Genomic DNA, 104,201 nt, shown 5'->3' on the forward strand with positions numbered 1-104,201 from the left:
GGCGTCCCCCTCCGGCCCGTCCCAGGCGTGGCCCGCGCCCCCCTGATCGCCGCCGCCGGCCCCCGGTCGTTCCCCGCCCGATCCCGTCATCGCCCCTCCCCGGCCCGTCCCTCGGACGTACGCTGGAATCGTAGCCCGCACCCGTGCGGCCGGGAGGTGAACGGACATGCGCACCACGACCCCGCGGCGCTGGCGCAGCGGCACCGAGCCCTCGACCGCCCGCAGCGACCTCAAGCTCCGCTACCTGCTGTCGCTCACCTTCACCCCGCTGTTCGCGATCGCGACGGTGGCCTTCGCGGTCTGGGCGGCCAACTCCCCGTCGTACGGGGCCCCGAGCAGCGGCACCCTCACCGGCTTCGCGGTCGTGATGGGCCTGCTCACCCTGTTCGCCGCCGTCGATCTCGTCGTGGTCATCCGGCGCCGCCGGACCGAGCTCTGACGCGGTGTCTCCCCCGGAGCGGGAAGTCGGCCGGGCCGACTTCCCGCTCCTTGCGGCAACGGCCGTCAGCGGTTGCCGACCGCCTGCTTCACCAGCGTCCGCCCGAAGTCCCACATCAGCCCGCTCCCCCGGTGTGCGTCGTCCATGACGTCGGTGAACGCCGTGACGAACCGGTCGACGTCCCGCTCGGTGATGATCAGCGGCGGGATCAGCTTGATCACCTCCAGGTGGTCCCCGGACACCTGGGTCAGGATCCGGTGGCGCTGGAGCAGCGGCACGACCACCATCTGGGCGAACAGCCCCTTGCGGGCCGCCTGGAGCGCGGTCCACCCGGTGCGCAGCTTGAGCGACCTGGGCCGGCCGAACTCGATGCCGATCATCAGCCCCTTGCCGCGCACCTCGGCCAGCAGCTCGTACCTGTCGACGAGCGCGGCGAGCCGCTCCCGGAAGTGGTCGCCGACCTGCCGGGCGTTCTCGACCACCTTCTCGTCGCGCATGACCTCCAGGGTCGCGAGCCCGGCCGCCATCGCCTGGGCGTTGGAGCCGAAGCTGGCCGAGTGGACGAGCACGCGGTCCATCGAGGAGTACACCTTCTCGAAGATCCAGCCCTTGCCGAGCGTCGCCCCGACCGGCACGTACCCGCCGGAGAGCGCCTTGGCCGCGCAGACCAGGTCGGGCAGCACGCCCTCCTCGTACTGGTAGGCGAAGAACTCCCCGGTGCGGCCGATCCCGGTCTGCACCTCGTCGCAGATCAGCAGCGCCTTGTGCTCGTGCAGCAGGTCCTGGGCCGCCCGCAGCCAGCCGGGCGGCGGCGCGAGGACGCCCTTGCCCTGGATCGGCTCGACGATCAGCGCCGCGACGTCGCCGCGCTTCAGCTCCTTGGCCAGCGCGCCGAGGTCGCCGAGCGGGATGGCGGTGTCGGGCAGCAGCGGGTCGAAGCCCTTGCGGAACCCGTTCTCCCCGTTGACGGAGAGCGAGCCGACGGTCAGCCCGTGGAAGGCGTGGTCGGCGTAGAGGATCCGCTTGCGGCCGGTGGCGTAGCGGGCGAACTTGAGCGCGGTCTCGACCGCCTCGGTGCCGCTGTTGCCGAAGAACACCCGGTCCAGCCCCGGCGCGTACGAGAGCAGCCGCTCGGCCAGCAGCCCGGGCAGCGGCGAGCAGTCGAAGCGCACGAGGTCGGGCAGGTCGAGGTCCATGACCTGCTGGACCGCCGAGCGCACCACGGGGTGGTGGCGCCCGAGCGCGAAGATGCCGAAGCCGGCCAGCATGTCGAGGTACTCGTTGCCCTCGGCGTCGTAGAAGTACGGGCCCTGTGCGCGCTCGTAGTACTTGTCGAAGCCGATGGTGTGGAGCATCCGCGGCAGCTGCGGGTTGAGGTAGCGGCCGTGCAGCTCGTACCGCTCGCCGCCGCGCTCGGCGATCAGGGCGGCGAGGTCGAAGGCGGTGCGGTCGGGGTCAGCCGGCATGGCGCGGGTTCGCTCCTCTGGTCGGTAGCAGGTTCTTGGCGAAGACGGCGGTCTGGGCCGCGACCCCGGTGCCGGTCAGCCCGGCCTCCTCCAGGACCTCGCCGCGGGCCGCGTGGCCGAGGAACTCCTGGGGCAGGCCGAGCACCCGCACCGGGACGTCGACGTCGGCGTCGCGCAGCGCCTGGGCGACGGCGGCGCCCACGCCCCCGGTGCGCCCGTTGTCCTCGACGGTGACCACGAGCCGGTGGGCGGCGGCGAGTACGGGCAGCGCCGGGTCGACGGGCTTGACCCACCGCGGGTCGACGACGGTCGCGGCGAAGCCCTCGGCGATCAGCAGCCGGGCGGCGTCCAGGCAGGCCGGCGCGGTGGTGCCGACGGCGACCAGGAGGATCTCGGGCAGGTCGCCGGTGCGCAGCAGCACGTCCACGCCGCCGACGCGTTCGACGGCCGGGACGGCGGGCCCGATGGTCGCCTTGGGGAAGCGCACGACGGTGGGGGCGTCGGCCACGTCGACGGCCTCGCGCAGCTGGGCGCGCAGCTGGTCGGCGTCGCGCGGGGCGGCGAGCCGCAGGCCCGGAACGACCTGGAGGATCGACATGTCCCACATCCCGTTGTGCGAGGCGCCGTCGGGCCCGGTCACCCCGGAGCGGTCGAGGACGAAGGTGACGCCGAGCCGGTGCAGGGCGACGTCCATCAGGACCTGGTCGAAGGCGCGGTTGAGGAAGGTCGCGTAGACGGCGACGACGGGGTGCAGCCCGCCGGTGGCGAGCCCGGCGGCGCTGGTGACGGCGTGCTGCTCGGCGATGCCGACGTCGAAGGTGCGTTCGGGATGGGCCTTGGCGAACCGTTCCAGCCCGACCGGTTGGAGCATCGCCGCGGTGATCGCCACGACGTCGGGCCGCTCGGCGCCGAGCGCGACCATCTCCTCGCCGAACACCGAGGTCCACGAGACGCCGCCGCTGGGCGAGATCGGCAGGCAGGTGTAGGGGTCGATCGGGTTGACGGCGTGGAAGCGGTCGGCCTCGTCCTGTTCGGCGGGGCGGTAGCCGCGTCCCTTGACGGTCAGGCAGTGCACGATGACCGGGCCGCCGAAGCCCCGGGCCTGGCGCAGCGCCTGTTCGACGGCGCCGAGGTCGTGGCCGTCGATCGGGCCGAGGTACTTGAGCCCGAGGTCCTCGAACATGCCCTGCGGGGCGAAGGCGTCCTTGAAGCCCTTCTTGGCGCCGTGCAGCGCGTCGAAGATCGGCTGGCCGACCAGCGGGGTGCGTTGCAGCGCGCCCTTGCCGAGGGCGAGGAAGCGCTCGTAGCCCTGGGTGGTGCGCAGGGTGGCGAGGTGGTGGGCGAGGCCGCCGATCGTCTTCGCGTAGGAGCGCTCGTTGTCGTTGACGACGATGACGAGCGGCCGGTCCTTCGCGTCGGCGATGTTGTTGAGCGCCTCCCAGGCGAGCCCGCCGGTGAGCGCGCCGTCGCCGATGACGGCGACGGTGTGCCGGTCGTGCTGGCCGAGCAGCTGGGCGGCCTTGGCGAGGCCGTCGGCGTAGGAGAGGGCGGTGGAGGCGTGCGAGTTCTCGACGAGGTCGTGCTCGGACTCGGCGCGCGACGGGTAGCCGGACAGGCCGCCCTTCATCCGCAGCCGGCTGAAGTCCTGGCGCCCGGTGAGGAGCTTGTGGACGTAGCTCTGGTGTCCGGTGTCGAAGACGATCCGGTCGTACGGGGAGTCGAAGACCCGGTGCAGGGCGATGGTCAGCTCCACCACGCCGAGGTTCGGGCCGAGGTGCCCGCCGGTCCGGGTGACGGCGTCGATCAGGAAGTCGCGGATCTCGTCGGCGAGCAGCGGCAGTTCGGCGGCGGGGAGCTTTCGCAGGTCGGCCGGGGACGTGACGCTGGAGAGCAGTGACATGGGTACACCTCACGACTCGAGTGGTGCGGTGGTGCCTTCGCCCCCGAGGGGCGGGGCCGGCCCGGGCACGGCGCCCGGGCCGGTCTGGAGCGACCGGGTCAGGTCAGCGGCCGCGGTTGGCGCTGACGGTCTCGGTGATCGCGCGCAGCGATTCCTTGAGCGAGCCCATGGTGGCGAGCACCGCCGTCGGCTCGTAGCCGCAGTGGGCCATGCAGTTCTCGCAGCGCGGGTCCTTGCCGCGGCCGTACTTGCTCCAGTCGGTCTTCTCGACCAGCTCGCGGTAGGTGGGCACGTACCCGTCGGCCATCAGGTAGCAGGGCCGCTGCCAGCCGAAGAGCGAGTAGTTGGGGATGCCCCACGGCGTGCACTCGAAGTCCTTCTTGCCCTCCAGGAAGTCCAGGAAGAGCGGACTGTGGTTGAGGCGCCAGCGCTGCCGGTTGCCGCCGGCGAAGGCCTTGCGGAACAGCTCGCGGGTCTGGGTGACGCCGAGGAAGTGCTCCTGGTCGGGGGCCTTCTCGTAGGCGTAGGCCGGGGAGATCATCATCTCGTCGACCTTGAGCTCGTCGTTGAGGTAGTCCAGCACCTCGATGACGGTCTGCGGGGTGTCGGTGTTGAAGAAGGTGCTGTTGGTGGTGACCCGGAAGCCGCGCCGCTTGGCCTCCTTGATGGCCGCCACCGCCTCGTCGAAGGTGCCCTCCTTGGCCACCGACTCGTCGTGCCGCTCGCGCATGCCGTCGATGTGCACGGCGAAGGTGAAGTAGGGCGAGGGCCGGAACTTGTCGATCTTCTTGCGCAGCAGCAGCGCGTTGGTGCACAGGAACACGTACTTGCGGCGCTCCACCAGCTGCCGGACGATCTCGTCGATCTGCGGGTGCATCAGCGGTTCGCCGCCGGCGATCGAGACCATCGGCGCGCCGGACTCCAGCACCGCGCCGACCGCCTGGGCGACCGGCATCCGCTGCTTCAGCACGCCCGCCGGGTGCTGGATCTTGCCGCAGCCCTCGCACGCGAGGTTGCACGCGAACAGCGGTTCCAGCTCGACGATCAGGGGGAACTTGTCCCGCCGTTTGAGCAGCTTCTGCTGCATGAGGTAGGTGCCGACCCGCACGGTCTGGCGCAACGGCATGGCCATGGCTAGCTCGCCTCCTGGGGGAGCGTCGAGGATGTGGGGTGGTGCGGTTCCCTGCGGTCCGGGAGGTCCTGCCGGTACCAGTCGACGAGGGCGGGAACGGTCGCGCGGAGGGTCCGCCAGGCGCGCACCCCCGCGGGGAGCGTCCCGGGCCGCAGCAGCTCCCGCTCGGGGGTGTCCACGACCACCCGCAGGACGGCCGCGGGCAGCGCGGGCCGCAGCTCGTGCAGCGCGGCGAGGACGGCGGCGGCCTCCATGTCGACGGCGAGCGCGCCCTGGAGGTACAGGGCCCGCCGTTCGAGGCCGCGGACGACGTGGTCGGCGGTGTGGTGCACCCCGGTGTGCACGGCCAGCCCGCGCTCCTTGAGCGCCCGGGCGAGGTCGGCGGCCGAGCGGACGGCGAACAGGTTGCCCTCCGCGTTGCGCACGCCGTCGGCGACGACGACGTCCCCCGGGGCGATCCCGGGGCCGACGGCCGCGCCGAAGCCGGCCACCACGACCGCGCCGTAGCCACCCGGGGCGGAGCCGAGCACCCGGCGCACCGCGTGGCCGGCCCGCCGCCGGCCCACCCCGGTGCGCAGCAGCACCGGCGGCCCGCCCGCCGAGCCGCGCCAGTCCCCGCCGCGCAGGGCCCAGACCTCGGGGCCGAGCGCGCAGAGCACCAGCAGGGGCGGGGTGGTCACCGGGACGCCCCGATCACCGGGCCGGCGCCCTCCCGCAGGACCGCCGGACCGCCGCCCAGGTAGCGGCCGAGGGCGGTGACGGGGAAGACCAGCCGGTACAGGTGGTAGTTGATGGAGAAGTCCCACGGGAAGCCGGTCCCGGTGAACTGCGGCTCGTCCCACGTGCCTTCGGGCAGCTGGGTTTGCACCAGCCAGTCGACCCCGCGCTCCACCGCCGGGTTGGCCCGGCGCTCGGGGCCCTCGCCGGCCGCGAGCAGCGCCATCAGCGCCCACGCGGTCTGCGAGGCGGTCGAGTCGCCGCGCCCGGCCCAGCGCGCCGGGTCGTCGTAGGAGCGCATGTCCTCGCCCCAGCCGCCGTCGGCGTTCTGGCGGTCCTCCAGCCAGCGGACGGCCTGGCGGATCGCCGGGTGCTCGTCCGGCACACCGGCCGCGACGAGGGCGGGCAGCACCGAGCCGGTGCCGTAGATGTAGTTGGTGCCCCAGCGGCCGAACCAGGAGCCGTCGGCCTCCTGGTTGCGCAGCAGCCACTCCACGCCGCGCCGGGTGCGCGGGTCCCGCGCCTGGCCGACCTCGGCGAGCATCTCGACGACGTGCGCGGTGACGTCGGCGGACGGCGGGTCGACGACCTCGCCGAAGTCGCAGAACGGCAGCTTGTTCGGCAGGGTGCTGGTGTTGTCGACGTCGAAGGCGCCCCAGGCCCCGTTCTTGGACTGCATGCCGAGGTTCCAGCGCACTCCCCGGTCCACCGCCCCGTCGACCTTCGCCGGATCGGGGTGGGCGACCCGGCGCAGCGCGAGCACCACCTCGGCGGTGTCGTCGATGTCGGGGTAGGTGTCGTTCTCGAACTCGAACGCCCAGCCGCCCGCCTCCAGCGAGGGCCGCCGCACGCTCCAGTCACCGCGCTTGCGGATCTCCTCGCCGAGCATCCAGTCGACGGCGGTCACCAGCGCCGGGTGGTCGGCCGGCAGTCCGGCGTCGACCAGGGCGATGGTGGCCAGGCAGGTGTCCCAGACCGGGGACTGGCAGGCCTCCAGCCAGCGCATGCCGTCCTCGGTGTGCACGGTGAAGCGGTCGAAGGCGGTGAGCCCGGCCTGCATCACCGGGTGCTCCAGCTCGTAGCCCTCCAGGTGCAGGGCGATCAGCGAGTAGACGGCGGGCGGCTGGATGCCTCCCCAGCAGCCGTCGGCCTCCTGCCGCTCGACGATCCAGCGGCAGGCCTGGGCGATGGCGTGCTTGCGCAGCGGGCGCAACGCGCGGTGGTGGTAGGCGTGCAGGACCTTGTCGAGGCGCTCGAAGAGGCCGTCCCAGCTGGTGGCGGGGGCGAGCGGCCGGTCGGGGAAGGGGTCACCGGGGTCGGTGTGCAGCTCGGTGAGCACGAAGGGCGCCGGGCGGACCGGGCGGTGGGCCGAGACGACGGTCAGCGGGACGATGGTCTGGCGGGCCCAGCAGCCGAAGGCGTAGATGTTCAGCGGCAGCCAGCGGGGCAGGAAGATGATCTCGGGCGGCATCTCGGGCAGCCGCTCCCAGGGCCACCAGCCGAAGAGCGCGAGCCAGATCCGGGTGAAGACCCGGGCGGCGGCGATGCCCCCGGCGGAGCGGACGTAGCGCGCGGCGGCAAGCATGTGCGGCGCGTCCGGGTCGTCGCCGGCGAGTTTGAGGGCGACGTACGCCTCGACGGTCGTGGACAGTTCGGGCGGCCCGCCGTGGAAGGTGGCCCAGGTGCCGTCCTCCCCCTGCTGGGAGCGGATCCAGTCGGCGGTGGCCGCGGTCTGTTCCTCGGTGCGGATCCCGAGGAACTGCCGGAGCAGTAAGTCCTCGGCGTCCATGGTGACGTTGGTCTCCAGATCGCCCTTCCACCAGCCGTCCGGACTCTGCAGCGAGAGCAGGTGGGCGGTGGCCCGGGCCAGCGCGTCCCGGGCGTCGGCCGGACCCGGGGCCGCTTCCCCGCCCGGTGGGGGCGGGGCGGGGTCCTCGGGCCGCCACAGTCCGGTGCCCAGCAGGGCCGGGGGGCGGTCGCCCACCGCGACCGGCTCGGGATCGTACTCAGGGTCGAGCCGGCCGTCCGCGGTTGCTGTCAACGTAACGTCACCTCTCTCGTACCACCACGAATTCGGCGAGTGCGACGAAGTGCTCGCGCACCGGGTCGGACATGGGCACCTCGTCGAGAGCGGCGAGGGCGGTCGTGTGCTGGCGGCGGGCCTCCTCCTGGGTCCAGGCGCGGCCGCCGGCCTGCTCGATCAGCGCGGCCCGGGCGGCGAGCTCGGGCTCGCTCTCCTCCCCGCGGCCCGAGGGGTCGGCCAGCTGCTCGGCCAGGCGGCGCGACGCGGCGCCGCCCTCGGCGAGGGCGGCGGCGACCGGCAGGGACTTCTTGCGCTGGCGCAGGTCGCCCCAGTGCGGCTTGCCGGTGACCTCGGTGGCGCCCCAGATGCCGAGCAGGTCGTCCACCGCCTGGAAGGCCAGGCCCAGGTGGTGACCGTAGCGCTGGAGCGAGCCGGAGACCTCGTCGTCGGCCCCGGCCAGCACGGCGCCGATCGCCGAGGCGGCGGCGAGCAGGGCGGCGGTCTTGCCGCCCTCCATCTCCAGGCACTCGGCGACGGTGACGCTGTCGCGCTGCTCGAAGGCGACGTCCATCGCCTGCCCGTCGATGAGCCGGCGGGTGGCGGTGGTGAGCAGCCGGACGGCGCGCGCGGCGTCGGCGGCGCTCGCCGGACCGGCCGCGCCGGCGTCGAGCAGCACCTCCGTCCCGAGCGTCGCCAGGGCGTCGCCGACCAGGATCGCCTGGGCCGGGCCGAAGACCGTCCAGGCGGTCGCCCGGTGGCGCCGGGTCTCGTCACCGTCCATCAGATCATCATGGAGCAGGGAGAAGTTGTGTACCAGTTCAACGGCGACCCCGCCGGGCACCCCCACCTCGGCGGACGCACCCGCCGCCTGGGCGGACAGCAGGGCCAGCGCCGGGCGCACGGCCTTGCCGCCGTCGCCCTTCACGGCCGTGCCGTCCCGGTCGATCCAGCCGAAGTGGTACGCCGCGACGGTGTCCATCGGTGCGGCCAAACGGGCGACGGCGGCGCGCAGCGGCGGGGTGCAGAGCGTGCGGCTGCGGGCCAGCAGCTCCGGCACCGAGACCGGTTCGGCGTGCGCCGTGCCTCCAGCGGCGGTGCCGGTGCGTGACTCCACGTGCGTTCCCTCTCCCTGGTGGTGCCGGACCGCGCGGGCCGGCCGGATGCTTGCGGTGTCGGCGCGCCCGGGGTGCCCGGCGCGTCCGGAGGGACGGGCGCCGGCTCTCGCGGGGTCGCCGGCGACGGGGCCGCTGGTCACCTCGGCCACCTCCCGTCGCCCCGGTCCACCGGGCGGCGGGCACCCGAGGCGGCGAGCGCCGCGTCGGCCGCGGCGTGGCCGCTGCGCACGGCCCCCTCCATCGTCGCGGGCCAGCCCGTGGCCGTCCACGAACCGGCCAGCAGCAGGCCGGGCACGCGGGTGCCCGCCGAGGGGCGCAGCGCCGCGGTGCCGGGGGCCGGGTCGAACGTGGCGGTGCGCTCGCGGGTGACGAAGAAGTCCAGCACCTCGGCGCCCGCCGCGGCGGGCAGCAGCCGGGCGAGCTCCGGGAGGTACCGCTCGCGCAGCTCGGCGACGGGCAGGTCGATCTCGTCCCGCACGGCGGACTGGGAGAGCGCCAGGTACTGGGCGCCGGGGTGCTCGCGGCCGAGCGGCGCGGCGGCCAGTCCGGAGTGGTCGGTGCGGTCGAAGACCCACTGGACCGGGGAGTCGAGCGCCGCGAAGAAGGGGCGGCGCAGGACCTTGCGGTCGTAGACGACGTGGACGTTGAGGATCGGCGAGGTGCCGAAGCCGACCAGGCGCTCCTGTGCGGGGATCGCGTCCGGCGGCAGCAGGGCGGCCGCGCTGTCCTGGGCGCCGGCCAGGACGACGGTCTCGGCGGTGAGCAGCTCGCCGCCCTCCAGGCGTACGGCGTGCTGCTGCGCGCCGGGCTTGAGCTCCGCCGCGCGGGCGCGCAGCAGCACCGTCACGCCCGCGCGCTCCAGCTCGGCGAGCGCCCGGTCGTGGTGGATGGTGCCGAGCGGGACGGCGGCGACGCCGATGTCGGAGGCGCCCGGGTCGGAGAGCAGGCCGGTCTTGAACACCATGGCCGCGAGGGCCAGCGACACGTCGTCCGCGTAGGCGTTCAGGGTGGCGACGCCGACCAGGTCCCACAGGGCGGCGAGGGTCCGCTCGTTCTGCCCGTGGCGGCGCAGCCACGCGCCGAAGGAGGTGCCGTCCAGCGCCGGGTCCGCCAGGTCGAGGCGCTGGAGGGCGAGCGCGCCGCGGACCACCCGGGCGCGGTCGGCCGGGCCGAGGTGCGGGTAGCGGGCGAGGCTGCCGGCCAGGTGCAGCGGGACCGGCAGGCCGGCCCGGCGCAGCCGGCCGAGGGTGCGCACGGGCGCCTCGGCCGGGCCGGTGACGGAGAGCACCGGGACGTCGAGCCGCTCCTGGAGGTGGGTGAGGCGGGTGGCGCCGAGCCGGTCGAGCAGGCCGCGGTAGGCGGTGCAGCAGCGCAGGTAGACGTGCTGGCCGTTGTCGACGGTCAGCTCGCCGCGCCGGAAGGAGAAGGCGAGGCCGCCGAGCCGGGGCCGCCCCTCCACCAGGGTGACCCGCTGCCCGGCCTCGGCCAGGCGCAGCGCGGCGGTGATCCCGGCCAGGCCGCCGCCGACCACGACGGCGGCCGGGCGCGCGGCATCGGCTCGCCCGGTCATCGGCCCTCCCCCTCGCGATCGCTGGACCGCCCGGCGGCGGCTGCCGTGGTCGGCTCGGTCGTGGACAACGCGGCTCTACCCATGCGTGATTCCCCGCTGACACAGCGTGACAGAACTGCGGCGAGAATCAAGAACGCCCCCCGGCGAGCCCGGAAAGCGCCACGTACGCCTTCTCCCAGCCCGGCAGCGAGACCCGGCCGCGCAGCACCGACTCGGGGTCGGCCGCGATCCGGCCGAGCAGCCGGTGGTAGATGCCGGCCATCGCGGCCGTGCAGGCCCGGCTGCGGCGGTCGAGCATCGGCAGCAGCCGCAGGCCCTCCTCGAACGCGGCCTGCGCCCGGGCGGCCTCGAAGGCGACCAGGCCGGTGAAGTCCGCGCCGGCCGGCGGCCTGGGCTGGGCGAAGCCCTCCTGGCAGCCGAACCGGACCAGGTCCTCGGTGGGCAGGTAGGTGCGGCCGTTCAGGGCGTCCTCGCGCAGGTCGCGCAGGATGTTGGTGAGCTGGAGCGCGAGCCCGAGGGTGTCGGCGTAGTGCGCCCCGCGCTCGGGGTCGTCGCAGCCGTACACGCCGAGCGACAGCCGGCCGATCGCGCCGGCCACGCAGCGGCAGTAGACCTTGAGCTCCTCGTAGGTCTGGTACTCGGCGCCCTTGAGGTCCATCTCGACGCCGTCGATCAGTTCGTCGAAGCCGCCGATCGGGATCGGGAAGCGACGGGCCGCGTCCGCGAGGGCGACCTTGATCGGGTCGGTGTCGTCCTCGGCGACCTTGCCGGCGCGGACGTCGTCCAGCAGTTCGCGGGTGCGCAGCAGTGCCTCGGCCTTGCGGTCGGCCGGCAGGTCGCCGTCGCCGATGTCGTCCACCCGGCGGGCCAGGGCGTACAGGGCCGACATGGCCAGCCGCTTGGGCTCCGGCAGCAGCCGGATGCCGTAGCTGAAGTTGCGCGCCTGGAGTCCGGTGACTGCCTCGCAGTACCGGTAGGCCGCCATGACCTGGGCCGACGCCAGTGGTGATGCCGCCACTCGGGCGTTCACCTTCCCTTCGCGAAGATGGCCGCCGCCTTCGCTGCGAGGCGGCGCTTGTCCGGCTTCGCCTGCTGGGCGAGCACGTCGTACCCGGCGTCCTCGACGGCCGCCAGGGCCGCGTAACCACCTGCGGTGAATCCCGCCAGGAGCAGTCGAAGCCTCCCCCGAACCGTACCTACCAGCGGCGCGCCGCGGTCGAGCAGGGTGCGGGCCCGCTCGGCCTCGAAGGCGATCAGCTCGCGGACCGGGCCGTCGGCGCTCGGCGCGGCCAGGTCGGCCTCGGTGACGCCGAAGCGCTCCAGGTCCTCGGCGGGCAGGTAGATCCGGCCGCGGGCGAGGTCCTCGGCGACGTCCTGGAGGTGTTCGACCACTTGGAGGGCGGTGCAGATCGCGTCGGAGAGCCCGACCCGCTCGGGCGTGGAGACGCCGGCGATGGCGAGCACCAGGCGGCCCACCGGGTCGGCGGAGAGCGTGCAGTAGCCGACGAGGTCGTCCCAGGTGGCGTAGCGGGCGGTGGTCTGGTCGACCCGGTTGGCCTCGATCAGGCGGCGGAAGGGCTCGGGGGTCAGTCCGTGCCGGTCGACGACCGGGACGAGGGCGCGCATCAGCGGGTGCCGGGGCCGGTCGGCGCCGCCCGGGCGCAGCGCCGTCTCGAACACCCGGTCGAGGTCGCGGTCCAGTCCGTCGAGCAGGGCGAGCCGGAAGGCGACCTCGTCGGGAGCGGGCGGGCCGCACTGGGCCGAAGGGGTGGTGGCGGACGCCGGGAAGGGGGTGTCGACGCCGAGGAGGCGGGCGGCGCCGGCCGGGTCGGCGAGGTCGCCGTCGCCCGCGTCGTCGACCAGCCGGGCGAAGCCGTAGACCGCCATCAGGTCACCGCGCCAGGCGGCGGGCAGGAAGAAGGGGGCGACCGGGAAGTTCTCCGCGCTCGCCTTCTCCAGGGTCGCCCCCGCGGTCTGGTCCACGGGCTCGTTGCTGGGCTGGGCCGAAGCCGACACTGCTGTCACTCCCCCGTTCTACACCGATGGGCATCACCGGCCCGACTCGGACACGCGTCCGAGCACGGGCGTCACGTCCGGCACACGCCCCCCGCGCATACAGCCTGACACCACGGGCCGCGCCGCAGAAGAGCGCCCCGCCCGGCGCACGGGGCGCTCACCCCGCCGGGGGCGGGCCACCCGGACTACCGGCGCCGGGCACACGGCGGGGGGGGGGGGCCCGGGGGAGAACGCACCCCCCCCCCCCCCCGGGCGCGGGGGGCTCCGGGAGGTGGTCGGGGCGCGGGGTCGGGCGGTGGGGGGCCGCGGCGGGCCACGCGCACTCCCGCCGCCGGGCCCAGGGCGGGGGGCCGGCCCCGGCACTCCCCGCACCCGGCCCCCCGCGCGGCTCGGGTGCTACGGGCGCTCGCCGCGCTCGTAGCGGCCGACGACCTCGTCGGTCGGGCCGTCCATGACCAGCTCGCCGTGCTCGATCCAGATGGTCCGCTCGCAGACCTCGCGGATCGAGCTGTTGTCGTGGCTGACCAGGAAGACCGTACCGGCCGACTGGCGCAGCTCCTCGATCCGCTTCTTGCTGCGCTGCTGGAAGGCCTGGTCGCCGGTGGCCAGCGCCTCGTCGATCAGCAGCACGTCGTGGGTCTTCGCCGCGGCGATGGAGAACCGCAGGCGGGCGCCCATGCCGGAGGAGTACGTGCGCATCGGCAGGGAGATGAAGTCCCCCTTCTCGTTGATGCCCGAGAACTCGACGATGTCCTGGTAGCGGCGCCGGACCTCGGCCGGCGGCATGCCCATCGCGAGGCAGCCGAGGACGACGTTGCGCTCACCGGTGAGCTCGTTCATCAGGGCCGCGTTCACGCCCAGCAGCGAGGGCTGGCCGTTGGTGTAGATGCCGCCCTTCTCGGTCGGCAACAGGCCCGCGATGGCGGCCAGCATGGTCGACTTGCCGGAGCCGTTCGAGCCGATCAGGCCGACCGCCTCGCCCTTGTAGGCGGTGAAGCTGATGCCGCGCACGGCGTGCACCTCGCGCACGCCGGCCGAGCGCTTGCGGCTGACGATGCGGCTGAGCGCCGAGGTGGCGCTGCCCTTGCCGGACCCGGCGCCGTGCACGCGGTAGACGATGTGCACGTCGTCGACGACGACGGTGGGCTCGCGGGCGACGTCGGTGTCCCGGACGGTGTTCTTGTTCAGGTCTGCGTCAGCCACGGCCGTACTCCTCCTCGGCCTTCCAGAAGAAGACGTATCCGACGATGAACATCCCCACGCCCCAGGCGATGCCGTACGTCCACTGGTGCGGCGGGATCGTCTGGTGGGCGGGCTGGTGGTGGTTGTAGATGATCGGCGCGAAGGCGTGCCGCAGCAGGTCCATGTAGACCGAGGCCGGGTTGACGGCCATGATCGTCTGGATGTAGTGGGGCCAGGTGCTGACCTTGTCCTGGATGCTGAACATCACGCCGGACAGGAACATCCAGGCGCGCATCACGAACGGGATCAGCTGGGAGATGTCACTGGTCTTGGCGCCGATCCGGGCGAAGATCAGGGAGACGCCGGTGTTGAACATCGTCTGCAGGAGCAGCGCCGGGATGATCAGCAGCCAGGTGCGGCCCGGCGTGATGCCGGCCGCCAGGACGGTGGCGACCAGGACCACCATCGAGATCAGCAGCTGCTGCAGCTGGATCACCGTGAAGGCGATCGGCAGGCAGGCGCGCGGGAAGTGCAGCGCGCGGATCAGCCCGAGGCTGTCGGAGATCGCCCGGGTGCCGGACTGCACCGCGTTCTGGGTGAACTGGAAGACGAAGACGCCGATGCACAGCCACGCGATGTAGGTGTTCGGCGGGAAGTTGTCCTTGCTCTTCAGGATCACGCCGAAGACCAGGTAGAACACCGCGCAGTTCAGCAGCGGGGTCACGACCTGCCACAGCTGGCCGAGCTTGGCATCGGTGTACTGCGCCACCAGTCGGGCGGTGGCGAAGGCCCAGATGAAGTGGCGCCGGGCCCAGAGCTGCTTGGTGTAGGCGAAGAGGCCGGGCCGCCGGCCGCTCACGGCCAGGCCGTACTTGTCCGCAAGCTGCTTGGGGGTCAGGCCCGCGTCCGCCCCCCTGGGGGCTGAGAGGCTGACGGGTTCACTCACTGTCGACACATTCGTCCTTCACGCGGGATCGGTCGGGGCGGCCGGTCGGCGGGGGTCCGCCGGCCTTGCGCCGATGGGGATCCACTGGGATCACGGGGGAGTCCGGCCGGTGTGTGGCACCGGCCGCAGCGATCGATCATTCGATCAAATGAGATCAGATGACCGGTGGGCGGCCCAGCCTGGTCAATCGCCAAACGGTACGCCATCGCATCGGGCGACGCGGACCGCAAGGTTCGCGCCAGCCCGCCCGGAACCCGCCCCACCAGGCCTTCAGCGCCTCCGGGGAGGGGCGGCGGGCCAGGGTCAGCAGGAACCAGGTTCCCAGATAGAGAGGCACGAACAGGGCCGGAAGGTTCCGTCGCGCGAGCCAAACCCTGTTCCGCGCCACGTTGTGGAAATACGTGGCGTGCCGGGCCGGCGAGGTCGTCGGGTGGTGCAGGACCACGTCCGCCCGGTAGTCGATGGCCCAGCCGGCGTCCAGCGCGCGCCACGCGAGGTCGGTCTCCTCGTGCGCGTAGAAGAACTCGGCGGGCAGCTGCCCGGCCTGCTCGAACACCGTGCAGCGCACGGCGCTCGCGCCGCCCAGGAAGGTCGTCACCCGGGAGGAGCGCAGCGGGTCGCTCGCGCGCAGCCGGGGCACGTGCCGGCGCGCGGTGACACCGGTGTCGGGGTCGGCGATCCGGAACGAGACGATGCCCAGCTCCGGGTCGGCGGTGAAGGCCTCGCGCAGGAGGCGGGCGGAGTCGGTGCGCGGCAGGTGGCCGTCGTCGTCCAGGAACAGGACGGCGTCGACGTCCCGCCCGTCCCGGCCGAACAGCTCGATGCCGACGTTGCGCCCGCCGGGGATGCCGAGGTTCTCCGGCAGCTCGACGCTGCGCACGCCCTCCGGCAGCGAGGGCAGCGGCGCGCCGTTGGCCACCACGGCCAGCTCGACCGCCGGGCCCTCCTGGGCGCGGACGGACTCGATCAGGGCGTTCAGCTCGGCCGGGCGGTTGCCCATCGTGATGATCACGGCGCCGAGGCGGAAGCCGTCGGCGCCTGGACCGGCGGCGGCGTTCGCGGAGGTGTTCATAGAGGTGTTCGTGGAGGTGTTCGCGGAAGTGTTCATCGGAGCCTGCTCGAAAGGACGATGCTCAGCAGGTGCAGGACGGTCTGCAGCATGGCGATCGCGGCCAGCACGACCACGGCGAGCCGGGTGAAGAACAGACCGCCGTGGACGGCGTCGGCGACGCCGGCGGCCAGGATGAACAGCGAGGCCTCGACCGCGCCCACCAGGCGGTGGAACTTCAGGAGCGAGGCCGCGCGGCGGGCCTTGGCCACGGCCGCGGAGCGCGGCACCGAGGCGCTGTCCTCGACCGCCGTCAGGCCGCTGCGGGCGCGGGCCACGTCCACCAGGTCCGTCTCGGACTTGATCAGGATCGCGCCGAGCGCGGCCAGCGTGCCGAGGAAGGCCCACTCCCAGTGCGCCGCCGGGCCCTGCCGGTGGAAGAGGTCGCAGCCGCGCAGGCCGAGGCCGGTCAGCAGCGCGGCCTCGGACATGTAGTGGCCGACCCGGTCCAGGTAGACGCCGGTGAGCGAGGTCTGCCGGCGCCAGCGCGCCACCTCGCCGTCCACGCAGTCCAGCAGCAGGTACAGCTGGATCAGCAGGGCGCCCAGGACGGCGCCGGTCAGGCCCGGCACCACCAGCGCGGCACCGGCCAGGACGCCGGTGACCATCATCAGGTAGGTGAGGCCGTTGGGGGTGATCGTCGTGACGGTCGAGAGCACCCGCGTGACCCGCAGCGAGATGCTCCGCATGTACAGGCGCCCGGCCCAGTGCTCGGCGCTGCGGCGCTGGAGCATGCCCTCCGGGTGGATCACCGCGCGCAGCTCCTCGATCGAGGGCCGGCGGGTCAGGTCCACCGGGGGCCGCTCGGCGCCCGCGGTGGAGGGGTCAGCTGTTGACGGCTTGGACATAGTCGGCGTACGCGTCCCTGATTGCTGAGGGGGAGAGGTCGAGGTGCTCAAGGATGGTGAAGCGGCCCGGCCGGGTGTTCGGAGCGTAGTGCACCGCCTCGGTGAACTCCGCCTCGGTGAAGCCGATCTGAGCGGCGGTCACCGGCAGGCCGTGGCGCGCCAGGCGCTCCACGATCAGACCGGTCAGCTCGCGCTCGCCCCGCAGGAAGCTGGCGAACGCCGCGCCGAGGCCGACCTGTTCGCCGTGCTGGGCGGACCGCTTGGGATACAGCACGTCCAGGGCATGCGAGATCTCGTGGCAGGCGCCCGACGAGGGCCGGGTGCTGCCCGCGATGTTCATCGCGATGCCGGACAGTACCAGGGCTTCCGCGAGCGCCGTCAGGAGGTCCTGGTCCGCCAGGTTCCCGGGGTGGCGCAGCAGGTTCTCGCCCGCCGAACGGGCCATCGCCACGGCCAGCCCGTCCACCGGCTCGCCGGTGACCGCGTGCGACAGCTCCCAGTCCGCGCAGGCGGAGATGTTGGAGACGACGTCGCCGATGCCGGCCGCCACGAAGCGCGGCGGGGCCTGGCGGATCACGTCCAGGTCGACGACGATGCCGATCGGGCTGGGCACCCCGTAGGAGCCCCGGCCGGCGTCGTTGTCGAGCGTGGAGACCGGCGAGCAGATGCCGTCGTGCGCGAGGTTGGTGGCCACCGCGACCAGCGGCAGGCCGACCCGGGCCGCGGCGTACTTGGCGGCGTCGATGATCTTGCCGCCGCCCAGGCCCACGACCGCGTCGTAGTGGCCGCCGCGCATCGCCTCGGCGAAGCGCACCGCGCTGTCCAGGCTGCCGTCGTCCACGCTGAACCAGTCGGCACCGGGCAGGGCCGGCTCCAGCCGCTCGCGCATCGCGGCACCCGAGCCGTTGCTGATCGCCACCGCGATCCGGCCCGAGGCCGACAGCCGCTGGTCCGCGAGGATCCCGCCGAGCGCGTCCAGCGCGCCCGGGCGGACCTCGACGAACAGCGGCGAGGGGACCAGTCGGGTCAGTACCGGCACGCGATCTCCCGCGCCTTCGCCAGGTCGTCGTGGTTGTCGACCTCGACCCAGGAGACCTCGCCGATCGGCTGCACGTCGATCCGCAGGCCGCGGTCGACCATCTCCTGGTAGCCGTCCTCGTAGTACAGCTGCGGGTCGCGCTCGTAGGTGGCGCGCAGCGCGTCGGTGAGGTCCGCGGCGGCCGAGGGGTTGATCACGGTCACGCCGATGTACTCGCCGCTCGCCTCGACCGGGTCCATCAGCTTGGTGATGCGGCGCATGCCGGCGGCCGGGTCGACGACGACCTTCATCTCCTCGTCGGCGAGCTTCTTCACCGTGTCGAGGGCCAGCAGGATGCCGGGGGCCTCGCCGGCCTCGGTCAGGCGGCGGTTGCCCTCCAGCATGGTGCGCTGGACGGAGGCCGGGTGGACGGTGTCGCCGTTGGCGAGCAGCAGGCCCTCGGCGAAGAGGTCGCGGGCGCACCACAGGGAGTAGGCGTTGTTCCACTCCTCGGCCTTGTCGTTCTCGACCAGGTGGAGCTTGACGCCGTACTTGCTCTCCAGGGCGTCCTTGCGGTCGTACACCGCCTCCTTGCGGTAGCCGACGACGATCGCGGCCTCGCGCAGCCCGACCTCCGCGAAGTTGCCGAGGGTGAGGTCCAGGACGGTCCGCTCCCCGTCGACCGGCACCAGCGCCTTGGGCAGGGTGTCGGTGTACGGGCGCAACCGGCGGCCGGCGCCGGCTGCCAGAACGAGGCCGATCATGCGGGGGTCTCCTGATCCGTCGTGCTGTGCGCGGGTGCGCCGGGGCACCGGAACGAGTCGCCCGGGCCGCGCAATCGGCGCGCCGGTGCCGGCGCAGATGCGGGCACCTTGTCCTTAGTGATGGTAGGCGACCGGGGCGACCGGCCCGAACGCGGCCGGGGACCTGGGAGGTGCCTGAACGGTGGCTGGGAACGACGGCCGGAGCGGCGCACCGGAGCGGGCGCGAACGGGGCCGGCGCGCCTCCTGGCGCGCCCGAACGGGCCTCGAACGACTCCGAACCCTTTTGCTAACTCCATGACCCTTCCGGGGCCCTCTGACGTCCTTCTCCGTCCGGAAAAGTCCCCCTGAGGGTCATGATCCGCCAGGTTGTGCGTGGGACCCGTGCCGACCGCCACCCATACGGCAGACTGGAGCCCGACGCCGGCGCCGGTGCCCCCGCTGCGTCCGATGCACCCGCTGCACCGGACGCAACCCGATGCTTCCGTTGCTCCCGCTCCCCGAAAGAGGCCACCCCATGCCCCAGAGTCCGCCGACCAGCCCGACGCACTTCACCTCCGAGATCGACACCGGTCTCGACGTGGAGACCGACGTGACGGCCGACCCCGGGGGCACCGCCGGGAGCACCGGCCCGGAGATCCTGCTGGAACTCGTCGACGACGAGGGCACCACCATCGGCACGGCCGAGAAGCACTGGGCCCACCAGCAGCCGGGGCGCCTACACCGGGCCTTCTCGGTGTTCCTCTTCGACCGCCAGGGCCGGCTGCTGCTCCAGCGCCGCGCGCTCGGCAAGTACCACTCCCCCGGCGTCTGGTCGAACACCTGCTGCGGCCACCCCTACCCGGACGAGCCGCCGTTCGTCGCCGCCGCCCGCCGCACCTCGGAGGAGCTGGGCGTCGCGCCGGCACTGCTGTGCGAGGCCGGGACGGTGCGCTACGACCTGCCGGACGAGGCCTCCGGGCTGATCGAGCGCGAGTGGAACCACCTGTTCGTGGGCCTGGTCACGGCGCCGGTCGTCCCCGATCCGGACGAGGTGGACGACTACGCCTTCGTCACCGCGCAGGAGCTGCGCGAGCTGCGGACCGAGCGGCCGTTCTCGGTGTGGTTCGAGACCGTCTTCGAGGCGGCGCTGCCGGGGATCCGGGAGATCGCCGGACGGGACTGGTAGTCCGATGGTCCGGTAGTCCGGCTAGTCCGCGCGGGACTGGTGGCGGGGGCAGGACTGGTGGCGAGGACGGGACTGGCGGCGAGGACGGGACTGGCGGCGGGGGCGGTGACCGCCGGGATGGTCCGGATCGTCCGGATGGTCACGGACAGTCGTCGTGCCGCGGAGGGAGCGGAGGGATGGGCAGCGAGGCCCAGATGACCTTGCCGCCCTCCCCCGTCCGCTCCACGTCGCACACGCCCCCGGCCTGCAGGGTCACGCTCTTGACCAGCAGCAGGCCGCGCCCCCCGGTGCGGCCGGTGTCGCTCTCCAGCGCCTTCGGGCGGTACGGGTCGCCGTCCTCGACCGAGACCCGCACCCACCCGTCGCGCACCGCCAGCTCGGTGGTCACCTCGGGCGAGAGCTCGGCGGCGTGCGTCACGGCGTTGCTGACCAGCTCGGAGACGATCAGCAGCACGTCGTCCACCAGCTCCTGGTGGCGCACCCCGGTCATGCCCTGGGCCAGCAGGCGGTCGCGCACCGCGTGCCGGGTGCGCGGCACCGAGGACTCCGTGGCGGGCACCGGGAAGCGCCAGACGCCCTCGGCCGGCTCCGGCGCCGGGCGGGCGGGCCCCCGCAGGGCCCGGTCGCGTCTCGGCTCGGCCTTCGCCGCCCCGCTGATCTGCTCCACGTCCAGCCGCCCTTCGTCCGCGACCCGGGAATCAGGCGTTCCGCTGGCGCCCTCGGTCCACAGAGGCTAGGAGAGCCGCCACGGGGACCGCGGCACCGTCGAGAAGTTGCCCGTGTCGGATCGGTGTCGACCGGTCCCGATCGGCGGGACGGCGCAATCGGACCGTTTCCTTCGCCCTCGCCACCGCTTCGGCCGGCGATCGGGTGGCCCTGCGAGGCTTCGCCGTCCGGCGGTGGTCGGGCCGTCGTCGGGGTGTCCCCCGTCGGTCGTCGTCGAGCCGGGGTCCTCGCCGGGGAAACGCAGGTGAGAAGCACTCCAGAACCCTGGTAATGTTCTCTCTGTCGCCGAGGGGGCGAGAAAAACCCCGAAGCACACACCCCGTCCGGGTGGCGGAATGGCAGACGCGCTAGCTTGAGGTGCTAGTGCCCTTTATCGGGCGTGGGGGTTCAAGTCCCCCCTCGGACACCATCGAATTCCCCGTGGATCCACAAGGATTCCACGGGGAATTTTTTGTTTTTCGTCCGCCGCCGTGGCCGGGCCCGGGCCCGGCAGGCCCGCTGGGACCGGCCACAGCGGCGTTCCGAGGGAGTCGGAGCCCCGGAGACCGGACACGAGATGGCAACGATCGGACGGTTTGAGCTTCCCCTGAGGTAAACGCCCTTTTTCGCCCCATAGGCTGCTGGGCGTTTGTGTCCGGAATACCGACTCATGACCGTAAAAACCACGACACCACCCGTCGACCCCGAGCGAGAGGACCGATACGTTGAGTGAGCCCGAGCCGTCAGCGGCATCGCACCAGAACCACTACCGACGCTCGCTCGGCACCATCAGCCTCACCGCCGTCGGGCTGGGCTCGATCATCGGCTCCGGGTGGCTGTTCGGCGCCGAGCGGGCCGCCAAGCTCGCCGGCCCCGCCTCGATCCTCGCCTGGGTGATCGGCGCCGCCGTGGCCCTGACCATCGCCCTCACCTACAGCGAGCTCGGGTCGATGTTCCCCAAGGCCGGCGGCATGGTCCGCTACGGCCAGTACTCGCACGGCTCGCTGGCCGGCTACCTCGCCGCCTGGGCCAACTGGATCGCCATCGTCTCCGTCATCCCCGGCGAGGCCACGGCGTCCGTCCAGTACATGAGCTCCTGGCACTTCGGCTGGGCCAAGGGGCTGTACAACGGGCAGGAACTGACCATCAGCGGCGTCGCCCTCGCGAGCGTGCTGCTGCTCGTCTACTTCGCCCTCAACTGGTTCGCGATCACGCTGTTCGCCAAGACCAACACCGCGATCACCGTCTTCAAGGTCATCGTCCCGACCCTGACCGCCGGCGCGCTGCTCCTCGCGCACTTCGACACCGCGCACTTCACCGACCACGGCGGCTTCGCGCCGAACGGCTGGAGCGCGGTGTTCACCGCCGTCGCCGTCTCCGGCATCGTCTGGGCCTTCAACGGCTTCCAGTCGCCGCTCAACCTGGCCGGCGAGGCCCGCGACCCCGGCAAGTCGCTGCCCAAGGCCGTCATCGGGTCCATCCTGATCGCCCTGGTGATCTACGTCGCGCTGCAGATCGCCTTCCTCGGCGCCATCCCGGCCGCCGACCTGTCGCAGGGCTGGAGCGGCCTCGGCTACACCTCGCCGCTCGCCGACCTCGCCATCGCCTGGGGCATCAACTGGCTCGCGATCCTGCTGTACGCGGACGCGTTCATCTCGCCCTCCGGCACCGGCATGATCTACGCCGCCACCACCTCGCGCATGATCCACGGCGTCCAGGAGAACGGCCACCTGCCGAAGCTCTTCGGCAAGGTCGACCCCAAGACCGGCATCCCGCGCCCCGCGCTGCTGCTCAACCTCGGCGTCGCGTTCCTGTTCCTGGCCGTCTTCCGCGGCTGGGGTTCGCTCGCCGAGATCGTCTCGGTCGCGACCGTCATCTCGTACATCACCGGCCCGGTCGCCGTCATGGCGCTGCGCCGCCTCGCCCCGGACCTGCCGCGCCCGGTGCGGCTGCGCGCGATGCCGGTCATCGCGCCGGTCGCGATGGTCTTCGGCTCGCTGGTCCTGTACTGGGCCCGCTGGCCGCTGACCGGCAAGGTCATCCTGCTGATGGCCGCCGGCCTGCCGATCTGGGCCTGGTACGAGCTGCGCAAGCCGTGGGCCGTGCTGCGTCCGCACCTGATCGCGGGCGCCTGGATGGTCGCGTACCTGTTCGTGATGGCCGGCGTCTCGTGGGCGGGCAGCTCCGACTTCGGCGGGCACGGCTACCTGCCCGAGGGCTGGGACCTGCTGATCGTCGCCGCGATCGGTCTCGCGTTCTACCGCTGGGGCGTCGCGAGCGCCTGGGCGAACCCGTCCCTGGCGGAGGTCCGCCGCGAGCTGAGCGAGGCCGAGGGCGCGTCCGGCGCGCAGGACGCCGCGTCGGGCCCGGGGCCGGAGTCGGCGTCGGAGTCGGCGTCGCCGGAGCCGTCGCGGGCGTGACGGCCTGAGGCTGGGAGCCGAACACGGGAGTGCCGGTCGAGCTTGGCTCGGCCGGCACTCGCGCGTTCCGGGGGCGGGCGAGCGGGGGGAGGGCGGACGGCGGACGGATTTCAGCGAACAGATTTCAAAATCTGTTCGCTGAAATCTGTTATCTGTTATCTGTTACTTGTCAGCTGACAGCCGCCGCCCGCCCTCAGCCCCGGCGGGCGCGGCGGATCGCCGAGGTGACCACCGGGGGGAGCAGGTCGCGGGCGGCGCGCTTGGCGACGTTGACCGGGCGGCGCTGCTCGGCGGCCCGGGCACGGCGGGCGGCGAGGTCGCGGGCGGCCTCCTCCTGCGACTCCAGGAGCGCCCGACGGGAGTCGTCGGCGGCCTGGTCGGCCTGGTGGCGGGCGTTCAGCGCGACGAGCCGCTTGTGGTGGCGGGACGGCCGGAACGGCTCGATGCCCTCCGAGGTACCGGTCATGCGCAGCATCTGCCGGCCGTTGAGGGTCTCGGCGCTCAGCTCACAGCCCTCGGCGAGGTCCACCCGGTCGAGCAGGTCCCGCTGGAAGGGCTCCGGGTCCCCCCAGGTGCCGTAGAACTTGCACTCGGTGAGCAGGACCGGCTTGAGCCCGTGGTTGAACACGGCCTCCCAGGTGGCGGCGGCGACACCCGGGGTGTGCTGGGAGCGGTAGTCGTCGAGCACCACGACGCCCTGGTCCTGCAGCGCGACGCGGGCCACCTGGAGGTCGCCGACCACGTGCTCGTACAGGTGCGAGGCGTCGATGTGGATGAACCGGAACGCGCCCGCCGCTATCCGTCCGCCCGCCAGCGTCGAGGTCGGCGCCTGGATGATCTCCGGCAGCTCGCCGTGGAACGACAGGTAGTTCGACTCGAAGGCCGTTCGGCTCAGCGTCTTGCGGTAGGACATGTTCATTTCAGCGGCATTCTCGTCGTCCGGCGCGTCCGAGTCGAAGAGGTCACAGACGGTGAATGACTCGCCGGGCTGGAGGTGCTCCCCGATGACGATGGCGCTGCGCCCCAGGTATGCGCCCATTTCCAGCAGGTCGCCCGTGACGCCGGCCTTCTCCTGGCGCCCCAGGAACCACTCGAAGGAATGCCGGTCGTGGTCCCAGAACCACCCCGGCACGTCGTCCAGCGAGGCCGGCTCGGCGGGCCGGGGCTGCTCGTCGGTGAACGCGGCGTCGGTCACGGGGAAGCTCCTTTTGCGGTACGGATGACCTGCGGATTCGAGCCAGACCTCAGAGCGGTGGCGCCCTCCCGCCCACCGCGGGGGCGCACGACGTGCCGACGGTGTGCACACGTCTTGCACCCGCCGCCAACCGTAGCCCCCCACCGCTGAGTTCGCTGCAATCTACAGCGCCGTCCGCGCGATTGAGGAGCCTTTCGGACGCAGAATTTGTGGACCGTCGCATCGGGCCGGGAGTGGGCACGGCCGCACCGATCACGTACATCCATTGTGCCCTCTCCGCTCCACAGAGTCACCATTCCTTGGAATGATCTTCGTTGCTTTTCGGCCGCCTACGGTGGGACACCGTCGGCCCCCACTGCGGTGGGCCGGGAATGGGGAACGGAGCGACATGACGAAGACCGAGCGAGATCTCACCGCGCTGGCCGGGGAATTGACGGCGATGATGACCGAGGACGCCGCCGCCGTGCGGCTCGCCAACAGCACCGACCTCGCCGAGCAGGCCGCCTGGCGGCGGCTCACCACCGGGCACGGGGACCGGCTGGCCGCGATCATGGCCGAGCACGGCTGGCCCACCGAGGCACTGGTCGGAGCCGACGCGGCGAAGGCCGCCTGGCTGGTCGCCCAGCACGCCGACCGCCAACTGGACGTCCAGCGCCGGGCCGTGGAGCTGATGGCCGTGGCCGTCGCGGACGGCGCCGCGAGCGCGCGCGACCTGGCGTTCCTTCAGGACCGGCTCGCCGTCAACGAGGGGCACGAGCAGCGGTACGGCACGCAGATCGGCGCGGTCACGGACGGCCGCCCGGTGCCGTGGCCCTGCGAGGACCCGGAGCGGCTGGACGAGCGGCGGGCCGACGTGGGGATCGAGCCGTTCGCCGAGTACACCTCGCGGTTCGCGCCGCGCTGACCGTCGGGTCCGCCGGAGCGGATTGGCTCTTGCGCGCGGCCGCCCCGGCCGCCTTGACTGGGCCTTTGGACCAGCGCTGGGTTGAGCGCGGTCAAACGCGGTGGAGCGCGGTCGGAAGGCCAGGCGGACGAGAGGACCATCGGTGCAGCACGACGCGGAGCAGGACGCGCGGAACGACGGGTCGGGCGGGGACGAGCAGGGCGGCCGGTGGTTCGGGGACCACGCGGACCAGTACGTCGACGGCGCCTGGCGCCCCTCCGGGGACATCGGGTTGATCGAGGTGCTGAACCCCGCGACCGAACGGGTGATCGCCACCGTGCCGGCCGGCGGCGCGGCCGACGTGGACGCCGCGGTGGGCGCGGCCCGCCGGGCGGCGCGGGCCTGGGGCGCCACCACCCGTGAGGAGCGGCTCGCACTGCTCACCCGGCTCCGGGACGGCATCGCCGGGGCGCAGGACGAGATCACCGCGACGGTGGTCGCCGAACTGGGCGCCCCGGTGGGCTTCGCGGCCGCCGTCCACGCCGGACTGCCGCTGACCGTCGCGTCCTCCTACCTGGCGCTGCTCGCCGAGCACCCCTTCGAGGAGCGGATCGGCAACTCGCTGGTGCTGGCCGAGCCGGCCGGCGTGGTCGCGGCGATCACACCGTGGAACTACCCGCTGCACCAGATCGTGGCCAAGGTCGTCCCGGCGCTGGCGGCCGGCTGCCCGGTGGTCCTCAAGCCGGCCGAGGACACGCCACTGGTGGCACGGCTGTTCGCCCGGCTGGTCCACGAAGCGGGCTTCCCCGCGGGCGTGTTCAACCTGGTGACCGGCACCGGTGCGGTGGCCGGTGCGGCGCTCGCCGCCCACCGGGACGTGGACGTCGTGTCGTTCACCGGGTCGACCGCCGTCGGCCGCGCGGTCGCCGAGACGGCCGGGCGCGGCCTGAAGCGGGTCGCCCTGGAACTGGGCGGCAAGTCCGCCAACGTGGTGCTGCCCGGCGCCGACCTGACCCGCGCGGTCAACGTCAACGTGGCCAACGTGTTCGCCAACTCGGGCCAGACGTGCAGCGCGTGGACGAGGCTGCTGGTGCACCGGGACCACTACGAGGAGGCCGTCTCCATAGCGGCGAAGGCCGCCGAGAAGTACGTCCCCGGCGATCCGGCCGATGCGCGGACCCGGATCGGTCCGGTGGTCAACGCCAAGCAGCAGGCGCGGGTGCGCAGTTACCTGGAGGGAGCGATCACCGAGGGCGCCCGGGTGGTCGCCGGGGGTCCCGAGCCGATCGCCGACCTTCCCGTCGGCTTCTACGTCCGCCCGACCGTACTCGCCGACGTCACACCGGACATGACGGTGGCTCAGGAGGAGGTCTTCGGCCCGGTGCTGGTGGTCCTCCCCTATCGCGACGAGGACCACGCCGCCGAGCTCGCCAACGGCACCGAGTACGGCCTGGCCGGCGGCGTCTGGGCGGCCGACACCGACACCGCCGCCGCCTTCGCCCGCCGCCTCGACGCCGGCCAGGTCGACCTCAACGGCGGCCGCTTCAACCCCCTGGCCCCGTTCGGCGGTTACAAGAGCTCGGGCCTCGGCCGCGAGCTCGGCCGCCACGGCCTGGAGGAGTTCCTGCAGTACAAGTCGCTGCAGTACTGACCTCGGCGCGAGCCGTCGTACTTGGGGGTGGGACGCGTCAACGCGTCCCACCCCCAGGGACTTCGGCGGTCAGACCAGGTCGACGCCCGGGTAGAGCGGGAAGGGCGCGAGCAGGTCGGCGGCGCGCTTGGCGATGCCGTCGCGGACGGCGGCGTCCAGGACGTACTGGGCCTTCGACGGGGCGCCGTTCGCGGTCGTGGTGGGGGTCGTGGCGCGCAGCACGGTGTCGATGAGGCCCGCGATCTCGTCCATCTCGGCGGCGCCGAGGCCGCGGGTGGTGAGCGCGGGGGTGCCGAGGCGGACGCCGGAGGTGTACCAGGCGCCGTTCGGGTCCTGCGGGACGGAGTTGCGGTTGGTGACGACGCCCGCGTCCAGGAGCGCCGCCTCGGCCTGGCGGCCGGTCAGGCCGTGGCCGGAGACGTCGGCGAGGACCAGGTGGTTGTCCGTGCCGCCGGTGACGAGCGTGCCGCCGCGGCGCAGCAGGCCCTCGGCGAGCGCCTGCGCGTTGTCGACGACGGCCTGGGCGTAGGCCCGGAACTCGGGGCGGCGGGCCTCGGCGAACGCGACCGCCTTGGCGGCCATGACGTGCGAGAGCGGGCCGCCGAGGACCAGCGGGCAGCCGCGGTCGACGTGTTCGGCGAGCTCGGCGGTGGACAGCACCATGCCGCCGCGCGGGCCGCGCAGCGACTTGTGGGTGGTCGTGGTGACGATGTGGGCGTGCGGCACCGGGTCGAAGTCGCCGGTGAACACCTTGCCCGCGACGAGGCCCGCGAAGTGTGCCATGTCGACCATGAGCGTCGCGCCGACCTCGTCCGCGATCTCGCGCATCCGGCGGAAGTCCACGCGCCGCGGGTAGGCGGAGTACCCGGCCACCATGATGAGCGGGCGGAACTCGCGGGCCGTCTCGCGCAGCGCGTCGTAGTCGATCAGGCCGGTCGCCGGGTCGGTGCCGTAGCTGCGCTGCTCGAACATCTTGCCCGAGATGTTGGGCCGGAAGCCGTGGGTGAGGTGGCCGCCGGTGTCCAGGGACATGCCGAGCATCCGCTGGTTGCCGAGCTCGTGGCGCAGCCGCGCCCAGTCCTGCTCGGTGAGGTCGTTGACGTTGCGCACCTCGGCGCGCTCCAGGGCCGGGCTCTCGACGCGCTGGGAGAGGACGGCCCAGAAGGCGGTCAGGTTGGCGTCGATGCCGGAGTGCGGCTGGACGTAGGCGTGGTCGGCGCCGAACAGGGCGCGGGCGTGCTCGGCGGCGACGGTCTCGACGGTGTCGACGTTGCGGCAGCCGGCGTAGAAGCGGCGCCCGGCGGTGCCCTCGGCGTACTTGTCGCTGAGCCAGTTGCCCATGGCGAGCAGGACGGCCGGGGAGGCGTAGTTCTCGCTGGCGATCAGCTTGAGGGAGGCGCGCTGGTCCTCGATCTCCCGGCCGATGGCGGCGGCGATGCGCGGTTCGACGCCCGCGACGACGTCGAGGGCGCTGCGGAAGGCGGTGTTCGCGGCGGCGTCGGCGGCGGTGTGGGGCTGCGGAAGGGGCTGGGGCTCGGGCTGGTGCCGGGACTCGGGCTGAAGCTCGGGCTGGGGCTGGGCGGCCATGGCGGTCTCCTGGTGGGGATGCGGACGGCCCAGGCGCTCGGCAACTGCACGTGACAGGGCACGGGGCCGCTTCCCGATGGTTGATTCCATCCCTACGCGCCAGTCGCGGCCCACCCGGATCGTACCAATACCCGCAGGGGTGTGGCGCAGATCTCAGAATGCGGGACGGGGAGGATGCTTTGGGGGCTTTTGCCCGTTCTCCTGCGACGAGCGTGTTGCGGCGCCGTGAAGCCGTCGCACCGGCCGAAACAATGCGCAACACATCGGCTCGAAGTGATTTGCCCGAGGTCCATCGCATCCGATCTGATGGCATTGCGCCGGCCGCCGGGAAACCCCCGGAGGCGGCTCGGAAATGCACGTCATCGCACCCTCACCCCAAAGGGCGGCGGAGAATTCGGGAGTACGCCTCGCATGGCCATCGTCGAAACAGTCCCGGCACCTGATTCCGCCGTCCGGCCGGCCCCGGACGATGCGGTCCGCCGGATCCTGCGCGACCGGGTCGGCGCCACCGCCCTCGCCGTCGTCCTGCTGTTCCTGCTCCTCGCCCTCGCCGCCCCGCTGATCGCCGCCCTGTACGGGAAGAACCCGACCGAGCACTACGGCCAGAACGCTCCGGGCCTGCTCAGCGACGGCGGACTGCCCGTGCTGGCGAACGGCGGCATCTCCGGAGACTTCTGGTTCGGCCTGGAGCCGGGCCTCGGCCGGGACGTGTTCACCCAGCTGCTGTACGGCATCCGCACCTCGCTGCTGATCGCCTTCGCGTCCGCCGCCGTGACGACCGCGCTCGGCGTGCTGGCCGGTGTCGCGGTCGGCTACCTCGGCGGAATCGCGGACCGCCTGTTCGGTTTCCTCGCGAACGTGCTGCTCGCCTTTCCGACCCTGCTCCTGCTGCTCGCGCTCAGCCCGGTCATCCAGTCGAGACTGGTCGATCCGGGCGCCGCGGAACCGGAATGGATGCAGTTCCTGGTGCTGATCCTGGTATTCGCCGCGTTCGGCTGGATTCCGCTCGCGCTTTCCCTCCGGGCCACCGTGCGCTCGCTACGGGAACGGGATTTCGTGCAATCCGCCCGCGCCCAGGGGGCGAGCGGTTTCCACGTCGTCGTCCGGGAATTGCTGCCGAACGTCCGCTCGCAACTGCTGGTGCACGTGACGATGGCGGTGCCGGCGATCGTCGCCTCGGAGGCGGTGCTGTCGTTCCTCGGGGTCGGGATCACCGAGCCCGTCCCGGACTGGGGCCGGATGATCGCCCGCGGCGCCGAGGTGTTCCGGGCCGACCCGACGTACATGGTCTTCCCCGGCGTGGCACTGCTGCTCTTCGTCCTCGCCTTCAACCTGCTCGGCGACGCCGTCCGGGACTCCCTGGACCCGCGGTCGGGCCCGCGCTGATCCGGCGATTCGCCGCCTGGACCTCCCCCCGTTTTCCCCGTTCGTTCGTCTGATGACCCCGCATGTCGGGGCAAGGAGAGATTCGCCATGCGCTGGACCCGCAGGACCGGTCCGTCCCTCGCCGTCGTCGCCACCGCCCTCCTCGCGACCTCCTGCTCGGCCGGCGCGGGCGCGGGTTCCACCGCGAACCCGGCCGCCCCCAAGGAGACCTCCCCGCTGACCGCCGCGCTCGGCGGCGAGCAGGAGAGCGCCGGCCCCGCCCCGGCCGTGCCCGGCGCCCGCAAGGGCGGGACGGTCAACGTGTACAACAGCGTCGAGTTCCGCCACCTCGACCCGCAGAAGGTGTACGCGGGCGCCGCGTACAACGCCTCGCTGCTCTGGGGGCGTCAACTGACGCAGTATCAGGTCGTCGACGGAAAGGCCAAGCTGGTCGGCGACCTCGCCACCGACACCGGCACCTCCGCCGACGGCGGCCGCACCTGGACCTACCGCCTCAAGGACGGCGTCGCCTGGGAGGACAGCAAGCCGATCACCGCCCAGGACGTCAAGTACGGCATCGAGCGCACCTTCGGCAAGGGCTACGAGGTCGGCCCGCCGTACTGGCCCCAGTGGCTCACCGGCGAGGCGAGCTACGAGGACGCGCGCAAGAAGTACGCCGGCCCCCAGGACGGCGACCTCGCCGCCATCGAGACGCCCGACGAGCGCACCGTCGTCTTCCACTTCCCGCAGCCGCAGGCCGACGTGCCGTACATGGCCGCGCAGTCCTCGTCCGCGCCGGTGCGCCGCGACAAGGACACCGGCACCGACTACGACCGGCTGCCGTTCGCCACCGGCCCCTACCGGATCGCCGAACACGTCCAGAACACCCGCATGGTGCTGGAGCGCAACCCGTACTGGAAGGCCGAGACCGACCCCGTCCGCAGCCAGTACCCGGACCGGTTCGTCTTCACCTACGGCAAGGAGGCGCTCAACATCAACCAGGAGATCCTCTCCGGCCGCGACGGCGGCGCCGACGCCACCACCGCCTCCGACGAGCTCTCCCCCGAGCTGTACCGGACCGCCGACACCGACCCCGAGGCCAAGGACCTCGTCGTCTCCGGCCGTCAGGGCGCCTTCGTCACCCAGCTCGTGATCAACAACGAGCGCGTGCCGGACGTCGAGGTCCGCAAGGCCCTGCACCTCGCCTACCCGCGCCAGCAGGCCCGCCAGGTCCAGGGCGGCTCCCGCATCGGCGAACTCGCCACCACGCTCAGCTCGCCCGCCCTGATCGACTGGCAGAAGTACGACCTCTACCCGGCCCGGCCCGAGGGCGACCCGGACGCCGCCAAGGCCCAACTCGCCAAGGCCAAGCAGCCGCCCGCGAGCCTCACCTACGGCTACAAGAACACGCCGGACGGCCAGCGCGTCGCGCAGGTGCTCGTCGACGGCTTCGCCAGGGCCGGGATCACCGTCGTGCCCAAGCCGATCGACCCCAAGGCCTTCCTCGACGAGGTGCACCGCGCCGACTCCCCGTACGACCTGTACGAGGAGACCTCGTCCGTCGACTGGCCGACCCCGTCCACGCTCGTCCCCTTCGCCTTCGACGGCCGCGCCGGCAACGACCTCAACAGCGCGCGCTACCGCAACCCGGCGGTCGACAAGGAGATCGACCGGATCAACGGGATCGGCGAGCCGCGCGCCAAGGCGAAGGAGCTGTACGCGCTGGAGCAGACCGTCATGAAGGACGTGCCGGTGCTGCCGTTCGCCTACCCGACCGCCAACCAGCTGCGCGGCGGCAACGTCGGCGGGGCGTTCATCCACCCGATCTACGGGACGGTCGGGCTCGCCTGGCTGTACCTGAAGTCCTGATCCGGCCAGGCCCGGTCCGGTCCGGTTCGGTTCGGCCTTGTTCAGTCCGGTCCGGTTTGGTTCGGTTCGGTTTGATTCGGACAGATCGGGCCGGGCCGGCAGTTCGAGGCTCACTTCGAGGTTTCAAGGTTCCGACGATGTTCTCCTTCGCCCTGCGGCGGGCCCTCCAGGCCCTCGCCGTGCTCGCCGCGGTCTCCGCCGCCGCCTTCGCCCTGTTCTACGCCGCACCCGCCGACCCGGCCCGCGCCGCCTGCGGACCGCGCTGCGACGGCGCCCAGGTGGCGGCGGTCCGCGCGAGCATGGGCCTGGACCGGCCGCTGCTCACCCAGTACACCGACTACCTGACCGGGATCGTCGCCGGGCGGGACGTCGGCGACGTCGACGGCTCGGTCATCCGCTGCTCCGCGCCCTGCCTCGGCTACTCCTACCGGCTGCACCAGCCCGTCACCGAGGCCCTCGCCGACCACCTGCCCGTCACCCTCTCGCTCACCGCCGGCGCGCTCGCCGTGCTCGTGGTGCTCGGGCTCGGCACCGGGTTCGTCTCCGCGCTGCGGCACGGGACGCGCACGGACCGGCTGCTCTCCGGGTTCACGCTCGTCGGCGCCAGCGTGCAGATCTACTTCCTCGGGTACGTGGCGCAGTGGGCGCTCGTCTACTCGACCGGCCTGCTCCCGCTGCCGTCGTACACCCCGCCGGCCACCGACCCCGCCGCCTGGGCGGGCGGGATGCTGCTGCCCTGGCTCGTCCTCGGCTTCGTCAACTCGGCCGTCTTCGCCCGGCTCTCGCGCTCGCAGCTGCTGGAGACGATGGGCGAGGAGTACGTCCGCACCGCGCGCGCCAAGGGCCTCGGCCGGCTGCGCGCCCACCTCAAGTACACGTCGCGCGGCGCGGCCGGACCGCTCGTGCAGTTGCTCGGGCTGGAGACCGGGGCGCTGCTTGGCGGGGCGGTCATCACCGAGACGGTGTTCGGGCTCAACGGCGTCGGGCGGTTCGCGGCGGAGGCGGTGGAGGGGCAGGACCTGCCCGCCGTCGTCGGGGCGGTCCTGCTCGCCGCGTGCTTCGTCGTCCTGTTCGTCGCGCTGGCCGACGTGGTGGTGGCCTGGCTCGATCCGCGCGTCCGGCTGGCTTGAGGCCCGCCCGCTGCCCACCGTCTGCCGTCCGCCGTCCGCCGTCCGCCGTCCGAAGGGAGTTGTTGTTCAATGTCGTCCGGAGTCAATGTGTCGTCCACGGAACCCGTGCTGAGCGTCCGCGACCTGTCCGTCACCTTCGCCGATCCGCGCGGCGGCCCGCCGGTCGCCGCAGTCCGGGGGCTCTCGTTCGACCTCGCCCGGGGTGAAGTCCTCGGCCTGGTCGGCGAGTCGGGCTCCGGCAAGTCCGCGACCGGGCTCGCCGTGCTCGGCCTGCACGATCCGCGGACCACCACCGTCACCGGCTCGATCCGGCTGGACGGCCGGGAGTTGGTGGGCGCCGACGAGTCGGTCCTGCGCGGGGTGCGCGGCGGCCGGATCGCGCTGGTCTTCCAGGACGCGCTCACCTCACTGAGCCCGTTCCACGGCGTCGGCGCCCAACTCGCCGAGATGTACCGGCTGCACCACCCCGGCACCGGTCGCGCCGAGGCCCGGCGACGGGCGGTCGCGATGCTCGACCGGGTCGGCATCCCGGCCGGCCGGGCCCGCGACCACCCGCACCGGTTCTCGGGCGGCATGCGCCAGCGGGTGATGATCGCCATGGCGCTGATGAACGACCCCGAGGTGCTCATCGCCGACGAGCCGACCACCGCCCTCGACGCCCGCGTCCAACAGCAAGTGCTCGACCTCCTGGGCGACTTGCAGCGCGAGCACGGCACGGCCGTGCTCCTGGTCAGCCACGACCTCGGCGTCGTCGCCGGGACGACGGACCGCACCCTCGTCCTGCGCGGGGGCCTCCCGGTCGAGTCCGCACCCACCGCCCGACTGCTGGCCGATCCACAAGAGCCCTACACCCGCGCACTGGTGGGAGCGGCGCTCACGCTGGACTCCGTACCAGGCTCACCACTTCCGACTGTTGACGATCCGTCACCTACCAGGACGTTCGGGGCGCGGGTGACGGACCGGCTGCGCGATCCGGCGCGCTGGCTCGTCGAAGTGGACGACCTCGCCGTCCACTTCCCCGGACGCCGCCGCTTCCCCGGTGGGCGCACCGAGACCGTCAAGGCCGTCGACGGCGTCGGGCTGCGCATCGCCCCCGGGGAGACCGTCGGCCTCGTCGGCGAGTCCGGCTCCGGCAAGTCCACCACCTCGCGCGTCCTCGCCGGGCTCCAGCGACCCACCGGCGGACGCGTCGCCTACGACGGCCGGGTGATCCACGACGACTCCGGCGCCGCCCGGCCCGACCACGCGCTGCGGCGCCGGCTCAGCCGCGAGGTCCAGCTCGTCTTCCAGGACCCGTACGCCTCGCTCAACCCGCGCCGCACCGTCGCCCGGACCCTCGACACCCCGCTGCGCCTGCACACCGCGCTCACGGCCGCCGGGCGGCGCGAACGCTCCGCCGAACTGCTCGAACAGGTCGGCCTGTCCGGCGACCACCTCGACCGCTACCCGCACGAGTTCTCCGGCGGGCAGCGCCAGCGGATCGGCATCGCGCGGGCGCTCGCCCCGCAGCCGCGGCTGATCATCGCGGACGAACCGGTCTCCGCGCTCGACGTGTCCGTCCAGGCACAGGTGCTCAACCTGCTGATGGAGCTGCGCGAACGGCTCGGCGTCGCCTTCCTGTTCGTCTCGCACGACCTCGCCGTCGTCCGGCACCTCTGCGACCGGGTCGCCGTGATGCACCGGGGACGGCTGGTCGAGTCCGCCGACCGCGACCGGCTGTTCGCCGCGCCGCACACGGACTACACGCGCGAGCTGCTGGCCGCCGTGCCCGGGACGAACGCGCGTGCGGCGTCCGGGGCGGATGCGCGCACGGCGTCCGTTGCGGGTACGCGTACGGCGTCCGGAGGGGCCGCCGTGGGCGGCTGAAGCTCCAGGTCGGCCGCGAGGAGGGCGTACAGCTCCATGTCGCGGCGCTCGCCGGCGATCGTCCGGTGGGCGCGGAGCAGGCCCTCGCGCCGGAAGCCGGCCCGCTCGGCCGCCCGCAGCGAGCCGGTGTTCCACGGCTCGATGTGCAGCTCCAGCCGGGCCAGCCCGGCCTCGCGCAGCGCCCAGTCCGCGACCGTGCGCAGGGCGTGGCCGGCCACGCCCAGGCCGCGGGCCGAGGCCGCCGTCCAGTAGCCGATCGTGGCCCGGCCGTCGCCCTGCGGGAACAGCCCGACGAAGCCGACGGCCCGCTCGTCGACGCGGCGCGCGACGGCGAACGGGTAGGCACCGCCGGCCGCCGCCTTGGCCCACTGCCGCTCGACGAAGGCCCGCGCGGCGTCCGCGTCGTAGCGGGCCGGGACGGTCGTCACCAGCGGGATGTACGGGTCCGCGGCGGCCTCGCGGAGTACGTCGGCGTCGCTGAGCCGCCACGGGCGCAGGTCGAACGGGCCGGCGGAGAGCGTTGGCACGGACAGGGGGCTGCGGTCCATGCTCGAAGCCTGTCACGAACGACCCGGGAGACCCACCCAATATGTCCGCCGCCGAGCCCCCGTCCCTGTCTTCGTCCCCGTCCTCGTTGTCCGCCGCGCACCGGGAGCTCGTCGACGCCGCCGAGGACGTCGCCCGCCGCTTCGCCCGCGCGGACAACCACACCGTCGCCGCGGCCGCCCGCAACGCCGACGGGCGGATCGTCACGGCCCTGAACGCTTACCACTTCACCGGCGGGCCCTGCGCCGAGCTGGCCCTCATCGGCTCGGCGGCCGGCCAGGGCGCGTACGACCTCACCGCGATCGTCGCGGTCGGCGACGAGGGGCGGGGCGTCATCCCGCCCTGCGGCCGGTGCCGCCAGGTGCTGCTCGACTACTTCCCCGGCATCGAGGTGCTCGTCGGCCGCGGGCCGGCCCTGCGGGCCGTCCGGGTTCGCGACCTCCTCCCCGACGCGTACGTCTCGGCCGGCCACCAGGACTGAGCGGGCGCCTTTCGGCGTCCTCGCGCCCCCGCCGTTCGGGCCGGATGCGGCTGCGAGGCCTCCGTCCGGGGGCTGACGCCCGTGGTCCGTCCGCCCTGGGAGAGTTCACCGACCCCGTTGGGCGCGGACCCGTGCGGGAGCAGGCTCTGGGCGGACGGGGGCATCGATGGGCGGACGACCCGCAGTGCGGTGGCCGCAGGTGGGGGTGTGCCTGGCCGCGATGGCGCTCGCGGGCGGGGCGGCGGGGAGCTGGCAGCTGTTCCAGCGGGACCTGCCCTGCCAGGGTGACGGGCCGCCCTGGCTGGTCCCGGCGCTCGGGGCGGTCGGGCTGGGGCTCCTCGGGGCCGTCGCGGCGGCGCTTTCGTGGGTGGCCGGCTGGTGGCGGTACTCCCGGCGGGCCCGGGCCGCGCTGTGGTCGCTCGCGGTGGTCGCGGTGCTGTGCGGGATCGGGATGGTGCTGCTGGGGCGCACGTGGCCGTCGTCGTGGTCGTGCGAGTGAGCCGGGGGCGTGCGGACGGGCTGTCGTGGTGCGTGTGAGCAGTCGTCGTGCGAATGCGCTGTCGTCGTGCGAATGAGCCGGGGAAGTGCGCGCGGGTCGGTGACGGCGCGCGGTCGGCGCTGTGGAGCGGTCGGGCCACCGTTCGACTGCGTCGCCGTGGCCGGAAGCGCTGGCGTGCTGGCGTCATGCTCCGGCAAGATCTGCGGCACGCCCGGCAGACGTCATCAACCGGGTCCGTCAACCGGGGTCCATCAAGCGGACTCCACCGGCAGGGATCGCCAACCGAGGGGACACATGTCCGACGATCTGCTCATCGCGAAGATCAATCACGGGTTCCGGTACCTCGACGCCGACGGCGACGGGCTGATCACCGAGCGGGACCACGTCCTCATGGGCCACTCGGTCGCCCGTTCGCTCGGCCACCAGGAGGGTTCGGAGGCGGAGGCGGTCATCGTCCGCGCCTACCTGACGATCTGGCACGACCTCCACCTCGCCCACCTCCCGGCCGACACCGAGTCGATCACCAGGGAGCAGTTCGTCCGCTCGACGGGCGCCCTGGCCGACGACCCGGAGGCCGCCCGCACCAGCCTCGGGGCGCTCGCCGAGGCCTTCCTCGCCGTGGCCGACGCCGACCGCAGCGGCACGGTCGACGCGGGCGAGTTCTTCGTCTTCCAGCGCGGCCACTTCGTCGGCCTCTCGCGCGACGACGCCGACGAGGCCTTCCGACGGCTCGACCGCGACGGCGACGGCACGCTCTCCGCCGAGGAGTTCACCACCGCCATCATCGAGTTCTGGACCAGCCGCGACCCCGAGGCCCCCGGCAACTGGTGGACGGGCACCCCGCCGCACGCGCTCTGACCCCGACTCCCCCGCCGGGACGTCGCGTTCGGCCCGTCAGGCCTCCGAAACGGTCCGCTCGACGAGGGTGTCGACCAGCACCCCGTCAGGCCGTCGGAGCCCAACGCCTCGGGCAGCGCCGCGCCTTGTCGTCGACTCGGACCGGCGACGTCGTCCTCACTGACGAGCGGGCTTCCGACTGGCGCTCACCACCAGGCACACGCCCGCCACCACGATCGCCCCGCCCGCGAGGGTCGGGCCCGTCAGCGGCTCGGACAGGATCAGCCAGCCGAGGAGCACGGCGACGACCGGGTTCACGTAGGCGTACGTCGAGACCAGCGTCAGCGGCGCGTTCCGCAGCAGCCACGCGTACGCGGTGAAGGCGAGCAGCGAACCGAACAGCACCAGGTACGCGAGCGCGAACCAGGACCGGCCGGAGACCGCGGCGACGTCCAGCCCGTGCGCCTCGCCGCGCACGAGGCCGACCAGCAGGTCGCCGAGGCCGCCCGCCAGCATCTGGTAGGCGCTCGCGGCGAGCACGTTGCCCGGCATCGGCAGGCGCTTGCTGACGAACGAACCGCCCGCCCAGGTCAGCGTGGCGCAGATGATCACGATCACGCCGAGCGGCGCGATGTCCCCGCCGAACGCGGGGGCGGACAGCACCCCGAGACCGACGAGGCCGAGCAGCACGCCGGCCAGCTCGGCGGGCCGGGGCCGCTCGCCGCCGGACGCCGTCAGCAGCACCATCCAGAGCGGGACGGCCGCGACCAGCAGGGCGGCCAGACCGGACGGGACCGAGCGCTCGCCCAGCACGACGAGGCCGTTGCCGCCGGTCAGCAGGAGCACGCCCACCAGCGCCGAGGAGGCCAGCCGGCGCGCACTCACCCGCAGGCCGGCCGGGCCGCTCCGGACCAGCAGGAACCCGGCGAGCAGCAGGCCCGCGGTCAGGAACCGGGCGGCGGCGGAGAGGAAGGACGGCATCGTCTCGACCGAGATCCGGATCGCCAGGTAGGTGGAGCCCCAGACGACGTAGACGACGCCGAGCGCCAGCCACACCGCACCACTGAGCCGGGCCAGGCGGGGAGGGGCAGCGGGATCCGGGGAGGCGGGGCCCGGGGAGGCGGGGCCCGGGGCGGCGGAGCCCGTCGAGGCGGAGCCCGTGGAGGCCGAGTCCGGGGCGGCCGAGTCCGGGGCGGCGACCGGCGCCGGTGAGGCCGGGCCTGGAGAGGCTTCGCCGTCGGTGTCCTCGGCGGAGGCTTCGGGCGATGGGGAGGAGGCGGGCGCTGTCACGGGTGTCCCCCTTGGACGGTGCTGGCAGAACATCCGATATGACACCGCATCGGCGGGCCCGCACGCCAGTGGGTATCACCAGTCGGGCACGAGGACGTACGGTGGGCGCCCCCGGACGAGAGGTCGAACCCGTGTCTGATCAGCGCCCGTCCGACGAGTCGCTTCCGTTCTTCGTCTACGGCACCCTGCGCAGCGACGGCCACAACCACGCCGTACACCTGGCGGGCCGCTGCGCCGACATCCGGCCGGCGGTCCTGGAGGGCGCCGCCCTCCACGACGGTCCCGGGTTCCCGTGGGCGGTGCCGGACCCGACACCCGGGCGCCGGATCGTGGGTGAGCTCGTCACCGTCCGCCCGGGCGCGTACGCGGGCGCGCTCGCGGACCTGGACCGGCTGGAGGAGTGCCGGGCCGACGGGGCGGGACTGTACGTACGGCAGCGGCGGACGGTGCGGACGGCGTCGGGCGAGACGCGAGAGGCGTGGGTGTACTTGGCCGGGCCGACGGCGGCGGCGGAACTGCGGGCGCGGCCGGCGCTGATCGCCTCGGGGGACTGGGCGGAGCGGTGACGGGGCGAGGGGCGGCTGATTCGGGGCGGGGGGGCTCGGGCGCCGCGAACAACTTTCAGCGAACAGATGACAGATAACAGATTTCGAAATCTGTTATCTGTTCGCTGAAAGTCGTCCCCCGTCCGCCGTCACCCGTCGCCCGCCCTGATCCTCCGCCAAACCGCCAGGTAGGCTGCCCCGGCTACGTCCGTTTCCCCCTCCCGCCTCACGGCCCACCGAACGACGAGGAGCCACCCGGTGCCCGAGCTGCCACCCCCGATCACCGTCGTCGGGATCGGGGCCGACGGCTGGCCCGGCCTCGCCGCCACCTCCCGCGCCGCCCTCCACGCGGCCGAGGTCGTCATCGGCGGCCCCCGGCAGCTGGACCTCCTCCCCCACGACGAGGTGCCCGCCGACCGCGTCCCCTGGCCGTCCCCGCTGCGCCCCGCCGTCCCCGGGCTGCTCGCCGCCCACACCGGCCGCCGCATCGCCGTCCTCGCCAGCGGCGACCCGATGTTCTACGGCATCGGCCGCACCCTCGCCGAGACGGTCGGCGCCGAACGGCTCCGCGTCCTGCCCCACCCCTCCTCCGTCTCCCACGCGTGCGCCCGCCTCGGCTGGCCCCTGGAGGCCACCGAGGTGGTCAGCCTCGTCGGCCGCCCGCTGGACACCCTCGCCCTGGCCCTCCATCCCGGCCGCCGCCTGCTCGTGCTCAGCGCCGACGCCGCCACCCCGGCGGCCGTCGCCGCGCTGCTCACCGCCCGCGGTTACGGCGCCGCCCGCCTCCGGGTGCTCGAACAGCTCGGCTCCCCCGCCGAACGGCACCTCGACGGCCCGGCGGACGGCTGGCCGCACCCGCCCGGCGACCCGCTGAACGTCATCGCGGTCGACCTCGGCGCCGGCCCCCGCACCTCCCTCGTCCCCGGCCTGCCCGACGCCGCGTACGAGAGCGACGGCCAGCTCACCAAGCGCCACGTCCGCGCCGCGACCCTCGCCGCCCTCGCACCCGCCCCCGGCGAGCTGCTCTGGGACGTCGGCGGCGGCTCCGGCTCGATCGCCATCGAGTGGCTGCGCGCCCACCGCGACTGCCGGGCCGTCACCGTCGAGCGCGACCCCGTCCGCGCCGGGCGCATCACCCGCAACGCCGCCGCGCTGGGCGTCCCCCGGCTGCGCGTCGTCACCGGCCGGGCTCCTGCCGCACTCGCGGAACTCCCCGCCCCCGAAGCCGTGTTCATCGGCGGCGGCCTCACCGCGCCCGGCCTGCTGGAGAGTTGCTGGGCCGCCCTGGCGCCCGGCGGCCGGCTGGTCGCCAACACGGTGACACTGGAATCCGAGGCGCTGCTCACCGACTGGTACCGGCGCCACGGCGGCGAGCTCGTCAAGCTCGCCGTCGCCCACGCCGTCCCGGTCGGCGGGTTCACCGGATGGCGGCAGGCCATGCCGGTCACCCAGTGGTCCGCCGTCAAGCCCAACACCCCCCAGGAGGACGCCTCGTGACCGTCTACTTCATCGGAGCCGGCCCGGGCGCCGCCGACCTGATCACCCTGCGCGGCCAGCGGATCCTCGCCCGCGCCGAGGTCTGCCTCTACGCCGGCAGCCTGGTGCCGCGCGAGCTCCTCGACGAGTGCCCGGCCGATGCCCGGCTGATCGACACCGCCCAGCTCAACCTCGACCAGATCGTCACCGAGCTGGTCCGCGCCCACGAGGCCGGGCAGGACGTGGCCCGCCTGCACTCCGGCGACCCGTCCGTCTTCTCCGCGGTCGCCGAGCAGATGCGCCGCCTCGACGCGGCCGGCGTCCCGTACGAGGTGGTCCCGGGCGTGCCGGCCTTCGCGGCCGCGGCGGCCGCGCTGAAGCGGGAGCTGACCGTGCCGACGGTCGGCCAGACCGTCATCCTCACCCGGATCGCCAAGCGCGCCACGCCCATGCCGGAGGGCGAGGACCTGGCGACCCTCGGGCGCAGCGGCGCCCTGCTGGTGCTGCACCTGGCCGCCGGCTACATAGACGACGTCGTCGAGCAGCTGCTTCCGCACTACGGCGCCGAATGCCCCGCCGCCGTCGTCGCGATGGCCAGCCGCCCGGACGAACTGGTGCTGCGCGGCACGCTCGCCGACATCGCGGAGCAGGTGAAGGCGGCCGGCGTGGTCCGCACCGCGGTGATCATCGTCGGACGGACCCTCGCCGCCGAGCAGTTCCGCGACAGCCACCTCTACTCGGCGGACCGCGAGCGCCCGCACGAGCCCTGCGGGGCGTGACCCGGTGGTCCGCCACGTCCTGATCCTCGGCGGCACGACCGAGGGCCGGTCCCTCGCCGCCGTACTCGCCGGGGACCCGCACCTGCGCGTGACCAGTTCGCTGGCCGGCCGGGTGGCTCAACCCCGGCTCCCCGTGGGGGAGGTGAGGATCGGCGGCTTCGGCGGTCCGGACGGCCTGGCGGCCTGGCTGCGCGCCGAGCGCGTGGCCGCCGTGGTGGACGCCACCCACCCGTTCGCCGCCGGCATGTCCCGCAACGCCGCCCTCGCGGCCGCCGCCACCGGCGTGCCGCTACTGGCGCTGCGACGGCCCGGCTGGTCACCGGCCGACGGCGACCGCTGGCACCCCGTCCCCTCGCTCGCCGCGGCGGCCGAGGCCTTGCCCGCCCTCGGGCGGCGGGTGTTCCTCACCACCGGGCGGCAGGGCATCGGCGCCTTCGCGCACCTCGACGGACTGCACTTCGTGGCCCGCTCGGTCGACCCGCCCGAGCCGCCGTTGCCGCCCTCGCTCGAAGTCCTGCTGGACCGGGGCCCGTTCACGCTGGACGGCGAACGCGCGCTGCTGCGCGAGCACCGGATCGACGTCCTCGTCACCAAGGACAGCGGCGGCGCGGCCACCGCCCCCAAGCTCACCGCCGCGCGCGAACTCGGCCTGCCCGTGGTCGTCGTGGAGCGCCCGCCGCTGCCCGACGGCGTCCCGGTCGTGCCGGACGTCCCCGGCGCGGTCCGCTGGCTGGCCACGACGGCCGGATCCTTGGGCGAACTCGCCTAGTCTGCTGGCATGTCCGGTCGGCCTGCTCGGGAACTCGCGTGCGCCGCAGCATCGTTGGACACCCCGGGCCGCTGTGGCGGAGAGGTCCGCCCACTTCGCCGGATCCCCGTCCCCATTGATCGACGAGCGCCGCCCGCCGAACGGGAAGGACCACGGAACCACGCATGCGGACCCGCCAGAAGGAGCGCGACACCCCGGGCCCCTCGGCCCCCTGGAACGAGATCATGCCCGGGCTCTGGATGGGCGGGCACTACTGGACCCCACCCGGCGGTGATCTCGAACTCGCCATCGTGGGATACGAGTTCGACGTCGTCGTCAGCTTGTTCACGCTGCCGGGACACGGGCCCGCCCCGCACGTGGAGCACGTCGTCCGGGCGGTGCCGGACGACGTGCTCTCCGCCGCCCAGATCCGGGCCGTCCAGGACGCGGTCGCGCTCACCGCGCAGGCCGTCCGCCGGGGCCGCCGGACCCTCGTGCGCTGCCACTCCGGCTACAACCGCTCCGGCCTCGTGGTGGCGGGCGCCCTCGCGCTCCTCGGGCACGACACCGACCGGGCCATCGGACTGGTCCGGGAACGGCGTTCGCCCTGGGCACTGAACAACCCGGTGTTCGTGGAGTACCTGAACACCGGGTTGGACGTGGCCCTGCTGCTGTCCGGCCTCGACGGGGCGATCCCCTGACGGACGGTCAGGGGATCGACGCCGGCCGTCAGATGTCGCGGAAGGTCTCGATCTGCGCGCCGATCGAGTTGAGGCGCTCGGCGAGGTCCTCGTAACCGCGGTTGATGACGTAGACGTTGCGCAGCACGGAGGTGCCCTGCGCGGCGAGCATCGCGAGGAGGATGACCACCGCGGGCCGCAGCGCGGGCGGGCACATCATCTCGGCGGCGCGCCAGCGGGTCGGGCCCTGGACGAGGACGCGGTGCGGGTCGAGGAGCTTGACGTCCGCGCCGAGCCTGGTCAGCTCGGTGAGGTAGATCGCGCGGTTGTCGTAGACCCAGTCGTGGATCATCGTCGTGCCGTGCGCCGCCGCGGCGATCGCGGCGAAGAACGGCACGTTGTCGATGTTGATGCCCGGGAACGGCATCGGGTGGATGGTGTCGATCGGCGCGGTCAGCTTGGACGGGCGCACGGTGAGGTCGACCAGCCGGGTGTGACCGTTGTGGGCCCGGTACTCCGGGGTCCGGTCGTAGTCCAGGCCCATGCCCTCCAGCACGGCGAGCTCGATCTCCAGGAACTCGATCGGCACCCGGCGGATCGTCAGCTCGGAGGAGGTGACGACGGCGGCGGCGAGCAGGCTCATCGCCTCCACCGGGTCCTCGGCCGGGGTGTAGTCGACGTCGCAGGTGATCTCCGGGACGCCGTGCACGGTGAGGGTGGTGGTACCGATGCCCTCGATCTTCACGCCGAGCTTCTCCAGGAAGAAGCACAGGTCCTGGACCATGTAGTTGGGCGAGGCGTTGCGGATGACGCTCACGCCGTCGTGGCGGGCCGCGGCCAGCAGCGCGTTCTCGGTGACGGTGTCCCCGCGCTCGGTCAGCACGATCGGACGGTCCAGCGGGACGCCCGGCTCGACCGAGGCGTGGTAGGCGCCGCCGGTGGTGGCGACCTCCAGGCCGAAGCGGCGCAGCGCGGTCAGGTGCGGCTGGACGGTGCGGGTGCCGAGGTCGCAGCCGCCCGCGTACGGGATGGCGAAGTGCTCGGCGCGGTGCATCAGCGGGCCGAGGAACATCAGCACGCTGCGGGTGCGGCGGGCGGCCTCGACGTCCATCGCGGCGAGGTCGAGCTCGGCCGGCGGGGTGAGTTCGAGGTCGCGGCCCTCGTTGATCCAGCGGCTCTTGACGCCGATGCTGGTGAGGACCTCGAGGATGCGGTAGACCTCCTCGATCCGGGCGACGCTGCGGATCGTGGTGCGGCCGGTGGTGAGGAGCGAGGCGCAGAGGATCGCGACGCAGGCGTTCTTGCTGCTGCGGACGTCGATCGCGCCGGAGAGGCGGGTGCCGCCGGCGACGCGCAGGTGCATCGGGCCGGAGTAGCCGAGGGAGACGATCTCGCTGTCGAGGGCTTCGCCGATGCGGGCGATCATCTCAAGGCTGACGTTCTGCTTGCCCTGTTCGATGCGGTTGACCGCGCTCTGGCTGGTGCCGAGGGCCTCGCCGAGCTGCGCCTGGGACCAGCCGCGGTGCTGGCGCGCGGTACGGATGAGGGTGCCGATACGGGTGAGGTAGTCGCCTGTCACCCGGCAGACCATATCTCACGCTTGAGATGGCGACAGAATCAGGGGGCGAATCCTTGCTCCATTTGTCCGTTTCTCGCCCCGTATGGGCGTCAGATCTTCACATCACCATGAGATATTGCTGAGCTTTCCACGCATTCCCGGGAGTTCACCCGACTGAACCCGTGGGGCCCGGGAAGTACGGCCGCCGCGCCTCACGGCCCGAGCGGTTCCGCCCGTCCGACGATGGTGCCCGCGCGGTCGATGCAGATGACGTCCACCGCCACCGGGGAGCCGACGAGCACGCCGAGCGCCGTCGCCCGGGCCGCCTCGGCGACCAGGTCCCCCAGCGGCACGCCCGCCGCCCGGCACAACTGCACCGCCTCCAGGCCGGTGTTGGCGGCGGCCACCGCCGCGGCCAGGGCCTCGTCCGCGCCGCCGCGCCGGGCCAGGTCCGCGAGGTATCCCTTGTCCACCTGGGAGCGCGCCGAGTGCAGGTCGAGGTGACCGGCCGCGAGCTTGGACAGTTTGGCGAAGCCGCCCGCGATGGTCAGCCTCGGCACCGGGTGGCGCTTGAGGTACTTGAGGACGGCGCCGGCGAAGTCGCCCATGTCGAGCAGCGCGTCCTCGGGCAGTCCGTGCACGGCGACGGCGACCTTCTCCGACGTCGAGCCGGTGCACCCCGCCACGTGCGTGCGGCCCGCCGCGCGCGCCACGTCCACGCCGCGGCGGATCGAGTCGATCCAGGCCGAGCAGGAGTAGGGGACGACGATGCCGGTCGTGCCCAGGATGGACAAGCCGCCGAGGATCCCCAGGCGGGGGTTCCAGGTGGAGCGGGCGATCTCCTCGCCGTGGTCGACGGAGACCTCGACGACGACGTCCCCCGTCCCACCGTGCTCGGCGGCCACCTCGGCGACGGCGTCGCGGATCATCTGCCTCGGCACCGGGTTGATGGCGGGCTCGCCGACGGGCAGCGGCAGACCGGCCTTGGTGACCGTCCCGACCCCGGGACCGGCCCGGAACACCACCCCGGCGCCGGGCTCGCCGGCCCGCACCGTCGCACGGATGAGGGCGCCGTGCGTCACATCGGGGTCGTCGCCGGCGTCCTTGACCACGCCGGCCATGGCGCTCGGACCGTCCGGACCGTCCGGGGAGCCCGGGTGCCGGCCGGGGGCGGCCGAGCCGCTCGCCGGCCCGAGCTCCTCCGCGGCCAGGGCGAACGCGGGCTGCTGCCCCTTGGGGAGGGTGATGGTCACCGGGTCCGGGAACTCGCCGGTGAGCAGCGCCGTGTACGCGGCCTTGGCGGCGGCGGTGGCGCAGGCGCCCGTCGTCCAGCCGTGCCGCAGGCCGCTGCTCTTCAGCTGCCCGGCCCGGCCTCCCGGTTCGGCCACGTCCGCCTCGCTCCCTGTCTCGGTCGCCGTCGTGGCCGCTGCTCCCGTCGCCGCACCGATTGCTGCACGGACCGCCGTCCCCGGCCGCGCCACCGGTCATCACTCCGGCCGCCGCCCCGGGACGGCCGCAACGGCCTCCGGTGCCGATTTTCCCCCATGGACCCGGCCGGACGGTGACCGGGGCCCTCGGCCGACGTGGGTGAGGGTACGGGCGGACGTGCGGGCAGGGATGCGGGCAGGGATGCGGGCAGGGATGCGGGCGGGCATGCGGGCGGGGGCCGGTGGGAGCGGCGGGAATGGCCGCCTCTCGTTACCGAGAAGTTCTCTGCACGGGTCTCGAAACCGCCGCCTACCAGTGAGTAATCTGTCGCTCCGCCAGATGCGGGTTCATGACACGAGGCCCGGGACCGGTGCGACCGGCCGGGTCATCAGAATGCGGGGTTTTCGTGGCAGGGATGAGTCGGCGTACGTTCGTGACGGGTACGTCGGTGGCCGCCGCCTGGGCGGCCCTTTCGCTGGGCGGCGCGCAGTTCGCGTCGGCGGCGGCGCGCGACCGGGCGCTGGCGGCCACCGCCGCGAGAGCCGTCCGGGTGACCGGGACCACGCTCGACCAGGTGGCGACGCCGGTCGGCAACGGCTCTTACAAGCGGCTGACGGCCGGGCCGGGCTGGCCGCTGGTCGTCCGCGGGGACATCGCGGCCCCGGGCAGCGGGCGCGACGACCGCCGCACCGGGCTGGCCAGCTTCGTCCAGTTCTCCGACCTGCACCTGGTCGACACCGAGTCGCCGTTCCGCTTCGAGTACCTCGCCAAGTTCCTCGGCGCGGCGCACCGGCCGCACGAGACCCTGAACGCCCGCGGTGTCTCGGCCCTCGTCGAGCGCGTCAACTCGCTCGCCGGCGGCCCCTACACCGGGATGCCGTTCAGCCTGGTGATGGCCACCGGCGACAACACCGACAACCACGAGCACGCCGAACTCGACTGGTACCTCACGGTGATGGGCGGCGGACGCCTCGCCCAGAACACCGGTGACCCGAACCGCTACGAGGGCGTGCAGAACTCCGGCAGCTCCGCCTACTGGAACCCCGAACTGTCCTTCCAGGACGGCTACAAGGCGAAGGGCTTCCCGCAGATACCCGGCTTCCTGTCGGCCGCCGGCCGCCCCTTCGACGCCCCCGGCCTGCGCACGCCCTGGTACACGACGGTCGGCAACCACGATGACAGCCTTGAGGGTTCGCTCCCGGACCTCGGCCTGCTGAACGACCTCTACACCGGCCGGTACAAGCTGGAGGGCTGCGACGACGCCGAGGCCGGCCGCCTGACGGAGGCCCTGCGGCACGACCCGGCGAGCGCCGCGCTGCTGCTCGGCAAGCTGCTGGCGACCGGCGACGCGGTGCGCGAGATCACCCCCGACGAGCGCCGACGGCCGTTCACCCTCAAGGAGTTCGCGAAGGCCCACCTCGACCCGGCAGTCACCGGCGCGGGCCCGCACGGGCACGGCTTCACCTCGGACATGGTGAACAGCGGCAAGCTCTTCTACACCTTCCGCATCTCGGAGAAGGTCCTCGGCATCAGCCTGGACACCACCAACCAGGCCGGATTCGCGGACGGTTCGATCGGCACCGCCCAACTGCGCTGGCTGGAGCAGCAGCTGAAGGCGCACAGCGGGCACTGGTACGACGGCAACGGGCGCAAGGTGACGGGCGGCAGCGCCGACGACCTGATCCTGATCTTCAGCCACCACACCAGCGGCACCATGGGCAACCTGCTGCCCGACCCGCGCAACATCTTCGAGAAGCGGCACGACGGGAACGAGCTGGTGGCGCTGCTCCAGCGCTACCCCAACGTCGTCGCGTGGGTGAACGGGCACACCCACAGGAACCAGATCACGGCGCACGGGCACGCGGTGCCGGAGCGCGCGTTCTGGGAGATCAACACCGCCTCCCACATCGACTACCCGCAGCACGGCCGGATCATCGAGATCGCGGACAACGGGGACGGCACGCTCTCCCTGTTCACGACGCTGATCGAGTCCGACGCCCCGTACGGGACGGACTTCGGCAGCACGTCGGACGCGAACCTGGCCGCGCTCTACCGCGAGCTGTCCTACAACGACCCGTACGGGCGGCCGGCCGCGCTGCTCGGCGCGGGGCAGGACCACAACACGGAGCTGCTGATCACCAAGCCGACTCGGTGACTGGGGCGGCCGGCGGTCTGCGGTCTACGGTCAGCGGCTGACGGCTGACGGCTGACGGCTGACGGCTGACGAGTAACAGATAACAGCTGACAGATAACGAAAACTGTCAGCTGTTATCTGTCAGCTGTTCTCCGTTATTCCGGGTACCGCCGCGGCGTCCAGACGACCTCGACGCCGGCCCCGCGCTCGACGGCCCGCGTCTGCGAGGAGCCGATCAGCAGGATCGTCCGCATGTCGACGAGCGCCGGGTCCAGCTCGCCGAGCCGCACGATCCGGACCCGCTCGGTCGGGCCGCCGACATCGCGCGCCATCACGACGGGCGTCTCCGGCGCGCGGTACTCCAGGAGGAGGTCCCGGGCCAGGCCGACCTGCGTCGTCCGCGACTTGGACCCCGGGTTGTACAGCGCGAGCACCAGGTCCGCCTCCGCCGCCGCGCGCAGGCGGCGGGCCACCGCGTCCCACGGCTTGAGCCGGTCCGACAGCGAGACGACCGCGTAGTCGTGCCCCAGGGGGGCACCCGCCCGGGACGCGGCCGCGTGCGCCGCGGTCATGCCGGGCAGGACCCGCACCGGCACGTCCCGGTAGGCCTCCTCGCAGGCGACCTCCAGCACCGCCGTCGCCATCGCGAAGACGCCCGGGTCGCCCGAGGACACCACGCAGACCCGCCGTCCGCGCCGGGCCAGGTCGAGGGCGAACTCGGCGCGCTCGGACTCCACCTTGTTGTCCGAGCCGTGCCGCACCTGCCCCGGCCGCTCCGGCACCCGGGCCAGGTAGGTGGTGTAGCCGACCAGGTCGGTGGCCTCGGCCAGCGCGCCGCGCGCCTCCGGGGTGAGCCACAGCGGCCCGGCCGGCCCGGTGCCGACGACGGTCACGCTGCCGGCCCCCTCCGCCGTCCGCACGACCGGCTCCAGCGGGGCGACCTTGCTCGGCAGGACCGCCACCGAGAAGTACGGCACCGTCTCCCCGTCGATCTCGGCGAGGGGCGCGATCCGCTCCCCCTCCATGAACGCGCGCTCGACGTACTGCGCGTCCTCCAGCCGGCCCGCCCGCTCCAGCGCGCGACGGACGGCCGGGAAGGTGCGCCCGAGCTTCATGATCACGGCCGAGTCCGCGGACGCGATCCGCGCCGCCAGCTCCTCCTCGGGCAGCGTGCCCGGGATGACCGTCAGGGTCTCCTCGGCCTCCGTCAACGGCTGGCCGAGCCGGGCGGCCGCCGCGCTGACGGAGGTCACGCCCGGCACCACCTCGGTCGGGTAGCGGTGCGCGAGCCGCTTGTGCATGTGCTGGTAGGAGCCGTAGAACAGCGGGTCGCCCTCGGCGAGCACGACGACGTCGCGCCCGGCGTCCAGGTGGGCGGCCAGCCGGGCGGCGGCCTCCTCGTAGAAGTCGTCCAGCGCGCCCCGGTAGCCGCCCGGGTGGTCGGTGGTCTCGACCGTGATCGGGTAGACCAGCTTCTCCTCGATCTGACCACCCGTCAGGTACCGCTCGGCGATCGAGCGCGCGATGGACCGCCCATGCCGGGCGCTGTGGTATGCCACGACGTCGGCCTTGCCGATGAGTTCGGCGGCGCGGACGGTCACCAGCGACGGGTCGCCCGGCCCGAGCCCGACTCCGTAGAGCCGTCCGGTCGAGGCAACGTTCTGACGGTTCTGACGGTCCGTCACTCTTCTTCGCTCGCAATCGCGTTGATGGCGGCGGCGGCCATCGCGCTGCCACCGCGGCGGCCACGCACCACCAGGTGCTCCAGGCCGGACGGGTGCTCGGCCAGGGCCTGCTTGGACTCGGCGGCGCCGATGAAGCCGACCGGCACGCCGATCACCGCGGCCGGGCGCGGTGCGCCCGCCTCGATCATCTCCAGGAGCCGGAAGAGCGAGGTCGGCGCGTTGCCGACGGCCACCACGGCTCCTTCCAGGCGGGGCAGCCACAGCTCCATGGCGGCGGCGCTGCGGGTGTTGCCCATCGTGCGCGCCAGTTCGGGGACCGACGGGTCGGTGAGGGTGCAGACGACCTCGTTGTCGGCCGGCAGGCGCTTGCGGGTCACGCCGCTCGCGACCATGTTGACGTCGCACAGGATCGGCGCACCGGCGTGCAGCGCGGCGCGCGCGGAGGCGACCACGCCGGGCGAGTACACCAGGTCCTCGACCAGGTCGACCATCCCGCAGGCGTGGATCATCCGCACCGCGACCTGGGAGACGTCCGCCGGCAGGGCGGCCAGGTCGGCCTCCGCGCGGATGGTGGCAAAGGACTGGCGGTAGATGGACGCGCCGTCCTTCTCGTACTCGATCACTTCGTGGTCCTCCTGGCCTCGGCGACCGCCTCGGCCATCTCCTCGTTCGTCACATCCACGGCGGAAACCTCCATCGCGGAAACGTCCACGGCGGGAACCTCCACGGCGGAAGCCTCCATCGCAGAACCCTCCCTCGCGGAAACATCCACGACGGAAACATCCAAAGCGGAAGCCCGCGCGTCCGCGCCGACCGCCGGGCCGTTCACCGTCACCCGGTAGCCCTGCCCGGTGGCGAGCACGTCCACCCACCGCCCGGCCGGGTGGCCGCAGCGCCGTTCACAGCCCGACCAGTGCACGGGCAGCCCGCCGGCGGCCGCCGCGTCCAGGGCCCGCGCCGCGTCCGCCCGCACGTCGGCGAGCGACTTGGCGCACCCGGGCAGCCCGGTGCAGGCGGAGGCCCGCTCCCAGGGCGAGCCGGGCAGCGTCCGGAACCCGGCCTCGGCGAGGCCGGCCAGCCGCTGGGCCGGGGCCCCCGGCAGGACGGCTCCGCGCCAGGGCGTCAGGCGCAGTTCACCGGCGGAGGCCGCGACCAGCGCGCGCCACTGCGCCGCGCTCGCCCGTCCGAAGCGCAGGCCCACCGACAGTCCGCCGGGCAGCGGGCCGACGTCGGGGGCGGTCCCGGCGAGCGCGGGCAGCGGCACGGTGCCGGCCGGCAGCAGGTCCGGGACTTCGCGCAGGTGCCAGGCCTTGCGTCCGCCCGCGCGCAGCGCGTCCAGGAAGGACCGGGCCGCGTCCAGCACGGCCGTCACTTCCCGCCCGGCCTCGACCGGGTGTCCGGAGGCGTCGCGCCCGAGGCGCAGCAGGCGGCGGCCGTCCGGGCCTGCGATCAATGTCACATCGGCGTCGAGCGCGGCGACGTCGCCGCGGCCGTCGTCCAGCGCGAACAGGAACTTGCCGGAGAGTCCGGCCGCCCAGTCGCTCGCGCACAGCCGCGCGTCCAGTTCCCGCACCCAGGCCTGCACGTCGGCGGCCGGTCGGGCGTCGAGGCCGGCGAGCGGCGAGGCGACGATGTTGCGCACCCGCTCGTGGGTGTCGGAGGGCAGCAGCCCGACGGCGCGCAGCCGTTCGGCGAGGTCCGCCGCGCAGTGCGGAGCCAGGCCCCGGAGTTGGACGTTGCCGCGGGAGGTGGTCTCCAGTGCGCCGTCGCCGAGGGCCTCGGCCGCGTCGGCCAGCGCGAGTGCCTGACGATTCGTCAGGAGGCCGCCGGGCAGGCGGACCCGGGCCAGGGCGCCGTCGTCGGCCGCATGCAGACGAAGCGCCCCTGGACAGGCGTCCGCGCGCCCCCGGTCGGGCACCGCGGCGCCCGGCGGGGTGGCGTCGGGTGTCGGTGGCATGGCGGCGAGCATACAGATGATCCGATCGGTTGCCTCCGTCCGCTGCATCACACTCGGGATCACACTCGGGATCACACTCCGGCTCCCGGTGCGCGCCTCACGCTCGCCCTGCCACCGCACACCCCGGCACGCGCCGCCCACGCCCGACCGCACGCCCCCGCCGCACCCCCGCTACCCCCGCAACCCCCTCGCCGCACCCCCACGGCCACCCCGTCCCCACGCCGCCCCCGCACCTCCCCCGCGCCCGCACCGACACCGGGCAGGTCGAAACTCGCTCTCCCCCAGGTCAGCCACACCCCGTACGATGCTGGCGGGCGGTCCCCGCGGACCGCCCGACGCCAGCGACGGCGCAGGGGAGGAAACCGGTGCAAGCCCGGTGCGGTCCCGCCACTGTGACCGCGGCTCACCGGGACACCCGGTGGCCGCGGGAGCCAGGAACTCCCGCCGTCCTCCACCGGCCCGGGGCGCGGACCCCGAGGAAGGCAGAAATGCACCACCGCTGTCGCATGCCCGCGCCCGCGTCCCCGGCCACCACCGAGGCCGTCCGGGCCGCCGCCGTTTCGGCCGCCCCGGCCACCACCGAGGCCGGGAGGGCCTACGCATGATCCTGCTGCTGTCGACGTCCGACACCGACCTGCTCAGCGCCCGCGCCTCGGCCGGCCCCGTCCCGTACCGGCTCGGCAACCCCGCCCGGCTGTCCCCCGAGGACCTGCCGGAGCTGCTGGACGGCACCGAGCTCGTGGTGGTCCGCCTGCTCGGCGGGCGCCGCGCCTGGCAGGAGGGCCTCGACGCGCTGCTGGCGGGCCCGCGCCCGGTGATCGTCCTGACCGGCGAACAGGCCCCCGACGCCCAGCTGATGGAGCTGTCCACCGTCCCGGCCGGCATCGCCGCCGAGGCGCACGCCTACCTCGCCCACGGCGGCGCGGCCAACCTGGCCGAGCTGGGCGCGTTCCTCTCCGACACCGTGCTGCTCACCGGCCACGGCTTCGCCCCGCCCGCCTCCGCCCCGGCCTGGGGTCCGCTGGAGCGCGAGGCCGCGACCGCGACCACCGCCGGCGAGGGCGGCGGCAACGGCGACGGCGCCCGCCCGACGGTCGCCGTGCTCTACTACCGCGCCCACCACATGAGCGGGAACACCGCCTTCGTCGAGACCCTGTGCCGGGCGATCGAGGACAAGGGCGCCCGTGCGGAGGCCTACTACTGCGCCTCGCTGCGCGGCGCCGAGCCCGAGCTGCTGGCCGCCCTCGGCGAGGCCGACGCGATCGTCACCACCGTGCTCGCCGCCGGCGGCACCCGCCCCGCCGACGCCCAGGCCGGCGGCGACGAGGAGGCCTGGGACGCGGGCGCGCTCGCCGCGCTGGACCGCCCGATCCTCCAGGCGCTGTGCCTCACCTGGTCGCGCGCCCAGTGGGAGGCCAGCGACGACGGCCTGTCCCCGCTGGACACCGCGACGCAGATCGCCGTACCGGAGTTCGACGGCCGTCTGATCAGCGTCCCGTTCTCCTTCAAGGAGCTCGACGAGGACGGCCTCACCGTCTACGCCGCCGACCCGGAGCGCGCCGCCCGCGTCGCCGGCACCGCCGTCAAGCACGCCCGCCTGCGGCACGTCCCGGCCGCCGAGCGCCGCCTCGCGCTCGTGCTGTCCGCGTACCCGACCAAGCACGCCCGCGTCGGCAACGCCGTCGGCCTGGACACCCCGGCCAGCGCCGTCCGGCTGCTGCACCGGCTGCGCGAGGAGGGCATGGACCTCGGGAACGACCTGCCCGGCCTGGACGACCGCGCCGAGGACGGCCACGAGGGCGACGCGATCATCCACGCCCTGATCGCCGCCGGCGGCTACGACCAGGACTGGCTCACCGAGGACCAGCTGGCCCGCAACCCGGTCCGCATCCCCGCCGCCGACTACCGCCGCTGGTACGCCACCCTCCCGCAGGGCCTGCGCGAGCGGGTCGAGGAGCACTGGGGCCCGGCCCCCGGCGAGCTGTACGTCGACCGCTCGCAGAACCCCGACGGCGACATCGTGCTCGCCGCGATCCGCTCCGGGAACCTGCTCGTCCTCATCCAGCCGCCGCGCGGCTTCGGCGAGAACCCGGTCGCGATCTACCACGACCCCGACCTGCCGCCGAGCCACCACTACCTCGCCGCCTACCGCTGGATCCAGGCCGCCCAGGAGGACGGCGGCTTCGGCGCCCACGCCGTCATCCACCTCGGCAAGCACGGCAACCTGGAGTGGCTGCCCGGCAAGACCGCCGCGCTGTCCGCCGAGTGCGGCCCCGACGCCGTCCTCGGCGACCTCCCGCTCGTCTACCCGTTCCTGGTCAACGACCCGGGCGAGGGCACCCAGGCCAAGCGCCGCGCCCACGCCACCCTGGTCGACCACCTCGTCCCGCCGATGGCCCGCGCCGACTCCTACGGCGACATCGCCCGCCTGGAACAGCTCCTCGACGAGCACTCCAACATCGCCGCGATGGACCCGGCCAAGCTGCCCGCGATCCGCGCCCAGATCTGGACCCTCATCCAGGCCGCCAAGCTCGACCACGACCTCGGCCTCGACGAGCGCCCCGAGGACGACGGCTTCGACGACTTCCTGCTGCACGTCGACGGCTGGCTGTGCGAGGTCAAGGACGCCCAGATCCGCGACGGCCTGCACGTCCTCGGCCAGGCCCCGGCCGGCACCGACCGCGTCAACATCGTGCTCGCCATCCTGCGCGCCCGCCAGATCTGGGGCGGCGTCAGCGCCCTGCCCGGTCTGCGCGAGGCGCTCGGCCTGGACGAGGCCGCGCTCACGCTGGGCGCAACCGACGCGGCCGAGGCCCGGGCCCGTGCCCTGGTCGAGGCCATGGAGGCCGAGGACTGGGCGCCCGAGGCGGTGGAGAAGGTCGCCGCCGGGCACCCGGAGGCCGTCCGCGAGGTGCTCGCGTTCGCCGCCACCCAGGTGGTGCCGCGCCTGGCCGCCACGACCGACGAGCTGGACGCCGTCCTGCACGCGCTCCAGGGCGGCTTCGTCCCGGCCGGGCCCTCCGGCTCCCCGCTGCGCGGCCTGGTCAACGTGCTGCCCACCGGCCGCAACTTCTACTCCGTCGACCCCAAGGCCGTGCCCAGCAAGCTCGCCTGGGAGACCGGCCAGGCCCTCGCCGCCTCGCTGGTCGAGCGCTACCGGGCCGACAACGACGGCGCCTGCCCGCCCTCCGTCGGGCTCTCGCTGTGGGGCACCAGCGCGATGCGCACCGCCGGCGACGACATCGCCGAGGCCTTCGCCCTGCTCGGAGTCCGCCCGGTCTGGGACGACGCCTCGCGCCGCGTGACCGGCCTGGAGCCGATCCCGCTGGAGGAGCTCGGCCGCCCGCGCATCGACGTCACGCTGCGCATCTCGGGCTTCTTCCGCGACGCGTTCCCGCACGTCGTCGCCCTGCTGGACGACGCGGTGCGCCTGGCCGCCGCCCAGGAGGAACCGGCGGAGGACAACTTCGTCCGCGCCCACGTGCAGGCCGACCTCGCCGTCCACGGGGACGAGCGCAAGGCCACCGTCCGCGTCTTCGGCTCCCGCCCCGGCACCTACGGCGCGGGCCTGCTCCAGCTGATCGACAGCCGCGACTGGCGCACCGACGCCGACCTCGCCGAGGTCTACACGGTATGGGGCGGCTACGCGTACGGGCGCGGTCTCGACGGACGCCCGGCGCGCGAGGAGATGGAGACTGCCTACAAGCGGATCACCGTCGCCGCGAAGAACACCGACACCCGCGAGCACGACATCGCCGACTCGGACGACTACTTCCAGTACCACGGCGGCATGGTCGCCACCGTCCGCGCGCTCACCGGCAAGGCACCGACCGCCTACATCGGCGACTCGACCCGCCCGGAGACCGTCCGCACCAGGACGCTCACCGAGGAGGCCGCCCGCGTCTTCCGCGCCCGGGTGGTCAACCCGCGCTGGATCGAGGCGATGCGCCGCCACGGCTACAAGGGCGCGTTCGAGATGGCCGCCACCGTCGACTACCTGTTCGGCTACGACGCCACGACGGGCGTGGTCGCGGACTGGATGTACGAGAAGCTGACCCAGGAGTACGTGCTGGACCCGGTCAACCGGGAGTTCCTCGCCGGCGCCAACCCGTGGGCGCTGCACGGGATCAGCGAGCGCCTCCTGGAGGCGGCGAGCCGCGGCCTGTGGGAGAAGCCGGACCCGGAGCTGATCGAGCAGCTGCAGGCCGCGTTCCTGGAGACCGAGGGGGACCTGGAGGGCGAGGGGGACCTGGAGGGTTAAGGGGCACCTGGCACCCGGAGGGTCAAGGGGCCCGGAGGGCGGCGAGGGCCGAGGCACCCCGGTGTGGGCCGGGGCACCGGCGCCGGCCGGTCGTTCGGGTGTTCCAAACGTGGTGTTCACGTCATCCATCCGGGTGACGTGAACACTGGTGACATCATGCGCCCGAGCGGACAATACGGGGCATGTCGCGACGCCTCGCCCTCAGCCGTCCCGTCTCCCCCACGCCCTTCGCCCGCCACCGGGGCGACCCGGCCGGTGCCGGCCCGCCGCGGCCCGCCCACCGGTACCGGGCGCGCCTCGGGGCGCTGGCGGCCGGGGCGCTGCCGGTGCTCGCGTTCCCGCCCCTGGGGCTCGCGTGGCTGGCGTGGGTCGCACTGGTGCCCGGACTGCTGCTGATGCAGCGGGCGCCGTCGGGGCGGGAGGCGGCGGTGCGCGGGTGGTGGTTCGGCGCGGGTTTCATCCTGACGGCGATGTACTGGCTGGTCCCCTCGATCGGACCGGGGCTGCCGGTGCTCGCCGTCCTGTTCGGGGCGCTGCAGGCCGTCGTCGGCCTCGGCGTGCACCGGCTGCTGCGCCCGCCGCTGACGGCCCGCCGGGCGCTGCTCGCCGTGGCCGTCGTCCCCGCGCTGTGGTTGACCACCGAGTACGCGCGCTCCTGGCACGCGCTGGGCGGGCCGTGGGCGCTGCTCGGTGCCACCCAGTGGCAGCACCCGGCGGTCCTCGCGCTGGCGTCGGCGGGCGGGATCTGGCTGGTCAGCGCGGCGGTGGTGGCGGTCAACACGGGGGTGCTGGTCGTGCTCACGGCCGCCCCCTGGCGGCCGCGGGCCGTCGCGGCGCTGACCGCCGTCCTGGTGCTGGTGGCCGGGCCGCTCCTGTTCGCGCTGCGCGACGCGCCCGTGCGGGCGGGGGCGGTGACGGTGGCGCTCGTCCAGCCGGGGATCGTCGACGACCCGCAGGCCCGGTTCGACGCGAGCGCCCGGGCCACGGCGGAGCTCGGCGGGCGGCCGGTGGACCTGGTCGTCTGGGGCGAGAGCAGCACCACGTCCGACCTGGACCGCGACCGGGTCGCGCTGGACCGGCTGCGCGAACTGTCCGCCGCCACCGGCGCGCAGGTCATCGCCGGGGAGGACGCGCGCAAGGCCGACGGGCGGATCTCGAAGGACGCCGTCCTGGTCTCCCCGGCGGGCGTCGTGGACCGCTACCGCAAGATCCGGCTGGTGCCGTTCGGCGAGTACATCCCGCTGCGGCCGGTGCTCGGGTGGATCGCGGGCGTCAGCCGGGCGGCGGGCGAGAACCGGGCGCCCGGCACCTCGTTCCACGTGCTGCCGGCCACCGACCGGGCGGGCGGCGCGCTGCCGGTCGGGGCGCTGGTCTGCTTCGAGTCGGCGTTCCCCGACATGGCGCGGACGGCGGCGCGCGACGGGGCCCGGGTGCTGGTCTACCAGTCGTCCACGTCGACGTTCCAGCACACGTGGGCGCCCGCGCAGCACGTCTCGCTCGCGGCGATCCGGGCCGCCGAGACCGGCCGTCCGGCCGTGCAGGCCTCGCTGACGGGGGTCTCGGCGGCCTTCGACGCGCAGGGGCGCGAGCTCGCGCGGCTCGGCACCGACGGCACCGGGGCGCTGACCGTGCGGCTGCCGCTCACCGCACCCGACACGCTGACCTGGTACGACCGCGTCGGTGACGTGGTACCGCTGGCGGCCGTGCTCGTGACGGCGGGGGCGGCGGCCGTGGTGTGGCGGGGACGGCGCGCGGCGCGGGCACTGGTGTCCGGCGCGGAGTCCGGGGACGGTCAGCCCTCGTCGCCGGCGCGGTAGACGCCGAACACCGCTCCCTGGGCGTCGCGCAGGACGCCGATGCGCGGGCCGTCCGGGACGTCCGTCGCGGGCATCAGCACGTCGGCGCCGAGGCCGTTCGCCCGGGTGACGGTGTTGTCGACGTCCGCGACCGCGAAGTACGGCAGCCAGTGCGCCGGGACCTGCGGCGGGAAGCGCTCGTCCATCACCATCATGCCGCCGAAGTCCGCGCCGGCCAGGCCCCATTGGGTGTACTGCGGGGACGCGGTGACCGACCAGCCGAACACCGCGGGGTAGAAGGCGGTCGCGCTCTCCGCGTCCCGGGTGGCCAGCTCCACCCAGCCGAGCGCGCCGGGCTCGTTGAACACGCCCGCGCCCTGGAAGGCGCGGGCCTGCCAGAGGGTGAAGACCGCACCGGAGGTGTCGGTGACGACGGCGAACCGGCCGAGGTCGAACACGTCGGCGGGCTCCATCAGCGCCCTGCCGCCGCGTGCCTTGATCGTCGCGACGGTCTCGTCGGCGTCGGCGACTGCGAAGGACACCGTCCAGGCCGTCGGCTGCTGCGGCGCGTAGAGCGGGGTGACGGCGGCGGCCGGCGCGTCGCCGAGAAACATCTGCGTGTAGCCGCCGGCCTCGGGCCGCACGTCGGTCTCGGCGCGCCAGCCGAACAGCTCGCCGTAGAAGGACTGGGCGGCGGCGGGGTCGGAGGTGCCCAGCTCGACCCAGCAGGGGGCGCCGATGGTGGCGGAGTTCTGCTTCATGTGCTTCTCTCTGGCTGTTCCTGCATTGGCGATCTCGATGATGGTTCGTCAATTCTGCTTGCTGTCAGGAGACTTCGAGGACGAGCTTGCCTTTCGCGTGCCCGGACTCGACGAGGGCGAGCGCCTCGGCGGCGTGGGCCAGCGGGTAGCGGGCGGTGATGTGCACGGCCAGCTCGCCGGCCGCGACGAGGGCGGCCAGGGCGGCGAGGCTTTCGGAGGTGGTGGACCGCGTGACGTAGCGGCCGCCGAGCTCGGCGGCGGTCGCCGGATCGGCGGTGCTGACCAGCTTCGAACGGTCGGCGAGGGCCCCGGCGGCGTCGCGCGGCGCGGCGCCGCCGACGAGGTCGAGGATGCCGTCCACGCCGTCCGGGGCCGCCTGCGCGATCCGCTCGGCGACCCCCTCGCCGTACCGGACGTGCACGGCACCGAGCGCCTCGACGTGGCCGCGGCTGGCATCGCTCGCGGTGCCGATCACGCGCAGGCCCCGGCTGCGGGCGATCTGCGTCGCCGCGCTGCCGACGCCCCCGGCGGCACCGAGGATCAGGAGCGTGCGGCCGGAGCCCAGGCCCACGTCGCGGACGGCGTCGTCGGCGGTCGCCGTGGCGACGGCGAGGGTCGCGGCCTGGTCGAAGCCGACGGCCGCGGGCTTGAGGGCGCTCATCCCGGCGCGCAGCAGGGTCTGTTCGGCGAAGGCGCCGGCAGCGGCGACCCCGAAGACCTCGTCGCCCGGGGTGAAGGCGGTCACGTCCGGGCCGACCCGCAGGACGACGCCTGCGGCCTCCTGGCCCATGACGGACGGCAGGTCGCGGCCCTGACGGCCGAGGAGGCCGCTGCGGATCTTCCAGTCCACCGGGTTCACCCCGGCGGCGCGGACCGCGACGGCCAGTTGGCCCGGGCCCGGCAGGAGCTCCGGGCGGTCCAGGAACTCCTGGGTCTCCGGCCCGCCGTAGTCGACGAACCCGAACGCTCTGGGCATCGGTGATCCCACTCCTCGGGTAGCCCCCGCTGACAGCCCCACCCCGCCCCGCCCAGCATGCGGGGGCGCCCGGGGACGGGCCGCCGGTGCTGCGCCGAACGGGGGCGGGCGAACAGAAAACAGATGACAGATAACAGATTTCGAAATCTGTTATCTGTCATCTGTTTTCTGTCGCCTGTCGTCCGTCAGCCGTCAGCCGTCAGCCGTCAGCTCCGCACGGCCCGCGCCACCGGGATCCAGAGCTCCGCCTCGGCGTCGCCCGTCCCCGGGACGAAGTGGGTGCGCAGGATCTCCGGACCCTGCCGGGCCTCGTACGGGTTGGACGGGAACCACTGGCCGTACACGTCCGCCCACATCTGCTGCAGCGCCTGCGGGAACGACCCCGCGTTGGTGAACACCGCCCACGTCCCGGCCGGGACGGGCAGGACGTCCAGGTCGTCCGGGACAACGGCGTCCTCGCGCGCCACCACCGCGTGCCAGTAGTCGAGTTCGGACCCCTCCTCCCGACTGGGCGAGAAGTCGTCGCTCACCGAGACGATGCCGGCCGGGTCCCCGCCCGTCAGTGTCGTGATCCGCTCGACGGTCTCCTTGCCGAGCCCCTTGATGAACTCGGCGATGTGCGGGTTGACGCCCTCGTAGATCAGGGGCACCCGCGCCTTCTTGCCGACGATCCGGAAGTCCGGCTTCTGCACGATCCGGTAATCCATACTGCTTGCTCCTTCCACGACGAGTCGGAAGGACATCCGGGCCTGGGACTTGAGCACCGCGCCGTCGCGCCGGGCCTCACCGGGCCCGACCCCGTGCATCGCCCGGAACGCACGGGCGAACGCCTCGCCCGAGGTGTAGCCGTACCGGACCGCGATGTCGAGCAACGTCCGCTCGCCGTCGAGCACTTCGGCCCCGGCGACGGTCAGTCGTCGGCGCCGGACGTACTCCGACAGCGGCATCCCGGCGAGCATCGAGAACAGCCGCCGGAAGTGGTACTCCGACGTCACCGCGATGCGCGCCAGTTCGGCCACGTCGATCTCACGGTCCAGGTTGCGGTCGATGTCCTCCATCGCCCGGTTGAGGTGCTCCAGCACTCCGGCCCCGTCCTTCCTCGTTGATCTCCACCGTAGGAAGGACCCACCTTGCCGCACCCGACAATCGGTGCCCGCTGCGGTCGGGTGGCGGTCCCTGCGCAACCGCCGCCCCGCGACGCACAGCGGGCACCGGATCAAGGCCCGATCAGACCAGGCCCTGCGCCAGCATCGCGTCCGCGACGAGCTCGAAGCCCGCGATGTTCGCGCCCACCACGTAGTTGCCCGGCTGCCCGTAGCGCTCGGCGGTGACGGCGCAGGACTCGTGGATGTGCCGCATGATGCCGGCCAGCCGCTCCTCGGTGCGGGCGAAGGTCCACGAGTCGCGCGAGGCGTTCTGCTGCATCTCCAGCGCGCTGGTCGCGACCCCGCCCGCGTTCGCGGCCTTGCCCGGGCCGAAGGCCACGCCCGCCTCCTGGAACACCCGCACCGCCTCCGGCGTGGTGGGCATGTTGGCGCCCTCGGCGACCGCCTTCACGCCGCCGCGCACCAGCGCGATCGCGTCCGCCTCGGTCAGCTCGTTCTGCGTGGCGCAGGGCAGCGCGACGTCGCACGGCACGCTCCACACGCTCGCGCCCTCGGCCCCCGCCTCGACGAACCGGACGTGGGCGCCGCGCAGTTCGGCGTACTCGGCGATCCGGCCGCGCCGGACCTCCTTGACCTCCTTGAGCAGGTCGAGGTCGATGCCCTTCTCGTCGACCACGTACCCGGAGGAGTCGGAGCAGGTGAGGACGGTCGCGCCGAGCTGCTGCGCCTTCTCGATCGCGTAGACGGCGACGTTGCCCGAGCCGGAGACCGCGACCCGGCACCCGTCCAGGCTCTCGCCGCGGGCGCGCAGCATCTCCTCGGTGAACAGCACGCAGCCGTACCCGGTGGCCTCGGTGCGCACCTGCGCGCCGCCCCAGCCGAGGCCCTTTCCGGTGAGGACGCCGCTCTCGTGGCGGTTGGTGATCCGCTTGTACTGGCCGAAGAGGTAGCCGATCTCCCGGCCGCCGACGCCGATGTCCCCGGCCGGGACGTCGGTGTGCTCGCCGATGTGGCGGTACAGCTCGGTCATGAAGGACTGGCAGAAGCGCATGATCTCGGCGTCCGAGCGGCCCTTGGGGTCGAAGTCGGAGCCGCCCTTGCCGCCGCCGATGGACAGCCCGGTGAGCGCGTTCTTGAAGATCTGCTCGAAGCCGAGGAACTTGACGATGCCGAGGTCGACGGAGGGGTGGAAGCGCAGCCCGCCCTTGTACGGGCCGAGGGCGCTGCTGAACTCCACGCGGAAGCCGCGGTTGACGTGGACCGCGCCGGCGTCGTCCGTCCACGGCACGCGGAACATCAGCTGGCGCTCGGGCTCGCAGACGCGCTCGACGATCCGGGCGTCGACGAGCTCGGGGCGGCGGGCGAGGACCGGGCCGAGGGTCTCCAGGACCTCGTGGACGGCCTGGTGGAACTCGTTCTCGCCGCGGTTGCGGCGGACGACGTCCGCGTAGAGCGCCTCGATGGCGCGGTTCTCGGCCTCGGTGGCCTGCGGGGAGGGGGCGGTGCGAGGGTTGGCGGGCATCCGGTTCGGACCTTCCGTGGTCGACAGTGGTCGTGCGCGAGGCGTTCCCGTGCCCAGGAAACGCGGGCAAGTCTCGCAGTGTCCCCGGGACGGCTCCCGGCCCATCCACATACTGAAACCCCCCTCGCCCCGCGGCCGTTACGATCCCTCAGCCCCCTCGCGTCCGCACTGAGCCCGGCTGAACCGGCTCCCCGCCCCGCCCGGGAATCACGGAACGTAGTCCCCGTGGACGGGAACAGCCGGGGCGGACGTGGCGTTGTGCGCCTGCGACATCGTCTGCGTAGTCGGCCCGGGCACGGACAGTACCCAGTTGTTCAAATTGGAACGACCGAGTACGGTCGGAGCCCGGTCCACCCCGACGGGGACCCCACCCCCTCGGCAATCCGCCACTCGCCATCGGAGGCCCGCCCATGCCGCAGCCCGGCTCCGCCACGGTGCGCTCACGCGTGCGCATCCCGCTGACCTTCCCGGACGGCTACCGCGCCGACGCCGAGGTCTTCACCTTCCACGGCCTGGCCGACGGCGCCGAGCACCTGGCGCTCGCGTTCGGGCGGGTGCCGGAGGGCGGGACGCCGCTGGTGCGGCTGCACTCGGAGTGCCTGACCGGCGACGTGTTCGGCTCGGACCGCTGCGACTGCGGCCCGCAGCTGCGCGAGTCGGTCGAGCGGATCAGCGAGGCCGGCGGCTACCTGCTCTACCTCCGCCAGGAGGGCCGCGGCATCGGGCTCTACAACAAGCTCGACGCCTACGCCCTGCAGGACTCCGGCCTCGACACCTACGACGCCAACACCGCCCTCGGCCTGCCCGAGGACGGCCGGGACTACACCGCCGCGGCCCAGATGCTGACCGCCCTCGGCGCCACCGGCATCGAGCTGCTGAGCAACAACCCGGACAAGGCCGCCCAGCTGGCCGCCCTCGGGATCACCGTCGAGCAGCGGGTCCCGACCGGCGTCCACCTCTCGGAGAGCAACGTCCGCTACCTGCGCGCCAAGGTCGAGCGGACGGGCCACTCGATCGAGCTGTCCCGCCTGGTCGGCTGACGACGGGACCGGCGGACAGGCCTCAGCGGCCCCCGGCGGTGCGGACGGCGGCACGGGCGGCCGTCCGGCCGACGGTCCGCTGGACGCCCAGGCAGACGAGCGGGAGCGCGATCAGGACGGCGGCCCAGAACGCGCCGTGGCCCCAGAGTCCGGCGATGTCGCGGTAGAACGGCTCCGCCACCGGGATGCGCAGCGCCTCCATCGGGCCCAGTGCCGTGGGCCAGGCGCCGAGCAGCAGGGTGCCGAGGATCCACAGGACGAACAGCCGGCGGGCGGTGCGCGGGCCGGCCAGGGCGGCGGCGGCCGAGACGGCGGCGAGCAGCAGCGTGAAGCCGGCCTGGTAGACGGCCCCGGTCTGGCCGGTGCCCCAGGACGCCGGGGTCCGGTGGTGCCCGACGGCGGCGAGCCGGACCTCGACGGTCGCCCACAGCAGGACGACCAGGACCACGGTGGAGCCGAGCGCGAACACGGCGCGGTCGCGGGCGCCGGGGGCACCCGCCCGCCAGGCCGCCGCCGCGGGCCGCGGCCAGGACACGGCGGCCACCGCCACGGCCGTCGTCCGGGAGGTGGCCGCCCCACGGCCGTCGGCGATGCCGCGCCACTGGGCCACCGTCCGGCGCCGCGCCGCGTGGACCGGCCCGAGCAGCCTGGTGGCGCGCTCGACCAGGACGAGGGCGAGGACGACCCCGGCGGTCGCCGCCACCCCGGCCCAGCTGCCCATGCCGCCCTCGAAGGTCACCACCCGGTCGGCCAGCGCGGGCGGCGGCTTGAGCACCGTCATCGGCGGCCCCAGCCGCAGGTAGCCGATCGCGCCGGCGCCTGCGGCGGCCAGGACGAGCGTCCCCCGGCCGACGCGCGCGGGGAAGGCCACCAGGGTGAGGGCGGCGGCCAGCGCCGCGCCGAGCTGGGGCGTCGTCATCCGGGCCGCGTGTTCGCCGGCCGTCCGCAGCGGACCGCCGAACAGGCTGTTCGGCAGGAGCTTCAGCTGGTTGCCCGCGTCGACGCTGATCCGGGCGAGCGCACCCGCCCAGAGCACCAGCGCGAGCGCGACGAGCACCAGCAGGGCCGCCGCGACCTGCCGGGGAACCGCGGTGCCGGAGTTGGTCCACCAGGCCGCGGCCCACGCCCGCCAGGGCCTCGGCCGCCCGGTGCGCCCGGCCGCCGCCCACCGGTTCGTCCCCGGCGTCCCGCTGCGCCCGGCCCGCTCGGCCTGCCCGTTCGCGGCCGACCGGCCGCCGGCCGTCCGCCGGCCCCGGAGCGCCTCGGCCGCGATCAGCGCCGCACAGCCGTGCACCGTCGCGGGGTCGGCGCCCACCGCGCGCCGGCGCAGCGCGGACCAGCGGCGCCGCACGTCGTCCGCCGGGCGGCGGCGCACCGCGCCCCAGGCCTTCGCCACGGCGTCCACCAGGACGGCCGCGACCACGGCCGTCATCGCCGCCACCCGCCCGGACAGCGGGAGCCGGTACAGCGCGGCGGGCAGCGGGGAGAGCCGGGCGAGCAGCCGGGCGTGCTCCTCGGGCTGGACGGTCAGCCAGATCGCCAGGCGGTAGGCGTGGGCCCGCTCGTCGACGGTCAGGCCGTCGCCGGTACGTCCGCCGCCGCCGAGTTCGCGGGCGGCGCGGTCGGTCTCGGCGACGACCTGCGGGACGCGGACGAGGGCGAGCAGCCGTCCGCAGTGCTCGCCGGAGCACTCGGGGTGGTCGCAGTCGTAGCGGGCGGCGACGGCCGGCACCGAGGCGGCGAGCAGGTCGTCGAGGACGGCGACGACGTCGGGCTCGGTGCCGATCCGGGTCAGCCCGGCGGCGTCGACCGGGCGCTCGCGGTAGTGCGGGACGGCGGAGGGCGCGAACGCCGCGCCGAAGGCGAGCACGGCGAGCGCGGCCGCGCGGGCCCGCCCGGTGCCCCGGGCGCGGTCGACCTCACGCAGGTGGTGCAGGTCGAACAGGGTGTCGCGGACGTCGTCCTGCAGCCAGGAGAGCAGCCTCCGGGCGCCGCCGTCGACCAGCCACTCCGCGGCCTCGCCGGAGCGGTTCAGCATGGTCCAGGCGAGGACGGACGGGGCGTGGTAGGGATCGCCGAGGAAGGTGACCGGCCGGTGGGCGTGGCCGGTGCCGGCGGCTCCGGCGGGCGCCTGGGTGCGCACGACCGCCGGGCTGGCGCCGTCCAGCCAGGCCCTGACCTGGTGGGCCTGCCAGCGGTGGGCCGGGTTCCTGGTGAACAGGCCCTGGAGCAGGAGCCGGCGGCGCGGGTCGGTGACGGCGGAGAGGTCGACCTCCTCGTTGAAGACCAGGTCGTACTGGAGGACCTCGTCGCTCAGCAGGAGGCCGTCCTGGTCCAAGTAGCGGGGGCGGCCGGTGAACAGCTCGTACAGGACGTTGCCCAGGCCCCACCAGGGGCCGGCCGGGTGGTTGGAGCCGGCCAGCTGCTCGGGCGCCATGTAGGCGACGGTGACCTGCATCTCGGGCGAGAAGCTGCGGCTGGCGGTGAGCTTGGCGACGCCGCCGAAGTCCGCGATCACGAACTGGCCGGGGCCGGCTCCGGGGCGCACCAGGATGTTGGCGGGCTTGAAGTCGACCGGGTTGCGGGCCACGCGCCGCTGCCAGAAGTCCAGCATCGCGACGAGTTCGCGGACGATGGGGTCGGTCGCGCGCGGGTCGGTGTGCCGGCCGGCGCGGCTCAGCTCGGCGATGCGGTCGGCGAGGGTGACCGGGAGGTACTCCATCGCCACCCAGTCGCAGCCGGTCCCGGCGTGCTCGACCTGGCCGTAGTCGACGATCCGCGGGACGTGGCGCAGGTAGGCCTCGTCGCGCAGGTGGTCCAGGAGTTCGGTGTCCATGGCCTGGCCCGTGCGGGTGACCTTCACCGCGGCGTCCCCGCCGCCGTCCAGGCGCCGGACCTGCCAGACGGTGCCCTCGGTGCCCGAGCCGGCGACCTGGTTCGGCTCGTAGCGGTTCAGCAGGGCCGCCGGGAAGGCGCCCCCGAAGTGGCCGCCGCGCGAGGGGGCCGCGCGGCGGGTCTGGGTGGGCGGGGTGGCGGCCCTCGGTTTGACCCTGGTCGGCGCCTCCGGGTCGACGCGCACCCTGGTCGGCGCCTCGGGGTCGACGCGCACCCGGGTCGGCGCCTCGGGGTCGACCCGGACCCGCGTCGGCGCCTCGGGGTCAGCGCGCAGCCGCCGGAGCCGCGAGGGCGGGAGTTCCTGGCCGTGGGCCTGACCGCGGGCCCGGTCGCGGCGGGTTCGGGGCCACTGGTCCGTCCGCGTCGGCGGGACCGCGTCCGGGACCGCATCCGTCGGCGTGCCGTCGCCCATCCTGCCGTTCTCCCTCCACCGCCCGCGTGACGCATCATCATGTCGCGCGGACGGCGACCGCGATCCCGGTTTCGACGGCTTTGGGGAACGCCTGTGGCCAAGCCGTTACGCAGCGGCGGGTGCGGAGGGGTCCTACTGCTGCCAGACCCGGACGTAGTCGATCAGCAGGGTGGCCGGGACCGACGTGGGGCCGCCGATCGTCGGCTGGACGGCGTTGTCGATCATCAGCCACATGGGGTCGGAGGTGACGCCCTGGCTGAGAGTGGCCGTGTAGACGCCGTCCCGGTAGTAGTCCACGCGCCCGTTCTGCCACTCGGCGCCGAAGACGTGCCAGCCGGTCAGGTCGCCGGCGGCGCAGCTGCCGGTGGAGGCCGTGGCGGAGTTGAAGTACGCGCAGATCTTGCCGTGCAGCCCCTCCATGACGTCGTTCTCCCCGCCGCTGGGCCAGTTGGACCCGACAGCCCAGAAGGCGGGCCAGTTGGCGACCGACCCGTCGGCGGCGGCGGGGACGTAGACCCGGGCCTCCAGGGCGCCGAAGGCGAAGGAGAACTTGTCCTTGGTGTTGACCATGCCGGAGAGGTAGGGGAGCGTCTTGCCGCCGCACTCCTGCTGCTTCTGCACGGCGGTGATGTGCAGCATGCCGTCGCGCACCGCGACCTGGCCCGCGTCGTAGCAGTCGAGCTCCTGGCCGCCCACCGGCGGAGTGATCCGCTGCGGCTCGACGTACGGGTTGCCGACGTTCCACTTGGAGCCGTCGAGGGCGGTGCCGTCGAAGTCGTCCTGGAAGACCAGGTGCCAGTCGCCGGGGATGCCGGTGGGCAGGACGGTGCGCGGCGATCCCGGGGAGCCCGCGGACGGACCTGCGGACGAACCGGCGGACGAACCGGCGGACGAACCGGCGGACGGGGGCGAGGACGACGCCGAGGTCGCCGTGGCCGGGCCGCCGCCGGTGCCCGAGCAGCCGGCGAGGGCGGTGAGCAGGAGGGCGAGCGCCGCGGCCGGGACGGCGTACCGCGGTCCGCGGCGGCGGTGTTCCATGGCGCACCCACCTCCTTGCCCGATCAGCGTTCCACCGCGGCCTGGCGCGCGCATCCGGTGCGCGGCGGCGCCCGCCGCCCGCCCGGCCCCGCCCCCGGCCCGGTCAGGGCTGGGTCCGCCAGATGTCCCCGATGGGCACGGTGTCCGCCGCCGCGCCGGTCGGCGGCAGGCCGTAGGCGTCCTCCAGGGTGCGAAGCAGCCGGTAGTGGTCGATCCGCTCGCCGTAGGTCCCGGGCTGGACCTGCCGGCCGACGACGACGGTGGGGACCTGGTTGCCCTGGTCGTTGTCGTCCTCGTCCCAGGTGACCACCAGCAGGCTGTTGTGGCCGCGGGCCCAGTCCGCGTAGCCGGCCAGGTTGGCCTTCAGCCAGTCGTCGCCCTGCCGGACGGTGCCGTCGTGCATGTCGTGGGTCAGGTTCGGCACGACGAAGGAGAGCGCCGGGAGGGCGGCGTAGTCGCCGGGGAAGGCGGAGAAGGGCTGGTTGACGCCGGGCGGCAGGGCCCCGAAGTCCACCCACGGGTTGTGCTTGCGGGCGTACCCGCCGGCGGCGCAGCCGGTGTAGCCGGCGGCGGGGAGGTCCTCGGAGTAGCCGGTGAAGGTCAGGCCCGCGGCGAGCAGGGCGGAGCCGAGGTCGGGCGTGCCGAAGGACTTGGGGCACGAGTCGTCGGTGACGCCCTGGACGGAACCGGAGAACAGCGCCAGGTAGTTGGGCTGGCTGGGGTGGGCGACGGCGTACGACCGGCTGAAGGACGCGCCCTGCGCGGCCAGGGCGTTGATGAACGGCGCGTCGGAGGTGTTGCCGATCACGTCGGAATAGGACTTGTTCTCCTCGACGACCACCACGACGTGGTCGGGCCGGGGCACGCGGACCGGGGAGCCCGGGGAGCCGGTGCCGCCCGTCGGCCCCGGGGAGCCGTTCGCGGACGGGCCGCCGCCCGAGCCCGCGCACCCGGCCAGCAGCACCGCGCAGAGCGCGGCCGCGCCGGCGACCGCGCGCACCCGGCGGCGCCGACCGGCACCCCGGACGTCCGTGGAAATCACAGTGTCCAGCCTGGGCGTCCGGGAAGGCGGCGGCAATTCGGGCCGGACGGACGACGGGGACAGGCGGTCGCGCGGCTCCGACACTGTGTCAACTCCCCGGCGCCTCGACTACTCCACGTCACGAGCAGTGCGCATTTATTGCCCATATATAGGGAGAAAAGGTCCACTGACCGTCGCTGTATTGACTGAAGGTGACCGGCGGGCTAAGGATGGGAGACAGTACCGCTGACACTTCGGTGACGCACGCCGGTGACGCGCGCCGGAGACGAGGATCCCAGCCACTCCGGGAGCCCGACGATGAGTGACGCGCAGGCCCCGGCGGCACTCTCCACGGCGGAACGTTCCAGCCGCCCGTCCTCACCGCGCTCCGGCTCCGACGAGCCGTCCCGCACCGCCGATCTGTACCTGGACGTCACCGAGCTGACGGCCCGGCTGGTCACCGCCGTCGAAGAGTCCCGCCGCACCACCCCCCACCCGGACACGTCCCGCCTGCTCGACGCCTTCCTGCTGAGCGCGGGGATCTGCCAGATCGTCGAGGACCGGCTCCAGGGCGCCTCCTGGGGCGCGCGGCGCCTGGTGGACCACCTCGCCCCGGAGGCGCGCGGGCCCGCCGCGCGCTCGGCACTCCGGGCCGCGCGCCTCGGCGTCGCACTGTCCGCCGGGGCGTTCCGGTCGGTCGCCCCCGGCCGCGGCCTGCGGCGCTGGGGCGACGGGATGTCCACGCTGCGCGACCGGCTCGCCGGATCGGTGGTCGACGGCCTCCTCGGCTACGGCCACGGCGAGACCCCAGAGCCCGGCTCCCTCGGCGACGGCCACGGGGACGGCCACGGCGACACCCCGGACGCGGACCTCGTCCGGGCCGTCCACGAGGCCGCCGCCCGGCTCGCCGCGCTGCCCGGCGCCGGGGCGCTGCTCGGCGCGGAGTACCTGCGCCCGCCGTCCTGCTTCCGCAGCTTCGACCAGCACCCGGCGGACGCCGTCGAGCTGGCCCGCCGCTTCACCGGGCCGCACGGCACCCGGCACCGGCCGCTCCTGGTCCTGGGGGTGCGCACGTCGGGCAGCTACCTGGCGCCCCTGGCCGGCGCGGCGCTGCGCCGGCTCGGCCACCGGTCGGTGACGGTCGGCACCACCCGGCCCGGACTGGCGCTGCTGCCCGGCCGGGCGGCGGTCGTCCGCGCCGTCCGCGAGGGCGCGGGCGCCGTCCTCCTCCTCGACGATCCGCCGGCCACCGGCGGATCGCTCGCCGCCGTCGCGGCCGCCGCCGAACGCGCGGGCTTCCCCGCCGATGCCGTCGTCCCCCTGTTCGCGACCTTCGAGGACGCCGGACCGGTGCCCGACGTCCTGCGGCGGTACCCGTGCGTCGTGCTGCCCGGCGGGGATTGGGAGGTCCGCCGCCGGCTGGGCGCGGCCGCGCTCACCGGCCTGCTGCCCAACGTGCTGCGCAACGTGCCGCCCGACCTGCCGCCGGGCGCGGGATGGACGGCCGCCCGCGCGCCCGAGGTCGGCACGGCGGGCCCGCTCTCCCGCTGGTCACACCTCTCCGTCCCCCTGACCGCGCACGTCCAAGGCGCCGACGGCCGCGAGCGCGCCCTGCGCCTCGTCGCCCAGTGGGCGGGGGTCGGCTACCTCGGCCGGCAGGCCGTGACCGTCGCCCGGGCGCTCGACGGCCTGGTGCCCGAGGTCCACGGCTTCGCGGACGGCGTCCTGCTGCGCGCCCGCCTGCCCGGCGAACCCGGGCCGGGGCCGGGCTCGGGTCCGGCGCCGGGCACCGCCGCCGACCGCACCGGCCGCCCCCGCCCGGCCGAGGTCGCCCGGTACGTCGCGGCCCGCCAGCGCCTCCTCGCGGTGCCCGCCGACCGGAGCCTCGGGCTCGCCGGACGCCAGCCGGCCTGGGAGGTCGCGGCCCGCATCCTGGCCCCCGTCGGCGGCCGCCTCGACCCCGTCCTGCGCCCCGCCCTGCTGTACCCGCTGGCCCGGTCCCTGCTGGCCGCACCCCGGCCCTGCGTCGTCGACGGCCGCACCGGGGACGGGCACTGGCCCCCCGACGGCACCGGCGGGCGGACGAAGACCGGCTTCGCCGACGGCGCGTTCAGCAACCTCGACCTGGCGACCTACGACGCGGCCTTCGACCTCGCGGGCGCGGCCACCGAAGCGCCCGGCGGCCCCGCGCACTCCCACGTCGCCGAGACCGAACTCCTCGACGCCTACGAGCAGTTGACCGGCCGCCGGATCGACCCGGCGCGCTGGTGCCTGCTCCGGCTGGTCCAGAACTGGGACGCCGCGCGGCAGGCCCGGACGGCGGACCCGGCCCGCGCGCCCCTCGTCCGCGCCCACGAGCGGCGGGCGCAGGCGGCGGCCGTCCAGCGCTTCCTCGCCGGCGCGTACCTGGCCGATCTGGACACCGATCCCCAAGGCCCCTGGTGCGTCCTGGACGTCGACGGGGTGCTGGAGTCGGACGTCCTCGGGTTCCCCGCGTCCTCGCCGCAGGGCATGCTCGCCCTGCGGGCCCTGCGCGCGCACGGCTACCGGGTGCTGCTCGCCACCGGCCGTTCCCTGCCCGAGGTGCGGGACCGCTGCGCGGCCTACCGGCTGGCCGGCGGCGTCGCCGAGTACGGCGCGGTGGCCTTCGACGCGGGGACGGGCGCCATCCACCCCGTCAGCGGGACGGATGCCACCGGCCTGCGGCGCCGACTCGCGGCGCTGCCGGGCGTCTTCGTCGACCCGTACGCCCGGTGGTCCCTCCGCGCGAGCGCCGGGGACGGCCCGCGGCGCACCGCGCTGCCCGGCCGGACGGTCGCCGGGCTGCTGGGCCGGCCGCCGTACGGGACCCGGTTCACCGTCGTGACCGGCGACGCCCAGTCGGACTTCGTCCCGCGCGGCGTCGACAAGGCCGGCGGCGTGCGCACCCTGCTGGCGGCGCTCGGCGACGGGACCGCCGTCCCCGCGCTGGCCGTCGGGGACACCGCCGCCGACCTCCCGCTGCTCACCTGGGCCCGGCGCGCCGCCGCCCCGGCGAACGCGGCGCCCGCCGTGGCCGCCGCGGGCGTCCCGACGGCCCGGCACCCGTACCAGGCCGGGCTCGCCGGGATCGTGGGCCGGCTGATCGGCCACCGGCCGGGCGGCTGCCCGGACTGCCGGGCGCCCGGACACCCGCCCGAAGTCCGCGCGCTGCTGGCCCTGTTGGCCGTGCCCGAGGCCGGACGGGCCGGCGCGGCACCCCGGCTCGCCGCACTCGCCCGGGCCACCGCGCGCGTCCGCGCCGCCGCGCCTCCGAGCGCCGCCGCGCCTCCGGGCGGTACCGGGCCGGCCGACGGGGAGCGCCCCGGATGAAGACCCCCGCAGCCCGGCCCGGCGCCCCCACGGCCGCCACCCGGCGCCCGTCCACGACCGGCGGACGGACGGACGCGACCGACGCGACCGACGCGACCGACGCGACCGACGCGACCGACGCGACCGACGCGACCGACGGACGAACGAACGCAGCCAGCGGACGGACGGCCACGGCCCGCGGACAGACGGCCGCGCGCCGGTCCGACCCGCTGCTGCGCAACGGACACCTGCTCACGGCCAGTTCGCTGGTGACCGCCGGGGTCGGCGCCGGCTACTGGGCGCTGGCCGCCCGCCTGTTCACGCCCGCCGCGGTCGGCGCCGGCTTCGCCGCCGTCTCCGCGATGATGTTCCTCGGCGGGGTCGGGCAGCTCAACCTGGTCAACACCATGATCCGCTTCGTCCCGCCGGCCGGGCGCCGGACCGGACGGCTGGTGGGCCGGGCCTACCTCGCGGCGGCGGGCTGCGGACTGCTGCTCGGCGCCGGGTTCGTCCTGCTGGTCCCGCGGCTCTCCCCCGGGCTGGGCTTCCTGCGCTCCCCGCCCGTCGCGGCCGGGTTCGCCGCCGCCACCGCGGCGTACGCGCTGTTCGTCGTCCAGGACGGGGTGCTGACCGGACTGCGCCGCGCGGACTGGGTGGTCCTGGAGAACACCCTGTTCGCCACGGTGAAGCTGCTGTTGCTCGTGCTGTTCGCCGCCGCCGGCGCGCGGGCCGCGATCCTCGGCTCCTGGGGCGCGGGGCTGGCCTTCTCCGTGCTGTTCACCAACACCTTCATCGCCTGCCGCGCCATCCCCCGGCACGTCCGCCGGGCCGCCGAGGGCACGGGCCCGCCCGCCGGGGCACCGCGGCAGGCCCCCTCCCCCGCCTACCTGGCCGCCGACTGGACCGGCTCCTTGTGCTGGCTGGCCGCCACCACGCTGCCGCCGCTCATCGTGCTGGGCCGGCTCGGGGCCGCCGCGGGCGCCTACTTCTCGATCGCCTGGCTGGTGGCCTACGCGCTCTACCAGTTCGCGATCAACATGAGTGCCTCCCTGATCGTCGAGGCGACCAGCCCGGCGGACTCCCCCGACGCCGCCGAACAGCTGCTGCGCCACTGCCGGCGGGTGCTCCGCCACAGCGGGGCCGTGCTCGCGGCCGCGGCGCTGGCGGCGACGGTGGCCGCGCCCTGGGTGCTGTCCGTGTTCGGCCCCGACTACGCCCGCGCCGGAACGACGACGCTGCGGCTGCTCGCGCTCTCGGCCCTGCCCAACCTGGTGGTCGCCGTCGCCGTCGCGGCCTGCCGGGTGCGGCGGCGGCTGCGGGTCGTCCTGGCCGTCCTGGCCGCGCAGGCCGTCCTGGCCCTCGGGCTGACGGTGCTGCTGCTGGCGCCCATGGGGGTCGCGGGCGCCGGGCTGGCCTGGCTGGTGGCGCAGTGCGCGGTGGCCGGGGCCCTGCTCTGGCGCCGCTCCTGGTGGCTGCCCACCCGCACCCGTGAGACGGCCCCGGCCGAGACCCCCACGCCCGCCGGCCCGGCCGCCGCCGCCTGGCTCGCGGTGGCCGGTCTGCTGCCGATCCGCCGCCCGGCCCTGCTCTACCGGCCCGTCGACGGCCTGACCGCCCGGCGGCTCGCCCGCCGGATCGGGCCCGCCCGCGGCGCCACCGCCCACCACAGCTCCCAGGGCCGCTCGGACGTGCTCGTGTTCCGCCTGGACGGCGCCGCCACGCCGCCGCTGGCCGTCAAGCACCCCCGGAGCGCCCCGGCCGTCGCCACCCTGGCGGGCGAGTGGGAGGTGCTGCGCCGGCTCGACGCCGACCCCCGGCTGGGCGAGTGGCGCCGGCTCCTGCCCCGCCCGGTGTCCCGCCGCCTCGACGGGCCGCTGCCACTGGTCACCCAGGACTGGCTGCCGGGCGTCACCGCCGACGGACACCTCGCCCGTTTCCCCGAGCACGCCCCCCGGGTGGCGGCCGCCGCGCTGGGCGCCCTGGCCGAGCTGCACCGGGCGACCGGGCGCACCGAGCCCCTCACGGACCGGCTCGACGACTGGGTGGAGCCGCGCCGCACCCTGCTGTCCGCACGGATCGGCTGGTGCCGCGCGGGCCCCGGGGCCGAACACCTGGACGCCCTCGTCGAGCTGCTGCACCGGGAACTGGACGGCCGGCCGACCGCCGTCGCGTGGTTCCACGGGGACTTCGCCCCCGGCAACGTCCTGCTCGGCGAGGACGGCACCCGGGTCACCGGAGTGCTCGACTGGGGCGGCGCCCGGCCGAACGGCCCGGCCGAGGTCGACGCGTGCACCTTCGTCATCGCGCTGCGCGCCCAGCTGTCAGGCCGCCCCTGGGGCGCCCTGGTCACCGACGCCGTCCGCACGGGCTCCCTCCCGCCCGCCGACCTCCGGCTGCTGCGCGCCGCCGGGTTCGACGATCCCCCCGGCGGCGTCGGACTCCCGCTCCTGGCCTGGCTCTGCCACGTGGCCTCGAACCTGGAGAAGTCGACCCGGTACGGGCGCAGCCACTGGTGGGTCGGCGCCAACGTCGTCCCCGTGCTGAAGGAAGCCGGCGCGGCCCTGAAGGACACCGGCACGGCCCTGAAGGACACCGGCGCGGCCCTGAAGGACACCGGCGCGACGGCCGCACCGGCCCGGTGGCCGGGATGACCAGGCCCGCGGCGCCCGCGCCCCGCGGCGTCCGCACCGACCGCCCGCCGTCGGCGGGGGCCGGGGCCGGGCCGCGACGGCCGTCCGTGCGCACGCTCGTCACGCGCGGCGCCCTCCCGGTGGCCATGGCGCTCTGGCTGGTGTCGCTGCGCCACGTGCACCTGGAACGGATGGACGACCTCGGGCTGATCGAGGTGCTGCCGGTGCTGTTCTGGGTCGCGCTCGGCCTGCTGACCCTGGGCTTCGCCGTCCAGCTGCGCCGCCCCCGGCTCAGCCACGCGTGGTCGGCGGCGTACGTGGTCGGGCTCATCGCGATCGTGCACGCCACCCCGAGCCTGCTCTACCCCGGTGTCCGGTACTCGTGGGCGTGGAAGCACGTCGAGGTGGTCGACGCCTTCCTGCGGCACGGCGGCCCGGTGCCGCGGCCGGGCTGGCTGGACATCTACAACCAGTGGCCGGGCTTCTTCGTCGTCAACGGCCTGCTCCTGCGCGCCACCGGACTGCCGTCGGCGATGGGCTACGCCCACTGGGCCACGCCGGTGGCCGACGTGCTGCTGATCGGCCCGCTGATCCTGCTCTACCGCACGATCACCCGGGACTGGCGGCTGGTCTGGGGGGCCGTGTGGATCTTCTTCTCGTGCATGTGGATCGGGCAGGACTACTTCGCGCCGCAGACCTTCGGGTTCCTGCTCTTCGTCACCGTGCTCGCGATGGTCCTCAAGCAGCTGACACCGGTCCGGCCGCCCGGCGCGCCGGCCGACCCGCCGCCCGCCGGGGCGGCGGGCGCCGCGGCGGTGCGCGAAGGCTGGCGGCCCGCCCGGTTCCTGATGGTGCTGCTGCTGGTGGCGGTCCTGGTCACCTCGCACCAGCTCACCCCGCTGATGCTGATCGTCTTCCTGGCCGCGCTGTCGCTCCCCCGCCGCAACCGCCGCGTCGTGCTGCCCGTCCTCGCGTGCGCCGTCGTCCTGCAGGCGGTCTGGCTGGCCACCGCGGCCCGCCCGTACATCGCGGCGAACCTGCGCAGCTTCGTCGCGGCGATCGCCTCGCCGGACGCCAACGCCCCCACGTGGCTGACCGGGCTCGGCTCCCCCGCCCCCGGCCAGGTGCTCCTGGCCTGGGTGGACCGCGGGCTGTCGGCCGCCGTGGTGCTGCTGGCCGCGGTCGCGCTGCTGCGCCGGCCCTGGACCCGCCGGACGGCCCTGCCGTACCTGCTGATCGCCCCGATGCCGATGCCGGCGCTCAACAGCTACGGCGGCGAGATGATCTTCCGCTCCTACCTGTTCGCCCTGCCCGCCGCCGCGATGCTGGTCGCCGCGCTGGTGCTGCGCGCCGGGGCGCCCGCGCGGTGGCGGGTGCGGCTGCGGGCCGCCGCCTCGTTCGCGCTCCTGCTGGCCTTCCTCGGCGGCCTGGTGTTCGGCTACTACGGCAAGGAGATGATGGAGTCCTTCACCTCCCGCGAGGTCGCGGCGACCGAGTTCCTGTACCGGACGGCGCCGGCCGGCTCGCTCGTCGTGACGGTCACCAACAACGTCCCGGACATCGACAAGGACTACGACCAGCACGACCGGGTGGTGATCGCCTGGAACCAGCTCGAGAACCGCAGGCTCCTGGTGAAGGACCCGCTCGCGGGCCTGGAGCAGGCCGTGTCGCTGGCCGCCCCGCCCGGCCCGGTGTACCTCGTCCTCAACCGCGCCCAGACCGCCGAGTGCTACATCACGGGCGTGCTGCCCGCGGACACCGTGCCCCGGCTGGAGGCGGCGGTGGACGGCTCGCACCTGTTCTCCCCGGTGTTCCGCAACTCCGACGCCGTCGTGTACGAGCTGGTCGACCACAACGCGCCCGAGATCCAGCCCCATCCGCAGCAGCCGCAGCAGCCCCGGCCGCAACAGCACGGAGGCCGGCCGTGACCCGCCTCCCGGTCCGCGCCCTCACCCGCCTCCCGGCGGGCCTGCCGCCCGCCGAGGCCGTCCTCGCGGTGTCCGGCTGGGTGGCCCTCGCCGCCACGACCCTGCCCGCGGCCCTGCTGCCGCTGCGCGCCGTCGTCGCGGCCTCCTTCCTGCTGCTCTGCCCCGGTGCGGCGGCGCTGCGCCTGACCCACCCGGTGCGCGCCGGGCGCCGCCGGGAGCCGCTCGAAGCCGTCGTCCTCACCGTCGCGTTCAGCGTCGCGATCGACACGGTCGTCGCCGAGGTCTTCTTCTTCACGCGGTCCATCAGCACCGCGCGGGCCGTCGGCGCGGTCGCCCTGATCACCTCGCTGACGGTCCTGGTGCCGGCCGCCGTCCGGCACCGCAGGCGGGCGGCGGCGCCCACCGCGGACCGGCCGTCCGAAGGGAGGCCACCGGTATGAGGCTCCGTACCGCGTCCCGCCACCGCGCCCTGCGGCACCGCCGCGCCCTGCGGGCCGGCCGGGCGGCCGGCGCCGGACTGCTCGTCCTGCTGGCCGCCACCGCCGGCTGCTCCGCCGGCCAGGCCCCCCGGCCGGACGCCCCCGGGTCCTGGCACCTCGTCTTCAAGGAGGAGTTCGGCGGGTCCACGCTCGACTCGTCGCGCTGGGTGACCTGTTACGACTGGAACGACAACGGGTGCACCAACGCGGGCAACCGCGAGTCCGAGTGGTACCAGCCCGGCCAGGTGTCCGTCGGCGGCGGCGCACTCACCCTGCGGGCCGAGCGCGCCACGACCCCCGGGTCCGACGGCCGGACGTACCCGTGGACCTCGGGCATGGTCTCCACCGGACGCGACAGCTGGAACGGCACCCCGCGCTTCACCTTCACCCGGGGCTACGTCGCCGCCGCCGTCCGCATCCCCGCCGAGCAGGGCGTCTACCCCGCGTTCTGGCTGTCACCGGTCACCCGCGTCACCCCGCCCGAGATCGACGTGGCGGAGTTCCTGGGAACGTCACGGAACGTCCAGATGTCCGTGCACTGGGCGGGCCCGAAGGGCGCGGACCTGTCCTCGGCCGGCCACTACGGGCCGCTGGACTTCCCGGCCGGGTACCACGTCTTCGCGCTCGACTGGGAGGCCGACTCCCTCACCTGGCTGGTCGACGGCCAGGCCAGGTACTGGATGACCGACAAGGCGGACATCCCGGACGTGGCCATGGAGGTGCTGCTCAGCCTCGCCGTCGGCGTCCCCGACCAGCCGCCGGCCTCGGTCGACTCGGCGCAGATGCAGGTGGAGTGGGTGCGGGTCTGGCAGCACTGAGCCCGTCGGCCCTCCCGGCCGGCTCCCCTCAGGCCCCGGCCGGACCTCCGACCGGGCGCCCGAGCCCCGCTCGCAGCCGGCGGTAGCCGCGCCAGGCCCTGGTGCGGACGGGCTCGGGGTACGGCGCCACCCGCGCGCCCTGCCCGAGGGTCCACCGGTGGAACACCTCGGGCGCCGTGTCGGCCCGGACGGTCAGCCGGGCGATGCGCAGCGGATCGTCCGCCGCCGAGCTGAACGCGTCGCGCACCGCGCACCCGGAGGACCACCCGTACTCGCGCAGCCGGCGGCGCACCACGGCGCTGGAGTAGCCGTGCGGGTAGGCGAAGGAGTCCACCCCGTGGCCGAGCACCTCCTCCAACTGCCGCTTGCAGTACCCGATCTCGGCGTCCAGCGCACCCCACGACAGGGTGTCCAGCTGGGCGTGGGTGCGGCTGTGCCCGCCGATCTCGACCCCGCCCAGGACGTCCAGGTTGGTGATCTGACGCCACGTCAGCATCGGCGCCGGCGGCAGCAGGCTGCCCTCCGGCGCGCCGCCGGGCGGGTGGACGGCCCCGGTGGTGACGAACAGGGTGGCCGGCAGGCCGCGGTCGGCGAGCTGCGGGGCCACCGTCCAGAAGAAGTCCTCGAAACCGTCGTCGAAGGTCAGCACGGCCGCGTGCGGGGGCAGCCGGGGACCGCCGTGCAGGGCCGCGACCAGCCGGTGCAGCGGGACGACGGTCAGACCGCTGTCGGCGATCCGGTCGAGCTGCTCGGCGAAGGCCCGCGGGGAGACGGTGAACGGCGCGATCCAGGACGGCGGGTCGTCGGCGACCGAGTGGTACAGGAACACGGGGACGGCGCTCACGGCGGGCTCCCGCCCGGCGCGGCGCCGCGGACGGGCCGGTCGCCGTGCGGGCGCACGCGCCGGCGCAGCGAGCCGACCGCGTACCCGAGCGACGCGGCCGAGACGCCCCCGAGCAGGGCGCCGAGCGTGCGCAGCCCGCGGCCGCCGCCCGCCCGCACCTCCCGGAGGGCGGCCCGGGGCAGGGTGGAGCGCAGGTAGCGGCGTTCGCTGGACAGGGCCGGACCCGCGCCCGCCCGGCCGGCCACGGCGGCCTTGGACAGGCCCTCGCAGTAGCAGCGCGACCGGAAGTAGCGCCAGGTCGTCCTGGTGTCCGGCACGTGGTGGCGCACGGCCGCCGACGGCTCGTACAGCAGCAGGCCGTGCGGGCGGCGGGCGGCCAGGCGCAGGCACAGCTCGGTCTCCTCGCAGCCCAGCGGGCGCTTGCCGACGCGGCCGAGGCCGGTCCGGAAGCCACCGGCCGCGAGCACCTCGGAGCGCCGGAAGGACATGTTGGCGCCGATGAAGTTCCGTACCGGGGAGGGGCGTTCGGGCAGGCCGCGGTAGGAGCAGCCGACCACCCAGTCGAACTCCGGCGGGAACCAGGCCGGCCGCCCGGCCTCCCACCAGGGCCGCACCAGGCCGCCGACGCCGAGCACCCGCGGATCGCGGTAGCCGGCCAGCAGGCGGTCGGCCCAGTCGGGTTCGGCGGCGGCGTCGTCGTCCAGGAACGCCACGATCTCGCCGTGCGCCGCGCGCACCCCGCTGTTGCGCGCGCCGGACAGGCCCCGGCACTCGCCGTTGGTGACGACCCGGACCGACGGGAAGCCCTCGGCGGCGCGGGCGGCGAGCTCGGGGCAGTGGTCCACGACCAGGACGACCTCGTCGGCGGGCCGGTGCTGGCGGGCGACCGAGGCGAGGCAGGCGCAGAGGTCGTCCCAGCGCTCGGTGGTGTAGGCGCAGACCACCACGGACAGGCTCGGCGAGGCGGCCGCGACCGCGTGCGCGTGCGCTTGCGCGTCCGTGCTCGCGGCGGTCCGGCGGGAGGTGTCGGCCATGGTGCCCGTCAGCCCCTCCGGTTGTCGCGGTATGCCCGGTGCACGGCGGCCAGGTAGCCGAGCGGCCCGTACAGCAGGCCCTGGAGCTCCAGCCGGGAGAGCCGCCACGACCAGGCCTCGTCCGCGGCCGGCCGGGCGCGGGCCCGGCCGAGGGCGAGGGCGACGCCGCGCGGCAGGCGGCGCAGCAGGGCGGGCAGGAGCCGCGGCTCGTGGAGGGCGGCGGCGGTCAGGTAGGCGCCGAGGCCGCTGCCGTACCCGAAGGCCTGGACGGCGAGCGCCTCCTCCGTGCGGCGGTGGCGGTGCCAGACCACGGCGTCGGGCTGGTAGACGAGTTCGCGCCCGGCGGCCAGCACCCGGAAGAAGGCGAGCAGGTCCTCGCCGCCCCTGGCCGGGGTGCCGGGGCCGGTGGCCAGGTCGAAGCCGCCGAGGGCGCGCAGCAGGTCGGCCCGGATGGCCATGTTGCCGCCGGAGCCGAAGCGCCCCGCGGTGAACGGGAAGAGGGGGTCCGGCGGCGGGTCGGCGAGGGACCACCGCCGGCGGGCGAAGCCCTTGTCGAAGTCCGCGTGGCGGACGACGGCGGCCTGGGCGTCGGTGACCAGTTCGACGGGCAGGATCAGCCCGGTCACGCAGCCGGTCCGCCGGGAGCCGGCGAAGGCCTCGGCGATCGCGGCCAGCCAGGCCCGGTCGACGACGATGTCGTCGTCGACGTAGGCGATCAACTGCCCCGCGGCGACGGCCAGTCCGCGGTTGCGCGCCCGGGCCAGGCCGGCGATCGGCTCGCGCAGGTAGCGGACCCGGCCCTGGTAGCGCTCGCGGACCAGGCGGGCGGCGGCCTCGCTGTGCGGCGCGTTGTCCACCACGACGACCTCGAACCGCGGGTAGTCCACGCGCAGGACGGAGTCCAGGCAGTCCCGCAGCATCCCGGCGCGGTCGTGCGTGCACACGACCACGCTGATCAGCGGTGCGTCGAGGAGGGTGTCCGCCCGGGCCGCGAGGCATGGATGGAGGACGCGGGCGGACGTTCGGGGGGCGCGGGGGCCGTGGCCGTTCGCGGGCCGCGTCCGGTCGGCCGCGAGGTGGCGGCCGATCGGGACGGCGAGTTCCCGGCGGGCGGCCTCGGTGAGGGCCGGGAGCAGTGCGCCGGGGGCGTCGGCGGTCGCGCCGACCAGGCCGAGCGGGTGCCCGTGCAGCCTGACCAGGGCCAGGGCCCGGCCGGAGGCCCCGGTGGCGTCCTTGCCGTCGGGCGTCCGGAGGCGGGCCGGGCCGGGGTCCGCCGCGGGGCCGGCGTCGGCTTCGGCGTCGGCTTCGAGGCCCGGTACACGGTCGGGTCCGCGGTCGGGTCCGCGGTCGGGTTCGACGTCGGGTTCGGCGTCGGGTTCGGCGTCGGGTTCAGCGTCGGGTTCGAGGCCGAGTTCGAGGTCGAGCACGTGGCCGGGCCGGCACAGCACCACGCCGGTCCTCGCCCCGGGGGCGGTCCCGGAGCGGTCGCCTTCGCGTGCCGTGGTGCCACAGGTCGTGGCATCTGCCGTGGTGGCGCCCGTCGTCGTGGCGCCGGGCCACCTGGTGCCGCGCATCGTTCCTCCTCGCGGTGCCGCCGGGGCTGGGCAGGTTCGGGAAAGGTCCGCGTCAGCGCGGACCGGCCCGGTGGGCGGGCGGGCACCCGGGGCGCGGCGACCCCGACCGGGCCGCGCTCCGGGCGTCCGCCCGCAGTGGCGCCGCCGGACCCCCGGCGCCTCGGATCGGCCTGCGGCCGGTGTGGTCCTTGTCGTTGGTGTCGACGTCGTTCGTGTCGACGTCGTCCGTGTCGACGTCGTCCGTGTCGGCGTCGTCCGTGTCGGCGCCGTCCGTGTCGACCGGGTCGTCCGTCCGCGGGCCCGCAGGCACCCGGGCGCGTCCGGCCCGACCGGGACGCGCCGCGGGTGTCGCGGTGGACGGAGCGGGAACGCGCGGTTCCCGGAGGGAGGCGTCGACCAGCGCCCGGTGCGGCGCGGCGGGGCCGCCCGCCGTACCGGTGGCCGTGGCCAGGCCGGGCCGGTGTCCGTGCAGCCGCACCAACGCCGACACGCGGCCGGCCGGGTCGGCGGCGCCGCGACCGCCGGGTGCGCGCGACGCCCCCGGCTCGTCCGGTTCCGGCTCGACGACGCGGACGGGGGTGTGGAGCGAGTCGCGGGCGACAGGGCGCGGGCAGGCGGCCTCGGTGCGCCGGCCGGTGCCCTCCATCAGCGCTCCCCCAGGGGGGCGGCCACAGGGGACCGGGCGCCGGGACGCTCGGCGATCAGGGTCCTCAGGACCCGGCGGCCGTCGGAGACGGCGTGCAGGTGCGAGTGACCGCTGCGGCGGGGGAGTTCCAGGCTCGGCACCTCGGCGATCCGCAGCCCGGAACGCAGCGCGTGCGCGATCATCTCGGCCTCGATCTCGAAGCCGGTGGAGCACAGGTCGAGGGCGTCCAGGAAGGAGCGGCGGAAGGCGCAGTAGCCGTAGCACAGGTCGGTGAGGCTCGCCTCGTAGAGGCGGTTGACGACGGCGAGGAGGAAGCGGTTGCCGAGCGAGCGGACCCGGGTGAAGTCCAGCGAGCCGCCGCCGGCGATGCAGCGCGAGCCCTTGACGAAGTCGTAGCCGTGGTCGAGGAAGTGCAGGTAGTGCGGGATCTCGCCGGGCCACATGGAGCCGTCGGCGTCCATCATGACGATGTACTCGCCGGTGGCGGCGGCGAACCCGGTGCGCAGCGCGTTGCCCTTGCCCGGCGCGCTCTGCTGGACGCTGCGGACGGCCGGCAGGCACTGCCTGGCCATCGGCACGGTGGCGTCGCTGGAGGCGCCGTCGACCAGGATGACCTCGTCGACGCAGCGCGGGATCTGCTCGAAGACCCAGGCGATGTTGCGGGCCTCGTTCTGGGCGGGGATGACGAGGCTGACCGTGTGGGTGGTGGCGACGCGGTCGCCGGCCCGGCGCATCGGACGGTGGTCGAGGACCCGGTCGCTGGCGCGCCGGTGCGGGTGCCGGTCCGGCGGGGCGCCGGAGGGCCGTCCTGCGTACGGGTACGGGACGGCGGTGGGGGGCAGGGTGGTGCTCATGGAGGGCCTCTCGAACGAACGGAGGCGGGGGCGGCCGGCGACGCCGGGGAGCGGCGCGGCACTGCCCTTGGAGATGTGGCGAACAGGCCCGGGGCGCGGACGGATACGCGCACGCGCAGCCTGGGGAGGTGGCCCCGCGGGGACCGCCTGAACTGTCGAGAGCGCCTGGGGCGGCCGAAGGTGGGGTGCGCACCGCTCCGGGCTCTCGCACGGCGCCGAGGGCGCCGTCGGAAGAACCGGCCTGCCGCGTCCCGCAGGACGCCGACTGAGCCAATGACTCATCGTCCGTCCGCACGCACGGTGACGTCAAGGGCTTTTGTCCGATTTTTGACGTAACTTCCCATGACCCGTGGTGACGCCGAGTCACCGCTCCCGATCGTCACCCGCCTCTGCCGTCAGCTCCCCGGACCTCAGCGCTCCGGACGTCAGCTCCCTGGACCTCAGCACTCCGGACGTCAGCGCTCCCCGATCGGACGGCCCTGCGGCTCCTCCGCGATCCGGCGGGCGATCTCGGCCGGCCGCACCGGGCGCCCGAAGTGCCAGCCCTGCGCCCAGTCGCAGCCGATGGTGCGCAGCCGCTCGGCGTCCCTGCGGGTCTCCACGCCCTCGGCGGTGACGTTCAGCCCCAGCGCGTGCGCCATCGACACCAGCCCGCTGACGATGCGCCACCCGGTCGACTCGTCCTTGCCGGGGTCGTGCAGGTCCCCCACGAAGGACCCGGCGATCTTCAGGCCGGAGACCGGCAGGTCGCGCAGGTAGGCGAGGTTGGACCAGCCGGTGCCGAAGTCGTCCACCGCCAGCGACACCCCGAGGTCCACCAGGCCGTGCAGGGTGCGCAGCGCCTCGTCCTCGGGCCCGACCACGGTGGACTCGGTGATCTCCAGCTGGAGCCGGGCCGGGTCCAGGCCGGTGCCGTCCAGGATCCGGCCGAGGTCGGTGACCAGCGCCGCGCTGCGCGCCTGACGCACCGCCAGGTTGACGTTGAGCTGGGGCGCGGCGTCGCCGAACCGCTTGATCCACTCGGCGGCCTGGCCGCAGGCCTGCTCCAGCACCCAGCGGCCGAGCGGCATGATCAGCCCGGTCTCCTCGGCGGTGGTGACGAACTCGTCCGGGCCGAGCACGCCCAGCTGCGGGTGGCGCCAGCGCACCAGCGCCTCCACGGCGGCGAGCCGGCCGTCGCCGAGCGCGTAGAGCGGCTGGTAGTCGATGAAGAACTCGCCGCGGTCGAGGGCGGCCGGCATCCGCACGGACACCGCGTACCGGCTGACCGCGCGGGCGTTCTCCTTCGGGTCGAACAGCGTCCAGCGCCCCCGGCCGGCCTCCTTGGCCCGGTAGAGCGTCAGGTCGGCGGCCCGGACGGCGGCGCCCGGGGTGGTCGTGGACACGCGCCGCTCCAGCACGCCGACGCTCGCGCCCACGGCGAGCTTGTGATCGCCGATCAGCACGGGCCCGGCCAGCGCCTTGAGGACGGTCTTCGCCGCGGCGATCGCCTCCTGCTCGCCCCGGCACTTCTCCAGCAGGACGACGAACTCGTCGCCGCCGAGCCGGGCGACCAGGTGGCCGAGGGGGGAGAGCGCGGCCTTCAGGCGGGCGGCGACGGCGGAGAGCAGCTGGTCGCCGGTGTCGTGGCCGAGGCTGTCGTTGACGATCTTGAAGCCGTCGAGGTCGACGTAGCACAGGCCGAAGCGGGCGCCCGGCTCCGGCTCCTCGAACAGCTTCTCCAGCCGCTCGAAGAAGGCCGCCCGGTTGGGCAGTCCGGTGAGCGGGTCGTGGGTGGCCTGGTGGCGCAGCCGCTCCTGGAGGCGGTAGCGGTCGGTGACGTCCTCCAGCATCGCGACCTGGTACTGCGGCCGGCCGTCGTCGTCGCGGATCAGCGAGACGGTGAGGTGGGTCCAGATGACCTCGCTGTCCTGCCGGTAGTACGGCTTGTCGAACTGGAAGTAGTCCCGCTTGCCGCTGATCAGGTCCTCGTACGCCTCCCACACGCCGGGGGTGTCCTCGGGGTGGACGAGGTCGCCGACCCGGCGGCCGATCATGTCCTCGGGCCCGGCGCCGAACAGGTCCTGCAGGGCCTTGTTCACGGCCAGGATGTTGCCGTCCGTGTCGCCGATGCCGATGCCGATCGCGGCGCTCTCGAACAGGGCGCGGAAGCGGGCCTCGGAGGCGCGCAGCGCCCGCTCGGCCTCCTTGCGGGCGAGGTCGGCGGCGGCCCGGATCGCCTCCTGCTCGCGCAGGGTGCGCTCGCGCAGGGCGGCCGCCCAGCCCGCGGCGAAGGCGCCGGTCAGGGCGGGGCCGCGGTCGTCGCCGACCGGCTGGGCGTGCAGCAGCTCCACCGCGCGGGCGAGCACGACCGGGTCGGTGAAGTGCGCGTCGACCAGCTCCGCGCCGGCCTGGGCGGCCAGGTGCGGCTCGAACGGCTCGTCCTGCTGGGCGCGGTGCAGCAGCGCGGCGGTGCGGGCCACCAGGCGGCCGAGCAGGCCGGGGTGGACGACGGCGCCGTGGTCGCCGGAGAGCAGCCGGGCCCACTCCTCGTGGAACCGCTCCGCGCTGCCGGGGGCCGGGGTCCTGCTCATGCGACCGCCGCCCCGGCGGTCGCGGTTCCGCCTCCGCCGACCGGTCGCCCGCCGCGTCCGGTGCGGCCGCCGGGCCAGATGCGTCCACTGCATCCGATGCGGCCGCTGTGTCTGGTGCGGCCGCTGAGCCCACCGGGCCCGCTGCGTCTGGTGCGGCCGCTGAGCCCACCGGGCCCGCTGCGTCCGCTTCGTCCGCTCAAGGACGGAACCCCACGCCCGCCACCCCGCTCATCCGCTCGGGGTGTTCGCCGACCGACTCCGGCTGGTCCGGCCGCCACTGCGGCAGGTACACCACGCCCGGCTCCACGAGCTCGAAGCCCTCGAACATCGCGGTGACCTGCGCGCGGGTGCGCATGGTCAGCGGGGTCGGCGTCATCCGGTACAGGTTCTGGTGGTCCTCCGCCTGGTCGGGGCGGCCCTCCGAGGAGGCGTGCGAGAGGACCAGCGCGCTGCCGGGCGCAAGCGCGTCGCGGATCGTCGCGATCAGCTTCCACGGGTCCTCGTCGTCGCTGACGAAGTGCGCGACGGCCACCAGCAGGACGCCCACCGGCTCGCCGGCCTCCAGCAGCCCGGCCACCTCGGGGTGGGCCAGCAGGTCCGCGTCACGCAGGTCGGCCTGCACGACGGCGCACCCCGGGTCGTCCGCCAGCAGCAGCCGGCTGTGCGCGACGGCCACCGGGTCACGGTCGACGTACACCACCTGCGCCTCGGGGCGGATCGCGCGGGCGATCTCGTGCACGGCGCCGAAGGTCGGGATGCCGGAGCCGATGTCCAGGAAGCGGGAGATGCCGCGCTCGGCGAGCAGCGTCACGGCGCGGCGCAGGAAGGCCCGGTTGGAGCGCATGATCTGGGGCAGCTCCGGCCACAGGGCGAGCGCCTTGCGGGCCATCTCCCGGTCCACCTCGAAGTTGTGCGATCCCCCGAGGTAGTAGTCGTAGACCCGTGCGGCGTTCGGTTTGTCCAGGTCCGTGCCTTCCGGTACCCAGCTCGGTCGCCGCATGCCTGTGACTCCTTCACTCCGGTTCTGGGGCAGCAGCGACCACAGGCCACTGCTGTGACAGATGAGACTACAAGCACAGAAGATCCTCCCCCGCACCCCGAACGGGTGCAAGCGGAGTGTCCGCTTCCCGCCCTGTCCCCCGCTCCGTCTCCCGCTCCGTCCGGCGGGCGCTGCCGACGGAGCTGCCGGGCGGGAGCGGGCGGCGGGGGCGCCGGGCGGGCACGGAGCCGAGAATGGAGGTGATGGCCGGACGCATCGAGGACTACGCCCTCATCGGCGACCTGCAGACCGCCGCCCTGGTCGGCCGGGACGGTTCGGTCGACTGGCTGTGCCTGCCCCGCTTCGACTCCCCCAGCTGCTTCGCCGGACTGCTCGGCGACCCCTGCCACGGCGCCTGGCGGCTCGCCCCCGCGGGCGCCGGCACCTGCCGCACCCGCCGCTACCGGGGCGACAGCCTCGTCCTGGAGAACGAGTGGCACACCGCCGCCGGGCAGGTCCGGGTCACCGACTTCATGCCGCAGCGCGGCCCGGACGGGCGGCGCGCCCCGCAGCTGATCCGCGTCGTCGACGGCCTCACGGGCAGCGTTCCGATGCGCGGCGCGCTGCGGCTGCGCTTCAACTACGGGCGCGTCGACCCCTGGGTGCGGCGCACCGGACACCACCGGGTCGCCGTCGCCGGGCCCGACTCCGCCTGGCTGCGGGTGCCCGACGGCGTGCACACCTACGGCCTCGACGGGGTCACCACATCCGATTTCACCGTCGCCGCCGGGCAACGCGTCCCGTTCGTCCTCACCTGGCAGCCCTCCCACCTGGCCACCACCCCGCGCACCGACCCCGACCGGGCGCTGCTCGACACCGTCTCCCGCTGGCAGCACTGGGCGGCCGGGTGCCGCTACCAGGGCGAGTGGCGGGCCGCCGTCCTGCGCTCGCTGATCACCCTCAAGGCGCTGGCGTACGCGCCCACCGGCGGGATCGTCGCCGCGCCCACGGCGTCGCTGCCCGAACGGATCGGCGGGGCGCGCAACTGGGACTACCGATTCTGCTGGCTGCGCGACTCCTCCATGACGCTCTCCGCCCTCCTGCGCAGCGGGTTCCGCGAGGAGGCCGTCGCCTGGCGCCGCTGGCTGCTACGCGCCATCGCCGGGGACCCTGGCGACCTCCAGGCCGTCTACGGGGTCGCCGGCGAGCGCGTGCTCGGCGAGACCACCGCCGACTGGCTGCCCGGCTACGAGGACTCGCGGCCGGTGCGGTTCGGCAACGCCGCCGTCGGCCAGCTCCAACTCGACGTCTACGGCGAGGTGGTGGACACCCTGCACCTCGCGCTGCTGGCCGGTCTGCCGATGGAGCGGCACGTCTGGATGCTGCTCCGGGCGCTCATGGCCTACCTGGAACAGCACTGGCGCGAACCCGACGAAGGACTGTGGGAAGTGCGCGACGGGCGGCGGCACTTCGTGCACTCCAAGGTGATGTGCTGGGTCGCCGCCGACCGCGCCGTCCGGCTCGCCGAGGCCACCGGGCTGCCTGCGCCGACGGAGCGGTGGCGGGCGATGCGCGACGCCGTCCACGCCGACGTGTGCGCCCACGGCTACGACCGGCGGCGCGGCGTCTTCGTCCAGCACTACGGGGGGCGGGGGCTGGACGCGGCCACCCTGTTCGTCGTCAAGAGCGGGTTCCTGCCACCGGACGACCCCCGGGTCGTGCGCACCGTCGACGCCGTCCGCGACGGGCTCGACCACGGCGGACTGGTCCGGCGGTACCGGGCCGGACGCTCCGGCGGCGGGCCTGGCCGGGACGGGTGGGCGGTGGGTGGGCTCTCCGAGGGCGGGCCCTCCGGGGACGGGCCGGCCGAGGACGAAGGCGCCTTCCTCGCCTGCTCGTTCTGGCTCGCCGACGCGCTCGCCGCCACCGGACGGGCGGACGAGGCGCGCGAACTGTTCGGGCGCCTGGTCGGGCTCGCCAACGACCTGGGCCTGCTCTCGGAGCAGTGGGACCCGCACGCCGGACGCCAACTCGGCAACACTCCACAGGCGTTCAGCCACGTCGCCCTGGTCAACACCGCGTTCACGCTGACCCGACCGGACTAGGCTGGGGCCGTGGACCCCAACCACTACCGCTTCCGGGGCACGTGGCAATTCGCCGCGCCCGCACGGGAGGTGTTCGCGGCGCTGGAGGACGTGCGGAGCTACCCGCTGTGGTGGCCGGAGATCCGGGAGGTGCGGCAGACGGGCGAGGAGGAGGGTGAGGTGGTGGTGCGCGCACTGCTGCCGTACACGCTGGTGATCGGGCTGGAGGCGCGCCGACGCGACCCGGTGGCGGGGGTGCTGGAGGTCGCCATGCGGGGCGACCTCGCCGGGTGGTCCCGGTTCACCGTCACGCCGGAGGGCGCGGACCGCTGCCGCGTGCTCTTCGAGGAGGACACCCGCCCCGGCAAACCCCTGCTGCGCCGCCTCGCCCTGCCGCTGCACCCGCTGTTCCGGGCGAACCACGCGGTGATGATGCGACGGGGACGGCGCGGCCTGGCCCGGTACCTGGCGGCGGCGGGCGGGTGACGGCCGACGGGGTTCGGCGGACGGATTTCAGATAACAGATTTCAAAATCTGTCCGCTGAAATCTGTTATCTGTTTTCTGTCATCTGTCAGCGGTCACTCGTCAGCGGTCACCCGTCTCACCGATCACTTGTCCGCCGGGAACAGCCACCTCCGCAGCCACCGCGTCACCAGCGGCAGCGCCGCGTACGTCATCAGCCCGCTGATGAGCGGCGCGGTGACCAGTGGGCGGACCGGCACCGGCAGGCCCGCGAGGTAGGGGCCGATCAGCACCGTGGACGCCACGACGAGCGGGGCGATCGCGAGCGTCGAGGCGACTGCCATCCGCCAGCGCACCGGCGGGCGGCGCTGCGCCGCGCCGGGCGTCGTGGCGAACCAGCCCTCCATGCCCAGGATCTCGTGCCGGTGCACCTCGTAGTGGTGGCCGTCCGCCTTCTCGAAGCAGGCCGCCCGGGCCGGGGAGGCCTGCCAGGCGCGGAAGGCCCCGGCGTCACGGAAGTGCAGCAGCAGGTGCCAGGGTTCGCCCGGCCCGGCCGGGCGCAGCAGCCCGGTGCCGAGGTTGCCCTCGTGGGCGGACGCGGCGGCGAGGATGTTCTTCGCCCACGCCTCGAACGCCTCCTCGTAGCCCGGCTCGACCCGCCGGGCCACGAACAGCGTGACCTCGTCGCCCTGTTCGGTGGCCGTCTCCTGCGCCGTCATCGCCATCCGCACCGCCCGCCTCTCCCCCGTGCGCCTGCCGTTCGCAGGCCGCCCGGAGCATACGGCCCACCCCCCGCGCCCCGCCCGCCGCGCCCGAAGCGTGGGACGGGCCGGCTCCGCCGGGGTTAGCGTGGCGGCGCACGCCCGACGCCCCGGAGGCCCGCCGTGAGCCGCAGCCCGAGCACCCCGCCCCGCACACCCTCCCCCGCCCGCACCGCCGCCACGCCCGACTTCGGCTTCGGGCGGCCCTTCGACCGGTCCGGGACCGGGAGCAGCAAGTGGGCGCGTGCGGCGGCGCCGGGGGTGATCGCCATGAGCCTCGCCGACATGGACCTGCCCGGCCCGCCGGCCGTCGCCGAAGCGCTCACCCGCCGGGCCCGGCACCGGGCGTACGGGTACACGGTGTGCGACCCGGCCGGGCGGGAGCTGGTGGCGCACTGGTACCGGACGCGGCACGGCGTCGCGGTCGACCCGGACTGGGTGCTGCTCCTGCCGTTCGGCCCGCGCACCGCGATCCGGCTGCTGCTGGAGGCCGTACGCCCGGAGGCGCCCGTCGCCTTCCCCACCCCGGAGTGGGGCGGCTTCGCCCAGGTCTGCCGCGCGGCCGGCCTGCCGTACCGCGAACTGCCGCTCATGCTCCGCCCGGAGGACGGCTACCGCCTTCCGTCCGGTCTGCTTCCCCGCCCCACCTCCGTGGTGCTGCTCAGCAGCCCGCACAACCCGTCCGGCCGCGTCTGGCCCGCCGGGGACGTCCGCGCCCTCGCCGAGGAGGCGGCCGAGGCGGGCGCGCTGCTGGTCTCCGACGAGGTGCACGGCGACCTCACCCACCCCGGCCACACCCACCCCGTCGCCGTCACCACCGTCGACGAGCCGCTCCGCGCCCGCACGGTCACGCTCAACTCCGTCGGCAAGACCTTCAACGCCTCCGGCCTCCCGAGCAGCTTCGCGCTCGTGCCCGACCCGGCCCTACGCACCCGGCTGCTCGACACCATGGCGGGCTTCGGTTTCTGGGAGGGCGGCCTCGTCGAACAGACCGTCCAGCACGCGGCGCTGAGCGAGGGCGGCCCCTGGCTGGACGCCCTGCTCGCCCACCTCGCCGCCGCCCGCGAGCGCCTGACCGACCTCCTCGGCCCCGCCGTCCGCTCCGCGCCGCAGGCGTCCTACCTGCTCTGGCTCGACGCCGCCGCGCTGGGGCTCCCCCCGGCCGCCGCCCGCCGGGCGCTGCTCGACCGCTGCGCACTGGAAGCCTCCGACGGCACCGAGTTCGGCGCCGAGTCCGACACAGAGTCCGGCCCCGGGTCCGTCCCCGGTGGCCACGGCGCGCTGCGCCTGAACTACGCGCTGCCACAACCGGTGCTGGAGACCGTCCTCGAACGCCTCGCGCGGATCCGAGCACGGGCGTGAAGACCCCCGGGGCAACCCGTGAAAGCGCCGTCGGACTCCGCACGGAATACCGCCGAACGACGTTCACGGACAGTGCCGTTCACCCGATTGCACCGCCCCTGACCTGCAAAGACGAACATTCACGCGAATTTTGCGGGGCGCCCCCGCATGCTCCGTAGCAGACTGGGCAAAGTAGACCGGGCCGCAATCGTGATCCCGAGGATGGTAAGTCCGGTGATACCCGTATCCCCAGCCACTCCGCCCGACCGGCAGAGCCCCCCGACGCCTCCGACCAAGGTCACCCCCTTGACGGAGTCGGGAGCGCGCAGCCACGTATCGGGGGTGTGTTTCAAGATCGGTCCGCCCCGGCTGGTCGGTGTCGAGGTCGAGTGGTTCGTCCACGACGACCGATGTCCCAGCCGGCCCGTCCCCCCTGAACGGACCCACGCCGCCCTCCGTTCGCTGCCGCTCGGCGGCGAGGACGGCACATCGCTCCCCTCCGGTTCGCGCCTCACGCTCGAACCCGGCGGACAGGTCGAGCTCAGCTCCCCGCCCGCCACCGGCCTCCTGGCCTGCGTCGACGACACCCGGCGCGATCTGACCGCCCTGCGGGCCGCGTTCGCGGCGCAGGGCCTGCGTCTCACCGGCACCGGTACCGACCCCCTCGCCCGCCCCCGCCGGATGGTCCTCGACCATCCCCGGTACCTCGCGATGGAGCGGCACTTCGACTCCGCCGGCCCCTGGGGCCGCATCATGATGACGGGCACCGCGTCCCTCCAGGTGTGCCTGGACGCCGGCGACGCGGACGGCCCGCACGCGGTGGACCGGCGCTGGCTGCTGGCGCACCGGCTCGGCCCGGTGCTGGTCGCGGCCTTCGCCAACTCACCGCTGCTGGACGGGAAGCCGACCGGCCACCGGTCCACCCGGCAGACCGTGTGGTCCCGGATGGACCCGACCCGCACGCTCGCCCCGGCCCCCGACCACGGCGACCCGCGCGAGGCGTGGGCGCAGTACGTGCTGGACGCCGAAGTGCTGTGCGTGCGCCGCCCGGACGGCCTGCCGTGGACGGCTCCGCGCGGCCTCACCTTCCGCGACTGGCTGCGCGGCGCCGGCGAACGCCCGCCCACCCTGGCCGACTTGGACTACCACCGCACCACCCTCTTCCCGCCGGTGCGCCCGCGCGGCCACCTGGAGCTGCGGATGATCGACGCCCAGCCCGGCGACGGCTGGGTGGTGCCCGCGGCCCTGGTCACCGCGCTGCTGGACGACCCGGTGGCCGCCGACGCCGCACTCGCCGCGCTGGAGCCCCTGGAGCCGCTGGAGCCGTTGAAGGCGCCGGGGCCGCCGCGGGGCGCGGACGGGCCGCGCCCGCCGCGCACCGACGTCTGGCGCCGGGCCGCCACCCTGGCCGTCGCCGACCCCGAACTGCGCCGCGCCGCGCTCGCCTGCTTCGCCGCCGCCGACGCCGCGCTGGGCCGCCTGCCCGGCGCCGCCCGGCTGCGCGCCACCGTCGCCGAATTCGCCGAGCGCTACCCCGCACGCGGCCGCTGCCCGGCCGACGACCAGCTGGACGCCCTGCGCGCCGGCACCCGACGCACTCCCCCGGAGGAGGCCGCCCCATGACCGACGTCCGACCCCCCGCCGAGGCTCCGGCGGGCACCGAGTCGCTGCGCGACGCCATCGCCGCCGAGCTGCTCGCCGCCCGTGCCCGCACCGCCGCCCTCACCGACTGCGTCGAGGACCACGACCTCACCGCCCAGCACTCGCCGCTGATGTCGCCGCTGGTCTGGGACCTGGCCCACATCGGCAACCAGGAGGAGCTCTGGCTGCTGCGCAACGTCGGCGGCCACGACCCGATGCACCCGGAGATCGACCCGCTCTACGACGCGTTCCAGCACCCGCGCGCCGAACGTCCCAGCCTGCCGCTGCTGCCGCCCGGCGAGGCCCGCGCGTACGCGCACGAGGTGCGCGGCCGGGTGCTCGACCTGCTCGCGGCGAGCCCGCTGGAGGGCGCGCCGCTGCTGGACGCCGGCTTCGCGTTCGGCATGATCGCGCAGCACGAACAGCAGCACGACGAGACGATGCTGATCACCCATCAGCTCCGCAAGGGCGAACCCGCCCTGGCCGCACCCCCGCCACCGCCCGCGCCCGCGGACGCCGCCACGCTGCCTGCCGAAGTCCTCGTCCCCGCGGGGCCGTTCACGATGGGCACGGACATCGAACCGTGGGCGCTGGACAACGAGCGCCCGGCCCACGTCGTCGACCTCCCGGCGTTCCGGCTCGACACCACCCCCGTCACCAACGGCGCCTACCTGCGCTTCATCGCCGACGGCGGCTACGACGAGCCGCACTGGTGGACCCCCGAGGGCTGGGCGCACCGGCGGCAGGCCGGCCTGACCGCCCCGCTCTTCTGGCGGCACGAGGACGGCCAGTGGCTGCGCCGCCGCTTCGGCACGCTGGAGCCCGTCCCGCTGGACGAGCCGGTGCTGCACGTCAGCTGGTACGAGGCGGACGCGTACGCCCGTTGGGCCGGGCGGCGGCTGCCGACCGAGGCGGAGTGGGAGAAGGCCGCCCGGCACGACCCGGCGACCGGCCGTTCGCGCCGCTACCCCTGGGGCGACGGGAGCCCGACGCCCGACCACGCCAACCTCGGCCAGCGCCACCTGCGCCCGGCCCCGGCCGGCAGCTACCCGGCGGGCCAGTCCCCGTACGGCGTCCGGCAGTTGATCGGCGACGTGTGGGAGTGGACGGCGAGCGACTTCCGCCCGTACCCGGGCTTCCGGGCCTGGCCGTACGAGGAGTACTCGGAGGTGTTCTTCGGGCCCGAGTACAAGGTGCTGCGCGGCGGCGCCTTCGCGGTCGCGCCGGTGGCCTGCCGGGGCACCTTCCGCAACTGGGACTACCCGGTCCGCCGGCAGATCTTCTCCGGCTTCCGCACGGCCGCCGACGTCCCCGACCAGGGCGATGCCTGATGTGCCGACACATCGCCTACCTGGGCCGGCCGGTGGCACCGGGAGAGCTGCTGGTCGTGCCGCCGTACGCGCTGCACCGCCAGTCCTGGGCGCCGCGCACGCAGCAGCACGGCACGATGAACGTCGACGGGTTCGGCCTCGGCTGGTACGCGGACGGCGACGAGATCCCCGCCCGCTACCGCCGGGCCGGGCCGATCTGGGCGGACGCCGCCTTCGCCGACCTCGCCCGGGTGATCCGCACCCGGGCGCTGCTGGCGGCCGTCCGCTCCGCCACCGAGGGGTGCGCGGCCGGCGAGCACGCCGCCGCACCGTTCTCCGCCGGGCGCTGGCTCTTCAGCCACAACGGCGCGGTGGCCGGCTGGCCGGACAAGCTCGACGCGCTCGCCGGGCTGCTGCCCGCCGCCGAGCTGCTGGACCTGGAGGCGCGCACCGACTCCGCCCTCGTGTGGGCGCTCACCCTGCACCGGCTGCGCACCGGGGCCGGGCTGGGCGAGGCGCTCGCGGCCACCGTCGCGGACGTCACCGAGCACACCACCGGGCGGCTCAACCTGCTGCTGACCGACGGCCGCTCGGTCGCGGCGACCGCCTGGGGCGACACACTGCACCACCGCACCCTGCTGGGGGGCGGTCTCGTGGTGGCCTCCGAGCCGTACGACGACGAGCCCGGCTGGACGGCCGTCCCCGAGGGCTCGCTCCTCGTCGCCGGCGCCGAAGCCCTGGCCGGTGCCGAAGCCCTCGCCGGTGCGGAAACCCTGGCCGGCGCGGAAGCCGTGGCCGGCGCCGGAGCCCCGAACGGCCTCGACGCCACCGCCGCAGCCCTCACCGAAGCCGGACCGGACGGACCTCCTCCGGCGCCGGCCGTCATCGTCCGCCCCCTCCCCCGCCGCGGCTGAGCCCGCGCCCTACCTTCACCTTCTGAACAGAGGACCGCCCTGTCATGAACAGCTTTGACCTCACCAGGCTGCTCCCCGCCGACCACTTCAGCACCGCCTTGCGCCACGACGTGCAGCACGGCCTGACGTCCGAACCCAAGTGGCTGCCCCCGAAGTGGTTCTACGACGCGCGCGGCAGCGACCTGTTCGAGGAGATCACCAGGCTGCCCGAGTACTACCCGACCCGCGCCGAACGGGCCATCCTCACCGCCCGGGCCGGCGAGATCGCCGCCGCGACCAAGGCCCGCACGCTCGTCGAGCTCGGCTCCGGCTCCTCCGAGAAGACCAGGCTCCTGCTGGACGCCCTGAACGACCTCGGCACGCTGCGCACCTACGTCCCGGTGGACGTCAGCGAGAGCGCGCTCACCTCGGCCGGCGAGGCGCTCGCCGCCGACTACCCCGGGGTCGCGGTGCACGGCGTGCTGGCCGACTTCACCGCGCGGCTCGGCCTGCCGCCGGACGGCGCCCCGCGCCTGGTCGCCTTCCTCGGCGGCACCCTCGGCAACCTGCTGCCCGACGAGCGCACCGGCTTCCTCGGCGGCCTGCGCGCCACCCTCGACCAGGGCGACCACCTGCTGCTCGGCACCGACCTGGTCAAGGACCCGGCCGTGCTGGTCGCCGCCTACGACGACGCGTCCGGGGTGACCGCCCAGTTCAACCGCAACGTGCTGAACGTGCTCAACCGCGAGCTGGGCGCCGACTTCGACCCGGACGCCTTCGAGCACGTCGCGCGCTGGGACGCGGAGCGGGAGTGGATCGAGATGCGGCTGCGCTCGCTGCGCTCCCAGACCGTGAAGATCCCGGTCCTGGACCTGCCGGTGCACTTCGACCGCGGCGAGGAACTGCGCACCGAGGTGTCGGCCAAGTTCCGCCGCGAGCGGGTGGCCGAGGAGCTGGCGGCGGCCGGGATGCGGCTGACCCACTGGTGGACGGACGAGGAAGGCCGCTTCGGGCTGTCGCTGTCCGCCCCGATGTGAGGCGCCCGGCGGGCGGCGCGGCGCAGCGGCGCGGCGGCGGAGCAGCCGTCGCGCCGCCCGCCGCGGGACCTCGTCGGCCCCAATTTGCTTGTTCACCTTACGAATTCTAGGAGCAAAACTTGAGGAGCCCGGTGTACAAGAGTTAAACGAACAGGGGTTACGATCTCGGCTACCGAGCTCAGCGTTGAGTACCAGGAGTCAAGATCGTGAGCGTCACCCAGAAGCCCTCCGGGGCGGTCGAGGCCACCGCGCCCGGCCGCCTCGGCTTCGTCGTCTTCATCACCGCCGCCGCAGCCCTCGGCGGGTTCCTGTTCGGCTACGACAGCTCCGTGATCAACGGCGCCGTCTCGGGCATCCAGGAGAAGTTCGGCGTCGGCGACGGCGTGACCGGTCTGATCGTCTCCTCGGCCCTGCTCGGGTCGGCGATCGGCGCCGCGGTGGCCGGCCGGTTCGCCGACCGCTACGGCCGCATCAAGGTCATGAAGGCGGGCGCGCTGATGTTCGCCGTCAGCGCCGTCGGCTCGATGCTCCCGTTCTCCGCGTGGGACCTCGCCTTCTGGCGCGTGCTGGGCGGCGCCGCCATCGGCATCGCCTCGGTGATCGCGCCGACCTACATCGCCGAGGTCGCGCCGACCAGGTACCGCGGCCGCCTGGCCTCCTTCCAGCAGGCCGCGATCGTGCTCGGCATCGCGATATCCCAGCTGGTCAACTGGGTGCTGGCGGACGCCGCCGGCGGCGACACCCGTGGCAGGCTGCTCAGCCTGGAGGCCTGGCAGTGGATGCTCGGCATCTGCGTGATCCCGGCAGCCGTCTACTTCGTGCTCTCCTCGGTCATCCCCGAGTCCCCGCGCTACCTGATCCAGGCCGGCCGCCTCGACGACGCCCGCACCGTGCTCGCCGAGGTCGAGGGCGAGGGCGTCGACACCGACGCCCGGATCGCCGAGGTCCAGGCCCTGATCGCCTCCGACCACCGCCCGCGCTTCCGCGACCTGCTCGGCGGCCGCTTCGGCCTGCTGCCGATCGTCTGGGTCGGCATCGGCCTGTCGGTCTTCCAGCAGCTCGTCGGCATCAACGTGATCTTCTACTACTCGTCGATCCTGTGGCAGTCGGTCGGCATCGACCAGAGCAACTCGCTGCTGATCAGCTTCATCGGCTCGGTCATCAACATCCTCGGCACCGTGATCGCGATCCTGCTGGTGGACCGGATCGGCCGCAAGCCGCTCGCCCTGATCGGCTCGGCCGGCATGGCCGTCGCCCTCGGCGCCGCCGGCTGGGCGTTCTCCTCGGCCACCGGCAGCGGCGACAACGTCACCCTGCCCGACCTCCAGGGCACCGTCGCGCTGGTCGCCGCCAACGCCTTCGTGCTGTTCTTCGCGATGTCGTGGGGCGTGGTCGTCTGGGTGATGCTCGGCGAGATGTTCCCGAACCGCGTCCGCGCCGCCGCCCTGTCCGTCGCCGCCTCCGCGCAGTGGATCGCCAACTGGGCGATCACCGTCTCGTTCCCGTCGATGTCCCGCTGGAACCTGTCCGCGACCTACCTGATCTACGCCGCCTTCGCCGCGCTGTCGATCGTCTTCGTGGCCAAGTACATGAAGGAGACGAAGGGCGTCCGCCTGGAGGACATGGGCTGACGGGAGGACACGGGCCGCTCCGCCGGCCCCGGACCTCCGGCCCCCGCACCCTAGCGCGATCAGCGCGGGTGCGGGGGCCGAATCGTTCACTCTCTGCGGCGGGCCGGCCGGCTCCGGTACTCCTGTTCGGCAGGAGGGATGTCTTGATCTTCAACCGGCTTCGCACCCGCAGATCCGCCGCCGCGCCCGCCGGCGGCTGCCCGTACGCCCACACCCACCCCGGGTCCCACCCCGCCGGGCCACACGCCGCCGGACCCCACGACCCCGGGTCCCACGCTTCCGGGCCCCACGGTTCCGGGCCCCACCCCGCGGAGCCCCGCACCGCCGGCGCGGGCGACGCGCTGCTCCCGGCGGACCCGCCATTCACCGACCCCGCCCAGGCCACCTCGTTCGTCCGGCAGTTCCACCACGAGCAGCCCGCGGCCGGTGGCGACCCGGACGAGCGGATACGCGCCGTGCTCGACGAGATCGACCGCACCGGCACCTACGAGCACACCCCCGCCGAGCTCGCCTACGGCGCCAAACTGGCCTGGCGCAACGCCGCCCGCTGCATCGGCCGGCTGTACTGGCGCAGCCTCGTGGTGCGCGACCTGCGCCACCTCACCTCGGCCGACGACATCGCCGCCGAGTGCTTCGAACACCTGCGGCTGGCCGGCAACGGCGGCCGGATCCGCCCGGTCGTCTCGGTGTTCGCCCCCGACCGGCCCGGCCGGCCCGCCGCGCGCATCCTCAACCAGCAACTCGTCCGCTACGCCGGCCACCGGACGACGGCCGCCGACCCGGACGACGGCCCGTCCGACGGCCCGGACGGCATCCCCGACGGCATCACCCACGATGTCACCGGCGGCGTGACCGGCGGCGTGACCGGCGACCCGGCCGGCGTCCAACTCGCCGCCCTCGCCCGGGACCTGGGCTGGAAGTGCGCCGAGGACCGCTTCGAGGTGCTGCCCCTGCTGATCCGGGAACGGCCCGGCGAGCGCCCCGAGTGGTACCAGCTCCCGGACGACACCACGCTCGAAGTCCCGCTCTCCCACCCCGAGTTCGCCTGGTTCGCCGAACTCGGCCTGCGCTGGTACGCGGTACCGGCGATCAGCGACATGACACTGGAGATCGGCGGCGTGCGCTACCCCGCCGCACCCTTCAACGGCTGGTACATGGGCACCGAGATCGGCGCCCGCAACCTCGCCGACGCCGACCGCTACGACATGCTCGCCACCGTCGCCGGACGGCTCGGCCTGGACACCTCCAACGACCGCACCCTCTGGCGGGACCGCGCGCTGGTCGAGCTCAACGTCGCCGTGCTGCACTCCTTCCAGGAGGCGGGGGTGACGATGGCCGACCACCACACCGAGTCGGAGCGCTTCCTCAAGCACGTCGCGCAGGAGAAGCGCCTCGGCCGGCCCACCCCGGCGGACTGGAGCTGGATCGTGCCCCCGGTCTCCGGCGGGCTCACCCCCGTCTACCACCGCTACTACGACCCGGTGGACCCGTCGCTGCGCCCGGCCTTCCTGGCACGCGAGCCCTGGTGACGCGCGGGCGCTGGTGACGCGCGGGCCCTTGTGACGTGCGGGCGCCGGTGACGAGGCGGGGCCGGCCGCCGGCGCGGGCTACGCGCCCGCCCCGGTGAGGCGCTCGAAGCGCAGCGCCAGCCCGTCGAGGAGCGCCTCCAGACCGGTCTCGAACGCGGCCTCGTCGACGGTGCCCCGGTGGCCGGCCAGCCGGTGCGCCTCGCCGAGGTGCGGGTAGTCGGCGACGTCGTACAGCTCCGCGTCCGCCGGGAACCCGGCCGCGAAGGAGGCCAGCGCCGAGCCGGTGACGAAGTAGCGCATCAGCGCGCCGATCCGGGTGGCCTGGCCGCGCGGCCACCCCGCGTCCACCAGGTGCCCGAACACGGCGTCGGCCAGGCGCAGCGCGTGCGGCCGGCGGCCGGGGCCCTGGGCGAGCACCGGGACGATGTTGGGGTGGGCGGCCAGCGCGGCGCGGTAGGAGCGGGCCCAGTCGCGCAGCGCCTCCGGCCACGGGGTCGGCGCCGCCGCACCCGCCGTGCCTGCCGTGCCCGGCGCACCCGCCGTGCCCGGCGATCCGCCGAACATCGACAGGTCGACTTCCCCGATGACGGTGTCGACGACCGCGTCCAGGAGCTCGTCCTTGGTCGCGAAGTGGTTGTAGAGCGACGGCCCGCTGACCGACAGCTCGGTGGCGAGTCGGCGGGTGGAGAGGGCGTCCAGGCCCTCGGCGTCGATCAGCCGCAGCGCGGCGGAGACGATGCGCTCGCGGCTGAGCAGCGGGGTGCGCGGGCGGGCCATCGAGCGGCTTCCTCCGGTTCCTCGGGCGGTCCGTCCGGCCGGAGTCCTCCGGTCGGGTGGGTCGGGGACCGATTCTGACAGGCGCCTCTTCCCAGCACGGCCCGGTCGGAGCTACAGTCCCCCCGTAAAACTTGCAGCGCTAGTTTAATGGGCACGGAAGGTCGGTGGGCGCGACAGCCCCTCGCCGGGCCCGGAACCGGGAGCCGCCGTGAATCTGGAGCTGTCCGAGGAGCAGACCGCCGTCCGGGAACTCGCCGCCGAGTTCACCGACCGCGAGATCGCCCCGTACGCCGCCGCGTGGGACCGCGCCGAGTCCGTGGACCGCGCGATCGTCGGCAAACTCGCCAAGCTGGGCTTCCTCGGCCTCACCCTGCCCGAGGAGTACGGCGGCAGCGGCGGCGACCACCTCGCCTACTGCCTCGTCCTGGAGGAGCTCGGACGCGGCGACTCGGCGGTGCGCGGCATCGTCTCCGTCTCCCTCGGGCTCGTCGCCAAGTCGATCAACAGCCACGGCACCGAGGAGCAGAAGCGCCACTGGCTCCCCCGGCTCACCTCCGGCGAGGCCCTCGCGTGCTTCGCCCTCACCGAACCCGGCACCGGCTCGGACGCGGCCAACCTCACCACCCGGGCCGTCCGGGACGGCGACGACTGGCTGATCAGCGGTGCCAAGACCTTCATCACCAACGGCACCTGGGCCGACGTCGCCCTCGTCTTCGCCCGCACCGGCGGCGACGACCCGCAGCAGCGCGGCCACAAGGGCATCACCGCCTTCCTCGTCCCCACCGACCTGCCCGGCTTCACCCGCACCGAGATCCACGGCAAGCTCGGCCTGCGCGGCCAGGCCACCGCCGAACTCTCCTTCGACGCGGTCCGGGTGCCCGACGGCGCCCGGCTCGGCGCCGTCGGCAAGGGCTTCGGCGTGGCGATGGGCGCCCTCGCCAAGGGCCGGATGTCGGTCGCCGCCGGCTGCGTCGGCATCGCCCGCGCCTGCCTGGAGGCCGCCGTGCGCTACGCCGGGGAGCGCGAGCAGTTCGGCAAACCGATCGCCTCGCACCAACTCGTCCAGGAACTGCTGGCCGGCATCGCCGTCGACGTCGAGGCCGCCCGGCTGCTCACCTGGAAGGTCGCCGACCACATCGAACGCGGCCTGCCGTTCGCCACCGAGTCCTCCGTCGCCAAGCTCTACGCGAGCGAGGCCGCCGTCCGGGCCGCCAACAACGCGCTCCAGGTGTTCGGCGGCTACGGGTTCATCGACGAGTACCCGGTCGGCAAGTACCTGCGCGACGCGCGGGTCATGACCCTCTACGAGGGCACCAGCCAGATCCACCAGCTGCTCATCGGCCGCGCGCTCACCGGCGTCAACGCCTTCTGAGCCCTCCGAGCCCTCTTAGCCACCTGAGCCTCCTGAACCATCCGACCAGGACACCCCCACCCCTCCACTGGACAAGGAGCCCGACGACGTGCGTCCCGTCTACTTCGCCGCCGCCCGCCGCACACCCATCGGCCGGCTGCGCGGAGCACTCGCCACGGTCCGGCCGGACGACCTCTCGGCCACCGTGCTGCGCGCCCTGCTCGCCGACGTGCCCGCCCTCGACCCCGCCCGCATCGACGACGTCTACTGGGGCGCCGCCAACCAGGCCGGCGAGGACAACCGCAACGCCGCCCGGATGGCCGTCCTGCTCGCCGGCCTGCCCGACACCGTCCCCGGCGCCACCGTCAACCGGCTCTGCGCCTCCGGCCTGGAGGCCGTCACGCTCGCAGCGCGGGCGATCGGCTCCGGCGAGGCCGACGTCGTGCTCGCCGGCGGCTGCGAGTCGATGACCCGCGCCCCCTTCGTCCTCCCCCGCCCCGACGAGGCGCTCCCGCACCGGATCGAGACCTACGACACCCGGCTCGGCTGGCGGCTCACCAACCCCCGGATGGCCGAACTGCACGGCGTGCTCAGCATGGGCGAGACCGCGGAGGAGGTGGCCGGCCGGTACGGCATCGGCCGCGAACGCCAGGACGCCTTCGCGCTGCGCAGCCACCAGCGGGCCGCCGCCGCGCGCAAGGACGGGCACTTCGACGCCGAGCTGATCCCGGTCGAGCGGCCGGACGGCGTGACGGTGACCCTGGACGAGGGCATCCGCGAGGACACCAGCCCGGAGAAGCTCGCCCGGCTCAAGCCCGCGTTCCGCCCGGACGGCACCGTCACCGCCGGGAACGCCTCGCCCATGAACGACGGCGCCGCCGGGCTCGTCCTGGTCAGCGAGGAGGCGCTGCGCGACCTGGGCCTGGAGCCGCTCGGCCGGTACGTCGCCGGGGCCTCCGCCGGGGTGCACCCGGACGTCATGGGCATCGGACCGGTGCCCGCGACGCAGAAGGCGCTCGGGCGCAGCGGCTGGTCGATCGGCGACGTCGACACGGCCGAGCTGAACGAGGCGTTCGCGGCCCAGGCGCTGGCCTCCATGGACGGGCTGGGCATCGACCCCGAGCGCGTCAACCCGAGCGGCGGCGCGATCGCCCTCGGCCACCCGCTCGGCGGCTCCGGCGCCCGCATCCTGACGACGCTGCTTCACCGGATGCACCGCACCGGCGCGCGGCGCGGGCTCGCCACGATGTGCGTGGGCGTCGGGCAGGGCACGGCCGTGCTGGTCGAGAACGCCTGACGTTCCGGCTCATTCCTGCGTTCCGCTGGTTCGTTCCGCTCGTTCCAATCCTTCTGCTCGTTCCAATCGTTCTGCTCGTTCCGACGTTCCGGCTCGTGCTGACGTCGTTTTGTCCGGACCTGGTTTTATCCGGACATCCCTTTGTCTACATATCCACCCTCAGGACCCACCCCCAGGGAGTACGAAGTGTCGCGTTTCGCAGGAAAGGTCGCCGTGGTCACCGGTGCGGCGCAGGGCATCGGCGCGGCGACGGCCCGCCGGCTGGCCGAGGAGGGCGCGGCGGTCGCCGTCGTCGACCTCACGGCCGAGCGCGCGGCCGGGACGGTCGCCGAGATCACCGCCAAGGGCGGCACGGCACGGGCGTACGGCTGCGACGTGGCCGACTACGACGCCGTCGAGGCGGTGTTCGCCCGGGTCGCCACCGACCTCGGCGGCGTGCACATCCTGGTCAACAACGCCGGGATCACCCGGGACAACCTGTTCTTCAAGATGCCGAAGGCCGACTGGGACGCGGTGCTGACGGTCAACCTGACCAGCGCCTACAACTGCAGTCACGTCGCGCAGAAGTACATGGTGGCACAGAAGTTCGGCAAGATCGTCTCGCTCAGCTCGCGCTCGGCGCTCGGCAACCGCGGCCAGGCCAACTACGCCGCCGCCAAGGCCGGCATCCAGGGGCTGACCGCGACCCTGGCCATCGAGCTGGGCCCGTTCAACATCAACGTCAACGCCGTCGCGCCCGGCTACGTCGCCACCGCGATGACCGCCGCGACCGCGGAGCGGGTCGGCAGCTCGGCCGAGGAGCACCAGGCCGAGGTGTCCGCCAGGACCCCGCTGCGGCGGGTCGGACAGCCGGAGGAGATCGCCTCGGTGGTCGTGTTCCTCGCGAGCGAGGACGCCTCGTACGTCAGCGGGCAGACCCTGTACGTCAACGGCGGGGCACGCTGACCCGACGAAGGCTTACCCCGCGCCGATGAACTTGGTAAAGTTGGCCAACACGGTGAAAACTGTGAAATCGGCGAGGCTTCCCGACGTGTAGTCAACGGGCCGTCCCAGCAGCGGAGTTACTTTCCCCTGGGACGGCCTTTACCTTTTCGCGTGGCCGAACATGACCATGCCGTTCGTAACACCACCCCACAAAATGACTATGGCATGATCATGTGGCAATCGATGGGATGGCCGGACCGACCCGACCGGACCAAGGTCGGGCCCTGCGTCCCCCAAGGAGTCCCATGGGCAGCCCCGCTACCCTCCGTCGCGCCCTGGCTCTGCTCGCCGTAGGAGCGACCGCCGTCACGGCCGGCACCGTCTCCGTCCCGGCGGTCGGCGCTGCCGTCGCAGCGCCCTCGCACAACCTGGCCGGCGTCCACGTCCAGCCCGCCTCGGCCGGACACCACCTCGCCACGACCCGCCCGGCCCCGCTGACCACCACCCAGTGCGTCAGCCAGATCGGCATCCACTGCTACTCGCCGCTCCAGTACCAGAAGGCCTACAACCTGGGCCCGCTGTACCAGGAGGGCATCACCGGCAAGGGCCGCACGATCGTCATCGTCGACTCCTTCGGCTCGCCGACCATCCAGCACGACCTGGAGGTCTTCGACAAGCAGTGGGGCATCAAGGACACCAACGTCGAGGTCGTCAAGTGGGGCAACGTCCCCGTCTTCGACCCGAAGAACCCCGACCACACCGGCTGGGCCGGCGAGACCACCCTGGACGTCGAGTACGCCCACGCGATGGCCCCCGACGCCCACATCGTCCTGGTCGAGACCGGTGTCGCCGAGACCGAGGGCACCACCGGCCTGCCCGAGATGATGGACGCCGAGAAGGACCTCATCAAGAAGGGCGTCGGCGACGTCATCTCGCAGAGCTTCGGCGCCACCGAGAACACGTTCCCGGGTTACGACAAGGGCGACTTCAAGTCCCTGACCGACCTGCGCTACGCGTTCAAGTCCGCCGCGGCCCACAACGTCACCGTGCTCGCCGCCTCCGGCGACAACGGCGCCACCGACGCGCAGACCAACGGCACCGACCTGTACCCGTACAAGGTCAACTCGTGGCCGTCCTCGGACCCGCTGGTCACCTCGGTCGGCGGCACCCAGCTGACCCTGGACGACAACGGCAACCGCACCGCGGCCGACAAGGTGTGGCACGACAAGTCCGGCGCCGGCGGCGGTGGCGTCTCCGGCATCTTCGAGCGCCCGTGGTACCAGGCCGGCGTCGCCAACGTCACCGGCAACCACCGCGGCACCCCGGACATCAGCATGAGCGCGGCCGTCGACGGCGCCGCCTGGACGTACGAGTCGTACGACCCGACCGCGGTCGGCTGGCACCTCACCGGCGGCACCAGCGAGGCCACCCCGCTGTTCTCGGGCATCGTCGCCCTGGCCGACCAGGCCGCCGGCTACCGCCTCGGCCAGATCAACTGGCGCATGTACGGCCTGAGCCTGCTCCCGAGCGACTGGAGCGGCATCACGGACGTCAAGGACGGCGACAACGGCTGGAACGGCGTCACCGGCTACAACGCGACCGAGGGCTACGACCTCGCCAGCGGCCTCGGCACCATCGACGGCACGAAGTTCGTCCACGCCCTCGCGGGCCGGTGACGGACCTTCATCGGTCACAGCAGGGACGCAGCACGGCAGCTGCACGCGGTAGGGACCTCCGGTAGGGACTTCCGGTAGGCACCTGCGCGACAGCGACAGCACATGCACTGGGCGGGAAGTCGGCGGCGGCCGACATACCCCCCAGTGGCGTTCGGAGGGGTGCGCGTGGGGCGCGAACGGATGACAGCGAACAGGTAACAGCGAACAGATAACAGATTTCGAAATCTGTTATCTGTTCGCTGTTA

General features: G+C 74.2%; 80 protein-coding genes, 1 tRNA gene, 1 pseudogene and 2 riboswitches (1 of these 84 cut by a window edge). Of the genes and pseudogenes, 40 read left to right on the plus strand and 42 right to left on the minus strand.

All coding sequences use genetic code 11. The annotated features are described in order from the left end of the window. On the minus strand, positions 1-90 hold the beginning of the coding sequence (locus tag ACFVU9_RS06745; RefSeq protein ID WP_380442202.1) for an I78 family peptidase inhibitor. Its footprint begins 171 nt before the window's first position; only the first 90 of its 261 coding nucleotides appear in the window; it begins with the start codon at positions 88-90; its stop codon lies off the left edge, out of view. A gap of 76 nt (positions 91-166) precedes the next feature. Here ACFVU9_RS06745 and ACFVU9_RS06750 point away from each other — a divergent pair, with 76 nt between their 5' ends. Further along, positions 167-439 carry a DUF6343 family protein gene (locus tag ACFVU9_RS06750; protein WP_380442204.1) on the plus strand — a complete coding sequence of 91 codons (273 nt, stop codon included), beginning with the start codon at positions 167-169 and terminating at the stop codon, positions 437-439. Between the two features lie 65 nt (positions 440-504). On the opposite strand, the gene ACFVU9_RS06755 is transcribed toward ACFVU9_RS06750, so the two are convergent. The 15 genes from ACFVU9_RS06755 to ACFVU9_RS06825 all read right to left on the minus strand — a co-directional run bounded on the left by ACFVU9_RS06755 (position 505) and on the right by ACFVU9_RS06825 (position 18,244). Then, a complete protein-coding gene (locus ACFVU9_RS06755; protein ID WP_380489223.1) occupies positions 505-1,905 on the minus strand; it encodes an aspartate aminotransferase family protein in 1,401 nt (466 codons plus the stop codon). Further along, entirely contained in the window at positions 1,895-3,805 is a 1,911-nt protein-coding gene (gene dxs / locus ACFVU9_RS06760; protein ID WP_380489226.1) for a 1-deoxy-D-xylulose-5-phosphate synthase, read from the minus strand. The genes ACFVU9_RS06755 and dxs overlap by 11 nt, the downstream gene beginning before the upstream one ends. A gap of 103 nt (positions 3,806-3,908) precedes the next feature. Beyond that, positions 3,909-4,937, minus strand: a complete 1,029-nt coding sequence (gene hpnH / locus ACFVU9_RS06765; RefSeq protein WP_359958036.1) for an adenosyl-hopene transferase HpnH — start codon at positions 4,935-4,937, stop codon at positions 3,909-3,911. A gap of 2 nt (positions 4,938-4,939) precedes the next feature. After that, a complete protein-coding gene (locus ACFVU9_RS06770) occupies positions 4,940-5,617 on the minus strand; it encodes a 1-hydroxy-2-methyl-2-butenyl 4-diphosphate reductase (protein ID WP_380442211.1) in 678 nt (225 codons plus the stop codon). Then, positions 5,614-7,695, minus strand: coding sequence for a squalene--hopene cyclase (shc, locus tag ACFVU9_RS06775; protein ID WP_387590692.1), 2,082 nt, complete (start codon positions 7,693-7,695; stop codon positions 5,614-5,616). The genes ACFVU9_RS06770 and shc overlap by 4 nt, the downstream gene beginning before the upstream one ends. A gap of 7 nt (positions 7,696-7,702) precedes the next feature. Further along, the gene (locus ACFVU9_RS06780) at positions 7,703-8,791 is read right to left on the minus strand and encodes a polyprenyl synthetase family protein (protein WP_380442215.1); all 1,089 of its coding nucleotides are present in this window, start codon (positions 8,789-8,791) and stop codon (positions 7,703-7,705) included. Positions 8,792-8,928: 137 nt separating this feature from the next. Beyond that, positions 8,929-10,362, minus strand: coding sequence for a hydroxysqualene dehydroxylase HpnE (gene hpnE, locus ACFVU9_RS06785; protein ID WP_387590695.1), 1,434 nt, complete (start codon positions 10,360-10,362; stop codon positions 8,929-8,931). Between the two features lie 127 nt (positions 10,363-10,489). After that, the gene (gene hpnD / locus ACFVU9_RS06790) at positions 10,490-11,347 is read right to left on the minus strand and encodes a presqualene diphosphate synthase HpnD (RefSeq protein WP_380442235.1); all 858 of its coding nucleotides are present in this window, start codon (positions 11,345-11,347) and stop codon (positions 10,490-10,492) included. A 41-nt stretch (positions 11,348-11,388) separates the two neighbouring features. Then, the gene (gene hpnC / locus ACFVU9_RS06795; protein ID WP_380503037.1) at positions 11,389-12,345 is read right to left on the minus strand and encodes a squalene synthase HpnC; all 957 of its coding nucleotides are present in this window, start codon (positions 12,343-12,345) and stop codon (positions 11,389-11,391) included. A gap of 429 nt (positions 12,346-12,774) precedes the next feature. Then, a complete protein-coding gene (locus ACFVU9_RS06800) occupies positions 12,775-13,581 on the minus strand; it encodes an ABC transporter ATP-binding protein (protein WP_380442220.1) in 807 nt (268 codons plus the stop codon). Beyond that, entirely contained in the window at positions 13,574-14,515 is a 942-nt protein-coding gene (locus tag ACFVU9_RS06805) for an ABC transporter permease (RefSeq protein WP_380442222.1), read from the minus strand. Before ACFVU9_RS06805 ends, ACFVU9_RS06800 begins: the two co-directional genes overlap by 8 nt. A 145-nt stretch (positions 14,516-14,660) precedes the next feature. Continuing rightward, on the minus strand, positions 14,661-15,578 hold the full coding sequence (locus tag ACFVU9_RS06810; protein WP_387590816.1) for a glycosyltransferase family 2 protein: 918 nt from the start codon (positions 15,576-15,578) through the stop codon (positions 14,661-14,663). A gap of 32 nt (positions 15,579-15,610) precedes the next feature. Then, complete coding sequence (locus tag ACFVU9_RS06815) at positions 15,611-16,348, minus strand: CDP-alcohol phosphatidyltransferase family protein (protein ID WP_380442241.1); 738 nt, start codon at positions 16,346-16,348, stop codon at positions 15,611-15,613. A 91-nt stretch (positions 16,349-16,439) separates the two neighbouring features. Continuing rightward, positions 16,440-17,501: an iron-containing alcohol dehydrogenase family protein gene (locus ACFVU9_RS06820; protein ID WP_359958020.1), complete on the minus strand. Its 1,062-nt coding sequence runs from the start codon at positions 17,499-17,501 to the stop codon at positions 16,440-16,442. Next, positions 17,489-18,244: a sugar phosphate nucleotidyltransferase gene (locus ACFVU9_RS06825; protein WP_380442225.1), complete on the minus strand. Its 756-nt coding sequence runs from the start codon at positions 18,242-18,244 to the stop codon at positions 17,489-17,491. The genes ACFVU9_RS06820 and ACFVU9_RS06825 overlap by 13 nt, the downstream gene beginning before the upstream one ends. Positions 18,245-18,759: 515 nt before the next feature. Between ACFVU9_RS06825 and idi the strand changes: the two genes are divergently transcribed. Next, the gene (gene idi, locus ACFVU9_RS06830) at positions 18,760-19,410 is read left to right on the plus strand and encodes an isopentenyl-diphosphate Delta-isomerase (RefSeq protein ID WP_380442227.1); all 651 of its coding nucleotides are present in this window, start codon (positions 18,760-18,762) and stop codon (positions 19,408-19,410) included. Between the two features lie 139 nt (positions 19,411-19,549). Here idi and ACFVU9_RS06835 read toward each other — a convergent pair whose 3' ends face one another. Continuing rightward, on the minus strand, positions 19,550-20,068 hold the full coding sequence (locus ACFVU9_RS06835) for an ATP-binding protein (protein WP_380442243.1): 519 nt from the start codon (positions 20,066-20,068) through the stop codon (positions 19,550-19,552). 389 nt (positions 20,069-20,457) lie between these two features. Here ACFVU9_RS06835 and ACFVU9_RS06840 point away from each other — a divergent pair. After that, positions 20,458-20,545: transfer RNA gene (locus tag ACFVU9_RS06840), tRNA-Leu, on the plus strand. A 295-nt stretch (positions 20,546-20,840) separates the two neighbouring features. Next, positions 20,841-22,535 (plus strand): APC family permease, encoded by a 1,695-nt coding sequence (locus ACFVU9_RS06845; RefSeq protein ID WP_380447647.1) that lies wholly within the window; start codon positions 20,841-20,843, stop codon positions 22,533-22,535. A 193-nt stretch (positions 22,536-22,728) separates the two neighbouring features. Here ACFVU9_RS06845 and ACFVU9_RS06850 read toward each other — a convergent pair whose 3' ends face one another. Further along, a complete protein-coding gene (locus ACFVU9_RS06850; RefSeq protein WP_387590702.1) occupies positions 22,729-23,730 on the minus strand; it encodes a class I SAM-dependent methyltransferase in 1,002 nt (333 codons plus the stop codon). Between the two features lie 388 nt (positions 23,731-24,118). On the opposite strand from ACFVU9_RS06850, the gene ACFVU9_RS06855 reads away from it, so the two are divergent. Both ACFVU9_RS06855 and ACFVU9_RS06860 read left to right on the plus strand, forming a co-directional pair. Then, positions 24,119-24,634, plus strand: a complete 516-nt coding sequence (locus ACFVU9_RS06855) for a DUF6624 domain-containing protein (protein ID WP_380447651.1) — start codon at positions 24,119-24,121, stop codon at positions 24,632-24,634. Between the two features lie 142 nt (positions 24,635-24,776). After that, on the plus strand, positions 24,777-26,264 hold the full coding sequence (locus tag ACFVU9_RS06860; RefSeq protein ID WP_387590705.1) for an aldehyde dehydrogenase family protein: 1,488 nt from the start codon (positions 24,777-24,779) through the stop codon (positions 26,262-26,264). A gap of 69 nt (positions 26,265-26,333) precedes the next feature. On the opposite strand, the gene ACFVU9_RS06865 is transcribed toward ACFVU9_RS06860, so the two are convergent. Next, a complete protein-coding gene (locus ACFVU9_RS06865) occupies positions 26,334-27,851 on the minus strand; it encodes a glycine hydroxymethyltransferase (protein WP_387590707.1) in 1,518 nt (505 codons plus the stop codon). A 20-nt stretch (positions 27,852-27,871) separates the two neighbouring features. Continuing rightward, positions 27,872-27,968, minus strand: a riboswitch (ZMP/ZTP riboswitch). 294 nt (positions 27,969-28,262) lie between these two features. On the opposite strand from ACFVU9_RS06865, the gene ACFVU9_RS06870 reads away from it, so the two are divergent. From ACFVU9_RS06870 to ACFVU9_RS06885, 4 genes are all read left to right on the plus strand, one after another. Next, positions 28,263-29,237 (plus strand): ABC transporter permease, encoded by a 975-nt coding sequence (locus ACFVU9_RS06870; protein ID WP_387590710.1) that lies wholly within the window; start codon positions 28,263-28,265, stop codon positions 29,235-29,237. An 87-nt stretch (positions 29,238-29,324) separates the two neighbouring features. Further along, positions 29,325-31,085 (plus strand): ABC transporter substrate-binding protein, encoded by a 1,761-nt coding sequence (locus ACFVU9_RS06875; protein WP_387590713.1) that lies wholly within the window; start codon positions 29,325-29,327, stop codon positions 31,083-31,085. Between the two features lie 137 nt (positions 31,086-31,222). Continuing rightward, positions 31,223-32,215, plus strand: a complete 993-nt coding sequence (locus ACFVU9_RS06880) for an ABC transporter permease (RefSeq protein WP_380489259.1) — start codon at positions 31,223-31,225, stop codon at positions 32,213-32,215. 69 nt (positions 32,216-32,284) lie between these two features. Further along, positions 32,285-34,081: a dipeptide ABC transporter ATP-binding protein gene (locus tag ACFVU9_RS06885; protein ID WP_387590716.1), complete on the plus strand. Its 1,797-nt coding sequence runs from the start codon at positions 32,285-32,287 to the stop codon at positions 34,079-34,081. Between the two features lie 101 nt (positions 34,082-34,182). On the opposite strand, the pseudogene ACFVU9_RS06890 reads toward ACFVU9_RS06885, so the two are convergent. Continuing rightward, a pseudogene (locus ACFVU9_RS06890) lies at positions 34,183-34,629 on the minus strand (GNAT family N-acetyltransferase); the annotation flags it as partial. A gap of 41 nt (positions 34,630-34,670) precedes the next feature. On the opposite strand from ACFVU9_RS06890, the gene ACFVU9_RS06895 reads away from it, so the two are divergent. The 3 genes from ACFVU9_RS06895 to ACFVU9_RS06905 all read left to right on the plus strand — a co-directional run bounded on the left by ACFVU9_RS06895 (position 34,671) and on the right by ACFVU9_RS06905 (position 36,465). After that, complete coding sequence (locus ACFVU9_RS06895; protein WP_380447664.1) at positions 34,671-35,108, plus strand: cytidine deaminase family protein; 438 nt, start codon at positions 34,671-34,673, stop codon at positions 35,106-35,108. Between the two features lie 166 nt (positions 35,109-35,274). Continuing rightward, complete coding sequence (locus ACFVU9_RS06900) at positions 35,275-35,607, plus strand: hypothetical protein (RefSeq protein ID WP_380447666.1); 333 nt, start codon at positions 35,275-35,277, stop codon at positions 35,605-35,607. A gap of 294 nt (positions 35,608-35,901) precedes the next feature. After that, a complete protein-coding gene (locus ACFVU9_RS06905; RefSeq protein ID WP_380447668.1) occupies positions 35,902-36,465 on the plus strand; it encodes an EF-hand domain-containing protein in 564 nt (187 codons plus the stop codon). A gap of 156 nt (positions 36,466-36,621) precedes the next feature. On the opposite strand, the gene ACFVU9_RS06910 is transcribed toward ACFVU9_RS06905, so the two are convergent. Beyond that, positions 36,622-37,734, minus strand: a complete 1,113-nt coding sequence (locus ACFVU9_RS06910) for an EamA family transporter (RefSeq protein WP_387590720.1) — start codon at positions 37,732-37,734, stop codon at positions 36,622-36,624. A 131-nt stretch (positions 37,735-37,865) separates the two neighbouring features. Between ACFVU9_RS06910 and ACFVU9_RS06915 the strand changes: the two genes are divergently transcribed. From ACFVU9_RS06915 to ACFVU9_RS06935, 5 genes are all read left to right on the plus strand, one after another. Next, positions 37,866-38,300 carry a gamma-glutamylcyclotransferase family protein gene (locus ACFVU9_RS06915; protein ID WP_380447672.1) on the plus strand — a complete coding sequence of 145 codons (435 nt, stop codon included), beginning with the start codon at positions 37,866-37,868 and terminating at the stop codon, positions 38,298-38,300. Positions 38,301-38,537: 237 nt separating this feature from the next. Continuing rightward, positions 38,538-39,776, plus strand: coding sequence for a precorrin-6y C5,15-methyltransferase (decarboxylating) subunit CbiE (gene cbiE / locus ACFVU9_RS06920; protein WP_387590723.1), 1,239 nt, complete (start codon positions 38,538-38,540; stop codon positions 39,774-39,776). Next, positions 39,773-40,534 (plus strand): precorrin-4 C(11)-methyltransferase, encoded by a 762-nt coding sequence (gene cobM, locus ACFVU9_RS06925; protein ID WP_380447836.1) that lies wholly within the window; start codon positions 39,773-39,775, stop codon positions 40,532-40,534. The genes cbiE and cobM overlap by 4 nt, the downstream gene beginning before the upstream one ends. A 4-nt stretch (positions 40,535-40,538) precedes the next feature. After that, positions 40,539-41,303, plus strand: coding sequence for a cobalt-precorrin-6A reductase (locus ACFVU9_RS06930; RefSeq protein ID WP_387590727.1), 765 nt, complete (start codon positions 40,539-40,541; stop codon positions 41,301-41,303). Between the two features lie 164 nt (positions 41,304-41,467). Then, a complete protein-coding gene (locus ACFVU9_RS06935) occupies positions 41,468-41,983 on the plus strand; it encodes a protein phosphatase (RefSeq protein WP_387590730.1) in 516 nt (171 codons plus the stop codon). Positions 41,984-42,011: 28 nt separating this feature from the next. On the opposite strand, the gene ACFVU9_RS06940 is transcribed toward ACFVU9_RS06935, so the two are convergent. Continuing rightward, on the minus strand, positions 42,012-43,541 hold the full coding sequence (locus tag ACFVU9_RS06940; protein ID WP_359957966.1) for a UDP-N-acetylglucosamine 1-carboxyvinyltransferase: 1,530 nt from the start codon (positions 43,539-43,541) through the stop codon (positions 42,012-42,014). Positions 43,542-43,732: 191 nt separating this feature from the next. Then, positions 43,733-44,908: a cobalt-precorrin-5B (C(1))-methyltransferase gene (locus ACFVU9_RS06945; protein ID WP_387590733.1), complete on the minus strand. Its 1,176-nt coding sequence runs from the start codon at positions 44,906-44,908 to the stop codon at positions 43,733-43,735. Between the two features lie 455 nt (positions 44,909-45,363). Between ACFVU9_RS06945 and ACFVU9_RS06950 the strand changes: the two genes are divergently transcribed. Then, positions 45,364-47,103 (plus strand): TIGR03767 family metallophosphoesterase, encoded by a 1,740-nt coding sequence (locus ACFVU9_RS06950; RefSeq protein WP_380447843.1) that lies wholly within the window; start codon positions 45,364-45,366, stop codon positions 47,101-47,103. A 134-nt stretch (positions 47,104-47,237) separates the two neighbouring features. On the opposite strand, the gene ACFVU9_RS06955 is transcribed toward ACFVU9_RS06950, so the two are convergent. From ACFVU9_RS06955 to ACFVU9_RS06965, 3 genes are read right to left on the minus strand one after another with little or no spacing between them, the layout of a single operon-like run. After that, entirely contained in the window at positions 47,238-48,767 is a 1,530-nt protein-coding gene (locus tag ACFVU9_RS06955; RefSeq protein WP_380489290.1) for a precorrin-2 C(20)-methyltransferase, read from the minus strand. Further along, the gene (locus ACFVU9_RS06960; RefSeq protein WP_380447847.1) at positions 48,764-49,390 is read right to left on the minus strand and encodes a precorrin-8X methylmutase; all 627 of its coding nucleotides are present in this window, start codon (positions 49,388-49,390) and stop codon (positions 48,764-48,766) included. Before ACFVU9_RS06960 ends, ACFVU9_RS06955 begins: the two co-directional genes overlap by 4 nt. Then, on the minus strand, positions 49,387-50,736 hold the full coding sequence (locus tag ACFVU9_RS06965) for a cobalamin biosynthesis protein CobG (protein ID WP_387590737.1): 1,350 nt from the start codon (positions 50,734-50,736) through the stop codon (positions 49,387-49,389). The genes ACFVU9_RS06960 and ACFVU9_RS06965 overlap by 4 nt, the downstream gene beginning before the upstream one ends. 343 nt (positions 50,737-51,079) lie before the next feature. After that, a riboswitch (cobalamin riboswitch) is annotated at positions 51,080-51,165 on the plus strand. A gap of 160 nt (positions 51,166-51,325) precedes the next feature. On the opposite strand from ACFVU9_RS06965, the gene cobN reads away from it, so the two are divergent. Further along, positions 51,326-54,985: a cobaltochelatase subunit CobN gene (cobN, locus tag ACFVU9_RS06970; protein ID WP_387590740.1), complete on the plus strand. Its 3,660-nt coding sequence runs from the start codon at positions 51,326-51,328 to the stop codon at positions 54,983-54,985. A gap of 182 nt (positions 54,986-55,167) precedes the next feature. Continuing rightward, positions 55,168-56,802 carry an apolipoprotein N-acyltransferase gene (gene lnt, locus ACFVU9_RS06975; RefSeq protein ID WP_387590743.1) on the plus strand — a complete coding sequence of 545 codons (1,635 nt, stop codon included), beginning with the start codon at positions 55,168-55,170 and terminating at the stop codon, positions 56,800-56,802. Here lnt and ACFVU9_RS06980 read toward each other — a convergent pair. The 4 genes from ACFVU9_RS06980 to gdhA all read right to left on the minus strand — a co-directional run bounded on the left by ACFVU9_RS06980 (position 56,778) and on the right by gdhA (position 61,146). Then, positions 56,778-57,542 (minus strand): VOC family protein, encoded by a 765-nt coding sequence (locus ACFVU9_RS06980; RefSeq protein WP_380446078.1) that lies wholly within the window; start codon positions 57,540-57,542, stop codon positions 56,778-56,780. The genes lnt and ACFVU9_RS06980 overlap by 25 nt on opposite strands. A gap of 64 nt (positions 57,543-57,606) precedes the next feature. Next, entirely contained in the window at positions 57,607-58,518 is a 912-nt protein-coding gene (locus ACFVU9_RS06985; protein ID WP_380446077.1) for a zinc-binding dehydrogenase, read from the minus strand. Positions 58,519-58,724: 206 nt separating this feature from the next. Next, on the minus strand, positions 58,725-59,600 hold the full coding sequence (locus ACFVU9_RS06990; RefSeq protein WP_380508391.1) for a GyrI-like domain-containing protein: 876 nt from the start codon (positions 59,598-59,600) through the stop codon (positions 58,725-58,727). A 145-nt stretch (positions 59,601-59,745) separates the two neighbouring features. Further along, a complete protein-coding gene (gdhA, locus tag ACFVU9_RS06995; protein WP_387590748.1) occupies positions 59,746-61,146 on the minus strand; it encodes an NADP-specific glutamate dehydrogenase in 1,401 nt (466 codons plus the stop codon). 410 nt (positions 61,147-61,556) lie between these two features. Here gdhA and ribA point away from each other — a divergent pair, with 410 nt between their 5' ends. Beyond that, a complete protein-coding gene (ribA, locus tag ACFVU9_RS07000) occupies positions 61,557-62,186 on the plus strand; it encodes a GTP cyclohydrolase II (RefSeq protein ID WP_380446074.1) in 630 nt (209 codons plus the stop codon). A 22-nt stretch (positions 62,187-62,208) separates the two neighbouring features. Here ribA and ACFVU9_RS07005 read toward each other — a convergent pair whose 3' ends face one another. From ACFVU9_RS07005 to ACFVU9_RS07015, 3 genes are all read right to left on the minus strand, one after another. After that, a complete protein-coding gene (locus ACFVU9_RS07005; protein WP_387590751.1) occupies positions 62,209-65,493 on the minus strand; it encodes a hypothetical protein in 3,285 nt (1,094 codons plus the stop codon). A 132-nt stretch (positions 65,494-65,625) separates the two neighbouring features. Next, positions 65,626-66,531: a hypothetical protein gene (locus tag ACFVU9_RS07010; RefSeq protein ID WP_387590754.1), complete on the minus strand. Its 906-nt coding sequence runs from the start codon at positions 66,529-66,531 to the stop codon at positions 65,626-65,628. 103 nt (positions 66,532-66,634) lie between these two features. Then, the gene (locus tag ACFVU9_RS07015; RefSeq protein ID WP_387590757.1) at positions 66,635-67,573 is read right to left on the minus strand and encodes an alkaline phosphatase family protein; all 939 of its coding nucleotides are present in this window, start codon (positions 67,571-67,573) and stop codon (positions 66,635-66,637) included. A gap of 297 nt (positions 67,574-67,870) precedes the next feature. Between ACFVU9_RS07015 and ACFVU9_RS07020 the strand changes: the two genes are divergently transcribed. Genes ACFVU9_RS07020 through ACFVU9_RS07040 form a run of 5 tightly spaced genes read left to right on the plus strand, consistent with a single transcriptional unit; the run spans position 67,871 to position 76,737 of the window. Next, positions 67,871-70,903 carry an HAD family hydrolase gene (locus ACFVU9_RS07020; RefSeq protein WP_387590760.1) on the plus strand — a complete coding sequence of 1,011 codons (3,033 nt, stop codon included), beginning with the start codon at positions 67,871-67,873 and terminating at the stop codon, positions 70,901-70,903. Then, on the plus strand, positions 70,900-73,533 hold the full coding sequence (locus ACFVU9_RS07025; RefSeq protein WP_387590763.1) for a phosphotransferase: 2,634 nt from the start codon (positions 70,900-70,902) through the stop codon (positions 73,531-73,533). The genes ACFVU9_RS07020 and ACFVU9_RS07025 overlap by 4 nt, the downstream gene beginning before the upstream one ends. Beyond that, a complete protein-coding gene (locus ACFVU9_RS07030; RefSeq protein WP_387590765.1) occupies positions 73,530-75,440 on the plus strand; it encodes a glycosyltransferase in 1,911 nt (636 codons plus the stop codon). The genes ACFVU9_RS07025 and ACFVU9_RS07030 overlap by 4 nt, the downstream gene beginning before the upstream one ends. Further along, complete coding sequence (locus ACFVU9_RS07035) at positions 75,437-75,880, plus strand: hypothetical protein (RefSeq protein WP_387590768.1); 444 nt, start codon at positions 75,437-75,439, stop codon at positions 75,878-75,880. Before ACFVU9_RS07030 ends, ACFVU9_RS07035 begins: the two co-directional genes overlap by 4 nt. After that, the gene (locus tag ACFVU9_RS07040; RefSeq protein WP_387590770.1) at positions 75,877-76,737 is read left to right on the plus strand and encodes a family 16 glycosylhydrolase; all 861 of its coding nucleotides are present in this window, start codon (positions 75,877-75,879) and stop codon (positions 76,735-76,737) included. The genes ACFVU9_RS07035 and ACFVU9_RS07040 overlap by 4 nt, the downstream gene beginning before the upstream one ends. A 28-nt stretch (positions 76,738-76,765) precedes the next feature. Here the strand turns inward: ACFVU9_RS07040 and ACFVU9_RS07045 are convergent, their stop codons facing one another. The 7 genes from ACFVU9_RS07045 to ACFVU9_RS07075 form a co-directional block, all read right to left on the minus strand. Continuing rightward, positions 76,766-77,581, minus strand: coding sequence for a polysaccharide deacetylase family protein (locus tag ACFVU9_RS07045; RefSeq protein ID WP_387590773.1), 816 nt, complete (start codon positions 77,579-77,581; stop codon positions 76,766-76,768). Then, positions 77,578-78,615, minus strand: coding sequence for a glycosyltransferase family 2 protein (locus ACFVU9_RS07050; protein WP_387590776.1), 1,038 nt, complete (start codon positions 78,613-78,615; stop codon positions 77,578-77,580). Before ACFVU9_RS07050 ends, ACFVU9_RS07045 begins: the two co-directional genes overlap by 4 nt. Positions 78,616-78,623: 8 nt before the next feature. Beyond that, positions 78,624-80,189 (minus strand): glycosyltransferase family 2 protein, encoded by a 1,566-nt coding sequence (locus ACFVU9_RS07055; RefSeq protein WP_387590779.1) that lies wholly within the window; start codon positions 80,187-80,189, stop codon positions 78,624-78,626. Between the two features lie 52 nt (positions 80,190-80,241). Then, complete coding sequence (locus tag ACFVU9_RS07060; RefSeq protein WP_387590782.1) at positions 80,242-80,835, minus strand: hypothetical protein; 594 nt, start codon at positions 80,833-80,835, stop codon at positions 80,242-80,244. Beyond that, entirely contained in the window at positions 80,835-81,689 is an 855-nt protein-coding gene (locus tag ACFVU9_RS07065; RefSeq protein ID WP_380508427.1) for a glycosyltransferase family 2 protein, read from the minus strand. Before ACFVU9_RS07065 ends, ACFVU9_RS07060 begins: the two co-directional genes overlap by 1 nt. Before the next feature lie 455 nt (positions 81,690-82,144). Further along, positions 82,145-84,262 carry a putative bifunctional diguanylate cyclase/phosphodiesterase gene (locus ACFVU9_RS07070; protein ID WP_380446060.1) on the minus strand — a complete coding sequence of 706 codons (2,118 nt, stop codon included), beginning with the start codon at positions 84,260-84,262 and terminating at the stop codon, positions 82,145-82,147. Positions 84,263-84,458: 196 nt separating this feature from the next. Next, complete coding sequence (locus tag ACFVU9_RS07075; protein ID WP_387590786.1) at positions 84,459-85,262, minus strand: SAM-dependent methyltransferase; 804 nt, start codon at positions 85,260-85,262, stop codon at positions 84,459-84,461. Positions 85,263-85,504: 242 nt separating this feature from the next. Between ACFVU9_RS07075 and ACFVU9_RS07080 the strand changes: the two genes are divergently transcribed. Next, the gene (locus ACFVU9_RS07080) at positions 85,505-87,346 is read left to right on the plus strand and encodes a glycoside hydrolase family 15 protein (protein ID WP_387590789.1); all 1,842 of its coding nucleotides are present in this window, start codon (positions 85,505-85,507) and stop codon (positions 87,344-87,346) included. A gap of 9 nt (positions 87,347-87,355) precedes the next feature. Continuing rightward, on the plus strand, positions 87,356-87,811 hold the full coding sequence (locus tag ACFVU9_RS07085) for an SRPBCC family protein (protein WP_380489352.1): 456 nt from the start codon (positions 87,356-87,358) through the stop codon (positions 87,809-87,811). 123 nt (positions 87,812-87,934) lie between these two features. Here ACFVU9_RS07085 and ACFVU9_RS07090 read toward each other — a convergent pair whose 3' ends face one another. Further along, positions 87,935-88,513: an antibiotic biosynthesis monooxygenase gene (locus tag ACFVU9_RS07090; RefSeq protein WP_380437943.1), complete on the minus strand. Its 579-nt coding sequence runs from the start codon at positions 88,511-88,513 to the stop codon at positions 87,935-87,937. A gap of 159 nt (positions 88,514-88,672) precedes the next feature. Between ACFVU9_RS07090 and ACFVU9_RS07095 the strand changes: the two genes are divergently transcribed. The 7 genes from ACFVU9_RS07095 to ACFVU9_RS07125 all read left to right on the plus strand — a co-directional run bounded on the left by ACFVU9_RS07095 (position 88,673) and on the right by ACFVU9_RS07125 (position 97,931). Then, positions 88,673-89,911: an aminotransferase class I/II-fold pyridoxal phosphate-dependent enzyme gene (locus ACFVU9_RS07095; RefSeq protein ID WP_387590793.1), complete on the plus strand. Its 1,239-nt coding sequence runs from the start codon at positions 88,673-88,675 to the stop codon at positions 89,909-89,911. Positions 89,912-90,232: 321 nt separating this feature from the next. Continuing rightward, positions 90,233-91,513, plus strand: a complete 1,281-nt coding sequence (gene egtA, locus ACFVU9_RS07100; protein WP_387590796.1) for an ergothioneine biosynthesis glutamate--cysteine ligase EgtA — start codon at positions 90,233-90,235, stop codon at positions 91,511-91,513. Continuing rightward, positions 91,510-92,862 carry an ergothioneine biosynthesis protein EgtB gene (gene egtB, locus ACFVU9_RS07105; RefSeq protein WP_380437937.1) on the plus strand — a complete coding sequence of 451 codons (1,353 nt, stop codon included), beginning with the start codon at positions 91,510-91,512 and terminating at the stop codon, positions 92,860-92,862. The genes egtA and egtB overlap by 4 nt, the downstream gene beginning before the upstream one ends. Next, positions 92,862-93,755, plus strand: a complete 894-nt coding sequence (egtC, locus tag ACFVU9_RS07110; protein ID WP_387590799.1) for an ergothioneine biosynthesis protein EgtC — start codon at positions 92,862-92,864, stop codon at positions 93,753-93,755. Before egtB ends, egtC begins: the two co-directional genes overlap by 1 nt. 44 nt (positions 93,756-93,799) lie before the next feature. After that, a complete protein-coding gene (gene egtD / locus ACFVU9_RS07115; RefSeq protein WP_387590802.1) occupies positions 93,800-94,771 on the plus strand; it encodes an L-histidine N(alpha)-methyltransferase in 972 nt (323 codons plus the stop codon). A 203-nt stretch (positions 94,772-94,974) separates the two neighbouring features. Further along, on the plus strand, positions 94,975-96,402 hold the full coding sequence (locus tag ACFVU9_RS07120) for a sugar porter family MFS transporter (protein WP_387590820.1): 1,428 nt from the start codon (positions 94,975-94,977) through the stop codon (positions 96,400-96,402). Positions 96,403-96,743: 341 nt separating this feature from the next. After that, the gene (locus tag ACFVU9_RS07125; protein WP_387590822.1) at positions 96,744-97,931 is read left to right on the plus strand and encodes a nitric oxide synthase oxygenase; all 1,188 of its coding nucleotides are present in this window, start codon (positions 96,744-96,746) and stop codon (positions 97,929-97,931) included. Between the two features lie 78 nt (positions 97,932-98,009). Here ACFVU9_RS07125 and ACFVU9_RS07130 read toward each other — a convergent pair whose 3' ends face one another. Continuing rightward, the gene (locus tag ACFVU9_RS07130; RefSeq protein ID WP_380489370.1) at positions 98,010-98,708 is read right to left on the minus strand and encodes a TetR/AcrR family transcriptional regulator; all 699 of its coding nucleotides are present in this window, start codon (positions 98,706-98,708) and stop codon (positions 98,010-98,012) included. A gap of 208 nt (positions 98,709-98,916) precedes the next feature. Between ACFVU9_RS07130 and ACFVU9_RS07135 the strand changes: the two genes are divergently transcribed. The 4 genes from ACFVU9_RS07135 to ACFVU9_RS07150 all read left to right on the plus strand — a co-directional run bounded on the left by ACFVU9_RS07135 (position 98,917) and on the right by ACFVU9_RS07150 (position 103,956). Then, on the plus strand, positions 98,917-100,080 hold the full coding sequence (locus tag ACFVU9_RS07135) for an acyl-CoA dehydrogenase family protein (RefSeq protein ID WP_380489373.1): 1,164 nt from the start codon (positions 98,917-98,919) through the stop codon (positions 100,078-100,080). Positions 100,081-100,168: 88 nt separating this feature from the next. Beyond that, entirely contained in the window at positions 100,169-101,356 is a 1,188-nt protein-coding gene (locus tag ACFVU9_RS07140) for a thiolase family protein (RefSeq protein ID WP_387590807.1), read from the plus strand. A gap of 186 nt (positions 101,357-101,542) precedes the next feature. Then, positions 101,543-102,301 (plus strand): 3-oxoacyl-ACP reductase FabG, encoded by a 759-nt coding sequence (fabG, locus tag ACFVU9_RS07145; protein ID WP_387590810.1) that lies wholly within the window; start codon positions 101,543-101,545, stop codon positions 102,299-102,301. Between the two features lie 284 nt (positions 102,302-102,585). Then, positions 102,586-103,956, plus strand: coding sequence for a S8 family serine peptidase (locus ACFVU9_RS07150; protein ID WP_380437923.1), 1,371 nt, complete (start codon positions 102,586-102,588; stop codon positions 103,954-103,956). Positions 103,957-104,201: the final 245 nt, after the last annotated feature.

The organism is Kitasatospora sp. NPDC057936, assembly GCF_042887525.1.
In the GTDB taxonomy this organism is placed as follows: domain Bacteria; phylum Actinomycetota; class Actinomycetes; order Streptomycetales; family Streptomycetaceae; genus Kitasatospora.

Coding starts and splice junctions, on each gene's coding strand:
- ACFVU9_RS07005 (WP_387590751.1), bottom strand. CDS start 65,493: ATGGGCGACGGCACGCCGACGGATGCGGTCCCGGACGCGGTCCCGCCG.
- ACFVU9_RS07050 (WP_387590776.1), bottom strand. CDS start 78,615: ATGGCCGACACCTCCCGCCGGACCGCCGCGAGCACGGACGCGCAAGCG.
- ACFVU9_RS06815 (WP_380442241.1), bottom strand. CDS start 16,348: ATGCTCCAGCGCCGCAGCGCCGAGCACTGGGCCGGGCGCCTGTACATG.
- ACFVU9_RS07150 (WP_380437923.1), top strand. CDS start 102,586: ATGGGCAGCCCCGCTACCCTCCGTCGCGCCCTGGCTCTGCTCGCCGTA.
- ACFVU9_RS06855 (WP_380447651.1), top strand. CDS start 24,119: ATGACGAAGACCGAGCGAGATCTCACCGCGCTGGCCGGGGAATTGACG.
- ACFVU9_RS06865 (WP_387590707.1), bottom strand. CDS start 27,851: ATGGCCGCCCAGCCCCAGCCCGAGCTTCAGCCCGAGTCCCGGCACCAG.
- ACFVU9_RS06965 (WP_387590737.1), bottom strand. CDS start 50,736: ATGCTCGCCGCCATGCCACCGACACCCGACGCCACCCCGCCGGGCGCC.
- ACFVU9_RS06870 (WP_387590710.1), top strand. CDS start 28,263: ATGGCCATCGTCGAAACAGTCCCGGCACCTGATTCCGCCGTCCGGCCG.
- ACFVU9_RS07075 (WP_387590786.1), bottom strand. CDS start 85,262: ATGCGGCGACCGAGCTGGGTACCGGAAGGCACGGACCTGGACAAACCG.
- ACFVU9_RS06880 (WP_380489259.1), top strand. CDS start 31,223: ATGTTCTCCTTCGCCCTGCGGCGGGCCCTCCAGGCCCTCGCCGTGCTC.
- ACFVU9_RS06810 (WP_387590816.1), bottom strand. CDS start 15,578: ATGAACACCTCCGCGAACGCCGCCGCCGGTCCAGGCGCCGACGGCTTC.
- ACFVU9_RS07025 (WP_387590763.1), top strand. CDS start 70,900: ATGAAGACCCCCGCAGCCCGGCCCGGCGCCCCCACGGCCGCCACCCGG.
- ACFVU9_RS07060 (WP_387590782.1), bottom strand. CDS start 80,835: ATGGAGGGCACCGGCCGGCGCACCGAGGCCGCCTGCCCGCGCCCTGTC.
- ACFVU9_RS06875 (WP_387590713.1), top strand. CDS start 29,325: ATGCGCTGGACCCGCAGGACCGGTCCGTCCCTCGCCGTCGTCGCCACC.
- ACFVU9_RS06900 (WP_380447666.1), top strand. CDS start 35,275: ATGGGCGGACGACCCGCAGTGCGGTGGCCGCAGGTGGGGGTGTGCCTG.
- cobN (WP_387590740.1), top strand. CDS start 51,326: ATGATCCTGCTGCTGTCGACGTCCGACACCGACCTGCTCAGCGCCCGC.
- ACFVU9_RS06885 (WP_387590716.1), top strand. CDS start 32,285: ATGTCGTCCGGAGTCAATGTGTCGTCCACGGAACCCGTGCTGAGCGTC.
- idi (WP_380442227.1), top strand. CDS start 18,760: ATGCCCCAGAGTCCGCCGACCAGCCCGACGCACTTCACCTCCGAGATC.
- ACFVU9_RS07090 (WP_380437943.1), bottom strand. CDS start 88,513: ATGGCGATGACGGCGCAGGAGACGGCCACCGAACAGGGCGACGAGGTC.
- egtD (WP_387590802.1), top strand. CDS start 93,800: ATGAACAGCTTTGACCTCACCAGGCTGCTCCCCGCCGACCACTTCAGC.
- ACFVU9_RS07020 (WP_387590760.1), top strand. CDS start 67,871: ATGAGTGACGCGCAGGCCCCGGCGGCACTCTCCACGGCGGAACGTTCC.
- egtC (WP_387590799.1), top strand. CDS start 92,862: ATGTGCCGACACATCGCCTACCTGGGCCGGCCGGTGGCACCGGGAGAG.
- gdhA (WP_387590748.1), bottom strand. CDS start 61,146: ATGCCCGCCAACCCTCGCACCGCCCCCTCCCCGCAGGCCACCGAGGCC.
- ACFVU9_RS06950 (WP_380447843.1), top strand. CDS start 45,364: ATGAGTCGGCGTACGTTCGTGACGGGTACGTCGGTGGCCGCCGCCTGG.
- ACFVU9_RS07080 (WP_387590789.1), top strand. CDS start 85,505: ATGGCCGGACGCATCGAGGACTACGCCCTCATCGGCGACCTGCAGACC.
- ACFVU9_RS06985 (WP_380446077.1), bottom strand. CDS start 58,518: ATGCCCAGAGCGTTCGGGTTCGTCGACTACGGCGGGCCGGAGACCCAG.
- ACFVU9_RS06755 (WP_380489223.1), bottom strand. CDS start 1,905: ATGCCGGCTGACCCCGACCGCACCGCCTTCGACCTCGCCGCCCTGATC.
- hpnH (WP_359958036.1), bottom strand. CDS start 4,937: ATGGCCATGCCGTTGCGCCAGACCGTGCGGGTCGGCACCTACCTCATG.
- ACFVU9_RS06905 (WP_380447668.1), top strand. CDS start 35,902: ATGTCCGACGATCTGCTCATCGCGAAGATCAATCACGGGTTCCGGTAC.
- ACFVU9_RS06895 (WP_380447664.1), top strand. CDS start 34,671: ATGTCCGCCGCCGAGCCCCCGTCCCTGTCTTCGTCCCCGTCCTCGTTG.
- dxs (WP_380489226.1), bottom strand. CDS start 3,805: ATGTCACTGCTCTCCAGCGTCACGTCCCCGGCCGACCTGCGAAAGCTC.
- ACFVU9_RS06750 (WP_380442204.1), top strand. CDS start 167: ATGCGCACCACGACCCCGCGGCGCTGGCGCAGCGGCACCGAGCCCTCG.
- ACFVU9_RS06935 (WP_387590730.1), top strand. CDS start 41,468: ATGCGGACCCGCCAGAAGGAGCGCGACACCCCGGGCCCCTCGGCCCCC.
- lnt (WP_387590743.1), top strand. CDS start 55,168: ATGTCGCGACGCCTCGCCCTCAGCCGTCCCGTCTCCCCCACGCCCTTC.
- egtB (WP_380437937.1), top strand. CDS start 91,510: ATGACCGACGTCCGACCCCCCGCCGAGGCTCCGGCGGGCACCGAGTCG.
- hpnE (WP_387590695.1), bottom strand. CDS start 10,362: ATGACCGGGCGAGCCGATGCCGCGCGCCCGGCCGCCGTCGTGGTCGGC.
- ACFVU9_RS06980 (WP_380446078.1), bottom strand. CDS start 57,542: ATGAAGCAGAACTCCGCCACCATCGGCGCCCCCTGCTGGGTCGAGCTG.
- hpnD (WP_380442235.1), bottom strand. CDS start 11,347: ATGGCGGCCTACCGGTACTGCGAGGCAGTCACCGGACTCCAGGCGCGC.
- ACFVU9_RS07040 (WP_387590770.1), top strand. CDS start 75,877: ATGAGGCTCCGTACCGCGTCCCGCCACCGCGCCCTGCGGCACCGCCGC.
- ACFVU9_RS07070 (WP_380446060.1), bottom strand. CDS start 84,262: ATGAGCAGGACCCCGGCCCCCGGCAGCGCGGAGCGGTTCCACGAGGAG.
- ACFVU9_RS07010 (WP_387590754.1), bottom strand. CDS start 66,531: ATGGAACACCGCCGCCGCGGACCGCGGTACGCCGTCCCGGCCGCGGCG.
- ACFVU9_RS07030 (WP_387590765.1), top strand. CDS start 73,530: ATGACCAGGCCCGCGGCGCCCGCGCCCCGCGGCGTCCGCACCGACCGC.
- ribA (WP_380446074.1), top strand. CDS start 61,557: ATGCCGCAGCCCGGCTCCGCCACGGTGCGCTCACGCGTGCGCATCCCG.
- ACFVU9_RS07130 (WP_380489370.1), bottom strand. CDS start 98,708: ATGGCCCGCCCGCGCACCCCGCTGCTCAGCCGCGAGCGCATCGTCTCC.
- ACFVU9_RS07055 (WP_387590779.1), bottom strand. CDS start 80,189: ATGCGCGGCACCAGGTGGCCCGGCGCCACGACGACGGGCGCCACCACG.
- ACFVU9_RS07065 (WP_380508427.1), bottom strand. CDS start 81,689: ATGAGCACCACCCTGCCCCCCACCGCCGTCCCGTACCCGTACGCAGGA.
- ACFVU9_RS06825 (WP_380442225.1), bottom strand. CDS start 18,244: ATGATCGGCCTCGTTCTGGCAGCCGGCGCCGGCCGCCGGTTGCGCCCG.